A 115,343-nucleotide genomic window follows, 5' to 3' on the forward strand; every position below is an offset into this window, starting at 1 on the left:
TCCGTGCGCGCCTCGCCCTGCTGGAAGCAGTTCTCCCGGCCCCACTCGCCCAGGGCGACCAGGATGGGGAAGAGGCGTTGGCCCTTCGCCGTCAGCACGTACTCCTGCCAGGCGCTGCCGTCCGACGCGGGCTGGACCTCCAGGATGCCGTGCGCCACCAGGTGGCGAAGGCGCTGCGACAGGATGTTCTTCGCCACGCCCAGGCTCTTCTGGAACTCACCGAACCGGCGCAGCCCGAACTGCGCGTCGCGAACGATGAGCATCGACCACCAGTCGCCAATGACGTCCAGCGACCGGGCCACGGGGCAGGCCACCCCCTCCATGCTCGTCCGCTTCATCCTCGCCTCCTTCCGGGCCTCCGCCGGGCCCCATTCCCCAGAGGGGAGCGTGCTTCTGGTTGCATAACGAAACCACCGCGTTTAGTCATCCCTCACTTGGTTTCATCATGAAACCAATCAAGCCGGAGGCACGCGGATGAGGCTCAAGGGAAAGACGGCGCTGATCACGGGCGGCAACAGCGGCATCGGGTTGGCGACGGCGCGGCTGTTCGTGGCGGAGGGGGCGCGCGTGGCCATCACCGGGCGCAACCGGGAGACGCTGGACGCGGTGGCGAAGGAGCTGGGCGCGAACGTGCTGGCCGTCCAGGCGGATGCCACGGATCCGGCGGCGCTGGAACGCGCGGTGGCGGCGACGGTGGAGCGCTTCGGGGGCCTGGACATCGTGTTCGCGAACGCGGGCATCGCGGGGATGACGCCCGTGGGCAAGACGTCACACGAGGCGTTCACGTCCATCCTCGGGACCAACGTCACCGGCGTCTTCTTCACGGTGCAGGCGGCGGCCCCGCACCTGAAGGCGGGCGCGTCGGTCATCCTCACGAGCTCGGTGCACAGCGAGCTGGGCATGCCGGGGTACTCGGCCTACGCGGCGAGCAAGGGCGCGCTGAAGGCGATGGCGAGCGTGTGGGCGTCGGAGTTCGCGCCGCTGGGCATCCGGGTCAACGTCGTGTCCCCGGGCGCGACGCGCACGCCCCTCTGGGATGCACACGCCCCCAACCCGGAGGCGTACGCGAAGCTGGACAAGGCGATCTCGTCCACCATTCCGCTGGGCCGCATGGGCGAGCCGGAGGAGATCGCGAAGACGGTGCTGTTCCTCGCCTCGGACGACGCGTCGTACGTGCACGGGCAGGACCTCTACGTGGATGGCGGCGTCAACGGCGCGCCGTCAGGGGCGCCCATGCTGCGCGCGCCCAGGTAGGGACCGACGCCTTGCTCCACGAGCGTCACGCCGGCCCCTCCGACATCGAGGCGTGACGCCGCGCCCTGCCCCGCCGTGCTCAGGGCTTTGGCTGGCGTGCGGCGGCCTCGCGCGCGGCTTCGAGCACGTCGTCCACCGCGGACTCCACCGCGTCGCTCACCAGCTCCGGCGCGGACATGCGCCAGCGCGCGAGCGACGCCTCATGCATCGCCTCCGGGTCCTGGAGCTTCGCGTCCGTCTCCGGCGCGACCTCCGCGATGCAGTCCGGACACACGCCCTCCAGCGCCCGCGACCACACCTCCAGGTGCGTGGTGATGAGCACGCCCTCCATCGCCAGGGCCTCGCGCAGCCCCCGCCGGCCCGCGCCGCGCATCTGCGTGCCGTGCACCCGATCCAACATCGTCCGCATCCACGCGGCCACCGCATCAGGTCGGGGACACGTCTGCCTTGCGCAGACCCGACACGTCGTCTGCCACGACTGCCCTTCCATTGGATTCATCGCGTCACGCTCCTCACGGCCCCCGGTGCCGCTTTCGCTTTAGCAAGGCCCCTGCCCCCACGCACGTAGACGCAAGGCGCTGAGAATGCGGAGAATCCTTTTTCCCTTTCCCCCGCCCGAGGTGGCCCTTGTCCCGAGCCGAGATCGACGAATCGCACGCGCAGTTCCGAGGCGCCTGGAGGCTGTTCGCGCTGGGCCTGCCCGGGGGAACGGTGGTGGAGCGGGCGGAGGTGTTCATCACCGCGGGGCACGTGTCGTGGTCGCTGATGAACATGGCGTTCCTGTCGAAACCCGCGGAGACGGAGGCGGACCTGGAGCGCGCCGTGGACCTGGCGGCGCGGTACTTCGAGCAGGGGCCGCATGGGTGGGCCTTCACGCTGACGGCCGACTGGCTCTCTCCCGCGCTGCGCCCCCAGGCGGACGCGGTGCTCGCCTCCCGTGGACTCAAGCCCGGCATGTTCATGACGGGCATGGTGGCGGACCGCCTGCTCGCGCCGGTGCGCCCTCCACCGACGCTCGACGTCCGGCCGGTGCGGGACGCATGGGGCTACAACGTCGTCGCCGACGTGAATGCCGCCTGCTACGACATGCCGCAGGTGCTCGGACGTGAGGCCCTGGCGGCACCGGGCATCTACGGACCGGAGTGCCGTGCCTTCGTCGGCTGCCACGACGGCGCACCGGGCACCACCACCGCGGCGCTGCGCGTGGACGGGGTCATCTACATCGCGCTCGTGGCCACGCTGGCCGAGCATCGCCGCCGGGGCTCCGCCGAAGCCGTGCTGCGCCATGCCCACTCGGAGGCGAAGCGGGCGTGGGGCCTGGAGCGCACGGTGCTGCATGCCACCCCCGCCGGCGCCCCCATCTACCGGCGCATGGGCTACCGGGACGTGACGGGCTTCGTCACGTACTTCGCCCCGCCGAAGAGCACCTGAGCCTCCCCAGCCGCACGGCGACCGGGGTCACGTCCGCGCTGCTGCCTCCCTGCCCCCTGCCCGGAGATCAGTGCGAGCGTGGCCCACACGGGCCCGCAGTGAAGCGTCGTCCAACGAACGCCGCATGGCCCCGAAGCCAGGGGCCGGGGGTTGGAATCAACGCGTGAATGCCTAGCTTGGGCGGCCACCCCCACCCCCTCACCCTGGACCTCTTCCGTGGCGATCCCCACTCGCAACGACGTTCGTCCCGCTGCTCCTTCGCTCCGGGCGCTCCCCGCGCTCGTGGGTGCGGCCCTGCTCCTCACCACGGCTTCGGCCCGCGCGCAGCCCGCGCCCACGCCCCTGGAGGACAACCGCACCATCACGCTGGGCTACATCGACATCGCGTACGAACTGGGGGCCGTCATCGACCCCAGCCTGCAACCCGGTGGCACCAGCAACGCACGTCCGAACTGGTTCACCTTCGCGCCGCACGCCTCCCAGGCCGGCGGCAAGGGGATGTACAGCGCGGCGCTCGCGCGGAACTTCATCGCCGCGGCGCGGCTCCAGCCGTCGCTGTCGCTGACGAACGCGTTGGACCGGCTGGGGCTCGGCGGCGTGCTGCGGCTCCAGCTCCAGGATCTGTCCCTCCAGCTCATCGCGCAGGGCCTCACCGTCGACGCGGCCACGGCGCTGAGCGTGATGACCAGCGCGCTCAACGTCGGCGCGCTCGGGGACGTGCGCACCCTGCTCGCCACCGCGTCGCGCCTGGGTGCGCTGTACGCGAGCGCGCCGGGCCTGTCGCCGCTCGACAAGACGGAGGCCATCGTCGTCACGCTGGAGCGCACGCTGCACGAGGGCAACCTCGCCATCTTCCACGACGTCGGCGGTTCGGCGCGCCTGTACCTGGACTGGCGCGGCGCGGCCACGGGCCCCATCACGCCCGCGCGGGTGCTCACGGAGTTCACCCTGGTGGGCGCCGTCAACACGCAGGCGCAGCAGGCGTACGACTACGCCCTGCTGCACGCGGAGGACAGCCCGCGCCCCCGGCGCATGGACCTGCTCTTCCCGGGCATGCAGTGGAAGAGCCTGCTGGTGGCCGCCTTCGCCCTCTACGAGGAGGCCCGGATCGCGCCCACGCCCGCGCGGCGCGACGCGCTCATCGCCATGGGCAACAACTACGTCGCCTGGCGCGAGCAGCTGGATCAGGCCCAGCCCGTCTTCACGCCCGCGGGCTCGCCCACGGACGAGGTGTCCCGCGCGGCGGTCCTCCAGGCGCTGACGCCGCTGCTGATGACGGACTTCGGCACGGTGCGCTGGACGTACGCGGACTACGCCTACGCCCAGCCGGACCGGGACGGCAACCCGCTCACCTCCCCTCCGTCCGAGTACAGCTGGGCGGACTTCTGGGATCGCTGGAACGGCATCCTCTTCGCGTTCGACGCGGCCTATCTGCGTCCCACGGAACTGTGGGTCATGCCGGAACCCCTGATGGATCCGCTGGGCTGACAGCCGGCCCTGGAACCGCCCTCGCTTGCTTGACTGGCGCGGGGCGCGTGCGGGAGCGTGTACGTCCTGATGAGTCCCCTGCCCGGCAGTCCGTTCGAACCCGCCCGCCCAGCCTCCGCGGACGCACCGTCCGCGCCGGGCACGGGCACCCTGAAGGATCCCACCCAGCTTCCGCTCCCGGCCGACGAGGCCAGCATGTCCGCGCAGACCCGCTTGCAGGTGCTGCGGGAGATGATGGCCGAGGCGTTCCTGGCGCTCGACGCGCAGGGGAACATCCAGGAGTTGAACCACCGCGCCGCGTCCCTCCTGGGGCTGCCGTACGGTCACTGCGAGGGGGTGACGCCGTGGGCCGCGCAACCGGCGCTGGCCGGGACGCACCTGCACGAGCGGCTGCTTGACGCGCTCACCACGCGGGAGCCGGCGCGGTTCCTGTCGGAGCTGCCCTCCGGGGTGTGGCTGGAGGTGTCGGTGCGCCCCGTGGGTGGGGAGACCTGGGTGCTGGCCACGGACATCACACGCCGGCAGCGCGCGGAGAATGAGGCCGCGCGCACCGACGAGCGCTTCCGGCAACTGGGTGAGCGCTTCCAGGTGGCCCTGGAGTCCGCGCAGATGGCCGTCTGGGAGACGAACCTCGTCACCGGGCAGGTGTTCCGCTCGGAGGGGCATGATCGGCTGTACGGATATCCGCAGCCCCTGGCGGAGTGGACGCACGAGCAGTTCCTGGCGTCGCTGCACCCGGACGACCGGCCGACGGTGGAAGCGCAGGTGTCATCCATCTTCCACAACGACGTGCTGTCGTATTCATCCACGTTCCGCACGCACTGGCCGGATGATTCGTGGCACTGGCTCATCAGCCGCGCGCGTGTCATCCGCGACGCGAACGGCCGGGTGATGGTCGTGCGGGGTGCCATCCTGGACATCACCGCGCTCAAGGAGACGGAGCAGGCGCTGCAGGAAGCGGTGCGCACGCGCGACGACTTCCTGTCGCTGGCCAGCCACGAGCTGCGCACGCCGCTCACGTCGCTGCGCCTCCAGTTGGACCTCATCCGCCGGATGGCGGTGGTGTCCCCGAACGAGCCCCTGGGGTCCGCGAAGGTGACGGGGCGGCTGGAGTCCTCGGACCGGCAGCTGAAGCGGCTGGGCGCGCTGCTGGACAACCTGCTGGACGTCAGCCGCATCCGCACCGGCAAGCTGGACTTCGAGCTGACGTCCGGCGACCTGGCGACGGTGGTGGAAGACCTGGCCGCGCGCTTCGCGGAGGAAGCGAAGCAGGCCGGGGTGGAGCTGGAGGCCCGCGTGCAGGGGCCGGCCCCGTGCAGGTTTGATCGGCTGCGCATGGAGCAGGTGGTGAGCAACCTCATCGCCAATGCCCTGCGCTACGGCCGGGGCACGCCGGTCCACGTCTCGCTGCGCCAGCAGGACGGAGCGCTGCGGCTGACGGTGCGCGACGGCGGCCCGGGAGTGCCCGCCTCCGAGCGCGAGCGCATCTTCCAGCGCTTCGCCCAGGCCCAGGGCTCCTCGCGCACGGGCGGCCTGGGGCTGGGGCTCTACATCGTGCGGCAGATCCTGGAAGAGCACGGCGGCCGTGTCTGGGTGGAGGAAGCCCCCGGCGGCGGCGCGGCCTTCGTGGTGGCGCTGCCCCTGGACGAGAGGGCGTAGCCGCCTCTCAGCGCGCGAAGTACGCCCCGCCGTCCCCGGGGAGCTTCGACGCGGTGTCGTGGACGCCGGGCTTCGCGATCTCCAGCGGGATGCGTTGGACGGAGCGTCCCACGAGGTCCTCCGTCACGAACAGCGTGTAGCGCCCCAATGGCAGCGAGCTGAATACGAAGACATCGCTTCCCGATTGGATGATGCCGGGTTCGAGCCGCTCCGGCCTGCGCTCGGAGACATCGACATCGGGATCGATGCCACTCAGCACCAGGGCGTCCATCTCCAGCGCCGTCGCCGGCAGGGGGACATCCCCCTGGGCAAGCACGACGTCGTACCACTCGCTCGCCCTGGGCAGCGTCACGCGCAGTGAGGCAGGCCCCGTGCGGGCCCACAGCTCCATCCGGAGTGTCTCTCCCGGAGCGCCCACGAACCTCCGGGGAAAGAAGACCCGCCGCGGTGGCCTGGGCCAATTTGAAGACCCACGGCCTTCGGAGGCCTTCAGGACGCACTCCTGTCCGGCCGGGGCGCCCAGGGTGAAGCGACCTTCCGCATCCGCCGTGGACTGAGAGACGAAGGGTCCCTGGCACCGGAACCTCCACTGGTAGCCTTCGAGCGGACGTCCCTCCGCATCCGCCACCATGCCCTGGACGCGGGCATCCGGCACGAGCCGCAGGGTCACCGTTTCCTGCTCCGCTCCCAGCGGCTGCATGGCGGCCCCCGCGTTCGCGTCGAGAAAGAGGGCACCGGCTTCGCGCGGGACATGCGCCATCACGAACCGGCCACTCGCATCCGTCAGGGCACCCGCGCGCCTGCCCTGAGCCGAGGGGCGGCTCAGCTCTCGCGTGAGCACGAAGTACACCTCGATCCCGGACGCGACCGGTTTCCCATCCACGCCCAGGACCTGGCCCCGCACCGTGCGCCCACGATCCAGGACGATGTCGGGCAGGACGGTGCGCGGTGACTGAAGGGTCTCCACCACGCGGCGCAAGGGCGCGAAGTGCCTTGCCTCGAAGTTCATTTCCAGCGGCGGCGGCCCGAAGTTCGGAAACGAAAAGCGTCCCTCGGGATTCTCGAACGTCGTCGCTCCCACCTTGAAGCGGCTCACGGGCCGACCGTCCGGCGCCAGCACCCGGCCCTCGATGACACCCTCCACGGTGGTGGAAGCACGGAACGTCAAGGACACGTCCTGCGCATCGGTGGCGACCTCCACGGCCTGCTGGGAGCCGCTCAGCTTCATCCGCTGGGGACCTTGCAGCAGGTGCTCCATCGCGAAGCGTCCCTGCGCGTCAGTTACCGCCCGGGTCAGGCTCCTGGGGACTCCCTCCTTCACTTCTCCTGACTCCGCGAGGAGTTGGACGCCGCTCAGCGGACGGTCGTCCGGACCGACGACCCTGCCATGAAGGGCCTCGCGCTCCTTGAAGCCCGCGAAGCTCAGCGCGACCTCCTGTGCCTGCCCCGGCAGGACCGTGAACTCCGAGGCTGCGGTCCACCAGGTAGACGGCCAGGGAGCGTACGAGGTCGTCACCCGGTAGCGACCCGGCCCCAGCCCCTCGTAGCGCACGACTCCGTCCGCGGAAACGCGGCTCCAGGAATCATCCCCCGCGTCGATCCGCTCCAGCTCCGCGTCGTAGAGGTTCACCGGACGTCCATCGGGCGCCTGGCCCCGCACCCGCACCTTTCCCGAGGCGGTGAGCGTGACCGCGAGCTCGCGGGGCAGTGATTCGAAGACCCGCCGGTCCCGGATGAAGTCCGGGCGTTCGGTGAGCAGGACGCCCCTCCCCAACCCCACGCCCTCGAAGGAGAAGCGGGCATCCTTGCCGCTGACCGCTGTCAACCGAGGTGCTGTTTCATCCTCGGGAACCCAGGCGAGCCTCGCGCCCACGACCGGCGCGCCGAAGGCATCCACCACGCGCCCCGACACCGTGCCTCCGGGTTGGAGCGTCATCGTCACGGTCGCCGGATGGTCCCGCCCGAGCCGCACATCCGTGTCCACGAAGGACTGGTAACCCACCCCCCTTGCCCCCACCGAGTACCAGCCCGAAGGAAGCCGGAGCTGCCCCTTGCCGCCTTCACCCGTGAGCCCAGAGAAAGCCGGGGAGTGCTCGTCGAGTGCATGCCGGGCCTTGAAATGGACGCCGGGCAGGGGCCGTCCACCCATGTCCTGCGCCACGACCGTGAGGATCACCTCGCGGGGAGTCTCTTCCAAGGAACGTGCCCCGGACGACTCCGTCGGCGCCACCGGCAGTCGAGACGAAGTGCCCGCGCACGCGAGCGCTCCTACTACGAGCCCTACCTGGCACCATCGCATGCGCCCACGTTAGCAGGCGCCCGCGCAAGCACGGAGCGGTCAGCCGAAGCGCGCGCGGAACGTGCGCAGGTTGGGTCCCTGCCCGTCTCGCTCGTACACCGCGAACACCACGCGGCTGAACGCGCCCGCCATCGTGGACAGGCCACGCGCGAACGCCTCCGCCACGTCGTGCGGGTTGTTGCGGAACGCGCCGCAGCCCCACGCGCCCAGGATGAGCGTGCGGTGCCCGTGGTGCGCCGCCACCTGGAGCACCTTGAGGGCCCGGTCGAACAACACGTCCCGCAGCTGCTGCGCGACCTGAGGATCCTTCACCGCCAGCTGCTTCGCGTTGGGCGCGGGCGCGGTGAGCACCGACACCGGGAAGGGACGCTCCAGCAAGTCATGGCGCTCGCTGCGGAAGAACGGCACGTCCGGCGAGTACAGGAAGTGGTCCGTGTACAGCGGTGAGAGCGCCTTGCGGTTCACCTCGTAGAGCTCCGGCCACTTCAGGAGGCACGCGTACAGGGCCGAGCAGCGCGCCAGGTCCTCCTCCTGCGCCTTCGCGCCCGTGAGGAAGCCGCCGCCCGGGTTCACCGCCGACGCGAAGTTGAGCGCGAACACGCCGCGCTCGCCCTCCAGCTCCACCAGCCGGCGCGCGGCCTCCCCCGTCTTCTCCCCGGTGACTTCAATGGAGTAGCTGCTCACCGGAGGCGGGCGCGTGAGCCGCTCGAAGTCCCCGGGGCGCACCAGCACCGTGCCCTGGACCGCGTGCGCGACCGCGTCGCGGATGGACACCTCGCGCCCGGAGAACGCCACGTAGGCGCCCTCCTCGGTGATGCGAAGGGTCTCATCCGCGACCTTCGTCATGGACATGACGTCACTCGCAGCCGATGCGCTCGGGGGCCACCGCGACGTCGTCGATCCACGTCTCCGACGCGGAGTCGCCGTGCGGGTGCACGAAGCCGTAGCCCACCGCGAAGTTGGTGAACGGCCGCATGCCCACGTTCGGGAAGTCGTAGGCCAGCGCCCCATCCACGTAGACCTGCGCGCGGCCCGTGGTGTCCGTCGCGTTCGCGCGCTGCACGGCCCACTCGATGCAGGCCCAGCGGTTGGGCGTCATCGTCACCGTCAGATCCTCCTGGAGGTTCCAGCCCGTGCCCAGGATGCCGCTCCAGTCATCCAGCGCGAAGCCGCCGCTGTTCATCTGCTGCAGCTCGATGCCGCCGAAGGCCTTCTCGCTGGGCGAGAAGAGGATGAAGTACGTCCCCATCACGTCCTTGGGGGACGCCCGGTTCAGGTACACGTACGCGCGCGCGAAGAGCTTCGTTCCGAAGGTGGGGATGTCCTTGCGCAGGTGCGCGATGGCCTGGGGATCGGCCTCCGTGCCCGTCCGCTCGTCGTGGCCCGCCTCCGTCACCACGTGCAGCGCGCCGCTGCCGGAGCGGGTACGCGTCGCGTCGATGGTGATGGTCGCGTTGTGCTCATCGTCCGGGTACTTCCAGCCGTTCAGCCCGTTGTCGAAGTTCTCGCAGATGTAGGCGGAGGCCGGGCACTTGCCGTTGGCCGCATTGCCCGTGCCCGCATCCGAGCCCCCGTTCGTGCCCGCGTCCACGTTGTCGACGTCCTTCTTGTCGTCACCGCAAGCCGTCAGCGAGCCAAACGCGAGGGAAGCCATCATCAACGCCAGTGCCGAAGTCGAACGCATGAGTCCTTCCGGAGGGTGGGTCGCGGGTCGCGCGGTGTCACATCGCGAACCCGGGACGTGATGCAGTCCTAGCACGGGCCCCCGTCCCCCTTGGAATGGGGCCCGGCGGACCCCGGGAATGCAGCAGGCAGCCGGGCCCGGACGTCGAAGGCGAGAGGCCCCGCGGGACCATACGGCTGTCATCCATTGATGGATGCGCGCGCCACGCGATCACAAGTGCTCACTAGCGGCGGACCGACCTGCCCGACAGGTGCACGTTGCCGTTCCGCCTCGTACTGCTTTCCATATGCGGAGCTGGCGTCACGGGCGTCACCCTCGCGGGCAGCAAGGCGGTACCGGGGTGGGAGCAGGTGGGGTTTCCGGCATCGGGGAGAGCGGCAGCATGGGCGAGGCCTTCCGAAGGTTCACGGTCGTCGAGCCCCCGGCCGATGAACCGCCTTTCGTCCGTGACGAGCCGCCCCGGTCACACCTCCCCCCCACCGGCTCCGTGGCGCTCGTCTTCACCGACATCCAGGGGTCCACGCGGTTGTGGGAGCGCTGTGGCGCGAGCATGCGCGACGCGCTGGAGCTGCACGACGGCGTGCTGCGCGCGCTGCTGCTGGGCACGGGCGGCTATGAGGTGAAGTCGCAGGGCGACGCCTTCATGGTCGCCTTCGCGTCCCCGGTGGAGGCGGTGCACTGGTGCCTGCGCGCGCAGGAGGCGCTCCTGCACGTGGGCTGGCCCGCGGCCCTCCTGGCGGAGCCGGACGCGGCGGAGGAGCACGCACCGGAAGGGCTGACACACCGGGGGCTGCGCGTGCGCATGGGGGTGCACGTGGGCGAACCGGACTACCGCATGGACCCGTCCACCCACCGGCTGGACTACCTGGGGCCTCCGGTGAACATCGCGGCGCGTGTGGCGGACGCGGGCCACGGCGGCCAGGTGCTGCTGAGCGGCGCGGCGTGGGCTCGCGTCGCGCCGGAGCTGGCCGCGATGGGCGTGCCCGCCGCGCGTACGCTGGGTGCCTTCCGCCTGCGCGGTGTGGGTGACAGCGTCACCTTGGTGGAGGTGCTGCCCGCGTCCCTGGCGCACCGACGCTTCGGGGCGCTGCGAGCGCCCCGGGAAAGGCCCGGCAACGTGCCCGCGTCGCGGCAGGATCTGGTGGGGCGTGGCGAGGAGCTGGACACGCTGCGCCAGTGGGTGCGCGAAGGCGCGCGGCTCATCACCATCCTGGGTCCTGGCGGCATGGGGAAGACGCGGCTGGCCACGCACTTCGGCTCGCTGGAGTCGGACGCGGGCGGCTGGGAAGGCGGCGTCTGGCGGTGCGACCTGGAGGAGGCCCTGACGGCGGGTGACCTCTGCCACGCGGTGGGCCGGGCGCTGGGCGTGCCCCTGGCGGCGGACGGGGATGGCAGCACGCCGTCGGAGCGGCTGGGCCGGGCGCTGGATGGCTGCGGCGACGTGCTGGTCATCCTGGACAACGTGGAGCAGGTGGTGCGGCACGTCCCGGAGACGCTCGGGCGGTGGCGGGTGCTGGCGCCCCGCGCGCGCTTCCTCGTCACCACGCGCGAAGCGCTGCGGCTGCCCGGGGAGCGCGTGCTGGACCTGGCGCCGCTGAGCCTGCCAGACCCCGAGGAGACGCACCGGGAGGTCATCCTGCGCTCGGACGCGGTGCGCCTGTTCGTGCAGCGGGCGCACGAGGCTCGCGGGGACTTCACCCTCACCGACGCGCAGGCCCCGCGCGTCGCGGAGATCGTGCGGCAGTTGGACGGCATCGCGCTCGCCATCGAGCTGGCCGCCGCGCGCGTGAGCGTGCTGGGCGTGGAGCAGCTGCTGGAGCGGCTGTCGAAGCGCTTCGAGCTCCTGCGGGCCGGCCGCCGGGACGCGCCCGCGCGGCAGGCGACGCTGCGGGGCGCCATCGACTGGTCCTGGAACCTGCTGGAGCCGGCCGAATGCGCGGCGCTCGCGCAGTGCTCGGTGTTCCGGGGCGGCTTCACGCTGGAGGCGGCCGAAGCGGTGCTCGTGCTGCCGGAGGGCTCGCCGGACGTGCTGGAGGTGCTGCACTCGCTGCGCTCCCGCTCGCTGCTGTGCGCGCGCGAGGTCGGCGCGCCCGGCGGCTTCCTGCGCCTGGGCCTGTACGAGAGCATCCGCGAGTACGCGGCCCTGCGCCTGCGCGAGCGCGGCGAGGAGGCGGCCTGCGAAGCGCGGCACGCGGACACCTACCTCCAGCTCACCGGCTGGCTGCGGGAGCGCGTCCAGCGCACGGGCGGGGCCACGGCGCTGCGCCGGCTGGCCCTGGAGCGCGAGAACCTGCTGGCCGCGTGCGACAACGCGATGGCGGTGCGGCCGGCGACCGCGGAGTCGCTGGGCCGCGCGCTGGAGACCCTGGTGGCGCTGGAGCCGGATGCGCGCACGCGCGGGCCGGTGGGCCTGCTGCTGGAGCGGCTGGAGCGGGCGCTGGAGGCCTCGGCCCCCTTGCCGGTGGCGCCCCGGAAGCGCGCGGAGGCCCTGGCCGTGCTGGGGCGTGCGTACCTGGACGCGGGCCAGCCGGAAGCGGCGCGCCGGGCCCTGGAGGAGGTGCGCACCCGCTTCCAGGCGCTGGGCGATGCGGCGGCGCAGAAGCGCGTGCTCGTGGACCTGTCCATCGTCGCCCGCCACGCCGGGGACGTGGCCACCGCGTGGACGCTGATGAGCGCCGCGCAGGCCCTCCCGTCCGAAGGTGACCGCTGGCTGGAAGCGTACGCGGTGGGGAACCTGGGCCTCATCGAACAGGTGCGACGCGGCCCGGAGGCGGCCATCCCGCACCTGCGCGCGTCGCTCGCGTTGTTCCGCGAGGTGGGCGACGTGACGTTCGAGGTGGGCTTCCTCACCAACTGCGCGGTCGCCATGGGCGAAGCGGGTGACGGCGGCGAAGCGGTGATGTTGCTGGGCGAAGCCCTGGCCCGGGCATCCAGCGTGGAGGATCGCACCGGAGAGGCCCTGGCCCGCATCAACCTGGGCTGCTACCTGCTGGACGCGGGCGGCATCGCGGACGCGTGCGAGCACCTGGAGTCCGCGGTGCGCACCTCGCGCATCATGGGGCAGCGGCTGATGGAGGGCACGGCCCTGGGTGAGCTGGGGCGCGCCTGGCTCGCGAGGGGTGACTGGAAGCAGGCCCGTGCGGCGCTGGGGGAGGCGGTGACCATCCTGGGCCGCGCGTCCCGCTGGCAGTCCCTGCGCTTCATCGCGCACCTCGCCGCGCTGGAGGCCGCCTCTGGCGAACTGCGAGCCGCCCGCGAGGGCTTCGCGGAGCTGGAGGCCGCCCCCGAGCTGAGCGAGGACCCCAGCCTGCGCCAGCTCGTGAACCTGCTGCGCGCCGCGCTGGACCTGGCCGAGGCCAGCGCCGCCCCTCCCGACAGCCGCGAAGGCCACGAGGCCCGGAGCGCGGCCCGCCGTCGCATGGAGGCGGCCCGCGGGGCCCCGCGCGAGACGGCCTCGTCGGACATCCGGGGCGCGCTGCGCTTCCTGGAAGGCCGCCCCGGCGTCGCCGAATCACGCCAGGGCGCCTGAAGCGCCGGGCCCCAGGCCAGACCCACTCCCCCCTCGGCGCCCCGGCGTCCCCTGCCCTACGGCTTCGCGGCGGGCACCGTCGTCACCGGCTTCGCGAAGCGCAGGAAGAAGCTGTCGTCGTTCCAGCGCGGGCGGTCGGGCGCATCCGCCACCGCGTTCGTCATCGCGGTCAGGAACGTGATGAAGCGCGCGGCGCCCTCGCGGTCCACGGGCTGCTGGGCCACGTCATCCGAGGGCGCGTGGTAGTGCTCCGCGAGCCACTGCTTGAACAGCTTGTGCTCGTTGGAGTCTGGCGTGTAGCCGAACTTGAAGAACAGCGCGGGCACGCCCTCGCGGATGAACGAGTACTGGTCGCTGCGCACGAACAGGTTGCGGTCCGGCTCCGGATCCGCGAGCACCCGCACGCCCTGCCGCGCGGCCACCTCCGCGAGCGGCGCGGAGAGCGTGGACTCATCCTTGCCGTGCGCCACCACGGCGGTGAACGGCCAGTGGGGCATGAACATGTCCAGGTTGAAGTCCGCCACCATGGACGACACGGGCACGGGGGGCCGGGACACGAAGTACTTCGAGCCGAGCAGGCCCTTCTCCTCGCCCGTCACCAGCACGAACAGCACCGAGCGCTTCGGCTTCTCCTTCTGCTCGCGCAGCGCCCGCGCCACCTCCAGCAGCGCCGCCACGCCGGAAGCGTTGTCCATGGCGCCGTTGTAGATGCGGTCGCCCTTCACCGCATCGCCGATGCCCACGTGGTCCAGGTGCGCGCTGAGCACCACGTACTCCTTCGCGAGCACCTTGTCGGAGCCGGGCATGACGCCCACCACGTTCATCGACTTGAGCGGCCTGGACTCGATGGTGAGCTTCACCTTCAGCCGCGAGGGCAGCTCGAACTTCGGCAGCGGCTGGTCCGCGTGGGCCAGCGCCAGCACCTCCTCGAAGGTGTGCGGCGCGCCCTCGAACCACTTCTGGGACCGCGCCACGTTCACGACCGCGCCCACCTTCAGGCCGCCAGCGTCATTGAGCGAGGGGTCCGTGAAGATCACCGTGGGGTTGCGGCTGGCGGCCACCGTCCGCTCCCACGGAAGCTCCAGCAGCTTGGGGTTCTGCAACACGACGACCCCCACGGCCCCGGCGCGCTTGAGCACCTCCACGCGCTCCGTCCACGAGGAGAAGTGGGACTTGATGGGCCCCGGGATGTTCGCGGGGCCCCCCTGGAGCAGCACCACCACCTTGCCCTTGAGGTCCAGGCCCGCGAAGTCATCGTGGCCCTTCTCCGGGATGGACAGGCCGTACCCCACGAACACCAGGGGCGCGTCCACCGTGCCGGTGTCACCCTGCCGCGCGGACAGCATGACGTCCTCGCCCTGCACCAGGGGGAGCGTCTGGCCGCCGCGCACGAGCGCGATGCGGGACTTCGCCTCCACGATCCGGCGCGACCGCAGCGTCATGGGCTGGAGGAAGCCCGTCTTCAGCAGCGGCTTCACCTCCAGCGCGGCCAGCTCCTTGGACACGTAGCCCGCGGCGGTCTCGTAGCCCTTGCTGCCCGTGTCGCGCCCCTCCATCGCGTCACTGGAGAGGACCTCGATGTGCTTCCACCACCGGTCCCCCTGCGACAAGGGAGCGTCGGCGGCGAAGGCCCCGGAGGCGACGAACAACGCGAGCACTGCGGCGCAAGAAGTCCGGTTCATGGACCCTGCGTTTAGGGCGACGGGGGCCCGTGCGCAACCACGAGGACGCCCTGGGTCGGCCGCCAGCGGCCCCGCGTCACGCCCGGACGCCGAGCCGGCGTCCGCGCAGCTCCGACAATGTGCGCGCGTCGAGCAGCACCGCGGACTTCTCCTGGGGGGACAGGGGCTCCACCGCGCCCGCCAGCAGCTTGCGCCGCGCGGAGGCGAGCGCCCCGGGCACCCCCGCCGTCGGGTGGGCCTCCAGCAGGGCCAGGTGCAGCGCGTGCGCGCGGGGATCCGTGAGCACGTGGTCCAACGCGTCGTCCACCGGCTCCAGCCCCTCCTCCGACAGCTCCTGCGCGCGCACCAGCACGGCGGGCGGCGTCACCTCCTCCGGAATGAGGAACAGGCCCCGGCGCTGCGCCCACAGGCCCAGCGACGCGCGCGCCGTGAGGACGGAGATGGCCGGGGCCAGCCACAGCCCCAGGATGACGGGCGACAGCCACGCCAGCATCCCCGGCGCCACCGCGACCGTCAGCGCCGCCAGCACCGCGCCCACCGCCATGTGCCACTTGTGCCGGCGCAGCGCCTCCGACCACGGCAGGTCGGTATCCTCGCGCTGCTGGCTGGACCACGACACCCGGTAGCCCAGCAGCGTGCCGAACACGAAGTGCGACTGGAAGAGCATCATCACCGGCGCCATCAGCGTGGACACCACGCCCTCCAGCAGGACGCTCAGCGTCAGCTTGAAGCGGCCGCCCATCCGCGCCGCCTCCGCGCGGTCGGCCAGCACCAGCCCCAGGCCCATCAGGCGGGGGATCCACAGCATCGCCAGCGACAGGACCATCAGCCGCAGCGCGCCCGCCGTGTCGAACGCGTCCCCGCCGGGCAGCGTGGACTGGAAGTCCATGAGCGTGGTCGGAGAGAAGAACCACTCGTGCAGCGCGGCGAACAGGCCCGACACCAGGAAGATGAGCCACAGGGGCGACGCCACGTAGGACATCACGCCCATGAGGAAGTGCGCCCGGCTCATCGGGTGCAGGCCGCCCGCCAGCACGAGGCCCAGGTGCTGGAGGTTGCCCTGGCACCAGCGGCGGTCGCGCTGCGCGTACGCGAGCAGATCCGGGGGCGGCTGCTCGTAGCTGCCCCCCAGCTCCGGCACCAGCCACACCGTGTAGCCCGCGCGACGCATCAGCGCCGCCTCCACGAAGTCGTGGCTGAGGATGTGGCCACCGAAGGGCTGCTGGCCGGGGAGCACCGGCAGGCCGCAGTGCTCGATGAAGGGCGCCATGCGCAGGATGGCGTTGTGGCCCCAGTAGTTGGAGTCCCCCAGCTGCCACGCCGCCGCGCCCGCCGCCACGATGGGGCCGTAGATGCGGCCCGCGAACTGCTGCAGGCGCGCGAACAGCGTGGAGCGGCCCACGTTCTGCGGCGGCACCTGGAGGATGCCCGCGCCCGGGTTCAATTCCATCAGCCGGGCCATGTTCACCACGCTGTCGCCCGCCATCAGGCTGTCGGCGTCCAGCACCAGCAGGAAGTCGTAGCGCCGGCCCCAGCGCTCACAGAACTCGGCCAGGTTGCCGGCCTTCTTGCCGGTGTTGTCGAAGCGGCGCCGGTAGAAGATGCGGCCCTGCCCGCCCACGCGGCGGCACAGCTCCGACCACGCCAGCTCCTCCGCCACCCACGCCTCCGCGCGCGTGGAGTCGCTGAGCACGTAGAAGTCGAACGCGTCCAGGTGCCCGGTGGCCGCGATGGACTCGTACGTGGCCTGCACGTGCGCGAACACCGACGCCGGATCCTCGTTGTGCACCGGCATCACCACCGCGGTGCGACGCGTGAGCGGCCCGGCGGCCTCCTCCTCCGTGGGCCAGCGCAGGCCCGGCACGCGGCGGTTGGACACGAGCTGCACGAAGCCCGCGACGCCGCCCCAGAACGACAGGGCGATCCACGCGAAGCACAGCGTGAACAGCAGCAGCACGAAGCCCTCCGGCACCGTGGTGCCCCGGGCGCTCAGCAGCCGGTGCATCTCCACGGAGGCGAACCCGGTGGTCAGGGCCGCCAGCCCCAGCACCATCACGCGGCGAGGGCGGGCCATGGCCGGCGAGTACGGTTCGGCGTTCATGCGGGGTGCTCCGGGCTTCGGGCGTCAGGAGGCGACGCGAGGTGGAAGGCGCGCTAGCGCGAGGGCGAAACGTCCGCCTGGCGGCTGGCCGGACGCAGCCAGCGGCGCACCATGTCCATGAAGGGATTGAGCACGAGCACCTGCTCGCGCATCTGGCAGGGCATTTCGGACGGGGCCGCCATGGGCACTGCCTCACACACCGCCCGGCGCCACGCCTCCGGCAACGCGCGCGGCTCGCGCATCAGCACGTCCGCGCCCCAGCGCGCGCCGCCCACCAGGACGAACGCGGCCCGGCCGCGCACCAGCAGCGACGGCCCGACGTGCGACGGCCCGAGCACCTCCGCCAGCCACCCCTCCACCCGCCAGCGCGCGAGCGCCAGCGCGGCCTCCGGAGACAGCGACAGTTCGCGGACGCCCAGCACCCAGCTCGCCAGGCGCTCCAGGTCTCCACGGCCCGTGAAGCCGAAGTCCTGGAAGAAGCCCTCCAGCGCGTCGCGGGTGTCCGCGCGGGCCTGGGGCATCGCCGGGGCGAAGGAGAGGAAGGGGTGCGTGGTCACGGAATCCACAGGTAGCTCCAGGTCTCGGTGAGGGTCTCGGAACCGCGTTTCAGGAAGCAGCGGAGCTCGACGGGGCCTGCTCCGTCGGGCATCAGCTCGAAGGCCGCGCGGTAGCCGCCGGTGACGGCGTGCACTTCCGCGCGAGGGTGCAGCACCTGCCCACGGGAAGCGGTGACGACCGCCTCCACCGGGCCCGCGCCATCCCCGATGCTCTGGGTGAAATCGAGGACGAAGCGACGCGCCCCCGGCTTGCTACCCGCCGCGACACGCGTCGCCGCGACGACCGACCCCGTCGGCTTCACGCCCTCCGGCGCGAAGCCCCAGGACAGGCGGTACGAGAACCCAAGCTGTGCACCCGCCGCCAACGGTGCATCCGGCACCCAGAAGGCCACGATGTTGTCGTGGATCTCCTCGCGGGTGGGCAGCTCCACCAGCCGCACGGACCCCTTGCCCCAGTCGCCCACCGGCTGCACCCAGGCCCCGGGCCGGCGCTCGGAGCGTGCCTCCAGGTCCTCGTAGCTGGCGAAGGCCTGGTCGCGCTGCAGCAGGCCGAAGCCCGCCAGCCCGTCCGCATGGAAGCTGCTCACCTGGGTGTGCTTCGGGTTCTTCAACGGCCGCCACAGCTTCTCGCCGTTCTTCATCCACACGGAGAGGCCGTCGGAGTCGTGCACCTCCGGGCGGAAGTCGTCGAAGTCGCCCCGGTCGTTCTCCCCGAAGAGGTACATGCTGGTCAGCGGCGCCAGCCCCAGCTGCCGCACCTGCTTGCGCGCGAACAGCGTCACCGTCACGTCCATCACCGTCTGCTCACCCGGGCGGATGGCGAAGCGGTAGGCCCCCGTGACGCTGGTGCTGTCAAGCAGCGCGTGCACCACCACCTGGTCCGCGCCCTCCGCCGGCCTCTCCAGCCAGAACTCGCGGAACGTGGGGAACTCCTCGGGCCCCGACAGCGCCGTGTCGATGGCGAGCCCGCGCGCGGACAGCCCGTACACGTTGCCCCGCCCCAGCGCGCGGAAGTAGCTGGCCCCCAGGAAGGCCACCAGCTCGTCGTAGTAGCCCTTCGTGTTGAGCGGCGCGTTGAGGCGGAAGCCCGCGAAGCCGTTCACCTTGCCCGCGGGCGGCGTGCCCACCAGCGGGCCGTACGTGAATTGATCCGTGGAGAAGGGCACCGGGCGCGACTTGCCGCCGGACACCTCGTTCACCACCACCGGACGCGTGTAATAGAAGCCCGGGTGGAAAAACTGCGCCCGGAAGGGCACGCCCGCGTCACGCCACAGGGAGCTGGCGTCGCGGAAGCGGATGTCCCGGTACTGATCGTAGGTGAGCTTCTCGAAGGACGGCGGCACGCCCACGGGCGGCTCCTGGTACGGCTTTCCGGCCAGCGCCCGGGCCTTCTCCTTCACCGTCTCCGTGGAGAACCCCGAACCCCGGGCCGCCGTGGACGACGTCGCCGGCTTCGGCTGGGCGCACGCCAGCGTCGCCGCGCACAGCCCCACACCCCAGGTCATCCCCACCATCTGTCGCCGCCACCGCGTCAAATCCCGCTCCTCCTGGGCCACCGCTCGCGCCTTCACGGCGCGATGCGGCATAGGCTAGCAACGGTCATGCCAAGCGGGAGGGGGCGGGGAATTTCCCAATCAATCCATCCACCTGCCCCAGGGCAGATGATTGCTGTTCAAATGATTTCGCCTCTTTGGGAGGGCGGGCGAGGGAGAGGGCCTCCGCCGCCTGGACTGGGGGGTTGGGGATGTGACGGACAGCGGGCATGCAGCCCTGTCCGAAATCTCCACAGGGGCGGGCCGGCCGGGCGGATGGATTTCCCGGGACATTGCCCCCCGTTGCAGGCAGTGTGGCCAGACCGTGTGCCGTACCGGGAATCCTCCCGGGGGGCCCACGGGTTCCTGGAAACTTCCAGGTGCTTCGGGCCGCTTCGCGGCCCGACCGCGCACCGCCAGGCGCCCCCGTAATTTCGCGGGAGGGCGCGCTGCGCGGTCGGCCCCCCGCCTGAGGGGGAAGCGCGCCAACCCATCATTGCGGGATTCCATGACGTTTGACGAACTGCAGTTGACTGACTCACTCCTCAAGGCCGTGAAGGCCGAGGGCTACACCACGCCGACGCCCATCCAGGTGAAGGCGATTCCGCACGCCCTGGCGGGCAAGGACGTCCTGGGCGTGGCCCAGACGGGCACGGGCAAGACGGCGGCGTTCGCGCTGCCCATCCTCCAGCGGCTGTCGGCGAAGGCCCCCTCGGGCGGCGCGCGTCCGGTGCGCTGCCTGGTGCTGACGCCCACGCGTGAGCTGGCCAGCCAGGTCAGTGAGAGCTTCGGGACCTACGGCAAGAACCTGCCCCTGCGCCACGCGGTGGTGTTCGGCGGCGTGGGCCAGACGCCGCAGGTCCAGGCGCTGCGCCAGGGCGTGGACATCCTGGTGGCGACGCCGGGACGCCTGCTGGATCTGATTGATCAGGGCCACGTCACGCTGCGCGCGCTCGAGGTGTTCGTGCTCGACGAGGCGGACCGCATGCTGGACATGGGCTTCATCCACGACGTCCGGCGCGTCATCAAGGTGCTGCCGAAGGAGCGCCAGACGCTGTTCTTCAGCGCGACGCTGCCGCCGGACATCATGGACCTGGCGCGCAACATCCTGAGGGATCCGGTGCGGGTGGAGGTGTCACCCGCGTCCACCACTGCGGAGACGGTGAGCCAGCAGGTGTACTTCGTGAAGCGCGAGGAGAAGCGCGCGCTGCTCACGCACCTGCTCCAGGACGCGAAGGTCATCCCGCGCGCGCTGGTGTTCACGCGCACGAAGCACGGCGCCAACCGCGTGGCGAAGCAGCTCACGCAGGCGGGTGTGCGCGCCGACGCCATCCACGGCAACAAGAGCCAGAACGCCCGTGAGCGCGCGCTGGACGAGTTCCGCGCGGGCACCCTGCGCGTGCTGGTGGCCACGGACATCGCGGCGCGCGGCATCGACATCGACGGGCTGTCGCACGTCTTCAACTACGACCTGCCCAACGTGCCGGAGCAGTACGTGCACCGCATCGGCCGCACCGGCCGCGCGGGCGCCAGCGGCCAGGCCGTGTCGTTCTGCGACTCCGAGGAGCGCGAGTACCTGCGCGACATCGAGCGCACCATCCGCCGCAGCGTGCCGGTGGTGGCGGACGCCAGCTTCCGTTCGCTGCTCCCCGCGACGCTCCCGGGCGACCTGGTGGAGGACGACCGTCCGCCCCTCGCCGGTGGGCGGGGTGGTGGCCGGGGCAATGGCGGCCAGCGCCGCGGCGGCAACGGCGGCGGTGGTGGCGGCGGCGGGCGTGGTGGAGGCCGCGGTGGCGGTCAGGGCCGTGGCGGTGGCGGCGGTCAGCGTCCGTCCAGCGGCGCGGGCGCCCAGGCGTCGCGCGGCGGCGGTCAGGTCCGTGCGCAGGCGAGCCGTCCGGCCGGGGCCGGGGCACCTCCTCCGGCCGCGGGGGCCAGCACGCCTCCGCCCCGGCGGCAGTTCTCCAAGTGGGGCTGAGCCCCTCCCCTCTTCCCCGGTAGGGCGTGGGCAGCAGGCCCACGCCTTTGCTGGTTGAGCACGGCTTCATCGACTTCAGGCGCCCGGGTCCTCTCGCGAGGGTCCGGGCGTTCGAATGTCCGGGGGGTGTCCGGGGGTGGAGGGCTCGCGCCCTGGCGGATGGGGCGTGCTAGCGTGATGCCCCGCTTCGCGGGTGCGTTCGCACCCCTCTGTCATCAGGACACGCCCCATCCATGACGCGCTCGGCTGACGGTGAGCTGCACATCGATTCGGTCCTCCGGAATACCTACAAAGTCGTCTCCGTGTTGGGTCGGGGCGGCATGGGGTCGGTGTTCCTCGCGCAGCACCTTCGGCTGCCGGGCAAGCACGTGGCGGTCAAGGTGCTTCGCGTTGGCGAGCACGTGAGCCCGGACGTCCACATCCGCTTCCGGCGCGAGGCGGAGATCGCCTCCCGGTTGGGGCACCCGAACATCGTGGAGGTGCTGGACTTCGACACGCTGGAGGACGGCAGCCCGTTCCTGGTGCTGGAGTACCTGCGCGGGGAGAGCCTCCAGGACCGGCTGCGGCGCGGGCGGCTGTCGTTGGAGGAGGTGTTCTCCTTCACGCGGCAGATGGGCTCCGCGCTCCAGACGGCGCACCGCGCGGGCATCGTCCACCGCGACCTGAAGCCGGCGAACGTCTTCCTGGTGCCCACCGACTCCGGCGGCGTGGTGGGCGAGCGCGTGAAGCTGCTCGACTTCGGCATCTCCAAGGTCATGTCGTCGGAGACGGTGCAGACGCAGGACGCGGTGCTCATCGGCACGCCGCAGTACATGTCGCCGGAGCAGGCGATGGGGCGCAACCGGCAGATCGACGCGAGGACGGATCTGTTCGCGTTGGGCGGCATCGTGTTCGAGATGCTCTCCGGCATGTCGCCGTTCGGCGGAGGTTCGCTGGCGCAGATCATCTACCGCGTGGTGCATGAGCCGCCGGTGTCGCTCGCCACGTTGATGCCGGAGCTGCCGCCGAACGTCGCCGCGGCGGTGGCGCGTGCGCTGGAGAAGAACCCGGATCAGCGCTACCAGGATGTCGCGTCGTTCATCACGGACCTCACCGGCGCGACGCTCCAGTCGTTGCCGGAGACCGAGGAGATGCGCGTGGCGCGGACCTTCACGCGCACGCAGCAGCCGTCCGGCATCGCCCTGCCCTCTGGCATCGCCCTGCCCTCCATGGCGCAGGACGACGCGGCGTCGCTGGGGGCGACGATGGCGCCGGTGAACAGGGCGCCCGCGCCGGCCACGGGCCGCTTCGGTCCGGACGCGGATGACATCGGCTTCGAGGCGACGATGGCGCCTCGCGGCGGTACGGCCCACTACGGGCAGCAGGCCCCCGCGCCGTCCGACACGATGGGCTTCGGCGCCACCCAGATGCCGTCCAACGGCTCGAACCCGGGAGTCGTGGGGTCCTCGGGTGTGGCCTTGCCGGCGGCGCCCCAGGGAGGCGTCGCGGGACAGTCCTTCGCGAACGGCGGGTTCCCTGGACAGTACGTCGCTCCGGGCAGCCTCGGTGGACAGCCCGCCGTGACGGGAAGCACGTCAGGACAGCATGGCGTTCCGGGCAGCTTCGGTGGACAACAGGCCGCGCTCGGCAGCCTCGGTGGGCAACAAGCCGCTCCTGGCAGCCACGGTGGACAACAGGCCGCGCTCGGCAGCCTCGGTGGGCAGCATTCAGCGCCCGGCAGCCTCGGAGGACAACAGGCCGCCCCCAGCAGCCTCGGTGGGCAGCATTCAGCGCCCGGCAGCCTCGGTGGGCAGCACCCGGCTTCCCTGAGCGCGACCGGTGCCCTGGCGGCTCCCGGTTCTTCGACGCTGCCCGTGGAGGCTTCCGCTGCCGGCAAGCCGAAGTCGCGACTGGTGCCCATCATCGGCACCGCCGCGCTGATCATCGGCGCCGTGGGACTCGGCTGGTGGCTGCGGCCTTCTCCGCCCGTGGTTCCCCAGCCCATCGTGAGCGCACCACCTCCTCCGGCGCCCCTACCGCCCCCGATCAACCCGACCCCGCCGCCCCAGCCTCCACCCATCGCGGTGGCGCCCACGGTCACTCCCCCCCCGTCACCGCCGCCCGTCGCCCAGGTGAAGCCGACCGTGGCCACCGCCCCGCAGAAGCCGTCCAGCATGAACCCTCCCAACAAGGCCTCAGCCGAAGCCCTCAAGGACGCACGGCTGGCGTTGGCGAACGGAAAGCTGGATGAAGCGGTCCGCAAGGCCCAGCGCAGCATCAGCGATGGCTTCAACCTGTCCGCCCAACTGCTGCTGACCCAGCTGCGCTGCATGCAGAAGGACCTTGGCGCGGCCCGCTCGGAGTGGAACAAGCTGCCCAGGCCGTTGCAGCGCAAAGCCGAACAGTCGTGTCAGAAGTACGAAGTAGACCTGAGTCTGTGAGCTGGACCCGTCCGTGCGCCAGGACACCACCGTGTTCGCGCGCGGGATGAGGGGGAGGAATCGCGTGAGAGTCGTCGTCGCAGTGGCCGTGCTTTGTGCTGTCCTGGGCACCCTGCCCGCCCGGGCCGCGGCGCCCGTGGAGGCCGGCAAGGTGTTCGTGGGTCCGCAGGGAGAGCTGGTGGCCGTCGTGCCGCTCACGCCCCGCGAGCAGAAGAAGTTCCTCGTGCGCATCCAGGGCACCGGCTCCGTGCTGGACGGCCTGGTGCTGCCGTACACCCTCAAGGACTGGAGCAGCGTCGGCACGTCCCGGCTGAGCTACACCACCCAGTGGCGCGGCCGGAACTACTCGCCGCTCACGCTGGTGGGGCCGCGCGCGGAGCTGCACTTCCCCGGCGGCCCCGGCAATGGAGTCACCGTCCAGTACGACGAGGCGCGCTCCCAGAAGCTCAAGCCGGAGGAGGTCTACGCGCAGCACCAGCAGCAGACCCAGAGCGGCCAGCTCGCGAAGCTGATGGCCTTCGACCGCAAGGCCGAGGAGGCCGTCCACGACACCGGCTACGCGGAAGCCCTCCAGCAGATGAACACCGCCTGCGCCACGACCGTGGCGGGCACCATCGACTGGGCCACCGTCACGGAGCCCCTGCTCAAGGACGCGAACATCACCCGCTACTGCGCCTTCCCGCTCAGCGCGCTGAAGGCCATGTGCGCCACGTCCGAGGAAGCCCGCCGCACGGTGAAGGCCCGCCTCCAGCGGATGGACTGCCGCTTCGGCGCTGGCCTGGAACCGGCCCTGCAAGGAGACCGCTTCGTGTGGACCACGAACACGGAGGCCTCCAGCCAGGAGAAGGCCGCCACCCGCTACTTCAAGAAGAACCTCTAGCCCCACGCCCGCACACCATGATCATCCAACGCGTCCTCACCGTCGCGGTGCTCCTCGCTTCGAGCACCTCCGTCGCCGTCGAACCGCCGTGGGGCAAGGCGGAGAACCTGGGGCAGCGCATGCTCCTGGAAGCCACCTCCGTCTGCACCGACGGCAAGGGCCACTACGTCGTCGCCGTGCCCCGCGAGGAGACGGAAGACCTGGAGGAGCAGCTCTTCTACGGCGACGGCAAGCAGTTGGTGGTGGTGCCCCGCCCCCCCGGCTTCCTGCCCGGCACCCTGTTCATGGATCCGCGCTTCTTCAACCGCAAGGGAACCGCCGACTACCAGGGCATGGACCTGCGCGTGCATTCCGAAGTGTCCCTGGACACCAAGGAGCGCACCTGTTCGCTGCGCTGCGGCGAGCGCAAGGTGCCCCTGGAGCTGCTGCCCGGCACGGCGGCGCGCGAGCTGCTGCGCAAGGCCACGTACTCGCCCAACCCGCAGAAGTACGTCCCGCACGCGCTGCTGCGCGACTCGAACGGCACGTACTACTACGTGGACAAGGGCTTCACCGCCGAGGAGTCACGCAACTTCCGGGTGTTCATCGGACCGCGCGGCGACCTCAAGCCGCAGAAGATGACCAACGTGGTGGCGGACTCGGAGGGGGAGATCTTCACCACGAAGAAGGGCCAGCTGCGGCTCGTCATCGACCGCGCCCAGACGCCCGTGTGGATTGAGAACCCGCGCAAGGAGGTCACCCTGCGCAACGTGCCCGTGGAGCAGAACCTGCCGCTCATCTACAACGAGCTGGGCGTCTACACGGGCATCCGGCTGGGCACACCCTGCGACGACCAGTAGCGCCCACGCCTCAGACGCGCACCAGCACGGCCATCTGGTGCGCGCCAATGCCCAGGCCCACCATCACCAGGTACTTCGTGCGCAGCCGGTGGTGGAACCGCGCAAGCGTCACCGGGATGGACGCGTGCACCATGTTCCCGAAGTCCTCGAAGGTGTCCACGTACTCGCGCGGACGGATGGCCTGGGCCCAGTGGTCCATCAGCTTGCGCGTGGCCTGATGCGAGATGAGCGTCACGTCGTCGCGTGACACGCCGTGCTTCGCCAGCAGTCGCTCCACCAGCCGGGGAGGACCGTTCATCCCCGACGACAGGAACGCCTTGATGCCGCCCGTGGGCGCCAGGCCGTAGGTAGGGTAGCCGAGCCCCGACTCCGGCCGCGCGCCCATCGTCATCGCGCCGTACTCGTCGCTGAAGGTGTCCGCCGCCCAGTCCACGAGCGTGAGCCCGCCTCCGGGCTCCGAGGCGCCCACCACCGCGGCCCCGGCGCCATCCCCGATGCCGATGGCGTGGCCCTGCGTGTAGTCCATGTTGCGCGTCCAGGCCGCGCCCACCGCCACCAGCGCGTACCGGATGGAGCCCGCGCGCAGCGCCTCCCACGCGAGCACCACGCCCATGAGGAAGTTGACGAAGTCCGCCTGCACCGGCACCACCAGCGCCCCCTGCCCCAGCCCCAGCTCCTGGTGCACGGCGTAGAGCGCGTTGGGCGTGATGAACTCCGACACGGACACGTAGCCGTAGAGCCGGTCCACGTCGGAGGCCTTCAGCCCCGCGACCTGGAGCGCGGCCGCGCCCGCCTTCGCGGTGAGCGATGCCAGCGACTCGTCGGGCCCGAGCACGCGGCGCTCGCGGTTGCCGTAGAAGAGCGCGACCTCGCCGCCCCCTTCCGCGGCGGCGCGGCGCAGCGGCTCGAAGAGCGGCTCGTCGTTGCCGCGCACCCGGGCGGGCAGCGCGGCCCCCGCGCCCAGGAGCGCGAACGAAGCGGACGTCATGCGCTGCTACTTCCCGTCGGACGCCACCGCGGCGAAGCGGTCGCCGTACGGCGGCACCTCGCGGTAGTCGATGTGCGCGACGATGACCTGCGGCTGGCCCGACGCGTCCGCGCGGCGCAGCACTTCCGGCAGCAGCGCGTCCAGCTGACCGGGCCCGTCCACCGTGTAGACCTTCGCGCCCAGCGACTCCGAGAAGCGCTCCAGGTCCGGGTTGCCCAGGCCGTAGAACTCGTCCTCCAGCGGATACGCCGTGTCCTGCATGTGCTCGGCGTGGTTCACCATGCCCAGCGCGTTGTCGTTGAGCACGATGGTCACCGTGCCCACGCGGTAGCGCGACGCCGTGAGCAGCTCCACGCCGTTCATCAGGAACGCGCCGTCACCGACGACGGCCACCGCGGCGCGCTCCGGCCGGCCAATCTTGCCGCCCACGACGGCGCCGCAGGACCAGCCCATGGACGTCAGACCCGTGGGGTAGAAGATGCGCGCGGGGGGAGACACATGGAGCAGGTGCGACGTCCAGCCCGTGCAGTTGCCGATGTCGATGTAGAGGTCCATCTCCGGGCTGAGGTGCCGATCAAGCTCCGCCAGCAGCTGCTGCGGCTTCACCATGCCCTTCGCCTGGGGCGCGCACACGGCGGGCGCGGGCTCATGGAGCGCCATCACCTGCGCCCAGCGCTCCTGCACCCGCGCGCCGCTGGACGGGCCAATCATCTGCCCCAGCTCCGCCAGGCCCGTCACCACCGACCCCGCGTCCGCCACGATGGGCAGCCGCACCGGCAGCAACTGGCCGATGTTCGCCGCCTCCACGTCCACCTGGATGACGTGGTGGATGGACTGGAAGTACTTGTGGAAGCTGCGGCTGGCCCACTCACCCAGGCGGCTGCCCAGCACCAGGAGCACGTCCACGCCGTCGCGCAGGTACGCCTCCACGCGCTTGCTGCCGCCCAGCCCCACCACGCCCAGGCACAGGGGCTCGCGCTCGGAGAACAGCCCCTTGCCGCGCAGGCTGCTCGTCACCGGGATGCCGTGCTGGGTGACGAACGCGTTGAACGCGTCGCCGTGCTCCTCCATGGCCGCGCGGGCGCCGGCGCCCAGGAGGATCAACGGGCGGCGCGCGGTGCGCAGCATGGAGAAGGCGGCGCGCAGGTCCTCGAAGGGGGCGGCGGCCGGACGCGCGCGGAAGGCCCCGCGCGTGGTGGGCACCGTCGCGCGCTGGATGGGCTGGCGGGCGACGTTGGTGGGGATGCTCAGGTGCGTGGCGCCGCCGGGCAGGCCCTGCGAGGTGCGCATCGCCCGCTGCAACAGGCGCGGCAGGCTCTGCGCGTCCACGACGGCCGCGGAGCTGGCGCAGGCCTGGCGGAACATCTCCACCGTGTTCACGCCGTGCGTGCTGTTGCTCTCCTGCATCGCGAACAGGCCCACGCGCTCCGTGGACACGTTGCCGCTGATGGTGAGCAGGGGCACGCCGTCCAGGTGCGCGGACGCCACGCCCGTCATCGCGTTGGTCGCGCCCGGACCCGCCGTCACCATGCACACGCCCAGCTTGCCCGTGGCGCGCGCGTAGCCGTCCGCCATGAACGCCGCGCCGCCTTCGTGCGACGCGATGATGAAGCGCATGGAGCCGTGCTTGCGCAGCGCCTGCTGAAAGGGCGCGAGGTTGCCGCCAGGGATGCCGAACACGGCCTCCACCTGCTCGGCCTCCAGGTGCGCGAGGACGCAGTCGGCGACCGTCAGGTCCTCCACCGTCTTGAAGCCGCGCGCGTTCGCCTCCCCGTACATCGGGATGGGGTCGCCGTGGCGCGCCTGCAGCCCGTCCATCGCCTCCGGCGCCGGCGTGTCGTGACGGAGCACGTTGAGGGGCAGCTCCGACCGCGACGCGGACGACGCGGTGATCTGCAGCTCAGCAAGCGAGGAGGTCGACATCGAAAGGCTTCTCCAAGGCCCCGGGTCCCAACCGACTCGAAATTCCACTTCGAGTCGCTGTCACCGAGTCGGGGAAACCCCCGGTGCACGCACAGTCTTGCGGGCTTGCTGCAAAGATGCAGCTGCCTTCTAGCCGAGCAGTTGGGCAGTGGGAAGTAATTTCTCATGGAAAGTTCGGCTGAGGCTGGATTCTCACACTTCAGGACAGATTGCGCTGTCCAGGGCCAAACGTCTTCCTGTCTTCACTTGGAGAACGGGTTTCGCGCGCGCGTACGGAAGTGTGCCGCGTCTGGATCCACGAACGCATCAGGTTGCGCTAGGCTCCAGGGGCGCACGCGCCCTGGCTATTACAGAGGGGCGCACGCGTCCGACGAATCCAACGTGGGGGTTGTCATGATCGAGAATCTGCGGACGGAGTACGGCTTCAGGATCAATGCACCTGGCTACATCCTGCTTCCCGAAATCACGGCCTGGTTCAACGACCTGCGCACGAAGGTGGCGGTGAAGAAGGGCCGGCCATTCGGGCTGATGGTGGACATCCGCAGCCAGCGCGCGAATCCGCCCGAAACCCAGGACGTCATCAAGCAGGCCATGGTCTGGCTGAAGCAGAACGGCATGGTGCGCTCTTCGGTGGTGCTCGACAGCACCGTGGCGCGCCTGATGATGGTGCGCATGTCGAAGCAGAGCGGCGTGTACGAGTGGGAGCGCTACATCGACGCGTCGAAGGATCCCGACTGGGAGCACAAGGCGATTGACTGGATCGTCAACGCGGTGGAGCCCTCGAAGGAAGAGGACGCCGCGGCCTGAAGTTGACCCAACCCCCCGGGTGATGGCGGTGAAGGCCCCGCAGGCCCACCGCCTCCCCTGACGGGTTGGGGCCGGATCCTCCCTGATTCACAAAAGCCCCAACCCATGAACTCCGGGTCCCAGCGGACGCCGCGCGGGCTCCGGCACTTCGCCTTCGTCGTCCTGGGGCTGCTCAGCCTGCACTGCGCGTCCGTGGAGCCCTCGCGTGCACGGGCCCCCGACGCAGCGGACGGCTCCTCCTCCCCTGCCCCTGCTTCGCGCACGCTGCGGGTCCGCGTGTACGCGGACGCGGAGCACCGGGCGCAGGTTCCCCACTGGGAGCGGGCCTTCAAGGACCGGCTCCAGCGCGCGAGCGAGGCGGTGCGGGGGCCACTGCGGGTGACGTTCGCGCTGGAGTCGGCGCGGGCCTGGGACCGGCGCGGGTCCGAGGGCTCCCTGGAGCCGGTCGTCGTAGCGCTGGAGGCGTTGGATGCGGGCGAGGACGTGGACCTCGTCGTCGGGCTGGTGTCCGCGCCGTCGGTCTTCAGCGAGTCACAGCACGAGCTGGGCTTCGCGCGGGTGCTGGGACGGCACTGCGTGCTGCGGGGCATCAACGCCACCGTCCCGGTGGAGGCGCGCCAGCACCTGGAGGTCTCCGCCCTGCTGCATGAGTGGGCACACACGCTGGGCGCGCTGCACGTGCGCGAGCCGCCCGGGTGGATGTCGCCGAAGTACGACGCGGCCCGGTCGGGCTTCGACGCCCGGACCACGGCGCTGCTCGCGGCGGGCTTGCGGTCGCTGCCTCGGGCCCGGGTGGAGCTGGAGGCCCAGCGAAGGTGGGCGCGCGAGCTGAAAGCGGTGTTGGCGGGCATGGTGGGGCCGGCATGGGACGGGCCGGAGCGTGACTTCCTCCTCGCGTGGACCGAGCGGGTCCGCGGGGCCCACGCGGTGCTGGGGCCCGAGGGCGCGCCCAGGGCGTTGACGCCACCGGAGCGCCAGCGCCTCGCGGAGGTCATCGCGCTGGAGAAGGCGGGGCGCGCGGAGCTGGCCGCCGAGGCCCTGGAGCCACTGGCCCAGGGACACCCCCACGATGAACGCGTGCAGCTGCTCGCGTGCTACCTCGCCGTGCACCTCACGCCGGCCTCGCCCTCCACGCAGGAGCGCTGTGAGCGGGCCATCACGCGGTTCCCCGACGAGCCCTCGCTGCGCATGAACGTCGCGCTGCTCCACCTGCACGCGGGCCGGTTCGACGCGGCGCAGGACAACCTGCTGGCGGCCCGGCGGAACCTGGAGGCCCGGGCCGACGCGGAGCCCTCGCTGTGGGCGGACCTGGCGGGACTCTTCCTGCGCGCCCGCTGCGTGACGTGGGCGGAAGAGGCCGCGGCCCGGGCGCCCGGGCTCGCCGCTTCGGACACGGTGCTCGAACAGGCCCTCCGGGTTCGGCGCCAGGTGGCGCTGCCGGAGCGCTCCGACGCGGGCGCCGGCCCCCCGCCGCCCGCGGACTCCGCGCCCCGGGTGGCCCCCTCACGGGAAGGGGCCCTCGTGCGCGAGGTCTTCGACATCGAGTCCCTGCTGCACACGGGCTCGTCCAGGACCGCGAGCGCTCGCATCACCGCGCTCGCCCAGGCGTTTCCGCGGAGCCCTTCCGTCGCGCTGGTGCAGTGCGAGCTTCACCTGCTCCAGGGGCGGCTGGCCCCCGCGCGCAGCGCCTGCGAGCGCGTGCTCGCCGCGCGGGAGGACGCCGTGCAGGCCCACCTGATGCTCGGCGTGCTGGCGACGAACACGCGGGCGCACACCCGCGCGCGGGCTCACCTGGAGCGCGTCATCGCGCTGGAGCCCACGCGCACCGAAGCCTGGCACCTGCTCGCCCGTGAGTACCGGGGGACGAAGCACCTGGGCCTGCTCAAGACCCGCTACCGTGAGCAGTTCGCGCGCGAGCTGCCGTGACGCGCGCATGAAGCCGCGTGCGCCCTACGTCGCGAGGGCCGCTCGCCACTCATCCTCCAGCAGCGACAACATGTGCATGTCGACGAACCCCCCGCCCGGCGTGGGCTGGTAGCTCCGCAGCACACCTTCCTGGCGGAACCCCGCGCGCGTCAGCACCCGCAGCGAGGCAGGATTCCGCACCGACACCAGGGCTTCCATGCGGTGCAGTCCCATCTGCTCGAAGCCGAAGCGCACCATCACGGGCAGCAGCGTCTTCATCACGCCCTGTCCCCACACCCTGCGCGCCACCATGTAGCCCACCTCCGCGCGCCGGGCCTTCACGTTCCAGTTGAAGAGCGACAGGAAGCCCAGGGGCTTCTCATCCTCCCGGGAGAACAGCACCCAGCGGATGGCCTCGCCCCGGCGCATCGCCTCCAGGTCCACCGCCAGCTTCTCGCGGATGATCTCGGGGCGCAGCGGCACCTCCAGGTTGAGGCTCCGCGCGGTCTCCGGCTCGCCGTACATCGCGACCATTTCATCCGCGTCGTCGCGCGTGATCAACCGCAGACGGTACGGCTCGGGGGCCTCGGGCGACGACAGCGGGGAGGAGGACGTGGTCATGGGGGTTCACCCGTGCGCAAGGGACCCGCGCACGCTACCGATCTTGCGCGGGCGCCGCCATCGCGCTCGTGACGGCCTCCCTCACGCCCTACTCCGTGCGCATCGCCTCCACCGGGTCCAGCTTCGCCGCGCGGGAGGCCGGGTAGATGCCGAACAGCAGCCCCACCCCGCAGCTCATCCCCAGCGACAGCGCCACGGCCCAGGCGGGCACGCTCATGGGGAACAGCAGCACCCACTTGCCCAGGAACACGAACCCGAAGCCCAGCCCCACGCCCAGCAGCCCGCCGAAGAGCGACAGCAGCACCGCCTCCGTGGCGAACTGGCCCAGGATGCGGCGGCGGCGCGCGCCCAGCGCCTTGCGGATGCCAATCTCCCGCGTCCGCTCCGTCACCGACATCAGCATGATGTTCAGGATGCCGATGCCGCCCACCACCAGCGACAGCAGGCACACGCCCACGCCCGCCAGCGCGATGACCTGGGAGAGCTCGTTGAAGGAGGCCGTCATCGACTCGTTGGTGTGCACCTCGAAGTCGTTGGCCTCCTGCGGCGTCAGCTCACGGCGGCGGCGCAGCAGGTTCACCACCTCGTCCTGCGCCTTCTGGAACAGGCTGCCGTCGCGCGCCTGGACGGCGATCTCCACCGAGCGGTGCTTTCCGTAGAGCTGCTGGAAGGCCCGCATCGGGATGGCCACCTGGTTGTCCTGGCTGGCCATGCCCATGACGCTGCCGCGCTTCTGCAACACGCCGATGACGCGGAAGGGCCGGCCCTTCAACCGCACGTCGGAGCCCACCGGATCCGTGCCCGGGAACAGCGCGTCCGCCACGTCCACGCCAATGACCATCACCGGGCGGCCGTCCAGCGACTCCGTCTCGTTGAAGAAGCGGCCGTTGGTGACCGCCACCCCGCTGGTCGCCAGGTACGTGGGCTCCGTGCCCAGGATCCTCACCGACGGGTGCGTCTCCCGGAAGGCCGTCGCCAGCTTCTTGCCCCACTCCATGTCCATGGGCGTGGCCGCGCCCACGGAGGGACACGCCTCCAGGATGGCCTTCACGTCCTCGCCGTAGAGGTCCTTGCGCTTGGCGTACTTCGCCCAGTTGATGCGGCCGAAGCCCGTGGGCCACTTCGTCACCTCGAAGGTGTGCGCGCCCAGGCTGCCCAGGTTCTTGTTCACCTGTTCGCGCAGCCCCTCGATGAGCGCCATCATCGTGATGACCGTGGCCACGCCGATGACGATGCCCAGCAGCGTCAAGAGCGAGCGCAGCGGGTTGCCCAGGAACGTGCCCAGCGCCAGCCGCAGGTTGTCCAGGAACGCGCGCATCGCCTATTCGTAGCGGAGCGCTTCCACGGGGTCCAGCCGCGCGGCCCGGGCCGCCGGCCAGATGCCGAACAGCAGGCCCACCAGCGCCGCGAACGCCACCCCGCCCAGCACCGTGCTCGGCCGCACGTCCGCCGCCAGCGGTGTCACCAGCGACACGAGCTTCGCCGTCCCCAGCCCCACCGTCGTGCCCAGCAGGCCCCCCACCGCGGACACGCTGGAGGCCTCCATCAGGAACTGGATGACGATGGTGCGCTGCCGCGCGCCCAGCGCCCGCCGGACGCCAATCTCCCGCGTCCGCTCGCGCACCGACACCAGCATGATGTTCATGATGCCGATGCCGCCCACCAGCAGCGTGATGAGCCCCACGCCGGTGGCCACCGCGTAGAGCGCCCCGGTGAGCTGCTCATAGGTGGCCGCGAGCGTGTCCGGCCGGTTGATGGAGAAGTCGTCCGGCACGCCCGGCGGCGTCGAGCGCACGCGCCGCAGGATGCCGACGAGCTGGTCCTCCGCCTGGTGGATCCGCCCGGCGTCCGCCACCGCGATGGCGATCTGCATGGGCCGCCCCTTGCCGAAGCTGGAGTTGAAGGTCTTGAAGGGCATGTACACGGCCAGGTCCATGTTCTCCGACACGACCTTGCCCTTGCGCCCCAGCGTGCCCACCACCTGGAAGGGCTTCCCGTCGATGCGCACCGTCTGCCCCAGCGGGCTGACGCTGGGAAAGAGCGTGGCCGCCACCTCCGCGCCCAGCACCGTCACCGGCCGGTTCACCTCTTCGTCCGCGCGGGTGAGGAAGCGGCCGGACACCACCTCGTAGTTGCCGATGGTGAGGTAGTCGCTCCACACGCCGTTGACGCGCACGTTGGAGACCTGCATCGCGCCATGCGCCACGTCCGACGTGCGCAGCACCGCCGGGGAGATGGCGGTGATGAAGTCCGCCTGCTGGCGCACCTGCGCCACCTGCTCCAGCGTGAGGTTCTTGCGGTTGCGGAACACCCACCAGTTGCCCTTGATCATCCAGGGGAACTTGGAGACGTAGATGGTGTTCGCGCCCAGGGTGGCCAGCTGCTTGTCGAACGACGTGTTGAGCCCCTGGATGATGCCGACGATGGCCAGGAGCGTCGCAACGCCAATGCCGATGCCCAGCGTCGTGAGCACCGTCCGCATCCGGTTGGCGCGCAGGGAGAACACCGCGATGCGGGCCCCCTCCAGCACGTCCACCCGGAAGCGATGACTGAACTTCATGCGTGGCCCACCTGTGGCGGCAGCACGCCGGTGCCGCCCAGCGCCACCTCCGGGCCGGGCCCGTCCGCGATGATCTCACCGTCGCTCAGGCGGATGGCCCGGGGACAGCGCGCCGCCAGCTTGGGCTCGTGCGTGACGAGCACCAGCGTGTGGCCCGCCTGGTGGAGCTGCTCGAAGAGCTTGACGATCTCCTCGCCGGTGGCCGAGTCCAGGTTGCCCGTGGGCTCGTCCGCCAGGAGCATGGAGGGCTCCGACACCAGCGCCCGCGCGATGGCGACGCGCTGGCGCTGACCGCCCGACAGCTCGTTGGGCCGGTGGTGCATGCGGTGCGTGAGCTGCACCTTGTCCAGCGCCGCCTTCGCCCGCTCGCGCCGCTCCTTCGCGGGCATGCCCCGGTACACCAGCGGCAGCTCCACGTTGGCGAGCGCCGTCTCCCGGGGGAGCAGCTGGAACGTCTGGAAGATGAAGCCGATCTCCACGTTGCGGATGACGGCCAGGTCGTCGTCGTCCATGCGCGACACGTCCTTGCCGTTGAGCATGTAGCGGCCGCTCGTGGGCGTATCCAGGCAGCCCAGCACGTTCATCAGCGTGCTCTTGCCAGAGCCCGACTGGCCGATGATGGCCACCCATTCGCCCCGGTTGATGCCGAAGGTCACGCCACGCAGCGCGCGCACCTCCTCGCCACCCACGAAGAAGGCGCGCGTGAGCGCCTCCACCAGGATGAGGGGGCCGCTCTCCGGAGCCGAAGGGGTCGTCACGACTTGCGCCCGCCCTTCCCGTCGCCCGCGGGCACTTCCGGCTCACGCACCGCGTCCCCGTTCGCCAGCTCCTTGGACAGCGTGCGGTAGGGGCCCTCCACCACGCGGTCCCCCACCTGGAGCCCCTCCAGGACCTCCAGCTCCGTGTCGGAGGCGATGCCGGTGCGCACGCGGCGCACCTGGGCCTTGTTCTCCCCGTCCACCACGAAGACGACCTTGGCCAGGGTCTCCGTGCGGCGCTTCGCGGTGAGGGCGGCCCCCTCCACCGGCGGCTGGTAGTCCGGCAGCGAGCGCTCGGAGCGCACCGTGACGGCCTGGATGGGCACCAGCACCGCGTCCTGGTGCGTCTCCGCGCTGATGCGCGCCTCGGCGCTCATGCCGGGCAGCACGCCGGGAGGCCGCGCGTCCAGGGCGACGGTGATGGGGAAGCTGGTCACCTCCGCCTCCGTGCCCGCGTTCTTGATGAGCGCCTTCTGGGCGATCTCCACCACGGTGCCGGTGAAGGACTGGCCCTCCAGCGCGTCCAGCGTCACCTCCGCGGGCTGGCCGTACTTCAGGTGCACCACCTCGTGCTCACCCACCTCGAACTTGACCTCCATCTGGTTGAGCGCGGCGATGGTCATCACCACGTCCTCGGAGAAGTCGGAGCCGCGCACGCGCTCACCCACCTCGCGCGACAGCTCGATGACGTTGCCGTCGATGGGCGACAGGAGCGTGGTGCGCGACAGGTCCGTGGCGGCCTGGTCCAGCACGGCGCTGTTCTGGGCCACGCGCTGCCGGGCGGCGGTCAGGCGCGCCTGGGCGGTGTCCACCAGCGCCTTGGTCACCTCCACCTCCGAAGCGGCGGCGAGCCCCTTGTCCGCGAGCCCCTTCACGCGGGCGAGCTCCGCGCTCTGCCGCGCGACCTCCACCTCCGCCACCTGGACCTCCGAGCGGGCCGCGTCCCTGGACGCCTGGGCCTGCTTCACGGCCGCCTCGTAGAAGCGCTTGTCGATGCGCCCCAGCACCTGCCCCTTGGTGACGGGGTCGCCGTCCTTCACCTGCAGGGCCACCAGGTCCCCGGACAGGTTGGAGGAGATCTTCACCGTGGTGGCCGCCTGCACCTTGCCCGCGCCCGTGATGGTGCGGGTGATGGTGCCCTTGCGGGCCTTCGCCACCTGGACTTCCTGCGTCGGGGGCGGCCGGTCACGCAGACCGCCCACGGTGATGGCCGCCGCGCCGAGCATCAGCACGCCGGCGATTGCCGCCTTCCACCACGTCATTGTGAGTCTCCCGGGTTCAGCGTGCCCGTGGCCCGGAACAGGGCATAGCGGGCGATTTCGACATCGATGCGGCTCTGGAGCAAGACCAGCTCCGCCTGCGTCAGCTTCAGCTGCGCGTCACGAACGTCCAGCGTGGAGCCGGCCCCGGCCTTGAAGCGCTCCTCGGCCAGCTCCAACCCCTGCGCGGCGGCCACCCGGTTGGTGGTCGCGAGCTTCGAGGAGGCGAGCTGCCCCTCCAGCGCCTGGTGCGCCCGGCGCACCTCCGCCTCCAGCTCCCGCCCCGTCTGCGCAAGCGTCAGCTCCGCCTTGCGGATGTTGGCCTGGGCCCGCGCGGACTGGGCGTCGGTGAGGAAGCCGTTGAACAGGTCCCACGTCAGGGTGATGCCGCCATTGAAGGTGTTGCCCAGGCGGGCCTCGCTGAAGAACGGGCCCAGGTCCTGGCTGGTGTGGTCATACCGCGCGCCCAGGCCCACCCGCGGGATGTAGTCCCCCTGCACGATGGCGCGCTGGAGCTCCGCCACGCGCACGCGCTGGACGAGCGCGCGCAGCAGGGCGCGGTGCTGCCGGGCCTGCTTGAGGGCGTCGTCCAGGGCAGGCGCGGGCGCGGGCTCCTGCTGGAACACCCCGGGGTCCACGGCCTGGAGGATCTCGGTCCCGGGACGGGCCAGCCACACGGCCAGCTGCGCCTGGTCCGCCACCAGCTGCATCTGCCGCTGCACGACGTTGATGCGGTCGTTGCCCAGGTTGACCTCCGCGGAGATCTCCTCGGTCTTGCCCACGCGGCCCGCCAGGAAGAGCGCGCGCGAGCGCTCCACCTGCTCCTCGCTGCGCGTCACGGTGGCATTGAGCACGTCCAGCGTGGCCTGCGACAGGAAGAGCGCGAAGAAGCGGCGGATGGCCTCCAGCTCGGAGGTGTCCGCCTCCTCCAGGGCCAGGTTCTTCGTCGCGTCCACGTTGACGCCCGCCTGCTCCAGCTGCTTCCAGAGGCCGCGGTTGTAGATGACCTGCGACAGGCCCAGGTTCGCGTTGTAGCTGTCGGCGGTGTTGGAGCTGCTCTCCACCTCGCGCGTGAGGACCTCCGTTTCGGAGATGGGGATGGTGACGACCTGCCGGCGCCGGCCCAGGTAGTTGAGGCTGGGGCCGATGCCGAACTGCACCTGGGGCAGCAGGCTGGAGCGCGCCGCGCGCTGGTCCTCCTGCGCCACGGTCACGTCCAGCACGGCCTGCAGGGCCTGGGTGTTCTTGCGGCCCAGGGTGCGCGTCTCCTCCAGCGTGATGGGCGTGGCGGTGAGCAGCGCGGTGACGACGAGGAGGGCGTTCACTTTCCACCGCCTGCGGGAAGTCCGATGAAGAAGATGCCGGCGTACATGACGTAGAGCACCAGCGCGAGCAGCAGCGACCGGCCCAGGCGCATCCCGGTGGCGGTGGAGAAGCCCACGCCCAGCAGGCCCACGCTCCACAGGTTGAAGAAGTCCACCCCGCGCAACACCCGCTCCATCTTCGGAGACAGGCCGCTCAGCAGGGCGAGGTTGGAGGGCACGAGCCGGGCGGCGCGCAGGTCCGTGAGCGAATACTGGAGGCTGGCGCACACCGCGTAGATGAGGTGGTAGAGCGCGATGGGCAGCAGGGCCACCGCGGCGGCGGCCATCAACTGCCCGAAGGACGCGGGCCGGCTGAAGAGCCAGGCGCACACCCACAGGACGCACGCCAGCATCAGCACGGACATGGGCATCGCGAGCAGGCCCTTGGCGATGCCGCCCACCAGCGCCTTGCGCGACGCGGTCTGGATCTGCTCGGCGATGTCGGACTCGGACACGGTGGGCGCGCCGACGTCCGTCGGGAGGGCGCCCACCACGGAGGCGGTCGCGTCCCAGCGCAGGGCGTACGCGGTGCCGGAGGCGGCGACGCACAGGGCGAGGATGATGAGGGGCCAAAGCCAGCGGCGGGCCTCGACGGCGGAGCGCGTGCCGTCGAGGGGGTCCACGAAGACGCGCGCCGGTTGAACAAGGGAGGTCATAGGGATGGGTTCTCTGGGCGGATTACGCAGCCCCCCCGGAGTGATTGCCCGGTCCCCTTGAATTGACTCGGGAAACGGGCAGGCAGCCAATCGAATTCCGGCGGCGAGCCCAGCTTTTAGCGCGCCTTGCATCCATCCTGTAGCGGTCTGTAGCCTAAATTTTGCGGCGGGGGCCCGGACGGTGTATTCCGCTCGGCTGCACGCTTGCCGGAGCATGAATGGTCGACAGCACGGATCTCGCCCAGGTTCTTCATGAGGCGCATGACATCGCTCGCAGCGTCGCCCAGAAGCCCACGTCGGCCCATGTGCTGCTTGCGCTCTTCACGGTGGAGAACCGCGCCCAGCTCCTCCTGAAGGAGAAGGGGGTGGACGAGGACGCGCTGCTGCAGCTCATCACGGAGGCGCCGGCGGAAGCGGGCAGCGTCGTGAACGAGCTGACGGCGCGCGCGCGCGAGCTGGCCAGCAACTCGCGCTCCGGGGAGGCGGACTGCCTGCACCTGCTCATCGCCATCATCCGCAAGCGCTGCGCCGCGTCGGACCTGCTCGCGCGAACGGGCATCGACCTCATCTCGCTGTCCAACACGGCGCTGTCCTACTCCACCAGCGGCGGCGTTCCGCGCCGGCTCCAGCCGGGCTACGGCCAGGCGGTGACCACGCGCGCGCCGGTGAGCCGTCCGGTGGGCGCGCCGCCCTCCCCCCTGCCCTTCTCCACCCTGGCCCTGAGCGTGCCGCGCCCGGCCCCGGTGATGACGCCGCCCGTCACGGTGCCGCCGCCGGCCGCCCGGATGACGCCCGCGCTGTCGCCGCGAGACCTCATCGACGTGGACGAGGACGACGCGTCGCAGGCGGCCCCGCCCGAGCAGGCCATCCCGCCGATGCCGCGCATGGCGCCTCCGGCCCCCGCGGCGCCGGTCGCCCGGGCGACGCCGTCCGCGCCGCCGCCCGCGCCCATGGCCCCCGTTTCGCGTCCGACGCCGCCGGCCCCCGCGCAGGCGAAGGGCGGAGCGCTGACGCTGGATGCGAAGGCGTTCCCCATGCTCACCTCCCTGGGCCGCAACCTGAGCCAGGCGGCGCGCGAGGGGAAGCTGGACCCGGTGGTGGGCCGCGCGCGGGAGGTCGAGGAGGTCATCGACATCCTGGGCAAGCGCCGCACGAACAACCCCTGTCTGCTGGGCGAGCCCGGCGTGGGCAAGACGGCGGTGGTGGAGGGCGTGGCGCAGCGCCTGCTGGGCCTGCGCGGCACGCTGGCGGAGAAGATCCTCGTCGAGCTGGACATGGCCACGCTGGTGGCGGGCACGCAGCTGCGCGGCTCGTTCTCCGAGAAGCTCAACGCCCTGAAGGAAGAGGTGCGGCGGGCCGAGGGGCGCGTGGTGGTGTTCATCGACGAGATCCACACCCTGGTGGGCGCGGGCTCCACGGGCGACGGCCCGCAGGACGCGGCCAACGAGCTGAAGACGGCGATGGCGCGCGGCGAGTTCCCCTGCATCGGCGCGACGACGCACGACGAGTACCGCAAGTTCATCGCGGCGGATCCAGCGCTGGAGCGGCGCTTCACGTCGGTGACGGTGAACGAGCCGTCGGTGCCGGAGACGGTGGAGATCCTCAAGGGCATCATCGGGCGCTACGAGGAGCACCACGGCCTGCGCTACCTGCCGGACGCGCTGGAGGCCGCCGCGTCGCTGGCCAGCCGCTACGTGACGGACCGGTTCATGCCCGACAAGGCCATCAGCGTGGTGGACCTGGCAGGCAGCCGCTGCCACCGCGAGGGCAAGCACCGGGTGGAGGCGGCGGACGTGGCGCGGGTGGTGGCGAAGCTTGCGGGCGTGCCGGAAGAGCGGCTGCTGATGAACGACTCGGCGCGGCTGCTGCGGCTGGAGGACGACCTGGCGCAGCGCGTGATCGGCCACGGCGAGGCCATTGGCCGCATCGCGCGGGTCATCCGGCGCAACTACGCGGGCTTCGCGTCGCGCCGCCCCATGGGCAGCTTCCTCTTCCTGGGCCCCACGGGCGTGGGCAAGACGGAGATGGCGCGGGCGCTGGCGGAGGTGCTGTTCGGCAACCGGGACGCGCTGGTGCGCCTGGACATGAGTGAGATGTCCGAGTCCCACGGCGTGTCGCGCCTCATCGGTTCGCCCGCGGGCTACGTGGGCTTCGGCGAGGGCGGGCAGCTCACGGAGCCGGTGCGCCGTCGGCCGTCGTCGGTGGTGGTGCTGGACGAGATCGAGAAGGCGCACCGCGAGGTGCAGATGCTGCTCCTCCAGGTGCTGGAGGAGGGCCGGCTGACGGACGGCAAGGGCCGCCACATCGACTTCTCGAACACGGTCATCGTGATGACCACGAACCTGGGCGCGGATGCGTTCTCGCGCACGGGCCGCGCGGTGGGCTTCGGCGCGGCGGACGCGGCGGCGGGGAACGCGCTGGACCTGGCGTCGGACACCGCGCGCAAGGCCCTGCCCCCGGAGCTGTGGAACCGCATCGATGAGCGGATGCCGTTCCGCCCGCTGGTGGAGCTGGAGGTGGCGAAGATCGCCACGCTCATCCTGGCGGAGAGCAGCAAGCGGCTCGCGACGGAGCGCGGCATCGTCTACACGGCGGGCGCGGACGTGGTGGGGCACCTGCTCAAGTCGGGAGGCTTCGATCCGCAGCTCGGCGCGCGGCCGATGCGCCAGGTGGTGCAGCGGCTGGTGGAAGGCCCGCTGGCGGAGCGCATCCTCGCGGGTGAGTTCGGCGCGGGAGACCGCGTGCGCGTCGCGGTGCAGGCAGGACAGCTCCAGTTCGCCCGGGACGCCGCCTGACGACGCGGCGGCGAGTCCAGCGGGGACGCGCGGGTGATGGAGCGGGCTCCTCCGCTCCGACTCGCGCGGGACGCATCCCGAAGGCGAAGCGCGCCCCGGTCGTCATCGTCGGTGCGGGGCGCCTGGGAGGCGCGCTCGCGCTGGCGCTTCAAGCGAAGCGCTGGCCCGTGCGCGTGTACTCGCGCGACGATGCGGGCCGCGAGCGCACCCGGGCCCTGGGGTTGAAGCCAGCGACCCCTGGCGACTTGAAGAAGGCGCGCGTCTGCGTGCTCTGCGTCCCGGACGCGGCCGTGCCCACGGTGTCACAGGCCCTGTCGAAGGAGCTGCCTCGCGCGGTGGCGCTGGTGCACACCGCGGGCGCCTTGCCGCTCTCCGCGTTGAAGACGCAGCGGGGCCGGACGGTGGGCTCGTTCCATCCGCTCTGCGCCGTGTCCTCCGCGCGCGACGCGCTGGTGGGCCACACGGCCGCCATCAGCACGCGCTCCCCTGCCCTCCGCGCACTGCTCCAGCGCATGGCGGAGGACGTGGGCTTCGCGGTGATCGACGTGCCGGAGGCGCACCGGGCCGCCTACCACGCGGGCGCGGTGCTGAGCGCTGGCGGACTGGTGGCCCTGGCCGACGCGGCCGTGGGCGCGTTGGGTGCGGCGGGCATCGAACCCGAAGCGGCGCTGAAGGCCCTGCTGCCGTTGATGCGTTCGGCGCTGCGGGGCGCGGAGGCGCGCGGACTCTCCGGCGGGCTCACGGGCCCCATCGTCCGGGGGGATGCGGGCGTCGTCGCGGCGCACCTCGCGGCGCTGCCAGAGGACATCGCCCCGCTCTACGGGCGGCTCTCACGACGGGCGCTGCGGCTGGCCTCGGACCGCCTGCGTCCGGAACAGCGCGGCGCGCTGGAAGCCGTGCTCACGGAAGTGGACCTGCGACCAGCCACCCGGAAGAGCGCGGCGGTCCGGCAGCCCTGACCGCGAGCCGCGACTCCTGGGCCTCCAGGAGTCGCGCTGCGTCCCGCCGGCCCGGGCGTGTTCCCCAGGCCGGCCTTCCCCACGGGGACTACGTGAGGATGATGCGCGAGCCCTGGAGGGCGCGGCGCACGACGGCCAGGGCCTGCTCGGACGCGGCCTCGGCCTCCGTGAGGCGGCGCAGGCAGACGTCGCCCGGCACCGACACGGAGCGCTTCAGGTCCGCCAGCAGCGTGAGCGCCGCCTGGAGCATCTCCTTGCCCTGCGGGGACTCGGCGGCCGGCTGACCCGCGGCCGTGGACACGTGCGCCGTGAAGCGCTGCACCGCGTCCATGGTCGCGTTCGGATCGTACTTGTCCAGCAGCGGCTTCAGCCGGTCCGGGTTGATGCGGATGAGGCGCAGCGCGCCGACCTTCTGGAAGGCCGGGTGCACGAGGCCGATCTCCGACATCTCGAACGCGCCCAGCAGGCCCTCGTCCGGCGCCCGGTGCGCGTGCGGCACCACGTCCACGAAGAGCGCCAGCGGATCCGCGCCCTGCTTGAACGCCGCCAGCTCCTCTTCATCCAGCGGCGGGAAGCTCGCGGGCGTGCCGATGAAGAGCAGCGGCAGCACCACGTCGTGCCAGAACTCCTCCGGCGCGGAGCCCGTGCCACCCACCGTGGCCACCAGGTGCGTCATCAGCTCCGCGAGCCGGGGGGCGCGCTCGGCCTGATCCGCCAGCGTCTTGCCCACCTCCATCCGCTGGAGCGACGTGACGATCTGCCCCTCGAACTGCTGGCGCGCCTCGGGCGGCAGCGGCGGCTGGGTGCGGCCCAGCGCGTCGCGCACGTCGCGCGCCAGCACGTCCGTGGTCGTCTCCAGCGTCTGCTTCGCCTTGGCCGAGTCCACCACGATGAACTGGAGGAAGCCCGGGTCGAACAGGCGCTGGTAGTCCGTGGGCGCCAGCTGCTGCGGCTGACCGCCCAGGGCCTGCGCGGGGTTGGCGCCAAAGCGCACCTGCCCCAGCGAGCGGCGGATGTCGCTGGCCAGGTCGTCCAGGCGCGTCAACTTGCCCTGCGACATCGCGTCCATCACCGCGCCGAACGGCGACAGCATGATGATGGCCTGGGGGAAGCCCAGCGACGCGCCCTCGGGGGAGTCGCGGTTGGGGAACCAGAAGGCCTGGTGCTCGGAGATGAGGCGCAGCGCGAAGCCGCCCGCGAGGCCCAGCGCCGCGGCCTGGTGCTCCGGCCGGTTCGGGTCGAACTTGCCGCCCAGCAGCTGGAGGACCGTCTTCTCCACGTCCGCCCAAGGCACCTTCACCAGGTCGACCGGCTTGCCGTCGGCCTTCTCCAGCGCCGCGGTGAGCTGGAGCTGCGCATTGTGGACATGCTGCGGAACGGGGAGCGCCTGCGGCTCGGCGGGTTCGGACATGAGAGGGTTCCTGTGAGAGAAGCGACGCGATCCCTTACCGTGAAAAACGCGTTCGTGGCCACGATTTGTGGCCGCTAGGATGCCCGTCATGTCAGCTTCCAGCGGGTCTGCCCGCCAGCCCGCCCTTCTCGCCTGCCTCCTGCTGCTGACGTCAGGGTGTGCTTTCGTCGCACCCCGTTTCCCGCAGAACGTCCAGGCGTCGTTCGCCCGGGACGACATGCAGAAGCTGACCACGCGGTCGATGGAGCTGTACTACCCGGCCCACCTGCGCCCGACGGCCCTGCGCATCGCCGCCCGCATGGAAGGCTGCGTGGACCGCCTGCGCACCGACACCTGGAGCCAGGCGGAGCGCAAGCGGGTCCTCGTCTACCTGACGAGCGCGGACTTCAACAACGCGTACGTCCAGTCGGAGTTCGCCAGCACGCCGCAGCAGATGGTGCTGCCGCAGCACATGACGCTGGAGCAGTTCAACCTGCTGGGGCTGGGCGAGACGGAGATTGGCGACGTGGCGTGTCACGAAGCCGTCCACTACGTGCAGATGCAGCAGGTGGGCGGCCTCTGGAACGTGCTCAACACCCTGAGCGGTGGCCTCTTCCAGCCCAACATCTTCACCGAGTCCTGGTTCCTGGAGGGACTGGCCACCTACTACGAGGGGCGCCTGGGAAAGGACACCGGCCGTCCCCACAGCCCGGTGTGGCGCGGCTGGTGGGAGGGCGTGGTGCAGGCCCGGCGCGGGGAGCTCAACGCGGGCTACCTGTCCCCGGAGCACCGCGCGTTGGATCCGTTCGGCGGCAACTACCTGAGCGGGATGCACTTCGTGGAGTACCTGGCCCGGACGTATGGCGAGAAGCGCCTGTGGAAGCTGGTGGAGGAGCAGGGCAGCTCCCTCATCCCGCCCGTCGCCGTGACGCTGCGGTTCAAGCGCGTGTATGGCAAGGACATCGGCTCGCTGTTCAGCGAGTACGAGCAGAGCCTCCAGCAGAACCTCCAGGTGCGCGAGCGCCCCGCCACCCAGCAGGTGCGCGTGCCGGACGCGGGCTACTTCTCCCGGCTCGCCGCCAACCCGAAGGATGGCAGCTCCGCGCTCCTGAGCGTGGGCCGGGAAGACATCACCCACCTCACCGTGCGCGAGCGCGACGGTCGCGAGCGCTTCAGCCGGGCGCTGGTGCAGCTGCTGCCGGGGCGCAGGTGGGTGCTGGCCAGCCCGTCGCTCGCCAGCGGCATGACGTTCAGCCGCGACGGCGCCTGGCTGTACCTGGTCGGCGCGGACGTGGACGCGCTGGGCAGCTACACGGCGAAGCTGTGGCGCGTCGATGCGCGCACGGGCGACGTGGTGAAGCTCTGGGACGGGCTGGAGGGCATGGGCGGCGACATCAGCGAGGACGGCCGCAGCTACGTGTTCGTGGAGGTGCGCGGCGACGCGGCGAACCTCGTGCGCCTGGACCTGGAGTCGGGCCAGCGGGAGCGGCTGACGGACTTCCAGCCCCACTCGGCCCTGGGCCCGCCCGCGACGTCTCCGGAGGGCCGGCGCCTGGTGTTCCCCCTGTCCGGGCCGCGGGGCTGGGACCTGGTGCTGCGCGAGCCGGACGGCTCCCTGCGCTGGCTCACGCGCGACGGGCTCTTCAACTATTCGCCCCGGTGGCTGGACGCGGATCACCTCACCTTCCTGCGCGAACACGAGGGCCGGCTCCAGGTCCACGTGATGACGGTGTCCACCCGGCGCATCGCGCGCGTCACGGACGCGCCCCACCTGACGCTCGACGTGGCGCCCGAGGGCGAGGACTCGGTCGTCTTCCTCAACCGCGACGGCACGAACTTCACCGTGGACAGCGCCCCCCTGTCCGAAGCCCTGGCCGAGCTGCGCACGGCGTCCGCTCCGGCAGGCACGGTCGCTTCCGCCACGGGCGCGACGGCCCCCCAGGGCCCTGACGCTCCGCCTCCCGCGACGGACACCCCCTCCGTGGATGCGACGTCCTCCCTGCCCACGGAGGAGGCCTCCGGCTTCGTCAGCTTCCCGGGCGGGGCCACGGACCCCGCCGCTCCGGCCTCGCCGGAGGCGCTCACGCAGGTGCCCTCTGGAGCGCCCGCGAGCGGCGCGCCCATGGCACCGCCTCCGCTGACGTCCGACCCCGACAGCGACCTGGACGGGCCCGTGGTGCCGCCGGCCATCGCGGGCCGCGCCGTGGACGTGCTGTCGGACAAGCCCTACTCCACGCTGGAGGGTTTCTTCGTCCCGAACTACCGCGTGCCGTACTTCTACACCGTGCCCAACGACATCGACGGCGAGGACCCGTACCTCGCGGCCGGGTTGGCGCTGGCGGGACAGGACCGGCTGGGCTTCCACGCGTACTCGCTGCTGCTCACGTACGACACGAAGGTGGAGCAGCCCAGCGTGTCGTTCGCGTACGGCAACGCGCAGCTGGCGCCCGTCTACCTCCAGCTGTCCGCGTCCCGCGTCCGCGACATCGACCGCACCGACCTCCAGGCGACGGTCTTCGCTTCACGCACGTTCTGGACGACGCCGGTGACCTTCGGCGTGCTCGCGCTGGACCGCCGCTTCGACGCCACGGATCGCCGCCCCGAAATCGTCACCCGCATCATCGGCCCGGAGGTCTCCGCGTCCTACTTCGCCGGCGAGGGCACGTCCTACGGCGGCACGCAGCGCGGCCTGGGGCTGTCGCTCAGCGGCGGCCTCTACCCGAAGGCCTTCTCCCGCGACTCCACCATGGGGGACGTGCGCCTGGGCGTGGAGGGCTACCTGGGCGGCCTGCCCTTCACCGGCAAGGACAACCTCCAGCTCTCCGCCGTGGGCCGCGCCCTGCCCGGCGCGCCCGATGAGTTGCTGGAGGTGGGCGGCATCCTCCCGGGGCAGGCCTTCTACACCAGCCGCGACACCACGGACGACGGCGGCCTGCCGCTGCAGCTCCAGCCGGGGCTCGCCTTCAGCGAGTACCTGCGCGGCTACGAGGACCGCACCTTCCGCGCGCGCAACGTGCTCATCGCCAATGCGCGCTACCGCTACCGCGTCATCGTGGACTACGGCTGGGCCTCCACGCTGTGGCTGCTGCCGTCGCTCTTCGTCAGCCAGTTCGAGCTGGAGGGCTTCGGCACCCTGGCGCGCACGGACAACCGGAACAACCACGGGGCGGTGGGCGGCTCCGCGACGCTGCGGTTCACCCTGGGGCAGGCGTACGCCCTCTCCGTCTTCTACCAGTACGCGCGCCGCTTCGATGACCGCCTGGGCGACCTGCACCTCGTTGGCGCGACCTTCTAGTCAGTCCGCCCGGACGCGCGGGACGGCCAGCCCGAACAGGCCCGCCTCGCGCGCCACCGCGAGCACGCCCTCCGGCACCAGCTCCGACGGCTCCAGGCCCCGCGCCAGCTGCTCGCGCACCTGGGTGGAGGACACCTCCGCCAGCGGCGGCCCCACCGTGTCGGGAGCCGGGTAGCCCGCGCGGTAGAGCACCAGCACGCGCGCCATCCGCTGGATGCGGTCGAAGTCCTTCCAGTGCGGCAGGTCGCGCAGGATGTCGCTGCCGATGATGAGCGAGAAGCGGGTGTCCGGGTGGCGCTCCACCAGGAAGGCCAGCGTGTCCACCGTGCGCCCGCTCCCGCCCACCTCGCGCTCGACGAGGCTCGTCTGGAGCCAGCCGGAGGTCTCCCGGCAGAGCGCGTCGCACATGCGCGCGCGGTGCTCGAAGGACTCCAGCTGCTTGCCGAAGGGATGGTGGAACGTGGGCATCAGCCAGACGGCATCCACGCCCTGCGTCGCATGCACGTAGGTGGCCGCCATCAGGTGGCCCACGTGCGGCGGGTTGAACGAGCCTCCGAGCAGCGCGACCTTCACGGCGGGCCTCTTATTTGACGGTGAGCTTCGTCCCACGCGAATCGACCTGGAGCACCTGGGGCGGCAGCACCTGGTGCCCGTCCAACCGGAAGGCGGAGAAGCTCAGGTTGCGCTCCGCCTTCTCCAAGAGGCCGCACGTCTGCTCCGCCGCGCCCACCAGCCGGCCCGGCGTCACGAAGTAGCGCGGGCCAATCTGCACCACCTTGGGCTCCGCCTCCCTGCCGTGGATGAACACCTGGGCGTTGAGCAGGTCGTCGCGCACCAGGTCGTTCTTGTCGTGCACCACGCAGCAGAGCGTGTCCCCCACCAGGTCCATGGCCTTGTTGGCCACGGCCGGATCCCGGTACGCCAGCGACTCGCGCTCCGGCACGCGCACGAAGCGCTCCATCACCAGCCGCCGGTCGTCCTCCGACGCCACGTCCGCGGGCGCCTCGCCATACGCGGGCGTGCGCGGCTTGCCCTCCTGGGGCGCCACCAGCCACTGCGACACGTCCGCCAGGAAGTCCGCGTCGGAGTACTCGCGCCCGCCCCGGCTCTTCTGGCGGCGCCACAGCACCCACTCATCCAGGTCCGTGTAGCGCGCGCCCACGAAGAGGAAGCGCCGGGCGCCCTTGGCCCGCAGCAGCTCATAGGCCGCGTCGAAGGCGCCCAGGTCGCCATGCGTATCGGAGAAGACGCCAATCACGGGGAGCTCACCGCCCCACAGCGTACAGCAGGGCGGGCTCGCGGTGCTTCCGGAAGGCCTCCGTCTGCAGGGCGAAGCCCTCCAGCATCCGGTCCAGGCTCCACCCCTGCTCGATGCCGCGGCGCACCTGGTCGGTGCCGCACAGGAGGTCGAACGCGGGCACGTCCTCCACGAACTCGTACGCGTCCGCCCGCCAGTCGAAGTGGCCGGGGCCAATGTCGTGCAGCGCCTGGAAGATGGCGATGCCCGTGCGCAGCGGCTGGAAGGCGTGCCGATCCGTGACGTGGATGAAGGCCCCGTTGCACGACTCGCCCCGGTACTTGTCGAAGGTGGGGGTGAAGCCCACCGGCCGGAAGGCCACGCCCGGCAGGCGCTCCTTGTCCAGGCGCGCGAGCAGCGCGTCGGTGTCCACCCACGGCGCGCCGAACTGCTCGAACGGGCGGCAGGTGCCCCGCCCCTCCGACACGTTGGTGCCCTCCCCCAGGCACATGCCCGGGTACACCAGCGCCGTGTCCGCGGTGGGCATGTTGGGCGACGGCGGCAGGAACGGCAGCCCGGTGTCGCTCCAGTGCATGTCGCGCGTCCAGCCCTCGCACCGCACCACCGTGAGCTCGCAGCCGAAGCCCTCCTGCGAATTGAACAGCCGCGCCAGTTCCCCCGCCGTCATGCCGTGGCGGTTGGGCAGCGCGTACAGGCCCACGAAGGAGCGGAAGCGGTCCCCCACGAGGTTGCCTTCCAGCGTCACCCCGTCCAGCGGGTTGGGCCTGTCCAGCACGTAGAAGGGCACGCGCGCCTGGGCCGCGGCCTTCATCGCCAGCGCCATGGTGTAGACGTAGGTGTAGTAGCGGCTGCCCACGTCCTGGATGTCGAACACCAGCGCGTCCAGGCCCTTCAGCCACTCGGGACGCGGCGAGAGCGACTCGAAGGTGGAGCCATAGAGGCTGTACACGGGCACGCCGGTGCGCCGGTCGTGCGCCTGATCCACGGCCACCATGTACTGGGCCTCACCCCGGATGCCGTGCTCCGGGCCGAAGAGCGCCGCCAGCGTCACGCCCTCCGCGCCGACCAACAGGTCCGCCAGGTGGCGGAAGCGCGAGTCCACGCTGGTGGGGTTGACGATGGCGCCCACCCGCTTGCCCTTGAGCGCGGAGAAGCCCTGCGCGGCCCACACATCCAGTCCCGTCTTCACCTTCGTCACGGTTGTCGCCTCGTCCCGTCGCACGCTCAAGCGCGTGGTCGCGGGAGGTCAGTTGGCGTCCAGGCGCTTGAGCGCGCCCTCAGCGGCCTTCTTCGAATCGCAGTTGGAGCGCAGGAAACCGCCGGAGCGGCCGTCATCCTCCCCGCCGTTCTCCGCCAGGGACTCCAGCGTGCCGCGCGCGTCCTCCAGCTTCAACTCCGCCGCCGTCCGCACGGCGGCGACCCGCGTCCAGCAGTTCTCATGCTCCAGCAGGGAGACGATCCGCGACACGGCGTCGTCGTCCCCCTTCTTCGCGGCCTGGCCGTAGTCCCCCAGCGCGCCCGACACGTTGCCCTGCGCCTCCGAAAGCCTCCCCGCCAGGTACAGGCGCCGGCCCGGATCCTTCTCCGCGTCGATGTACTTCTGCGCCTCGTTGGAGCGCCGGGTCTTCTCCATCCCCGCCGTGCCCTCCACCGCGCGGATGGAGCGCATGGGGGCGCTGCCCACCCACAAGAACCCTCCGGCGCCCACGAGCAGCACGCCCGCCGCCGCGACCACGAGCAGCCCCTTCTTGCGCTGCTCCGGCGTCATCCGGGCCCGCGCCTCCAGCATCCGCCCCCAGAGGGCGCTGCCCGCGGAATGCGCCTGCTGTCCCAGCACAGTCGCCCTCTGGCCCACCACCACCGCGCCCTCCGCGGCGCGTTGGCTGAGCACCACCGCGCCGCTGGCCGCCTTCTGTCCCAGCACCACCGCGCCGCTGGCCGCCTTCTGTCCCAGCACCACCGCGCCCCCCGCGGCACGCTGGCCCAGCTGCGCCGCGCCCTGCCCCAGCTGCGCCGCGCCCACCGCCGCGCGCTGCCCCAGGGCGCTCAGGTCCATGCCCTCCTCGGACACGCGCGACAGGGCCAGGTTGCCGAACGGCGGCATCGACGTCGCCTCCGCCTCCGACACCACCAGGCCCGGCGACGGCGCCTCCACCCGGTAGGGCGCGCGCGGCACGCGGAAGACGCGGATCTTCCCGGGGATGCCCTTCAGCTCGAAGGCGCCCACCTCCTGCGACGGCACCTCCGCCTTGTTCATGGCCAGGTAGACGGCTTCGGTGAAGAAGACCTCGTCCGCGTCGGTGATGCCCTCCACCCGGGCGGCGATGTTCACCGGCTCGCCGAAGATGTCATTGGCCTCCACCCGCACTTCGCCCACGTTGACGGCGACGCGGACGTGGAGCTGATCCTCCTCCGGGAGAAGGCGGTTGTGGTGCCAGAGCTGGTCCTGGATGGCGATGCCGCTCAGGACGGCCTGGGTCGGGGATTCGAAGGTGACGAGGAACGCGTCGCCAATGGTTTTGATGATGCGTCCACCGAACGCCCTGAACAGCGGGGCGAGCAACGCCTCATGCACCTGGAGCAGCCGCTGGTTCTCTTCCAGCGTCTGACGACTGGTGCGTTCGGTGAAGCCCTTGATGTCGGTGAAGACGATGGCGAGGTTGGCGGTCTTCAAGGCGGGGGCAGTGTATGCAGCGCGTCGCGCGAAGCAATCGCCACGGCCGGACCCGTTTGAAGCGTGTCAGCGCTTCGAAGGTTTGAGCACCCGCATGGATCGCTTTTCGGGGGCCACGAGCTGCGCCCTCACCTTCGCGGCGAGCTGGGGCCTGTCCGTCCGCTCGTAGAAGGCGGCCAGCGTGCGAAGGACGCCCGGGCTGGTCGGCTGGGCGTCGCGCGCGGCCAGGAACTCGCGCTCCGCGTCCAGCGTGCGCCCCTGCTTCTCCAGCACCGCCGCCAGCTGCAGGCGCACCTGCACCCACGCGGGCTGCGACCTGGACAGGGGCCGGTAGTGCAGCTCCGCCTTGAGCCAGTCACCGACCTGGGCCCAGAGGCCCGCGAGCCGGAAGCGCGCGTCGTCGTAGGACGGGCGCAGGCCCACGGCCTTCTCATAGGCGCGGATGGCGTCGAAGGTGGCGCGGCGCTCCTCCAGGAGCTGGCCCCGGAGGAAGTGGACCCGGGGGTTCTCCGGGGCCTCGAGCAGGGCCGCGTCCAGGTGCGCCTGGGCCCGCTCCAGCGCCGGGGTGCTCCCCGCCTTGAGCAGCAGCCGTGCTGCCTCCAGGCGGGGCAGCTCCCAGCGGGGCTGGGCGACCGACAGCCGCTCCAGGGCGGCCAGGGCCCCCGCGTCGTTCCCGGCCGTCTCCAGGGCCAGGGCGTCCGCCAGCGGGCTGGGCGCCGCCGGGGCCGCCGGAGCTGTCAGGACCGGGGGAGCCGGTGCGTCGGAGGCGCCCGTCAGCAACGCCGCCACGAGAACCCACATCATGCCCGGCAGATAGCAGAGCCAGGTGGGCCACCTCAACACTTCCCCTTGACGGACACCCGGCCGCGCATGAAACCCATGACCGTGCAGATCTCCCAACGAACGCTGGAAGACCTTGGTTACTCGGAAGTGCTCCGCGCGCTGACGCAGCGCTGCCGCACGGAGCCAGGAAGGGAGCGGGTGCTTGCCCGCCCGTTCCACGACTCCGAAGCGGAAGTCACCGAAGCGCTGGCCCTCGTGGAGGAGGCCCGCTTCCTGTCGCAGCAGCAGTTCTCCCTGCCCCTGGGTGGCGTGACGGACCTGCGCACCGCGGTGGGCCACGCGGAGAAGGGCGGCATCCTGGAGCCCCGCCAGCTCATCGACGCGGCCCAGCTGCTCTTCGCCTTCGCCCGGACGCGCGAGGCGCTGGACGAGCGCAAGGAGCGGGTCCCCCGGCTGGTGGAGATTTCGCGGCGCCTGCCCTTCCTGGAGGCGATGGCGCGCCGGCTGGACCAGTGTTTTGAACCGGACGGTGAGATCTCCGACCGCGCCAGTCCGGAGCTCAAGGAAGCCCGCGACAGGGCGCGCGGCCTGCACCGGCGCATCAAGACGCGGCTGGACGAGCTGCTCCACGACGAGTCCTTCATCCCGAAGCTGCGTGAGAACTACTACACGCTGCGCAACGGGCGGTACGTGGTGCCGGTGGTGTCCAACTACCGCTCGGAGGTGGACGGCATCGTCCACAACGCCAGCCAGACGGGCCAGACGCTCTTCATGGAGCCGCAGGCGATGGTGGGCCTGGGCAACGACCTGGCCATCGCGCAGTCGGAGGTGGCGGAGGAGGAGCGCCGGGTGCTCCAGGAGCTGAGCCAGTTGGTGGGCCGCGAATCCACGCGCATCCTGGAGGGCCTGGAGGCGGTGGCGGAGCTGGACGAGGTGGAGGCCATCGCCATCCTCTCCGCGGACCTGGACGCCACGACGCCCACCTTCGTGGACGTCACGGAGTTGCAGCTGCGCGGCCTGCGCCACCCGCGGCTCGTGCTCAAGGGCACGGAGGTGGTGTCCAACGACGTGGCGCTGACGGGCGGCGCGCGGGCCCTGGTGGTCTCCGGCCCCAACGCGGGCGGCAAGACGGTGACGCTGACGGGCGTGGGGCTGTGCGCGCTGATGCTGCGCGCGGGCCTGCCGGTGCCGGTGGGCGAAGGGTCGCGGATGCCGCTGTACCGCTCCGTACACTCCACCGTCGGTGACGCGCAGGACCTGACGCAGGGCCTGTCCACGTTCAGCGCCCACGTCACGCTGCTGCGGGACATCCTGACGGAGGTGGGCCAGGACTCGCTGGTGCTCATCGACGAGATCGCCGCGGACACCGACCCGCGCGAGGGCGCGGCCATCGCCATCGCGGTGCTGGAGGAGCTGCTGGGCAAGGGCGCCTACGCGCTCGTCACCACGCACCTGGAGGAGCTCAAGGCGCTGGCGCACATGGATCCGCGCTTCCTGAACGCGCGCGTGGGCTTCGACTCCAAGAAGATGGCGCCCACGTACCGGCTGCAGATGGGCGCCTCGGGCCAGTCCTCCGCCATCGACATGGCGGCGCGCGTGGGCCTGCCCCCGAAGGTGTGCGAGCGCGCGCGGGAGCTGTCGCTCAACGCGGGCGGCCCGCTCACCAAGGCGCTGGCGGCGGCCGAGGACGAACGGCGCAAGCTCTACGAGGAGCTGGAGAAGGCGCGCATCGCCGCGAAGGAGGCCGAGGCGCTCCGGGCGGACCTGGAGAAGCAGAAGGTCGCCTTCGAGCGCGAGCGCAAGGGCCGGATGATGCAGTTCAACGAGGACGTGCACACGGCCAGCGAGCACGCCGCCCAGGAGGTCCGCGACCTCCTGACGAAGCTGCGCAGCGAACAGAACGAGAAGTCGCTCTCCGAGGCGCGCATGCAGTTGCAGCAGCGCGCGGACGAAGCGCTGAAGCGCGCGGCGGCGGCCAAGGCGGAGCTGTTCCAGGTGGAGGCCCCGGGCCCCGCGAACCTCAAGGTGGGCGCGTGGGTGCACCACTCCGGCCTGGGCCGGGACGTGGAGATCCTGGAGCTGACGGACGGGCAGGCGGTGGTGTCCGCGGGCGGCGCGCTGAAGATGCGGGTGGCGACGACGGAGCTGTCCGGTTCGCGCACCCGCAAGCCGCAGCAGACGAAGTTCCCGGATCGCCAGAAGGGGGAGGCGGCCCTCAAGCGTGCGGCCTCCGCGGCGCCCGCGCAGGTGGATGCCACGAACTTCCGCTGCGACGTGCGCGGCATGCGCGCGGACGACGCGCTGTCGGAGCTGGAGCGGTTCCTGGATCAGGGCATGCGCCGGGGCGAGGAGGCCGCGTTGATCATCCACGGCCACGGCACCGGTGCGCTCAAGCAGACCATCCGCGACCACCTGGCCGCGTCGCCGTACATCCGCATGTTCCGCCCCGGAGAAGGCCATGAGGGCGGCGACGGCGTGACCGTGGTCGCCCTCCGGGGCTGACGGACGTAGGAAGTCGGACACAGGGAGCCGGGGTCCAGGAGGCCCCGCTCCCCATCGTCGGCGGTGGGCCGCCCTACCCTGCGCGGCGGCATTCGGTGCGGGGAGAAGGGTTGAGTACAGTGCAGGCCATGCATCGGCTCTGCCTGCTGGGATGTGTGTTGCTGCTGAGTGCCTGCCGCGAGAAGGCCCCTGAAGAGGGCGCGCTCCGCGTCACCGTGAAGTACGGCACCTATCGTCCCGCGTGCGTGCGCGTGGAGGTCCAGGACACGCAGGGGCATAAGGAGGGGACGGACATCCCCTCCAGCCAGTTCAAGGAACGCGCCGAGAAGGAGCTCCGGATCGCGGTGCTCCGCAGGGCCGAATGGGACCGTGAGCTGACCGTCACGGTGTCCTCGTTCAACGCCCTGGAGGGAGACCGGTGCGGGGGCGCGGCCGTGGAGACGCATGGCAGCGGAGGGACGGTGGCTGTGCCCCCCAAGCAGTTCTCCGAGTGGGAGACCCGGCTCAAGGCGGAGGACGCGGACGGCGACGGCTACCTCGTCGGAGCCATGTGGGGGGAGCCTGCTGACTGCGATGACGGCAGTGCGGCGTTCAACCCGGGCGTCATTGAGACGTGCTCAGGGATGGTGGACTTCAACTGCAACAAGTTGACTGGCTGCCAGGATCCCGCGTGCAGGGGCATGGCTTGTGATGATGGCAATGCCTGCACGCAGGGAGACCACTGCGAAGGAGAAGGCGCGGAAGCCCGCTGCCTGCCGACTACCACCACCCAGTGCACCCAGCCGAGCGGCCTCTGCGCCGCGCCCCAGGCGTGCCAGCCGTCAACGGGCCTGTGTGAAGCGGGCCCCTTCCCCGAAGGGGTGCTGTGCAACGACGGCAGGATCTGCACGAGCGGAGATCAATGCGATGGAAATGGTGCATGCGTCGGCACGCCCATGACCTGCGCTCCCCCCGAGCAGTGCTTCCGGCTCGCGCAGGCCTGCACCTCGGGTGCGGACTGCCGGTACGAAGTGGATCCCACGAAGCTCAACACCCCGTGCACCAACACACCCAATGGGAGCCCGGGTGTCTGCCTGCCGACTGGCGCGTGCAGCCCCTTCCCCTACAAGCCCTACAGCTTCGATCCGAACGTCATCTCCGCATCCGACATCCAGGAGCTCCGGACTACGGGCGACGTGACCTTTGACTCTGACACCCTGACGTGGGCGCCGTCGTCCTCCGTGACGGATGTCGCCCAGCTCAAGTACCTGCCCATTGCCCAGGGGGCTGGCCTCCCCGAAGCGATCCTCATCCCGGTGGCGACGCTGGACTTGGGAGGAGCGCTGACGCTTGTGGGCACGAAGCCCGTCATCCTGGCCGTGTTCGGGGATGCGAACGTGAATCGGCCCATCCTCGTCAACAGCACCACGGTGCCCGGCGCGGGCGCCAACCAGAATTGTGGTTCCGCGGCCGGAGCGAACGGGCAGTACGCCAACAGGAAGGGCGGCGGCGGGGGCGGCGCGGGCAACGGCACCGCAGGCAAGGAAGGCGGAAAGGGCTACAGCAATGGTGGTGCACAGGGTGGAGCAGGAGCAGCCCGGAGTGAGGCACCGGTTCCCCTCATGGGAGGATGTGCGGGCGGCGACGGCGGTGGTGGCAATGGTGCTGTGGCAGGCAAAGGCGGAGCGGGGGGTGGTGCCTTCCAGCTTTCGGTCGCGCGCACGCTGACCGTTTCAAAGCACATCTCCGCCAGCGGTCAGGGCGGTAGAGGTGGCAGCGCCAACACCAACGGTGGCGGCACGTCCGCAGGAGGTGGCGGCGGTGGCAGCGGAGGTCGCGTGGTGCTGGAAGCCTTCCAGGTGGCCCTGACGGACAGTGCCCGCCTCACCGCCAACGGCGGCGGCGGCGGCGAAGGCGGCACGGCCAACGGCTCTACCAGCGTCAACGGCGAGGACGGTACCCACGGAGCAGAGGACCAGAGCACTTCTGCGGCCGGCGGTGACTCCAACAGTATCAGTGGCGGAAACGGTGGAACGGGTGGGGCCGGGAACACGCCGCCGCAAAGTGGCTCCAACGGCAGTACTTCTAGTAACGCCGAAGGTGGCGGCGGTGGCGGTGGTGGCGCCGTGGGCTACATCCACCTGCGAAGCATTCAGACCTGCGCGATAGACGGGGACGCCGTCATCAGTCCGGACTCTACAGGCGGATGCCAGCTCCCCTGATGCACCGTTCTCGGCAGCCAGGGCGCCGGTATCTGGATAGACGTTGAATGGCTCGTTGACAGGGAATCGGGGTCCAGGAGGCCCCGCTACCTGTCATTCCTTCACGGAGGGATTCGGCAGGGAAGACGTATTGGGTAGAGTGCCGCGCCATGTCTCGGCTCTTCCTCTTGGGATGCGTGGTTCTGCTGGCCTCTTGCCGTATGAAGGAGCCACAAGACGGCGTGATCCGCCTGACCGTGGAGCACGGCAGCTATCAACCCCCATGCGTGCGCGTGGAGTTGGAAGATGGCGAGCACCGGGCGGCGACGGACATCCCCTCCAGCCAATTCACGGATCCGGACACAAAAGAAACCCGGGTTGCGATGGTGCGCAAGCCGGACTGGGGACAAGCACTGTCTTTGATGGTGTCCTCGTTCGACGCAGTTACCGGGGAGCAATGCTCGGGAGAACGGGTGGAGACCCAGCACGACTCAGTGCTGAACGTGCCGAAGGGCGCATCGCACTCATGGACCATCACGCTGCTGGCGAGCGACGCGGATGGTGATGGGTATCTCCAGAATGCCCAACGGTCGAACGGGCCCGACTGCGACGACACGAACCCGAACATCCACCCAGGCGCGACCGAGACGTGCAGCGCTACCGTGGATTTGAATTGCAACGCGCTCATTGGCTGCCAGGAGCCTGCGTGCAGAAGCATGGCTTGTGATGATGGCAATGCCTGCACGCAGGGAGACCACTGCGAAGGAGAAGGCGCGGAAGCCCGCTGCCTGCCGACCACCACCACACAGTGCGCCCAGCCGAGCGAACCCTGTGCCGCACTCCAGACGTGCCAGTCGGCCACGGGCCTATGCGAGGCGGGTCCCTTTCCCGAAGGGGTCCTGTGTGACGACGGCAACCTCTGCACGGACGGGGATCGATGCAGCGCCGGCACCTGCGCGGGCAATGCGCGCCTGTGCGACCCGGGCACCGCCAGTTGTCGGGAGAGTGCGGGCACCTGCAACCCCACCACGGGGGCGTGTGGCTACAAGCCGCTGCCGGCCACTATCGCCTGCGATGACGCGCTGCCTTGCACCACGGCCGACCAGTGCAATGGGAACGGTGCGTGCGTGGGCACACCCGCGGCCTGCGCTCCCCCCGAGCAGTGCTTCCGGCTCGCGCAGGCCTGCACCTCGGTCGCGGACTGCCGGTACGAAGTGGATCCCACGAAGCTCAACACCCCGTGCACCAACACGCCCAATGGGAGTCCGGGCGTGTGCATGCCGAGCGGCGCGTGCAGCCCCTTCCCCTACAAGCCCTACAACTTCGATCCGAACGCCATCGCCGCGTCCGACATCCAGGGCCTCCAGACCTCCGGCGCCGTGACCTTCGACTCCGATACCCTGTCGTGGACGCCGTCATCCTCCGTAACGAATGTCGCCCAGCTCAAGTACCTGCCCGTTACCCAGGGGGCTGGCCTCCCCGAAGCGATCCTCATCCCGGTGGCAACGCTGCAGTTAGGAGGAGCGTTGACGCTCGTGGGTTTGAAGCCCGTCATCCTGGCCGTGTTCGGGAATGCGAGCGTGGATCAGCCCATCTTCGTCAATAGCCTTACTGCGCCCGGCGCGGGCGCCAACCAGAACTGTGGTTCCGCGGCCGGAACGAACGGGCAGTTCGCCAACCGCAAGGCTGGCGGTGGCGGCGGCGCGGGCAACGGCACTGCGGGCAAGGAAGGCGGAAAGGGCTACAGCAATGGTGGCGCACAGGGTGGAGCAGGAGCAGCCCGGAGTGAGGCACCGGTTCCCCTCATGGGAGGATGTGCAGGTGGCGACGGCGGTGGTGGCAATGGTGCTGTGGCAGGCAAAGGCGGAGCGGGGGGTGGTGCCTTCCAGCTTTCGGTCGCGCGCACGCTGACCGTTTCAAAGCACATCTCCGCCAGCGGCCATGGCGGAGGAGGAGGCGGCGCCAACACCAGCGGTGGCGGCGCGTCCGCAGGGGGTGGCGGTGGTGGCAGTGGAGGTCGCGTGGTGCTGGAAGCCTTCCAGGTGGCCCTGACGGACAGTGCCCGCCTCACCGCCAACGGCGGCGGCGGCGGCGAAGGCGGCGCGGCCTCCAGTTCTGCCAGCACCAACGGAGAGGACGGTACCAATGGCGCAGAGGACCAGAGCTCTCCCGCAGCCGGCGGTGACTCCAACAGTAACAGTGGTGGAAACGGTGGAACGGGTGGAACCGGGAACACGCCGCCGCAAAGTGGCTCCAGTGGCGGTACTTTTAATAACGCCGAAGGTGCTGGTGGCGGTGGCGGTGGCGCCGTGGGCTACATCCACCTGCGGAGCGTGCAGTCCTGCATGATGGCCAGCGGCCCTGTCATCAGCCCACCGCCCACCGGAGGATGCTCGGTCCCTTGATGCACCGTTCTCGGCAACCAGGGCGTCGGTACCAAGACAAGCTTTGAAGCACGCACTCCAGCGAGCCGGGTCCAGGGGACCCCGCTCGCCACAGAAGGCACCGCCCTTCCCTTCTTCACCCCGGGTCTCGGAGGCGCGGGGAATGTTGGATACAGTGCCACGCCATGTATCGGCTCTGCCTGTTGGGATTCGTGGTGTTGCTGGGCGCTTGTGGCGAGAAGGCCCCCGAGGACGGCGCGCTTCGCGTCTCCGTGGAGTACGGCTCCTACAAGCCCGCGTGCGTGCGCGTGGAGGTCCAGGACACGCAGCGCCCTCGCGGCGCGACGGACATCGTCCAGGGGCAGTTCAAGAACGACGCCACGAAGACGGTCCTCGTCGCGGTGCTCCGCAAGCCGGAATGGGGCCGTGAGCTGACCGTCTCGGTGTCCTCGTTCGCGAACATCGACGGCACCCGCTGCGCCGGTCCCGCCGTCGAGCAGTTCACGAGCGAAGCCCCCATCGCGATTCCTCCCCGGGAGTTCGCCCGCTTCGACGTGAAGCTGGTGGCGGTGGACACGGACGAAGACGGCTCGCCTTCGGCCGTGGGCCTGTCCTGGGCCGGAGCCTCCGACTGCGATGACTCCCGGAAGGACGTCCGCCCGGGCGCCGCGGAGCAGTGCGACGAAACGACGGACTACGACTGCGACGGCCTCAAAGCGTGCGCGGACAGGGACTGCGCGGAGAAGACCTGCACGGGCGGAGACAAGTGCACCACGAACAAGCGGTGCATTGGCGTGGGCGCGGCCGCGGAATGCGGAGGTGGCGTTCCCGTCGTGTGCGACCAGTCACCGAACCTCTGCGCGCCCCGGCTGTCGTGCGAGTCCAGCACGGGTGAGTGCGTCCCGGGCCCCGTCCCGGTGGGCATGGCCTGCGACAGCGGCGACAAATGCGTGCCCACGGCAAGCTGTAATGCCAACAGCCAGTGCGACGGCCCTTCCCTGGTGTGCCCTCCCAACATGAGCTCCGTCTGTCAGGCGGAGGCGGGCACCTGCGACTCGACCAGCGGCCTGTGCCGGTACGAGCCCAAGCCCGCCATGACGGTCTGTACGGATGCGGATCCCTGCACGGCGACCAGCTCCTGCGATGGCCAGGGTGCCTGCGTCGGCACCGTCGAAGCGTGCAGCGCGCCCGTGTGCCAGCGGGTGTTCAGCGGCTGCGTCGCGCAGAACAACTGCCAGTTTGAACCGGACCCGGCACAGCTCAACACGCTGTGCGGCGAGTCCCCCAGCGGGCGCCCGCGCGTATGCGATGCAACCGGGGCTTGCGTGCCGTTCCCCTATCCCACGAGCAACTTCCCCGCGAATGAGATCCAGGCGGCGGACATCCGGACCCTCATCACCACGGGGAACGTGATGTTCGACACCGACAATGGGGAGTTCGGGACGTGGACCCCCGCGGAGGCCGTCGTGAACCTGGCCCAACTCCAGGTCCTGCCCATCACCCAGGGAGATGGCATTCCCAGTGCCTTGCTCATCCCGGTGCGCACCCTGGAACTGGGCGGGACGCTGCGCATCGTGGGCTCCCGCCCCGTCATCCTGGCCGTCTTCGGGGACGCGACGCTGAACCATCCCATCCTCGTCAGCGGACGCTTCGAGAACGGGACGATGGTGCCGGGCGCGGGCGGCCAACAGGTGTGTACCGGCATCGCTGGCACGAATGGAAGCTACGTCAACAACTGGGGCGGAGGCGGCGGAGGCGCGGGCGGCGGCACCCCGGGGGCCGCTGGCGGCACGGGGGTTGGTGGAGCGGTGCAAGGTCTTGCTGGAGGAGCCCGAGTCAGCGCTCCCATTCCGCTCCTGGGTGGTTGCGCGGGAGGCGCTGGCGGCGGCATGTCCGGCGTGCTGGGTGGAATGGGGGGCGCCGGAGGAGGCGCCGTCCAGATCTCCGTCTCCAGAACGCTGACCGTGGCAACCCACATCTCCGCGAGCGCAGCGGCGGGGCTGGGTGGAAGAGCCCAGGCTTCGGGCCCGTCAGCAGCATCGGGAGGTGGTGGCGGAGGCAGTGGCGGCCTCGTGGTGCTGGAGGCCTTCCAGCTCAACCTCACTGGCAACGCCCGCCTCACCGCGAATGGTGGCGGTGGCGGCGAAGGCGCGGAGGCTCCACTGGTGCTGGGAGGACCGACCAATGACGGCGCGGCGGGCACGAATGGATCCGAAACCGAGAACAGCGTCGCATCGGGAGGAGACGGGACGCCTTTCTACGGAGGTTCGGGTGGAAACGGGGGTGCAGGGATCACCGCGCCCACTACGGGCCAGGATGGCACCACCCTCGTGCTCCTTGGCTCCGGCGCCGGTGGTGGCGGCGGCGGCGCGGCGGGCCGCATCCACTTGCGCAGCCTCCAACCGTGCGCCCCGCTCCAGGGCGCGGTGATCAGCCCTCCCGCTCCGGACGTCTGCCCGTTGCCTTGACCCGCTTTCGTTGGAAGTCCCAACCGCCGGGGTCCTGGCGAAGGGCGTCAGGAAGCCCGCTAGATTCCTTCCCCGTCTCACCTTCCCTTCTGGATGGTTCCCTTGGAATTCCCTTTGGCCCCCGCCCTGCGCATCGACCTGGGCAAGCGGGCCGGTGTCACCGGCGGACTGCTGGGCGTGTTGTGCGTGCTCGCCGAGTTCTGCTTCCTGTTCCCCCACGTGCTGGTGTCCAACGACGGACGCGCCTTCTACTCGGAGCACCTGGGCCTCTTCCGGGGAATCCTCCAGGTGTCCATCGTCCTCACCTTCGTGCTGGGCACCTTCAGCGTGCTGACGCTGCGCTCCAAGGCGCACGGGGGCATCGCCATGGTGCTCGCGATGGTGGCCATGCTGCTGGGGGGCGGAGAGGCGGAGCCCCTCACGCACCAGCCGCGCGCGCTGAGCGCGGGCCTGGACTTCTTCGCCCTGGACCTGCTGGTGCTAGGGCTGATCTTCATCCCCATGGAGCGGCTGTGGGGCCTGCATGAGCAGCGCATCTTCCGCGCGGGCTGGCAGACGGACCTGAAGCACTTCTTCGTCAGCCACGTGGGCGTGCAGCTCATCTCCTTCTCGGTGCTCATCCCGGTCCAGGTGTTCCTGTCCTGGGCGGTGCGCATGGACTTCCAGAAGCACGTGGCCGCCCAGCCGGTCTGGCTCCAGTTCTTCGAAATCCTGCTGGTGGTGGACCTGGTGAGCTACTGGGTGCACCGGGCCTTCCATACGGTGCCGTGGATGTGGAACTTCCACGCCATCCACCACTCCAGCCTGCACATGGACTGGCTGGCCAGCTCCCGCTCGCACCTGGTGGACGTGCTCGTCAACCGGCTGGCGGGCTTCGTGCCGGTGTTCCTCCTGGGCTTCCACCCGTCCGCCATCTACGGCTACCTGGTCTTCGTGTCCTTCCACGCCGTGTACATCCACGCGAACGTCACCCACCGCTGGCCCTACCTGCGGTGGATCTTCGCGACCCCGGAGTTCCACCACTGGCACCACACGTCGGATGAGGAGGGCATCGACAAGAACTTCGCCGTCTTCCTGTCGTTCATCGATGCACTTTTCGGCACCGCGCACATGCCAGCGCACTGGCCATCCGCGTACGGAACCACGAAGTTCCAGCCCCCGGAGACCTACCTGGGGCAGCTCGCGTACCCGTTCAAACGGCACGAAGAGACGCCCTACGGGTAGCCAAACGCCTTCCACCAGGGAAGGGGGCCCGGGGCGTGGAGGCGCATGAGTGCGGTAGACGATGTACTGCGGGGCGGAGGTGCTTGTGGCGCCCTGCTGCGACAGGTGGACTGGGCGAACACGGCCCTCGGCCCCGTGGAGTCCTGGCCCCAGTCCCTGCGCACGTCCGTGGGCATCGTGCTGGCGGCCAGCTACCCGCTCTACGTCGCGTGGGGGCCGAAGTACGTCCAGCTCTACAACGACGCGTACCGCCCCATCTGCGGCAGGACGAAGCACCCCGCCGCCCTGGGCCAGGAGGCGGCCGTCACCTGGCCGGAGGTCTGGCACGTGCTGGGCCCCGACTGGGCGCGCATCCAGTCCACCGGCGAGGCCGTCTACGTCGAAGACTTGATGATGCCGCTCGACCGCAACGGCTTCGTCGAGGAGTGCTACTTCACCTACAGTCACTCGCCCATCCGCGATGAGTCAGGCGGCGTGGGCGGCATCTTCGCCGCGCTCACCGAAACCACTGCGCAGGTCATCGGCACCCGCCGGCTCGACACCCTGCGCGCGCTGGGCGCGGCCACCGCCGAGCGCGCCACCTCCGAGGAGGCCTGCCAGGAAGCGCTCCGCGTCATCGCCACGGATCCGCACGACGTGCCCTTCGCCCTGCTCTACCTGGTGGACGACGCGACCGGCACGGCGCGGCTGGCCGGGACGTGCGGGCTGCCCGCGGACGTGGACGGCCTGGCGCCCGCCACCGTCGCGCTCCTGGAGGACACCCCGGGCGCGGAGGCCCCCTGGCCCCTGGGCCCCACCGCGAGCACCAACGCCGCCGTGGAGTGGAAGCGGCTGCCCACGAACACGGGCTCCGTGGCGGCCGGCCCCTGGCCGGAAGGGGCCGCCTCCGCCTGGGTGCAGCCCCTGCCGCGAGTCGGGCATGCGCGGCCCGCGGGCTTCCTGGTGACGGGCCTGAGCGCCCGCCTCGCGCTCGACGAGAAGTACCGGGGCTTCCTGGAGCTGCTGGCGCGAGGCGTGACGACGGCCATCGCCGGTGCCCAGGCCCGCGAGGAGGAGCGCCGCCGCGCGGAGGCCCTGTCCGCGCTGGACCGCGCGAAGACGGACTTCTTCAGCAACGTGAGCCACGAGTTCCGCACGCCGCTGGCGCTGATGTTGGGCCCGGTGGAGGACGGCCTCCAGGACCCGGTGGAGCCCCTGGGGCCCCGGCAGTTGGAGCGCCAGCGGACGGTGCACCGCAACGGCCTGCGCCTGCTCAAGCTCGTCAACACGCTGCTGGACTTCTCCCGCATCGAAGCGGGCCGCATGCACTCGGCGGCGGCGCCCACGGACCTCGCCGCGCTCACGGTGGGGCTGGTCAGCGGCTTCCGCTCCACCCTGGAGCGCGCGGGCCTGTCGCTGGAGGTGGACTGCCCCCCGCTTCCACGGCCCGTCTGGGTGGATCCCGAGCAGTGGGAGAAGGTCGTCCTCAACCTCGTCTCCAACGCGTTCAAGTTCACCCACGCGGGCGGCATCCGCGTGAGCCTCCGGTCGCAGGAGTCCCGGGTGTTGCTGAGCGTGGCGGACACCGGCACGGGCATCCCGGCGGACGAGTTGCCGCGCATCTTCGAGCGCTTCCACCGGGTGCAGGGGGCCCGGGGGCGCAGCTACGAGGGCAGCGGCATCGGCCTGTCGCTGGTGCGGGAGCTGGTGAAGCTGCACGGGGGCGACATCCAGGTGGAGAGCGTTCCCGGCCAGGGGAGCACCTTCACCGTCACGCTGCCCACGCAGGCCGAGCCCGCCCCGAGGCCGGGCCGGCGAAGCGTGACGGAGGGACCGGTACCGGAACAGGCCCACGAGCCCGCGCTGGAACCCGGCGCGGCGTCCGGCCCGGTGTCCGCTCCAGGGCCTCGCTCCGAGTCCGACCTGGCGCCGGATTCGGGGCGGGGTGCGCAGCCGTCTCCGAGGACCGCGCCGGGCCTGGCCATGTCGGCGTTCCTGGAGGAAACCTCCGGCTGGCTGGAGGCACCGAGCGTTCCCCTGCTCCTGGCGCCCGACGCGGGACCATCACCGGCGCCCCGAGGCATCGAGGGTCACGTCCTGTTCGTGGATGACAACGCGGACATGCGCGCGTACGTGCGCTCGCTGCTCGCGGAGCGCTTCGAGCTGACGCTGGCGGCGAACGGGTTGGAGGCGCTGGAGGCCTGTCGGAGCCGGGTGCCCGACCTCGTGCTGAGCGACGTGATGATGCCGGGGCTGGATGGCTTCGGGCTCCTGCGCCGGCTGCGCGAGGACGCGCGCACGCGCTACGTGCCCATCATCCTGCTGTCGGCGCGGGCCGGCGAGGAGGCCACCGTGGAGGGCCTGCGCATGGGGGCCACCGACTACCTGGTGAAGCCCTTCTCGGCGCGCGAGCTGCTGGCGCGCGTGGAGGGAAACCTCGCGGCGGCGCGGGCGCGGAAGGGGCAGCGCCGCGCGGAGCAGGAGCGCGAGAAGTTCAGCGCCGTGGTGGAGCAGTCCTCGGACTTCATCGGGATTGGCGAGACGGACGGGAGGGCCGTGTTCGTCAATGAAGCGGGGCAGCGGCTGCTGGGGTTGCAGGGCATGGAGGAGGTGCGGCGCACGAGCCTGCTCGACTACTTCCACGAAGAGGACCGCCGCTACGTGCGCGACGTCATCCTCCCGAGGCTGCGGGAACAGGGCCGCTGGGACGGCGAGTTCCGCTTCCGTCACTTCCGCACCGGGGCCACGGTGCCCGTGCACTTCAACTTCTTCATGCTGCGCGACGCGACCACGGGCGAGGACATGGGCATCGCCACGGTGAGCCGCGACATCACCGAACGCCACCGCCGCGAGGAGGACGCGCGGCAGCGCGCGGAGTTCGAGCAACAGCTCATCGGCATCGTCAGCCACGACCTGCGCAACCCCCTCAACGCCATCCTGCTGTCAGCGCACGCCCTGCTCCAGCGCGACGACCTGGGCGAGCGCGCGACCAAGAACACGGGCCGCATCATCAGCAGCGCCGAGCGCGCCAACCGGCTCATCCGCGACCTGCTGGACGTGACCCAGGCCCGGCTGGGCGGAGGGCTGCCGGTGCACCGCCGCGCCATGGACTTCCACGAGGCCACCCGTCAGGCGCTGGAGGAGGTCCAGGTGGCGTTCCCGGAGCGCCAGGTGGTGCTGGAGCAACAGGGCGACGGCCACGGCACCTGGGACGGGGAGCGGCTGGGCCAGGTGGTGCAGAACCTGGTCACCAACGCCCTCCGCTACGGCGACCCGGACGCGCCGGTGCGGGTGACGACGCGCGCGGAGGGGGACGACCTGCTGCTGGAGGTCCACAACCGGGGCCGCCCCATTCCCCCGGAGATGCTGCCCAAGCTGTTCCAGGCGATGCGGCGAGGCCAGCACGACGAGGACCGGGCGTCCCGCAGCGTGGGGCTGGGGCTCTACATCGTGGAGCAGGTGGTGCGAGCACACGGCGGTCGCGTGGTCGCGACCTCCAGCGCCGAGGCCGGCACGACCTTCTCCGTCCACCTGCCCCGCCAGGCGACCGTGCACGCCCACGACCTGGTGTCCTGAGCCCGGCGCGCCTGGGCCGGATGAGCCCCGGGGCTTGCGGCAGGCGGCGCGTGGAGGCGCCACGGGAGGTGTGTCCGTTCAAGGCACCCACGTCCCGCAAGCGGACAGCCGGCCCTGCTTTTGGAAGGCAAGCGGAGGCCCGGGGCGTATAGATCGCGCATGCGCAATGCACTGCTGACGGCCTCGTTCCTCGTCCTCGCGGGTTGTTCCCATTCGACGTCCGCGACCCCGTCGTCTCCTGCCTCGACCCCCGACTCCCAGCCCGCGCCCGTGTCGGCGCAGGCGCTGGTGGACGCCCCTGATCGCACGGAGGCGGACCGGGCGCTGGATGCGGGCCGGCACCCCGCGGCCCTCATCGAATTCTCCGGCGTGCGGCCCGGCATGAAGGTCGCGGAGCTGATGGCGGGCGGCGGCTACACCACGGAGTTCCTGGCGCGCGCGGTGGGGCCCACGGGCAAGGTGTACGGCGTGAACCCGAAGTTCGTGCTGGAGAAGTTCGCGGAGAAGCCGTGGCAGGAGCGGCTGGCGCGTCCGGTGAACCAGAACGTGGTGCGCGTGGACCGCGAGCTGGACTCGCCGCTGCCGCCCGAAGTGAATGACCTGGACGTGGTGGTGAGCAACATCATCTACCACGACGTCACGCTGCTCGGCTCGGACCCGGCGAAGATGAACGCGGCGGTGTTCCAGGCGCTCAAGCCCGGTGGCGTCTACGTCATCCTGGATTCGAGCGCGAAGCCCGGCACCGGCATCGCGGACGCCAAGACGCTGCACCGCATCGACGAGAAGGTGGTGCACGAAGAGGTCGAGGCGGCGGGCTTCAAGCTCCAGGAGGAGACCGACGTCTGGCGCAACCCGGAGGACACGCGCGACTGGAACTCCAGCCCAGGCGCCGCGGGCGAACGCCGGGGCACGAGCGACCGGTTCGCGCTGAGGTTCGTCAAGCCGGGCTAACCTCCGCGCCGAAGCGCTCGCGCGGATGGGAACGCCCCTTCGTGCGAGCGTCTTTCCATGACGTGCGGAAAACCGTCCCGTGTGGGTGGACCCGAACGCCTCCAACATCACCCACCTGCAACACCCATCCGTGGGTTTCCATGGCTGGCGGAGCAGCCTCCTGGTCATCCCCCTCGCGGCTTTCGTCCTCTCCCGGCGCGGATAGTATGGGCGCCTCATGAGCACCTCGCATCCGCCCCCTCGGACAAACGCCGTCATCCCGTACGTGAAGGAGCGCTTCCTCGCCGCATCGGGAGTGTCCGTCCTGTTCCTCATCGCGTGCGCGGCACCCGCGATGAGGGTGATCACCGTGGGGAGCATCTCCCGGAGCAACGAGCGGGACCTGGCTGGCTACGAGCTGCTGCTGACCGGCTGGCTGGGCGTGTTCGGCTTGAACATTGGCTGGTACGCGAACCCGCTGTCCGCCATCGCGCTCTTCCTGCTGATGCTGGGCGCGGATCGCGGTGCCCTCGTGGTTGGTTCGATTGCCGCCGTCGTGGGGATGTCGTCCCTGTCCTGGTACGTCCACCCGCTGCCGGCGGACGAGGGCGGTGTCCAGTTCACCGAGCTGCTGTATCCCTCCATCGGGTTCATCTGCTGGATGCTCAGCCTGGTGCTCATCCCGCTCGTGGCCTTGGAGCTCTCATCCAGGCGCAAGGCGCAGGCAGCCGCTCCGGCACCAGCGCTCACGCCATGACGACGGCGACGAAGCAGACCTTCACCGCGAAGCTCGAAGAGGCCAACGGCGTTGGCGGCCGGTGGGTGATCTGTTCGACGGGCTCGCGTTCACGCACCGGAAGGAATTCGCGCAGGCCATCACCGAGGCGAAGCGCGAGGAGATCCGCGAGCGCCGCGTGGCCCAGACGCTGGAGACGCTGCGCGCCCGGCGCGCTCAGTCCTGATCCGGCGCTTCTTCGTCCGACGCCTGTCCCCGCACCGCCGTGAGCAGCAGGTCGTACTTGCCGCCCAGGAACGTGCGGAAGCCGTGCTGGTGCAGGTAGCGGCGGTAGAAGGACAGGTCCTTCACCAGCAGCGACAGGTCCGGCTCGCGCAGGTTGCGCACGCGCGCGCCGTAGACGACCTCGCCATCCCGGAAGCGGGAGTTGGGAAAGCCCAGCACCAGTGAGGCCCGGGGCTCCAGGTGCTCCTGCACGAGCTTGCGCAGGAGAGCCCGGTCATCCACGCCGGGGCTTTGCAGCGTGCCCACGGACACCACCGCGTCGAAGCGCCCAAGCGCCGCCGGGAGCGCGTTCAGGTCCGCCTGCACGAACGCATGCCGCGCATCCGGGAACGCCCCGCGGGCCGCGTCGATTGCGCTCGCGCTGTGGTCCACGCCCACGAAGCGGACGCCTTCGACGGACTCGAACGCGGCCAGCTCATCCCCCCGGTTGACGCCCAGGTCCAGCACCCGTGCGCCGGGAGGCAGGCGCAGCCGCGCCACCGCTTGCAGCCACGGCACCAGGAAGCCCGCGTCCTCGAACTTCCGCACCCGCGCGAAGTCGGACTCCACGCCATAGCGCTCCTGTGGCGCCTCCGAGCGCTCCCCACCGCCCGCGTGCCACGGGGCCTCCGCGCCCAGCGGCTCGAACGTGAGCAGGACGTGCGTGTCATCCACCGCGCGCGGCGTGCGCAGGCGGCAGGACAATCCCTCCGCCAGGTCACACCAGCTCCGAAGCGGCCGATGGACGAGCCCGCCCTCCGGCCCGACGCGCTCTCCCGGGTACTTCCCAAGGCCCAGGTCCGGGTCCGGAACTTCAATGGACACCGGCCCTGCCGCCAGCGCCGCCTCCAGGTGACGCAGCACCAGGACCAACGGCTCGGAGTGGAAACGACGCGGGGGAACAGGGGGGCGCGACATGCCCCCACCCTACCCCTCCGCAGGACTCCACCACGATCTTCCCGAACGGCCCGCGCGCCAGAGGCTCCAGCGCAAGCGCGGCACGCTCACCTGCGTGCGCTCGGGACCATCGCGGAGGGGCTGCCGGGTTCCGTCAAGTGACGTCCTCGCCCACCGCCCGGCGGATGGTGTGCAGCTTGTCCGGGTTGCGCGTGACGTAGATGGCGATGATGCGCCCCTCTTCGATGGCGAACGCCGTGGTCTGCAAGAGGCCATCCGCTTCGAGGGTGACGAACGCCGGCAACCCGTCGATGGCGCCCTCGTGAACGAGCTTGGACGACCGCAACCCCGAGCGCTGGAACAGCCCGTCGAAGAGACGCAAGGTCTTCTCCGCCCCGTAGATGGGATTGAGCGCGGCCTTCGTCTTGCCTCCACCGTCGGAATACGTGACGACATCCTTCGCGAGCAGCGCCTGGAGCGCGTTCACGTCCCCGCTGCGCGACGCGGTGAAGAACGCCGAAGCCAGCTCACGCCCCTGCCCTTCGGAGACAGGGAAGCGGGGGCGGGCCTCGCGCACATGGGTCCGCGCCCGGCTGGCGAGCTGGCGGCAGGCCGCGGGGTCGCGCTCAATGGCCTTCGCCACCTCGTCGAAGTCCATGCCGAAGACGTCATGCAGGAGGAACGCGGCGCGCTCCAGGGGGGACAGGCGCTCCAGGGCCATCATCAGGGTCAGCGTCAAGTCGTCGCCCTCCACGGTTTCGACGATGGGCTCTGGAAGCCAGGTCCCCACGTACTGCTCGCGCTGGACGCGGGCGGACTTCAGCACGTCGAGGCACAGGCGCGTCACCGTGCGAACGAGCACGGCCTCGGCGTCCCGCACGGCGGCGCGGTCCGTCTGGTGCCAGCGCAGATACGCCTCCTGCACCACGTCCTCCGCCTCCGCGACGATGCCCAGCATCCGGTAGGCGATGCGGAGCAGGCGGGGGCGGAGCGGGTCGAAGGCGTCCGCGGGGTTCGCGTCAGGCAGCTTCACTGCGCGAGGTCACCGGATGGATGGACTGGAAGCCGACGGAGATCCGGTTCCAGGTGTTGATCACCCCGATCATCAGGGTCAGCTTCACGCTCTCCTCCTCGCTGAAATGCGCCCGCATCGCAGTGTAGTCCGCATCCGGCGCGTGCGTCTGGGAGACGAGCGTCAGGGCCTCCGTCCAGGCCAGGGCCGCCCGCTCACGGTCCGTGAACAGGGGCGACTCGCGCCAGGCGTTCAGCAGGAAGATGCGCTCCTCGGTCTCCCCATGCGCGCGGGCGTCGCGGGTGTGCATGTGGATGCAGAAGGCGCAGCCGTTGATCTGCGAGGCGCGGATCTTCACCAACTCCAACAGGTTCGACTCCAGCCCGCTGCCCTGGACCTTCCCGGAGAAGTCGAGCATCTCCTTCATGAGCGCGGGTGCGGCGGCGAACGGGTTCATCCTGGCCTTCATGTGCGGCTCCATTTCCGGACAGGAAGAGTGCCTGTCCACCCCCAGGACGAATCACGGGGGATGGCTGTGACATGGTCATTCCGATGGTGATTTTGTCCCCCTCGGGAGGAGCACCCGGATGAAGACCGTGACGGATGTCGAGGCGCTCGAACGGCTGTACGGCTTCCCCACGAAGCCCTCGGTCCTCAAGGTGGTGGACCACATTCATCCGGCTTATCGGCCCTTCATCGAAACCTCACCCTTCGCGGTGCTCGCCACCTCCGGGCCGGAGGGGCTGGATGTCTCCCCCCGGGGTGACCCGGCGGGCTTCATCGTCATCGAGGACGCGCGCACGCTGCTGCTGCCCGACCGCCGCGGCAACAACCGCGCCGACTCGCTGCGGAACATCCTGACCGACCCCAGGGTCGCGCTGCTCTTCCTGGTCCCCGGCGTCAACGAGACCCTGCGCGTCAACGGCCGGGCGAGCATCGTCGTTGAACCAGCGATGCTGGAGCGGTTCACCTTCGAGGGGAAGCAGCCTCGCTCGGTGCTCCACATCGCCGTGGAGTCGGTCTTCTTCCAGTGCAGTCGGTCGCTGATCCGCTCCGAACTCTGGAACCCTGCAAGGCACGTCCCGCGCACGGCGCTTCCCAGCAACGGGGCGATGCTCGCCGCCATCAGCCAGGACCCCTTCGACGGAGACGAATACGACCGGGAGCTGCCGGCACGGCTGAAGACGACGCTGTACTGAGCCTCAAGCGACGCCGTCGAACACCGTGGCCTTGCGCAGGCGCACGTTCAACGTCTGCCCGGCCCGCACGCCCTCCAGCGCCGGCCCGATGACGCGCAGGAACGCATCCCCCACGGGGAAGCGGTACTCCGCCGCGTGTCCCAGGAACAGGCGCGCGGAGAGGACCAGCGGCGTTCCTGCCGCACCCAACTCCAGCTCCTCCGGACGCACCACCAGCGTCCCTGGCCCCGAGCGCCCGCGCAGCTCCGCCGGCAGCTCGAACGCAAGCTGCGTCCCCGCGCAGTGGAACGTGCCCGCCCGGGCCTCGCCCCGCAGCACGTTCGCGCCACCGACGAAGCCCGCGACGAACGGGGTCGCCGGGTCGCGGTAGAGCCGCTCCGGGGTGTCCACCTGTTCGATGACGCCCCGGTTCATCACGGCGATGCGGTCCGACAGCGCCAGCGCCTCGCCCTGATCATGCGTGACGAACACCAGCGTCGTGCCCAGGCGGGCGCGCAGCGCGGCGATCTCCGCGCGCAGCTCCTCGCGCAGCGCCGCGTCCAGGTTCGACAGGGGCTCGTCCAGCAGCAACACCCGGGGGTCCGCCACCAACGCCCGCGCGAGCGCCACGCGTTGAAGCTGTCCACCCGACAGCTCGTGCGGCATCCGCGCCGCGAGCGCCTCCAGCCGCACCCACCGGAGGGCCTCCCGGACCCGGGAAGCCACCTCGTGCCGGGGCACCTTCCGGAGCACCAGCGGATACGCGACGTTCGCCTCCACGCTGCGATGCGGCCAGACGGCATAGCTCTGGAACACCATGCCCAGGCCGCGCCGCTCTGGAGGCACGCGTACGCCAGGGCCGGCCACCACGTCATCGCCCAGGCGGATGGTGCCCGAGTCCGGATGCTCCAGACCGGCGAGCATCCGAAGCGTCGTCGTCTTGCCGCAGCCGGAAGGTCCCAGCAGCGACACCAGCTCGCCCTGCCCCACCTCCAGGCTCAGACCCCGCACCACGGGCGTCCCGCCGTACGCCTTGACCAGTCCCTCCAGGACGATGGCCGCCATCACCGCACCTCCGGCACGCGTCGCCGCGTCCACGCCAGCACGGCCTGTCCCGCCACCACCAGCGCCACGAACGCGCACGCCAGCACCGCCGCGGAGGCCGGATCCGCGTAGCTCTGCAACTCGAACAACAGCGTCCCCAGGACTTCGGAGCCCGCGGGCACCAGCAACACCGACAAGGTGATCTCCGTGGCGCACGCGAGGAACGCCAGCACGAACGCCACCGTGAGCGCAGGCCGGAGCAACGGCAGCGTCGCGTCCGTGAACGCCCGCATGGGCCCGGCGCCCCCCACCCGGGCCGCCTCCGCCAGCGACGGGTCCACCTGCGCCAGCGCCTCGGAGCTGTTGCGCTCGCCCAGCGCCAGGTACTTGCCCACGTAGGCCACCAGCAGCAGCCAGGGCGTGTGCGCCAGCGCCAGCACGAAGGCCACCCGCTCCAGCACCACCAGCCGCCAGTCGCGCGAGAACGCCACCAGCAGCGCCAGCGCCAGCACCGTGCCCGGCACCGCGAAGGGCCACACCGCCATCGCCTCCACGCCCGCGCCCCCGCGCCGGAACGTCCGTCGCAGGAGCGCGCCCGCGAGCCCCAGCCCCACCACCAGCACGCCCGCGCCCGCCGCGAGCAACACGCTGCGCCCCGTGGCCCGCAGCGTGCGCGCGTCCCACAGCACGCCGGACCAATGCGACAGCGTCAGGGCGTCCCACGTCAGCGCCGCGCCGAAGCTGCGTTGCAGCGACGTCAGCAGGATGGCCGCCAGGGGCAGCACCACCAGCACGCCCCCCACCGCGCCCACGCCGACCAGCGCCCACCGGCGCCACGGCCCCAGCGCGAGTACGCGGGGAGACACGCCCTTGCCCGCGCTCAACCGCACCCGCCCCGCCCGCCCCAGCACCCACGTCAGGCCCAACGCCAGCGGCGTCAGCAGCAACAGGAACGACGCGAGCACGGATGCGCGCGGCAACCCCTCCTCGCTGCCCAGCAACACCAGCTCATAGATGCGCGTGGTGAGCACCCGCGTGGGGGGCGACGCCGAAATGCCCAGCAGGTACGGCACGCCAAAGGAGGACGCGGCCATGAGGAACACCATCACCGCGCCCGACAGCAGCGACGGCAGCGCCAGGGGAACCGTGGTGCTCAGGAGGGCGCGAAGCGGAGACGCGCCACACACCCGGGCGGCCTCCTCCAGCGCCGGATCCACGCGCCGCAGCGCCGCCGCCCCGGCGAGCAGCACCAGCGGCAGGCCCGACAGCCCCTCCACGAACGCGATGCCTCCCACCCCATAGAGGTTGAACACCTCCGCGCCCAGCAGCCGGTTGAGGTAGCCGGCCCGGGGGCTCGCGAGCGACAGCCACCCCATGCCCCAGATGAACGCCGGAATGGCGGAGGGCAGCGTGAACAACACCGTGAACGCGCCCCGCCCGGGCAGGTCGGTGCGGAACAGCAGGAGCGCCAGCGGCGCCCCCAGCCCCAGCGCCCACGCCGTCGCCCCCAGGGAGCTGGCCAGCGTGTTCAGCAGGGCCCCGGACTCCCCCGCGAGCACCTGCCCCATGCCCCCCGTCGCCGCGCCCACGCCCCGCAGCAGCAGCGCCGCGACCGGCAGCACCGCGAAGAGCAGCAGCGGCACCGACCACGCGCCCAGCGCCAGCCACCGCCCCCAGCCACGCCCCGTCATCGCGCGAACGCCCGGCTGAAGGCTTCCTTGATGTCGCCCCCATGCAGCAGCCCCTGGTCCAGCAGCGCCGGGGACCAGGCCCGCGCACGGCCCAGCAGGCCCTCCACGCCGGGCTCGCCACGAGGTCCGCCCAGGCGCGGATCCACCGCGTGCATGTCGCCCTTCTCCACGATGATGCGCTGGCCTTCCGGGGACAGCAGCACGTCCACCAGCGCCTTCGCCGCCACCGGGTTGCGCGTCGTCGCGAACAGCCCCACCGGGCCGGGGATGACGACGGCGCCATCGTCGGGCCAGACCACCTCGACGGGGCTGCCCTTCGCCCTCGCCGTGAGCGCGTTCTCCAGGAGCAGCACGCCCGCGTCCACCTCGCCGCTCTCCACCTTCTGGAGCACGGCCGCGTTGCCGCCCGCCACCACCGCGCCCCGCTCCCGCAGCCCCGCGAAGTACGCGTCGCCCTGCCGCGCATGCATGAACACCGCCCAGGTGAACGCCGTGCCAGACGTGAGCGGATCCCCAATGGCGACCCTCCCCTTCCAGCTCCCGTCCACCAGCGCGGCGAACGACTTCGGCGCCTCGCCCGCCCCCGCGCGGTGCACCAGCACCATCGTGGACAGCCGCACCGCCGCGTACCTCGCCTCCAGGTCCAGCAGCGTGCGAGGGATGCGCAGCGCGTTCACGGACGCATACCGGAGGAACGCCCCGTCCCGCGCCAGCCGTTCGTAGAGGAACGGATCCGACGTCATCAGCACGTCCGCGCGCACCGCGCCCGCGGCCCGCTCCGCCTCCAGCCGGCTGGACACCTTCTCGCTGCCCGCCTGGTACCAGTGCACCTGCACGCCGGGCAGCCGCTCCTTGAGCAGCGGCTCCAGCGCGTCCAGGACGTGCCGGTACATCGACGTGTAGACCCACACCTCACCGGAGGGCGTCGCGGCCTGCGACACGGCGGCCCCACCCGACGGCGCGGCGGATTCGATGCGACACGCGACCAGGACGACGGTCACGAGGGCGAAGCCAAGACCCCGGAGCGGGAGGGGGATGCGCATGCGGACGTCGAGTATGCGGCACCCACCACCCTTTCACATCCACGCATCTCCACCGCCCCGCATCCATGTCTTCCTGGCAAGACACGTTAAAACAGGCAATCATGATTGCTCCCTCAACCCGGAGCACCCATGTCTTCCCCCACTCGTGCTGGCCTCGTCGCGGCAGGCTTCCTCGCCACCCTCTCCGGCTGTTCGCCCGAGCCGGAAGCGCCCTCCGGGGCTCCCGTGGAGGAGAGCGGCTATGGCCAGACACAGCAGGGCGAGCGCTCCTATGATCCGGGCGCGGGCTGGAACCTGACCTGGCAGGACGACTTCACCGGCACGTCGCTGAACACGGGCGCGTGGACGGTGCTGACGAGCAACTGGGATCCCGTCACCAACAACTGCAACTTCGGCACGGGCGAGCTGGAGTACCCGCGCGCGCAGAACGTGACGGTGGGCAACGGCAAGCTGATCATCACGGGCGAGCGCACGGGGGACAACCCCACGGACCCGCGCTGCCCCGGCAACTACCGTTCGTTCTACTCCGGCCGCCTGCACACCAAGGGCAAGGTGGAGGGGCGCTACGGGAAGATCGTCGCGAGCATCAAGATTCCCCCTGGCTACGGCATGTGGCCGGCCTTCTGGACGCTGGGCTCCAACATGTCCAGCGCGGGCTGGCCGGCCGCGGGGGAGATCGACATCCTGGAGTGGCACTCCAACGAGCCCACCTGGATGAAGTCCGCGCTGCACTGGCACAACGGCGGGCAGGCGGACTGGGGCACCGGCGCCAGCCGTGGCGTGGACCTGTCGCAGGACTTCCACACGTATGAGGTGGAGTGGAACGCCAACAGCATCGTGTTCCGGTTGGATCGCGACTTCGTGTCCACGGCGACCTTCGGCCACAACGAGTCGGAGTTCCAGCAGCCGCACTACCTCATCCTGAACCTCGCGATGGGCGGCAACTGGTACGGCCACCCGTCGCCGAACGCCATCGACCTGCCGTGGGGCGCCCGGAAGACGATGGAGGTCGAGTGGGTGCGCTGGTACCAGCCCGGTGGCTCGCAGTCGCTGGGGCTCACCAACGCGGGCTTCGAGCAGGGCCTGACGGGCTGGAACACCTGGGGCACCACGTCCGCCGCCATCTCGGAGACGTACAACGGCGGGCACTCGGGCAGCTACCACCTGACGCACTGGACGTCGGGCGCGCCCTTCGAGTCCTGGACGTACCAGACGAAGTCCGGCCTGCAGGCGGGCACGTACAAGCTGCGCGCGTGGTTCCGCAAGGGCGGCACGTTCGACTTCGCGCGCTTCCAGGTGAAGACCTGCGGCTCGTGCGCGCCGGCCATCACCAACCTGGGCACCTACGGCGGCTACACGCTGCTGGAGACGCCCGCCATCTCCGTGCCGGCCAACGGCTACCTGGAGTTCGGCCTGCACAGCAAGGCGCCCACGCACAACGGCTCCAGCTTCATCCACATGGATGACGTGGAGCTGGTCCGCCTCTAGGCGAGCCCCCCCGCCGCGCGCGCCGGTGTCCCGCCAGCGCGCGCGGTGGCTCCGTTCCTCAGTGCGGGACGAGCACGAAGTCGTCCACGTACACCGCGCTTTGATCCGATCCCGAGTCGTCCGACAGATAGAAGTCGTTCACCGTGCCGGACGTCGCGCCCAGCAGGCTCAGTGGGATGGACACCTTCTGCCAGGTCCCCGCCGCGAGGGGGTGGCCCAGCACGGACGCCAGGTTGATGCTGCCCAGGTGCGTGGCGTTGTCGTAGAGCGCCAGCCGCAGCTGCTGCCCGCCGGTCGTGCCACCGTGCACCCACAGGTCGATGGACTGGTACAGCGCCAGGTCCAGCCCGGTGTGGTGGAACATCAGCGCCTCCCAGTAGTCCGGCTCGAAGCGGATCGCCGTGGAGCCGGCGTGAACGGTGACGGCCTCATCCAGGTCGTGCGTCGCCCAGCTCCAGTCCTGGAACCCGCTGCCCATGGCGTCGTCGTAGATGACCGTGCCCACCGACGGCGGGGCGTCCGTGAGGCCGTCCGTCAGCGCCAGGCCCTCCGCCACGGTGACGGTGCGGATGCCGGTCGACGTCACGTGGTTGAGGATGCTGGCGAAGTTCGTCGACCTGTACTGCGTCGTGCGCGTGGGCGTGCCGGTGGTGAACTCGTGGAAGAGGATGATGAGCCAGCTCTTCTCCGCGATGGCCTGGTTGATCCACCCCTTCACCGTCGCCACCGACACCGCGCTCGACACGTCGTTGGCGCGCAGCTCGTAGACGACGGTGTCGCGGTAGTTGCGGCCCGCGTTGATGGTGCGGTGGCTGGCGTACTCCGCCTTCAGTGACGTCATCACCGTCGCGTTGTACGCGCCATAGGGAGAGGCGAAGTTGCTGCCGCACATCGCGCCGACGTTCGCGGCCAGCCAGGCGCGCGAGTCGTGCAGCTCCGTCGTGAGCTGCGCGGGCGTCAGCGAGGTGAGGTCCGCGTGCGTGCGCGTGTGGCTGGCGATCTCATGGTTCTCCGCGTGGAGCGTCCGCACCTGCGCGAGGCTCATGTAGCCGCTCCAGCCTTGATCCACCGCGTCAGTGACCACGTAGTACGTGGCACGGAGGCCGCGTGAGTTGAGCGCCGGCCGCGCGAGCGTGTACTGCGTGGTCCAGCCGTCATCCAACGCGATGGAGACCATCCCTTCCGTGAAGGGCGAGGCGGCGAAGGCGGAAGAAGCGCAAAGGAACACCGCGGCGCAGAGCACGCGGGACAACGGAGTCCGGAAAGACATGTCTGGGAAATCCCCCTGTGAGGATGCCCAAGGATACGCGCGCGGCGAGCGAAGCCCAGGCCCCGCTTCCCGGCACCCGGGACCGGGCCCGTGCTAGAAGGCCACCGCCCCATGAGTCCCTTCCGCCTCCCCTCCCTGCTCGTCGTCGTGCTGGTGCTCGCGGCCGGCTGCCAGAAGCCGGCGCCTCCCGCTTCAGAGGCGCAGGCGCGGCGGATCGTCTCGCTGTCGCCGTCCATCACGGAGACGCTCTTCGCGCTGGGTGCGGGTCCGGAGGTGGTGGGCGTTTCGGACTACACGGTGCTGCCCGAAGGCACCCCCGCCCTGCCGAAGGTGGGCACCACGTTCGCGCCGAACTTCGAGGCCATCGCGAGGCTCAAGCCCACGCTGCTCGTGGATCAGCAGGTGAAGCAGGCGCCCGCGGAGGCGCTGTCCGCGCTCGCGCCGCTGAAGGTCCTGCCGTGGCTCTCACTCTCCGACGTGGTGGCGAGCGTGAAGGAGTTGGGCCGGCTGAGTGGACGCGAGGCCCAGGCCACGGCGCTGGCGGAGCGGTTCCAGGGCACGCTGTCGCGCCCTGCCCCCAAGGACGCGCCCCGGGTGCTGCTGGTGCTGGGCGACGCGTCGGGCACGCTGTCGGAGGTCTGGTACATGAAGCGCGGCTCGCTGCACGGCGCCGCGCTGGAGGCCGCGGGGGCGCGCAACGCCGTGGCCGAGGACGGCGCCGGCCCGCCCAACCTGTCGCTGGAGGGGCTCATCGCGGTGGATCCGGACGCGGTGCTGCTGCTCGTCACCGCCGCGAAAATGGACGCCGGGCAGCAGGCCCTGGTGCTCGCGCCGTGGAAGAAGCTCACCGGGCTGCGGGCCGCGCGGGAGGACCGGGTGCGGCTGGTCATCGGTCCCGACGTGCAGTCCACCGGGCCGGCCATCCTCGACGTCGTGGAGCGGCTGCGCTCCGCCCTGGGCACCCTGCCCTCCGCGCGATGACGGCCGGGCTGACGCTGGACACGGTGACGGTGCGCGCGCGCGGGCGGACGCTGCTGGACGGCGTGTCCCTGGACGTCGCGCCCGGCGAGTTCGTGGCCATCGTCGGGCCCAATGGCGCGGGGAAGTCGACGCTCCTGCGCGTGGCGCTGGGGTTGCTGCGGCCCGACGCCGGGAGGGCGCGCGTGGAGGGGTGCGACGTGGCGGACCTCGCGCCGAAGGAGCGCGCGGCGAGGCTCGCGTGGCTGCCGCAGCGGCTGGAGGCGGCGGAGCCCATCACCGCGCTGGAGCAGGTGGTGGCGGCGCGCTACCGCTTCCCGGAATCCCGCCGCGCCTCCGAGGCGGCGGCGCACCGGGCGCTCGCGGAGGTGGGAGCCCAGGACTTCGCGGTGCGTCCCGTGACGGAGCTGTCCGGAGGCGAGCGGCAACGCGTGGCGATGGCGGGCCTGCTGGCACAGGAGACGCCGTGGGTGTTGCTGGACGAGCCCGCCAACTTCCTGGACCCCGCGCAGCAGATGGACCTGTACACGCGCGTGGGCCAGTTGTGGCGCGCGGGCCGGGGCCTGCTCTGCGTCACCCACGACGTCAACGTGCTCACCCACGCTCGCGTCCCCGGCACCCGAGCCCCCCGCGTGGTGGGACTGGCCCAGGGGCGCGTGAGGTTCGACGTGGACTACGACGCACCCGACCTGGGCGAGCACCTGGGCGCGCTGTTCGGGGTGCGGATGCGCAGCACGTCCGTGGACGGACACCGCGTCTTCGTCGGCCTGCCCCATGGCGGAGGCGCGCGATGAGGTTCTGGCTCCTGCTGGCGCTGTGCCTGATGGCTTGCGCGGTGGCGCCGTTCATCGGCCCGGGCTTCTCCGCGGACACGGCGGACTTCATCTTCTGGCAGCTGCGCGTGCCCCGCACGCTGATGGCGATGCTGGTGGGCGGCACGCTGTCGCTTGTCGGCGCGGTGTACCAGTCGCTCTTCGCGAACCCGCTGGCCGCGCCCAGCACCGTGGGCACCACCGCCGGAGCGACCCTGGGCGCCCTGGTGGCCATCGTCCTGGGGGCCCGGCTGGCGCCGGGGGGCCTGCCACTCATCACCGCCGCCGCCTTCGTGGGGGCCCTGGGCGTCAGCTTCATCGTGGCCGCCATCGCCGCGGGCCGCCGGGTGCGGATGAACGACGTGGTGCTCGCGGGCATCGCCTGCTCCATGGCGGCCGGGGCGCTCGCCACCGGGTTGCAGTTCTCCGCGGACTCCGCGGAGCTGATGGCCGCCACCCGCTGGTCCCTGGGGCACCTGCCCCAGGTGGGCTATTCGGGCGTGCTGATGCTGTCGCCGTTCGCGCTCGTCACCGGGGTGGGCCTGCTCGCCCTCACCCGCGCCCTGGAGGTGTTCATCGCCGGGGAGGAGCACGCCGAGTCCCAGGGCGTCCCCGTCCGCCGCGTGCGCACGGTGGCCATCGGCCTGGGCGCGCTGGGCGTGGCCGCGTGTGTCGCCTGGTGTGGCCCCATCGCCTTCGTGGAGCTCATCGTCCCGCACCTGGTGCGCCGGACGCTGGGGGTGAGCCGGCGCGTCCTGCTGCCCGGGTCGGTGCTGGTGGGGGCCGCGTTCCTCGCATTGTGCGATGCGTCGGCGCGCGTCATCCTACCGGGCCGTGAATTGCCAGTGGGGGTGGTGACGGCCGCCCTGGGCACCCCCCTGCTCGTCTACCTGGTCGCGCGCGGTCGCCCCTGAGGCGCCCGGGGCCCCGCCCGCCTGGAGGCAGCCCTAGCCTTCAGGACAAGCGGTTCACGCGGCGAGTTCGGGTATATTCCGCGCCACATGGGGCCCCGCGAGGCGTGCTCCTGGAACTTCACGAAAGGCTTTGGGCATGAAGCGGTTGGGACGCGTGGGATTGATGCTCGGGGTGCTGACCCTGGGCGGGACCTTTGGCTGTTCGGACGAGAAGGCGGAGAAGGCCAAGGAGCACCGGATCAAGGGCACCAACTTCCTCGCCGACAAGAACTACGCGGAGGCGACGAAGGAGTACGAGGAGTCGCTGAAGCTGGACCCCACCCAGGACAAGGTCTGGGAGAAGAAGGCCTTCGCGCACCTGCAGCTGGGGCAGACGGATGCGGCCGCCGAGGCGGCGATGAAGCTGATGGACTTCGCCAAGACGCCTGACGACAAGGCCGGTGTCTACCGCAACATCGCGGCCATGTACGCGAAGAACGGCCCGATGGAGAAGGCGGTGCAGTACTTCCAGGAGGCGCTGAAGATCAACCCGAAGGACACCGACTCCCTGGGCTGGATCGCGGAGATGCACTCGCAGCGCGGCGGCGCCCGCAGCATGACGGCCCCGGCGGTTCCCGAGGAGCTGGAGAAGGCGCTGAAGGTCTATGACCAGGTCATCGCCATCAACCCGGACTCCGCCAACTCGTACCTCAACAAGCGCGTCGTGATGGCGAAGTACATGGAGCACTCGAAGGCCATGCGCGACGCCGCCGAGCAGGAGGCCATCGAGGCTGCCACGCCGCCGAAGCCGGAGAAGGGCAAGAAGGCCGTCGTGGATCCGGACGCGGCCGAGCGCGTCGCCGCCGCCAAGGCGAGCGCCGCGGCCCACCAGGTGCGCATCGACCAGCTCCAGGCCGAGTTCAACGAGATGACGAAGCAGTTCGGCGAGGCGACCAAGCGCGCCAAGGCCGCGCAGGCCGCGCAGGCCTCCGACAAGAAGTAGGCCCGCGCGGACGTACCGGAAGGGGGTGGGGCCTAACGGCGGCCCCGCCCTCCTCCGAAGAGGGCCAGCAGCACCCCGCCCACGAGCGCCGCGCCGCCGCCCGCGACGTAGAGCGTCGTCTGCTCGGTGTTGCGCCCGGTGAGCAGCTCACTGGCGCGCTCGGTCAGCGAGTCCTTCGCCTTGAGCCCGGTGAACAGCAGCACCCCGCCCGCGACGGCGAGCATCAACCCCACGATTCGCACAGCGCCCACACAGCCTCCTTGGATGGATTGACGGCGGGGCCGGGAGCGTCCCGGCCCGTCGTTTCAGCGCTTGCGCTTGCCAGGAGCACCGCGCCCCGGCTTCGGGCTCGCGCCCTTCTTCCCGCCGGGCTTCTTCTTCCCCGCCGGGGACTTCTTCGCGGGCTTCGCGCGCGATTGCGTCGCTGGCTTGCGGCCCTTCTTCGCGGTGCTTCCACGGCCCGGAGCCGGAGACTCGGACAGCAGGCCCCGCTGCGCGGCCAGGGCGCGGATCCGGTCGAAGCCCGGGTGCGGCGACACGGCCGGCGCGTCCTCACCGAAGCCGTCGGCGTCGAAGGCGGGCCCCGGCGGCGTGAAGTCCTCACGCGGTGCCTTCACCTCCGGCGCGTCGTCGGACGGTGCGTCACCGACATCGGGCGTCGGGAGCACCGGCTCCGCGGGGCGGAACAGGCGACGCTTGCCCTTCGTCGGGGTGGCCGGCTCCGCCTTCGGTGCGCGCGCCTCGGGCGCGACGTCCTCGGACCGGGCGCGCGAGAAGCGAGAGCCAGCCCGAGCCGGTGCGGCCTCCTCGCGGCGACCTTCGCGGCTGAAGCGGCCACGCGGGCGGGGCTTGGAGGTTTCCTCGGGGGTGGCTTCGTCCGTGGATGCAGCGCGCGTGGCATCGTCGTAGCCGGTCAGGAACGCGGCCTCTTCCGAGGCGACGTCCTCGTCCGTGGGCGGCTCCCACGTCCGGACGCCAAAGGGCGTCTGCTCCGCCGACACGTCCCATGAGGCGGCATCCGCCCTGGGCTTGCGGCCCGAGGCTTCATCCCCAGGAGCAGCCTTCTCCCACGGCTTGCGGCCCGCTGGAGCCTCTCCCGGTGCAGCCTTCTCCCACGGCTTGCGGCCCGCTGGAGCCTTCGCCGAGGAGGGCTTCTCCCACGGCTTGCGCTCCAGCAGCGTGTCCGACGGGGCGGCCTTCTCCCAGGGCTTGCGACCCACGGGCGCTTCCGCCGGAGGGGCCTTCTCCCAGGGCTTGCGGCCCGCCTTGAAGGCCTCGCGCTCGCCACGGCCGGCCCTGCCCCCATGGCGCGGAGGCGCTTCGCTTACGTACTCGCGGCGTCGCGACGTCGGCGGCGCGGCCTCGGCGCGCGCGAGCGGCGACTCACCTTCGAACTGGAGCGCCTCGAAGTCGATCTTCCGCGACACGGTGCTCGCGGACAGCAGGCGCACGCGCAGCTTCTGTCCCACGCGCACGCGCCGCCCGTTCGGATACACGAGCGAGTGCACGCGCTTGTCCAGCTTGGACCCCGGCCCCAGCGTCTCCGCCTTGACCAGGCCCTCGACGTGCTCCGTGTCCAGCTCCACGAAGAAGCCGAACTCGGCGATGCCCGCCACCGTCGCGTCGAACTCCTCGCCCACGCGGTCCTTCATCAGGAGCGCCGCGTAGAACGACACCACCTCGCGCTCCACCGTCATGGCCGCGCGCTCGCGCTCCGAGCACTGCTGGGCCATGCCCTCCAGCCGCTCCTCCTCGCGCTCCAGCTGCGCTTCCGACGGCCGCTTGCCCTTGCGCGCCCACACCGCCTTGAGGATGCGGTGCACCAGCAGGTCCGGATACCGCCGGATGGGCGACGTGAAGTGCAGGTAGTTCTCCGCCGCGAGCCCGTAGTGGCCCACCCGCGTCGCGGTGTAGATGGCCTGCATCATCGAGCGCAGCAGCAACTGGTTGAGCGCCCGCTGCTCCGGGTGGCCGTGCAGCTGCGTGATGAACGCGTCCAGCTCCTTCGACGACACGCCGTCATCCACGTCCAGGTGGAAGCCGTACGCCTCCGCCAGCGTCGCGAACGCGGCCAGCTTCTCCGGATCCGGCTCGCCGTGGAACCGGTACACCGAGGGCAGGCCCTCGTCCTGGAAGTACGTGGCCACCGCCTCGTTGGCGGCGAGCATGCACTCCTCGATGAGCCGGTGGCTGTCCTTGCGCTCGCGCTTCTCCATGCGCAGGGGCAGGCCGTCCGGCCCGAGCACCACCTTGTGCTCGGGCACGTCGAAGTCGATGGCGCCTCGCGCCTTGCGCATGCCCATCAGCGCGCGCGCCAGCGCCATCAGCTGCTCGAACTGCGGCTTGAAGGCGTTGCGGTGCGGCACGTCCTGGCCCTCCAGGACGTCCTGCACCTCGTTGTACGTGCAGCGCGCCACGCTGCGCATCACCGCCGGGTACAGCTCCGACGAGCGCCGCGTGCCCTGACGGTCGAACGTCATGTCCGCCACCATGCACAGCCGGTCCTCGTCCGGACGCAGCGAACAGATGCCGTTGCTCAGCCGCTCCGGCAGCATGGGCAGCACACGGTCCGGCAGGTACACCGACGTGGCGCGGTTGAGGGCCTCCGCGTCCAGCGCGCTGCGCTCCTTCACGTAGTGGGACACGTCCGCGATGGCCACCACCAGGCGCCAGCCGTCGGCGCGGGGCTCCGCGTACACCGCGTCGTCGAAGTCGCGCGCGTCCTCGCCGTCGATGGTGATCAACGGCAGCGAGCGCAGATCGCGGCGGTTCTCCGCCGTCGCCTCGGCCTCGGTGACGCGCACGGCGAACGCATCCGCCTCGTCCATCACCTCGGGAGGGAACTCGTCGGAGAAGCCCTGCGAGAAGGCCGACCCCAGCACCTCCGCGCTCGGCTCGCCCGGCCGGCCCAGTGAGCCGGCCACCTCACCGAAGAGGCCCTGCCCCGGCTCCAGCAGATCCGCGCCCACGCCCAGGCGCACCTTCACCAGGTCGCCATCGCGCGCCATCTGCGTCGCGGGGACCCGGATGGGCCCCGGCAGGCTCGTGTCGTTGGGCGTCACCAGTGAGTGCCGGCCCTGCTCCACGTACGTGCCCACCGCCAGCTCGCGCCGGCGGTTGATGACCTTCAGCAGCCGCCCCTCGAAGCGTCCCGGCTTGCCCGCCACCTCCACGAGGACCCGGTCGTTGTCGAGCGCCCGCTGGGCCTCCTGCGGCGGCAGGAAGACGTTCTCGCCCTCGCCGGACACCGGGTGCACGAAGCCGAAGCCGTCCCTGTGGACGTGGAGGATGCCCTCCATCGTGGGCTCGTTGGAGTCCGCGAAGCGCTCGTCCCTGCCCCGGTCGCCACGCTGCTGGCGGCGCCGGAAGTCGTCCGCCCCCCGGGAGAAGCCGCTGGGGGACACGTCGCGGAAGGCGGGCCGGCGCTCCTCGCGCCCGCTGCCCGGCACGGGGCCGCGCTTGCGCGTGGGCGGCGCTGCCGCCGGACGGCGGGGTTCCGCGTCGGCCTCCGGGGCAGCGGGCCGGCGGGGCCCCTCCAGGCGGAAGCGCTTGCCGTCCTTGAGGATGACGCCGGCTCGCACCAGCTCACGCAGGGCGCGCTTGAGTTCGGTCTGCTGGCCGGGATGGAGCCCCCCGAGGCGCAGGAGTTCCTTCACGCCCAACGGGTGGTCGGCCTCGGCGAGGAGCTGTCGGATGTGTTCTTGGGAAAGGCTCACGGGAGGGGTGCGGCAAGGCCGCTCAGGGAACGGGTAAGCCCGAAGGGTGCGGGCGGGAACCCCCCGGGCCCCATTCGCCCTCCCCAGCGGACCTTGCGGTCCAGGGAGGGCCCGTGCGGCCAGACCCTCAGGGTCTGACCGTGACGTTGATCTTGAAGGAGCGCTCCACCACGCCCGGCGTGAACGCCTTGGCGAGGAAGAACTCCATCTCGAAGCTGCCGGGGTTGCGCGGCGTGAAGAAGAACTCGCGGGTGGCCGGGCTGCCGTTGGGACCCGGCTCGAAGTTGGCTTCGCGCAGGCCCACGCGCTTGGCCAGCGTCGGTTCAATGGCCCAGAACGCGCCGGGCTGCTCCTGCAGGCGCACCGTGAGGCCGTGGTTGAGCTTCACGTCCACGGACGTGGGCACCTCGCCCTCGATGTGCACAAGCTCCATCTCGTCGCGCGACACCGAGCGGGCCTCGGACGGACGCGGCTCCACGTTCTCCGCGGTGATGCGACCGCCCCAGCCGGACGACTTGTCCACCACGCCCGTCACCTGGAGCGTCTGCCCCACGTGCTTGCGCAGGCTCTTGACCGCCGCCTTGCCTTCGATGGCGAACGACACCTGCTGGCGCGTGCCACCGTTGGACACGACGAGCACGAAGTCGTCGCCCATCATCTCCAGGTTGCCCCGGATGCTGGCGAAGCCCTTGATGCCCGCGCCCATGCCGGCGGCGACGGCCATGGAGACCTCGCCGGGCGACAGGTAGCGCAGCTTCGGCTCCGAATCCGAGGGCGGCGGTGTGGGCTCCTCCACCTCCGGCTTCTTGGCGGAGTACTTGCGCACGTCCACCACGCCGCTGTGGTTCGTCGTCTTGCGGATCATCCCGCTCACGGAGACCTTGTGGTCCACGTAGGCCGGGAGGACCTCCTGATCAGGCCCCTGGAGCAGGAACGTCAGCTCGCGCTTGTCGCGGCCCACGACCACCAGGTGGGGCAGCTCGCCGCTGAGGATGAGCCGGCCCTTGAGGCTGCCCTCTCCCATCACGCCGCGGCCCTCGCCGGCGGTCAGCAGCTGCTCCATCTCGCGCTTCGTGAGCGGCTCGCCCACGGGCGGCAGCTTGGTGGCGCGCGGACGCGGCTTCTCCACGGGGGGGCCGGAGGGGACGGCCGGCTGGGTCTTGGACCCGGCCTTGCCCGTCGCCTTCTTCCCGGCCGCGGCGGGCGCGGCCTTCGCGGGAGGAGGCGCAGCGGCCTTGGCGCCCTTGGCGGTGGCGGGAGCTGGCGCAGCCGCCTTGGCCGCCGCCTTTCCCTTGGCCGCTGAAGAGGCCTTCTCGGGCTTCTCCGCCGCCGCCTTCTTCGCCGCCGCGACCTTCCCCTTCGCCCCTTCAGCAACCGCCTTGACGACCTTCGTCGCGGCCGTCGCCACCTTCTTCGAGGCGTTCCGGATCAGATCCAGCCGGGACGCGTTGTCCTTCTTCGCGGCAGGCTTCGCACCGGTTTTTGCAGCGGGAGTCGGCTTCTTCGCCCCGGACCTGGGCTTGGCCATCGACGCTGTCTCCTTGAAAATTCCCGTGTGCTATCAACGGGTTGGCGGGACGCCCCTGCTGTTGGACGCGAGCCTCGCGATCACGGTTGCTTGTAACGGTGATCAGTTGGGCTGTCAAACTAACACTTGATTTTCCCTCGGACTTTGGTTGCGAAAACGTCCTTGGAAGGCCCCTTCGCCGTTATAGATCAGCCCCATGAGCGACGTCCCCGCATTGCTGCCGGTGGAGGAGGCCCGCGCGCGGATCCTCGAGCGCTGCGCGCCGCTGCCCACCGAGTGGGTTTCCGGAGACGAAGCCCTGGGCCGCGCGCTGGCCGAGGACGTCCTGGCCCGCCGCACCCTGCCCCCCTGGGACAACTCCGCGATGGACGGCTACGCGGTGCGCGCCGAGGACCTCCGCGGCCCGCTGCCCGTGCGGCTCGCCGTCGGGGAGACAGTGTTCGCTGGAAGACTTCCGGTCCGCGAGCTCACCCCCGGCACCTGCGCGCGGATCATGACCGGGGCCCCGCTTCCCCAGGGCGCGGACGCGGTGGTGATGCGCGAGCGCACCCGCGCCATCGCTGGCGCCGACACGGTGGAGATCCTGGAGGCCGTCGCGCCGGGAAACTTCATCCGGCCCCGGGGCGAGGACGCGCGCGAGGGCGACGTGCTGGCCAGGCGCGGCACCCCGCTGGGCATCCCGGAGCTGGGGCTCCTGTGGGCGCAGGGGGTGACGTCCGTGCCGGTGCCCCGGCGGCCGCGCGTGGCGGTGCTGTCCACCGGCGACGAGCTGTGCCGGGCGGACGACCCCCCCGAAGGCCGCATCGTGGACACCAACGCGCCGGCGCTGGCCCTGGCGGTGCGGCGCGCGGGGGGCCTGCCCACGATGCTGGGCATCGCCCGGGACACGCAGGAGGCCGTGCAGGAGGCCCTGGCGCGCACGGACGGCTTCGACGTGGTCCTCACCAGCGCGGGCGTGTCCGTGGGCGACCATGACTTCGTGAAGGCCGCCCTGGAGGCCCTGGGCGTGGAGCAGCACTTCTGGCGCGTGGCCATCAAGCCCGGCAAGCCGCTGGTGGTGGGCCAGCGGGGCCCGACGCTCTTCTTCGGGCTGCCCGGAAACCCGACGTCGTCGCTCGTGACCTTCGAGCTCTTCGTGCGCCCCGCCCTGCGCCGGCTCCTGGGTCTGGAGGACGTGGAGCCCCCGCGGGTGTCCGGGCGCCTGGAAGGCCGCTTGACGAAGCACCCGGGCCTTGCCCACTTCGTCCGCGTCACGGCGACCTGGCGGGCAGGCGAGCTGTGGGCGAAGCCCCTGGGGACGCAAACGTCGGGTGTCCTGCGTTCAGCGTCCGCGGCCACCCACCTGCTCCACTTCCCCCGGGAGAGCAGCAGCCTGACTGATGGTTCCCATGTCGAGCTGCTCCCCCTGTCGTGGGTCGCCTGAGGAACGCTGAAACCCGGAACAGCATCTACTCCGTGCGGGTGTTGCCTCACCCCCGGGGGGTGCCGCCTTGACTTGCATCCGGCGGAGCGAGAAGAAACGCTCCTCCACTGGGAGAAGACCCACCATGTCCGACACTCGCCCACCCCAGGTCCTGCCAACCCGAAAGCCGACCCAGCATCTGGAGCGGTATTCGGAGGCGGACGTGCCCACGGCCCGTGGCGTGCTGAAGACCATCGTCTTTCGCGACAAGCGCAACGGGCGGGAGCACGTGGCGCTGGTGGTGGGGGAACCCGAAGGGCTGGACGGGGTGCCGGTGCGCATCCACTCCGAGTGCCTGACGAGCGAAGTCTTCGGCAGCCTCAAGTGCGACTGCCGTGAGCAGTTGGACCGGGCGCTGGACTTCGTCACCCAGAACGGCCTGGGCGTGGTGCTGTACCTGCGCCAGGAGGGCCGGGGCATCGGCCTGGGCAACAAGATCAAGGCCTATGCCCTCCAGTCCAAGGGACTGGACACCTACGAGGCCAACCGGCAGCTCGGCTTCGCGGACGATTTGCGCTCCTACGACGTGGCGGCGGAGATGCTGCGCTCGCTGGGGGTGCAGTCGGTGGACCTGATCACCAACAATCCGCTGAAGATCGCCGGGCTTGTGGAGGAGGGAGTGGCGGTTCGACGCCGAATCCCTTCCCGGACCGAGCACAATCCGCATAACGTCGACTATTTGAAGACGAAGCGTGAGCGTACGGGGCACCTGATTGAGCTCTTCGCGGAGGACGACGACACCGAAGCCAAGGCCGGCTAAGCGCCCGGTCCGGCGGAGCACCGCGCGCTTCGAGGTGCGGTTCTGGGGGGTGCGCGGTTCCATCCCCGCGCCCGGCCCGCAGACGAAGCGCTACGGTGGCAACACGCCGTGCGTGGAGGTCCGCTGTGGCGACGAGCTGCTCATCTTCGACCTGGGCTCGGGAGCGCGCGGCCTGGGGGATGCGCTGGCGGCGACGCGCAAGCCCATCAAGGCCCACATCTTCATCTCGCACTACCACTACGACCACCTGCAGGGCCTGCCGTTCTTCGCGCCGATGTTCTCGCCCGCGAACGACGTGACGCTCCATGGGTCGCCGCGTGATGGGAAGTCGCTGAAGCAGATACTGGCCGGGCAGATGGTGCACCCCTACTTCCCGGTGACGGCGGAGGACGTGTTCCGCACGCGCCTGGAGTACCGGGACGTCATCGTGGGCAAGGACATCCCGGTGGGCGAGGCGACGGTGCGCACGCTGGAGCTGAACCACCCTGGCGGCAACGTGGGCTACCGCGTGGACTTCGGCGGGCGCTCGCTGGTGTACGCCACGGACGTGGAGCACGGCACCGCGCTGGACGAGGGCCTGTTCGACTTCGCGCGCGGCGCGGACGCGCTCATCTACGACTCCATGTACACGGAGGACGAGTACCGGGGCCGCACGGGCTGGGGCCACTCCACCTGGGAGGCCGCCGTGCGCGCGGCCAACGCCAGCGACGTGAAGCAGCTGGTGCTCTTCCACCATGATCCGGGTCGCGATGACGCGGCCATGGACAAGCTGGTGCGTCAGGTGCGCAAGCAGCGCCCGGAGGCCATCGCCGCGAAGGAGGCGATGGTGCTCAAGCTGTAGTCGGGCGCCGCGCTTCCAGGGCCCGCGCCACCGTCTCGCGCAGGCCCCGGAAGGGCAGCCGCTGCAAGGCGGTGGGCACGTCCACCCACTCGAACGCGTCGTGCTCCGGGCCCAGATGCACCGGGGCGCCCGACGCGACGTGCACCGCGAAGCCGCTCTCCTCCACCAGCTTCGGCGGCAGCGCGTCCCCCAGCGCGAACGCGTGGCGGTAACTCAGGTCCACGGGCTCCACGGTGAGGCCCGTCTCCTCCGCCACCTCGCGGCGCGCGGCCTCGGCGGGGGACTCGCCCGGCTCCAGGCGGCCCGTCACGGTCTGCCAGAAGCCGCCGCGCTCCGGCGTCCGCTTGAGCAGCAGCACGCGCGCCTCCGGGCCCTGCCCCTTCACCACCGCGACGCTCACCGTGCGCAGGGACACCGCGCCGTCCACGCGCCGGGCGTCGAAGACCTGGCTGAACTCGCGGGCGAGCGCCTCCTCCACGTCCGGCACCGACACGGCGTGGCCCAGCTCGCGCTGCATGGACGTGACGCCCGCCTCGCGGATGCCGCACGGGACGATGAGCTGGAAGTGCTCCAGCCGGGTGTTCACGTTGAGCGCGAAGCCGTGCGTGGTGAGCCAGCGCGACAGGTGCACGCCAATGGCGCCGATCTTCCGCGCGTCCGGCGACCCCTCCTGCCCCATCCACACGCCGGGCCACCTGGGAATGGGCGCGGCGGTGAGGCCGAAGCCCGCGAGCGTCTGGATGAGGCCGCGCTCCACGTCGCGCACGTAGCGGCGCACGTCCTGGCGCTCCGGCGGCAGCAGGAGGATGGGGTAGCCCACCACCTGTCCCGGCCCGTGGTAGGTGACGTCGCCGCCCCGGTTGGTGTCGAAGACCTCCACGCCCTCCTCCAGGAGGCGCGCGTCGGTGGCGGTGATGTTCTCGCGCTTCGCGGCCCGGCCCAGCGTGAGGACGGGCGGGTGCTCCAGCAGCAGCAGCGTGTCCCCGACGAGCCCCTGCATGCGGGCCTCGCCGAACAGGTGCATCAGCTTCAGCCCGTCCTCGTACTCCACCCGGCCCAGGCGGAAGACGGTGAGCGTGTTCATGGCGTCCCCTTCCGGCCTCCCCGGCTGTTGTGGGAGGGGGTCGGCGCGGGCGTCTGCGCGGCCTCCAGGCTCCAGGAGCCCGCGTAGACGCGCGACAGCAGGGCGCGCAGCTCATGGCCGGCTCGGGGCGAGCGGACCGCCTCCGCCGCGAAGGCGCCCAGCACCTCCTCCGACAGAGACACCGCCGGCCGGCGCAGGGCCAGCGAACGCCGGGCCACCTCCACCAGCTCCGGCACCGTCGGACGGCGCACCGGCAGCAGCACCTGCACGCGCTCCAGCAGCGCCACCGGGACGGAGCCCTGCACCGCGTCCATGAGGCCCGCGGTGGTGGGCACCGGCAGGCTGCCGCCCTCCCCCCGCACCCACAGGCCCAGGGACGCCACCGCGCCCCGCGCGCTCATCACCACCGCGCGCTCCGGGTGGTTCACGAGGAAGGTGACCAGCGCGGCCTGCGCCCCGGACTCCAGGCGGTCCACGTCCTCCACCAGCAGGACGTCCGCGCCCGGGGCGGACTCCAGGGCCTCCACCGACGTGAGCGCCCCCTGGCCCCGCCGCTGCACCGCCTGGAAGAAGACGCTCTTGCCGCAGCCCTCCGGCCCCACGAGCAGCAGGCAGCGCGCCCCGGCCTGGAGCGTGCGCTCCAACAGGGTCCGCACGTCGTCGTGGCCCACCATCTCCACGCCCCCGGCGGTCGCGTCCTCCACGGGCTTGCGCATGGGGGCCCGGGGAACGACGTCGCCCAGGAGCCCCTGGGATTCGCCCAGGCAGCCCTTGCAGATGAACGCGCCCGCGGGGCCCGCCACCAGGTCGCCCACCTCTCCACGGGGTCGGCAGCAGAACGAGCACCACGCATCCAGCGCTGGATCCGCCCGGGTGGGCCCCCGTTCGATGAGGCGCTTCTCGCGGCGGCGACCCTGCGCGGGCCGGACGGCTTCGGGGAATTCGTCCTCGTCCGGTGGACGCAGCAGGCCTCCGGGAACGATGACGTCGTCGTCCTCGGGAGGGCTCAGCAGGCCGCCGGGTTGGAGGGCGTCATCGTCGTCGGGCCGCGCTGATGCCGGGGCCTGCACGGCGTCGGAGTGCCCCAGGGCCTCCGCGAGCTGGGCGGGTGCCGCGCGGTCGGAGGGCCCGGCGGCGACCGCCTCCAGGCCACTGGACGGACGTGAAGCGCCTTCGAGGACGACCGCCGCGATCCGCTCGGTGAGGGGGGGCAGCCCCGCCGCCCCGGGCGGCACGGGTGCAGGGGTGAGGCGGCCGGACCCGATGGCTTCAATGCGCCCGGCCAGCGGCGGAAGGCCTCCGGACCCGAGGGCCTCAACGCGTCCGGCCAGCGACGGAAGGCCCCCGGATTCATTGGCTTCATCATGCCCGGCCAGGGGCGGCAGTCCGCCGGGCTCGACGGCCTCATGGCGCCCGGTGGACCGCTGCGGGCCTCCCGCCTCGACGGCTTCGTGGCGCCCGGTGGGCTGCTGACTCCCGGGCTCGACGGCCTCGTGGCGCCCGGTGGTGGGCCGCCGCGCTCCAGCCTCCCCCGTCGAACCGTGAGGGGCCCCTTCGGCCTTCTCGTTGGACGCGGCGGACACCGCGTCGCTCCAGGTCACGGAGGCCAGGGAGCGATACGCCATGGCGTCCTTGCCGCCCGCCATCGCGGCGAAGGCGGGGCTCACGTCCGGCGACCGGGTCTTCAACTGGCGCGCCTGCCGCTGCAACTGCGAGGCGCGCGAGGTGTGCCCGGACTTCTGGTAGAGCGCCGCGGCCTGCTCCAGGCAGTCCGCCGCGCGCGTCATGTCTCCCTGAAGCTCCGCGGCCTGGGCGGCGCGGATCAACTCACGGGGATTGTCGGCCATCGCGGATGCCCGCCTCGGTATTCATTCCCGGAAGTCCCCCCGCGCCCACCGCCCCCCGGAGTCAGGGCGGCCGGGCGAGCACCACGGCGCGCGTCCTCACGCCATCGCGAGGAACAGCAGGTCCGGTGCCTCCAGATACTTGATGACCTCGTAGACGAAGCTCGCCGCCACGTCACCGTCGATGACGCGGTGATCGCAGGACAGCGACAGGTTCATCATGTCCCGGATGACCACCTGATCGTTCTTCACCGCCGGGCGCTTCTTCAGCTTGTGAACGCCCATGATGCCCACCTCGGGGTGGTTGAGGATGGGCGTGGCGAACAGGCCACCGCTCTGCCCCAGCGAGGTGATGGTGAAGGTGCCGCCCGTCAGCTCCTCCATCTTCAGCTTGCGGTCGCGCGCGGCGGCGCTCAGGCGGGAGATCTCCTTCGCCAGCTCGCCCAGCGTCAGCTGATCCGCGTTGCGCACCACCGCCACCGTGAGGCCGTCCGGCGTGGCCACCGCGATGCCGATGTTGTACTCGCCGCGCACCACCAGCTCCTGCGACGCCTCGTCGAAGTTCGCGTTGAGGTGCGGGAACTTCTTCATCGCCGCGATCGTCGCCTTCACGATGAACGGCAGGTACGTGAGCTTGGTGCCGTCACCCGCCGCCGCCAGCTGGCTGTTGAGCCGCGTGCGCAGGGCCACCAGGTCCGTGGCGTCCACCTCCTCCACGAACGCGAAGTGCGGCATCGTGAACTTCGAGCGGACCATCTTCTCCGCGATCTTCTTGCGCAGCCCACGCAGCGCGATGCGCTCGTCGCCCCGCCCCGTCGCCAGCGGCGCCGCCGGACGCGCGGCCTGCGGCGCGGGGGCCGCCACCTCGTTCTTCTTCGGCGCGCCGCCACCCTCCAGCGCCGCCACCACGTCCGCCTTCGTCACCCGACCCTGCGGGCCGCTGCCGGAGATGTCCGCCAGGTCCAGGCCATGCTCGCGCGCCATGCGACGCGTGACGGGCGTGGCCAGCACCTTCGTCGCCTGGGCCTGGGACGCCGCCTGGGCCTGGGCAGGAGCCGCCGCGGCCGGGGCAGCCGCCGGAGCGCCGTGGGCCGGGGCCTCCGCCGCGGGGGCGCCCCCTTCGGTCTCCAGCGTCACCAGCAGTTGGTGCACCTTGGCCATGTCCCCTTCACGGCCGTGCGTCTTCACGACGCGACCCGCGCGGGGGCTGGGCACCGTGACGGTGGCCTTGTCGGTCATCACCTCGGCGAGCACCTGGTCTTCCTTCACCAGGTCGCCCTCCTTGACGTGCCACTTCACAAGCTCGCCCTCCATCACGCCTTCGCCGAGGTCCGGGAGCTTGAATTCGAAAGTCGCCATGAGGGGGTGTGTCTCTCTGTGTTGGGGAAGGGTGCCTCAGGTCAGCCCAGGCGCTCCACGCGCTCGCGCTCCATCAGACCCTTCATGAAGAACTCGGCGGCGCGGTAGCTGGAGCGAACCAGCGGCCCGGAGGCCACGTAGAGGAATCCGAAGGACTCCGCCAGCGCCTTGTATGCGTCGAACTGCGCGGGCGTCACGAAGCGCTCCACGCGCAGGTGGTACTGCGAGGGCTGCAGGTACTGGCCCAGCGTGAGCACGTCCACGCCCACGTCGCGCAGATCCTTGAAGGTGCGCTCCAGCTCCTCGTCCGTTTCGCCCAGGCCCACCATCACCGACGTCTTGGTGTAGAGGCGCTCCGGGCGGTGCTTGAGGAACTCCAGCACGCGCAGGGACTGGCGGTAGGTGGCGCGGCGGTCGCGCACCGAGGGCGTCAGGCGCTCCACCGTCTCCACGTTGTGCGCCACCACGTGCGGCTTCGCCTCCGCCACCGTGACGAGGTCCTTCTCCTGCCCCTTGAAGTCGGGGATGAGGACCTCCACGAGGGTGCGTGGGCTCTCCTTGCGCAGCTCCCGGATGGCGGACGCGAAGTGGCTGGCGCCCCCGTCCGGACGGTCGTCGCGGTTCACCGACGTGACGACGATGTACTCCAGGTTCATCTCCTTCACCGCCTGCGCCAGATGGATGGGCTCCATCGGATCCAGCGGCGGCGGCGCCCCGACCTTCACGTGGCAGAAGCGGCAGGCGCGCGTGCACACCTCGCCCATCAACATCACCGTCGCCGTGCCTCCACCCCAGCACTCGGCGATGTTCGGGCAGCGGGCCTCCTCGCACACCGTGGCCAGCTTCGTGCGCTTCACGATGGCCTTGACCCGCTCGTACCCTTCCCCGTGCGGCAGACGCACCTTCAACCACTCGGGCTTGCGGGTGGATTCGGAGACCTGTGGGAGGGGAAACCGATCGGGAGTCGCCATGGGTCGCGGGCCTTCTAGAGGGTGGGTGAAAGCAGGGTCAAGCGTGAAGCCCTAACGCGAGGCGTTAGCGCCTGCCTGACAGAAGTGGTGCCCCGGGGGGATGTAACGCGGTGGACAGGACGCGGCCAGTCACGCCCGACGGGCCCGCCCGTGCCGGACGGGCGGCGCAGGGGGCCGGCCGGCAGCCACGGGGCGCTCCCCTGCCCTCCTGCCTGCCCTGATGCGGTCCATGAGCAGGGGGATGGAAAAGCGGCGGCGCACGGCCTTCGCAGGAAGGCCGTACGCCGCCGGGACCGCGTGTCCGGGGGAGTTGGCTACTGCTGACCGAGCACCTGCACTTCGATGCGACGGTTCTGCACGCGGCCCTCAGGGGTGTCGTTGGGGGCGATGGGCTCCGCGTCGCCCTCGCCGCTGGCCTCGATGCGGTTCTCAGGCACGCCGTCGCGCACCAGGGCCTGGCGCACGCTGTCCGCGCGCGTCTGGGACAGGCGCTGGTTGGCGTCCGCGTTGCCCGTGGAGTCGGTGAAGCCCTTGATGCGCACGCGCGCGTCGGCCTCCTCCTTCAGCACGTTGCCCAGCTCGCCCACCATCTGCTGGCTCTTCGCGGTGAGCTGCGCCGAGCCCGTCTTGAACTCCACGCCTTCCAGCACGAAGCCCTGGCTGCGCGCGGCGTCGCTCTCCAGGGCCTCACGCAAGCCGGCGGCGTCGCTCACGCGCACCTTCTCCATGCCCGCACCGCCCGTCCCCTCCGTGCCGGAGCCGCCCGTGGCCGGCTCCTCGGGCGGCGTGGCGGGGGGCTCCTCCGTGCCGGAGCCACCCGTGGCCGGCGGGGTCGGCTCCACGGGCTGCTGCGACGTGGCGGGAGGCTCCTCCGTGCCGGAGCCACCCGTGGCCGGAGGCGTCGGCTCCGCGGGCGGCGTCGCGGCTGGAGGCGACGCCACCGGCTCCTGTCGAGGGGTGGGTGCCGCGGGCTGTGGCGCCTGGGCGACGCGCTCCTCCACGCGGGGCGCGGGTGTGGTGCGGGTCACCTGCGGGGCCTGGGCAGGTTCGTTCCTGCGTCCGCGCAACGCCCCCCACGCGAGCGCCACCAGCGCGAGCAGGGCCAGCGGGATGGCCCACCCGGCGATGCCCTTCTTCTTCTCCGGGGGACGGTTGAGGGTCTGACGGGGGATGGCTTCGCGCACGGGCGCCGTCTCCCGCGTCTCCCGCACGTGCGTCACGGTTTCACGGTGCGGCTCAATGACCTCCGCGACCGCGTGGCGCGCGCCGCCCCCGAAGCCCAGGATGCTGCCCACGCCGGCCGGCAGCACGGCGGCGATGTTGGAGCGCTGGCTGCCCAGCAGTTGCATCAGGCCGGACGCCCCCATGCGCTGATCCCGCACCTGCTTGCCCAGGACGCCCATCATCATGGGCGCGGCCAGGGACAACAGCTTCATCGCGGAGCCGGAGTTGCGCAGCCCGCCGAAGCGCGAGAGGCCGTCCGCGACGCCGTTCAGCTTGTTGCCGAAAAGCCCGTTCAACATCCCCTTCCCGCGCTCCTCCTCGTCCATCAGGCCCTCGCCCGCGCCTTCAGGCCGCGAGGGCGCGTCGGGTCCGGTGAAGCCGCCCTCGTTGAGCTTCGACAGCAGCCGGTGCGCCCCCGCCTCGTTGCTGCCCTGGTCCACGACGCCCGCGGCCACCGCGGCGATGGCGCCCGGCAGCACCTTGGTGGTCGCCTGCGGATCCTCTCCCAGGGACCCGCTGATCTTCTGGAGCAACCCCTTCTTCATGAACTGTGAGCCGACCGCTTCGATCAGGTTGAACGCCATGTGATGCCTCCCCGGTTGGGTCCCGCACCGGGATGGCCGGTGCGTGAGGCCACGCCCCGCCGGATGGCGCGGAGCTGAGGGCTCTGTGCAATCGATACGGAGCGCCCAGGGTGCTGATAACCCCTCGCGGGGGAGCCGGAAGGCACGGCCCCTGAAGGCACGTCCCCCACGCGAACAACTGTGAACCCGGGTCCCTTGCGGCCCCCGGGGTCAGTTGTCCCGCGGGCGCAGGGGAACGGCGTGCGGGAAGTAGTGCGCGAGCAACTGCTCCGCGGTCTGGCCCTGCCGGGCGAGCAGGGACGCGCCGGCCTGACAGAGGCCGACACCATGCCCGTGCCCCTGCCCCTCGAGGAGCACCTGGTCTCCACCGAACGCGAGGGAGAACCGCGCGCTGCGGATGCGATCCCAACCGGCGCGGGCGCCGAGCGCGCGGAAGAAGGCGTCGCCCCGGGCGTCGCGCCCCGAAGCGCGGTCCACCACGCGCACCACCGTGCCGCTGGCGTCCCGCTCCAGCAACAGGTCCACGGCCTGCGCGGGGCCACCGAGCGCCTGGGTGGCGGCGGCCGTCACGAGCGCCCGGGACACGACGACGCGCCAGGGCGAAGCTGGGCAGCGATCCGGCACGGCGGCGGCGCCGGTGAGATCCGGAGCGCCGAACACGGCCACGGGTCCGGCGGTGTGCCCGCCGCAGCTCGCGTGGAAGGGAGCCAGGGCGATGGTGCCATCCGCCAGGCGCAGCACGACCCCTTGCGTGGAGCGGGCGGCGTCGCGGGAGCGGTCCAGGTGACGGGCCAGACCTTCGCCGCGCAGGACCTGGCAGTGGGTGAGATCACACGCCCGCGCGTCCTCGTGCCGGCGGCCCGACGCGAGTACATAGCTGCGGGCGGTGATGGCCTGGGCCCGGAGCGCTTCGAACGGCGTGCCGACCTCCGTCTCGCTGGCGGTGACCGCCGCGACATAGGCCTCCAGCGCAAGCGTGGCCACCAGACCCAGCTCCCCCTCGCGGGCGCGCAGGGACAGTGAGCCCTCGTAGCGTCGGTCCAGGCCGCGGCCCCGGACCCTCCACCGTCCGGCCTCCAGTCGCAGGGGTTGCGGCACGGCGCGTCCGTCCACGAGCAGCACGTCGCGCGAGGCCACGACCTCCAGCGAGCGGGGGCCATCCAGGCGCAGTCGCGAGGGCCGGTGCTTGGAGAGCAGCCGCACCTCCACGCTCGCATCGGAGGCCGGTGCGGGCCTCGCCCCACGCGCCTCCTCGGACTTCGCGGCGCCGGGCCCGGGCACCGGGCGTCCTGGCCGTGGGAGCGCGGGCGTGCCCCCGGAGGCGGTGCCCGCCACCATCGCGGTGAGCAGGACGGCCACGCCCACCGCGTTCATCGAACGCGATACCGCGTCACCGCCAGCGGTTCGGAGCCGCCGGGCGCCCACAGCTCCAGCCTGCGCTCCCCCGCCACCGCGGGCAGGCGCGTGACGAACGGGGGCGGCAGTTCGATGCGGCGCCCGTCCTCCGTGCGCAGCTCCAGCATCTTCGCCCCGGCGGGCGCCATCACGCGCACGGGCACGGCCTGCGCGCTCTCGGGCAGCTCGGGCTCCACCAGGAACTCGTCCCCGTCCGCCGGCAGGATGAACCCGGCCCGGCTGCCCGGCCGCCCCTGCGCACCCACGGACGTGGAGGCCAGTCCCTCCGCCTGCGCCCAGGCGAGGTACGCCGGGCCCACGTCCAGCGCGCCATCGCTCCGGTGCATCGTGCAGTCGTGCCGGGGCGCCGTGCCCGGCAGGTAGACCTCCTTCAGCGCGCCGGGGCAGTTCGGCCCGGCGCGCTCGCCGGACAGCGGGCAGATGGCGGCGGCCTCGAAGCGGCTCCGGTCCACCAGCGGCGCGGCGCGGATCCCCCGCATCGCCAGCGACATCACCCGCGCGAACACCGGGCCCGCGCCCGTGATGCCGGACACGCCCCGCATCGGCGTGCCGTCGAAGTTGCCCACCCAGACGGCGACGGTGCGCTCCCGGGTGAAGCCCGCGGCCCAGTTGTCCACGTGCGCCCGGCTGGTCCCCGTCTTCGCCGCCACCCGGAACCGCATCCGCAACGCATTGTCCAACCCGAAGGCCGGCGCCCGCGCGGCCTCGTCCGCCAGCACGTCGGTGAGCAGCTCCACCGGCCGGGCCGCCAGGAACCGGTGCTCCTCCAGCTCCACCGGGATGCGCAGCGGCGCGCCGTCCGGACCGAACGCCGCGCGGACCTCCTTCACCGGCCCCACCACCCCGCCCCGCGCCAGCCCCCGGTACGCCCGCGCCAGCTCGCGCAGCGTCACGTCGCCATTGCCCAGCACGATGCCCACCCCGTAGTGCGACGCGCTCTGCGTGAGGCTCTCGAAGCCCGCCTCGCGCAGCACGCGCAGCACCTGCTCCGGCCCCAGCGCGTCCGTCAGCCGCACCGCCGGGATGTTGTAGCTGGACGCCAGCGCCGCGCGCAGCCGCACCGGGCCGTGCACGCGGCGGTCATAGTTCTTGGGCACGTACGACCCGCCCGGCGTGGCCAGGTGCACCTCCACGTCCGCCAGCACGCTGGACGGCGTGAAGCCCTTGCTGAGCGCCAGCCCGTACGCGAACGGCTTCAGCGCGGAGCCGGGTTGCCGCAGCGACCGCACGCCGTCGTTCTGCCCGCCCTTCGCCTCGTCCAGGAAGTCCGAGGACCCCACGTAAGCGAGCACCTCGCCCGTCGCGTTGTCCAGGACGATGGCCGCCGCCTCCCCCACCCTGCGCTCCGCCAGGCCCCGCAGCTCCTCGATGATCGCCTTCTCCACGGCCGCCTGGAGCGCCGGGTCGATGGTCGTCTCGATGCGCGTCGCCCCATCCAACCCCAGCTGCGGCAGCCGCTGGAGCAGCGCCGTCGTCAGGTGCGGCACCTCGAAGACGCGCTCGGCCGGCGTCAGGTCCAACGGCGTCTCCTCCGCCAGCCGCGCCTCCTCCGCCGTCAGGAAGCCCTCCTCCACCATGCGCGCCAGCACGCCGCGCATGCCCGCCACCGCCGCGTCCGGCCGACGGAAGGGATCCCTGCGCGCGGGCGACCGGGCCATGCCCGCGAGCAGCGCCGCCTGTCCCGCCGACAGCCGCTCCGCCGGCCGCCCGAAGTAGCGCCGCGCCGCCGCCTCCACCCCGAAGGTGGAGTTTCCCAGCGGCACGCGGTCCAGGTACTCCAGCAGCACCCGGTCCTTGGGCAGGTGCGCCGTGAGCCGCAGCGCCCACAGCGCCTCGCCCGCCTTGCCCCACCACGAACGCTCGCGCGGCACCAGGCGGCGCGCCAGCTGCTGCGGAATCGTGGACGCACCCGACACGATGCGCCCCGCCTTCACGTTGTCGCGCGCCGCGCGCGCCACCGCCACCCCGTCCACGCCCGGATGCCACGAGAACCGCTGATCCTCCGCGGCGATGAAGGCCGCGCGGACCAACGGGGGGATGCGCCCCCCCGCCAGCCCCACACTGCGTCCGTCCTCGCGGGAGAGCACCTCGCGCAGGGCCTGTCCCGTGCGGTCGGTGATCACCAGCGAGGACAGCGCCTCGCGGGACAGCAACGCGCCCGGCAGGGGCATGGCGATGAAGCCGACGCACCCCACCACCAACAATGCCGTGGCCACCGCCACGGCGCGTGCCATCCCACGAAGCGTGAAGCGCCGCATCACTTCGTCGCGACCTCTTCGGGCATCAGCACCGGGAAGCGCCCGCCCTCGGAGCGACCGAAGACCTCCGGCGCGTACATCTCCTCCGCCTTCGCGGGCTTGAGCACGAAGTCCCCCGGCGTCGTGGCCCGGGCGACGAAGCTCGTCACGTGCACGCCGGGCGGCAGCTCGTCCGCGAAGAAAATGACCCGGTCATCCCGCATCTCCGTGTGGTTGAACGGCGACCAGAAGCGCGTCACCCAGGGGCTGGCCGGCGCGTCCGTCTCCGACAGGTCCTCCCCGCTCTCGTAGTCGTAGCCCTCGCCGGGGCCCTCCTCCTCGCCGGAGCCCACCGGCCCGGGCAGCTTCGCGGTGGTGGCCAGCGACGTGTCCACCGCCTCCAGGCCCGCGGGCAGCGGCACGTCCACCACGACGAAGTGGCGGCGCATGGGCGTCGCCACGCGCACGCGCACGCGCACCAGCTCACCCGCGCGCGCCGCCTTCGCCTGACCGCCGCCGTCGTACGGCTCGAACCAGCGCTGGACGATGAGGCCCCGGTCCATCGGATCCAACGGCATCACCGCCGGCGCGTAGCGCAAGAGCGCCCCGTAGTAGAGGTTGCCCGTGCCGTTGACGCCGAAGGTCAGCGGCTGCGCCTTGTCCGCCGTGCCCAGCTTCTCCACCGGCACCTGCACCGTCTTCACGCCCAGGTCGCGGCCCTTGAAGTCGGCGGACGCGATCACCTGCCCGCCCAGCTTCACCACCGCCTCGAACTCCGGCACGGCCGTCTCCTTGCGGCGCACCACGTCCGACAGCGCCATCAGCGTGAAGGCCGCCTCCTGGGTGTTGCGGAACCGGCCATCCCCTTCGCGAGCGGACGCCAGGTAGCGGCCCATCTTCGACACGTAGGGGTGATCCGGCGTGACGCCCACCAGCGTCTGGAGCACCAGCGCCGTGGTGCGCGTGTCCGACGACCAGAGCGGCGCGTACGTCTTCGCGTCCGTCTCCTGGAAGTGCACCCCCGCGGCCGTCTCCTGCGCCTTGTTCAAGAGCTCCTGGAGGAGCCTCTGTCCCTGCGCGCGGTTGCCCTTCCCCACGAAGATGGCGTCCGTCAGCATCGCCTGGGAGAAGAGCGGCAGCGACTGCCGCTTCTCGAACAGCTCGTTGTAGTACGACGGCCGGGGCGAACCCGTGCGCGCCAGCGTGTAGAGCGCGAAGACGCGCGTCTCCATGTTCGGGGCCGCACAGCCCGAACCGCACGGGGTGCAGACGCCCGCGGCGACCTTGTCCGCCAGGAACTTCTTCGCCTTGGCGAGCCCTGCCTCGTTCACCGCGTAGCCCACCTCCTTCGCCCGCGCGAGCGCGAGCGTCGCGTACGCGGAGGCATACGGCGACGAGCACTCGCTGGAGGCCCAGAACCGGAAGCCCCCCTCGTGGGACTGGAGCGCTTCGATCTTGCGCACCGTCGCCATCACCACCGCGTCCGGATCCAACGTGCCCTGCGTCTTCATGGCGTCGTCACTGAGGAAGCCGCGCACGAACTCCTGCTTCTGCTCCTCCGAGCCGCCCGTCCAGGCCACCCCGAACTTGCCGGACAGCTCGCGCAGCGCGACGAACGGCACCAGCCGCGACGACATCTGCTCCAGGCAGCCGTAGGGGTAGTCCACCAGCTGGTTCATCGACTCCTCGAAGCCGCCCATCACCGTGGACGCCATCGTCACCGTGAGGCCGCCCACGCCGGGACGCACGCCGCCCGGCGGCTTGAGCCCCTCCACCCGCTCGCTGGTGGTGTCGCCGTAGGTGGCCACCGCCTCCAGGCCCACCGGGAGCTGCACGGGGATCTTCTGCTCCACCCCGTCCGTCTCCCCGCCACCCGCCACGGAGAAGCGCAGGACCGCGGTGCCGGGCTGCTCCGCCACGAAGGTGAAGCGCACCTCCCGGGCCTTGCCGTCCACCAGCGTCACCGTCTTCTCCGCCGGGCCCTCCACGCGCACGCCCGTGAGCTGCGCGGTGACCTTCGCCTCCTTGATGGCCGGGTTCGTGGTGTGGATGACGACACCCGCCTCCGCCTTGTCCCCCACGCGCACCATGCGGGGCAGCGCCGGCAGCGCCAGCAGCGGCTTGGCCACCTGCACCTTGCTCTCCCCCACGCCGAAGCGGTCCGCGTCCGTCACCGCGATGGCCATGATGCGGAAGGTGGTCAGGTTGTCCGGCAGCGTGAACTCCACCTTCGCCAGGCCCTGGTCGTCCGTCTCCACCGACTGGAACACCGCCGTCGTCTTGAAGTTGGAGCGGAAGCCGGAGCCCGACGTGTCCGAACCACCGGAGCCGCCCGGCCGCGCGCCCTTCTCACCGTACAGCTTGCGCAGCACCAGGTGGATGAGCGGCTCGCCGATGCGCACCGACAGGCCGCGCAGCGGGAACAGCTGCTCCACCGGATCCGGCGCCTGGTAGCCCGTCATGCGCAGCACGCCTTCGTCCACGGCCCACAGCGTCACCTCCGACTTCGCGCCCTTGCCCGCCGCGTCCTTCACCGCGACGTTCACCGTCACCTTGTCGCGCGGCCGCTTGTCCTGCGCGTCCGGCGTCAGCGCCACCGACAGGCGCTTCTGCTTCTTCTCCACCTTCAGCTCGGTGTAGCCCACGCGCACCGCGGGGCGGCCCGGGTCGTCCCCGGACTCGATGCCCTTGGCGGACTCCACGCGGCCCCGCACCAGCACCACGCCCACGAAGACGTTGGGGATGGCCCCGTCGCCCAGCGGGATGTCCAGCGCCGTGGCGCTGCCCTTGAGCTTCACGCGGCGCACGCTGAGCACGCCCTCGCGCTCCACCGTCACCAGCGCCTCCGCCTCCGGGTACGGGCTCTTCACCAGGATCTTCGCGGTGTCGCCCACGTCATAGAGCTGCTTGTCCGCCACCAGGTCGATGCGATCCGTGTCGTTGCGCTGCCACGACACCCAGCCGGAGCCGGTGACGTAGAGCGAGTCGCGCGTCGTCGCCTTGCGGCCCTTCGCGTCCGTCGCCACGGCCTCCAGCACGTACAGGCCGGGCAGGGCCGGGGTGAACCTGCACGTCTGCGGCGTGGCCGCGCTCTTCACCGAGCACTTCGACACCTCCAGCTCCACAGGCTCCGTGACGGTGAAGTACTGGCCGCCGTCGCCCTTCTTGCGGATGGACTTCCACTCGCGGCGCTTGACGTTCACGTCCACCGCGATGCCTTCCTGGCGCTGGCCCGCGGGCGTCACCGCCACCAGCTCCAGGGCCACCTCCTTGCCGGCCTCCGCGAAGCCCGTGGAGAGCATCCGCAGGCCCGCGTACACGTCCGCGGGGTGCACGGTGATGAGGTTGCGGTTGGCGATGCGCTGGCGGTTGACGTCCTCCACCTCCGCCTCCAGCGTGTACTCCCACGTCTTGCCGCCCGGCGTCTCCGCGGTGCCCAGCGCCAGCGCCAGTTGGCCCGTGGCGTCCGTGCGGCCGTCGCCCGTGGCGAACGTCTCACTGCTGTGCTCCGGCTGCTCGTCGTCCCACCACCAGGTGTTCACGCCGAAGGTGAACGCCTCGTTGCCCGGCGGCGTGAAGAAGGAGCTGACCCGGCCCACGCTCCAGCGCACCTGCGAGTTGCCCATGGCGCCGCCGAACAGGTAGCGCGCCTCCACGCGCGCGGTGAGCGCCTCGCCCGCCGCCACGTGCTGCTGGGGCACCGCCACGTCCACGCGGAACTGCGGCGCGCGGTACTCCTCCACGCGGAACATGCCGCCGTAGCTCACCGTCTCACCGGCGATCTTCAGCGTCGCGGCCACGTCGTAGAAGCCCAGCGGCGCGTCCGCGCCCAGCTTCATGTTCGCGCTGAACGTGCCGTACTTCGTGATGGCCGCTTCGCCCTGGAAGACCTTCTCGCCGCGCGAGCTGGTCACCGTCACCTGCGCCTTGGAGCCCGCGGGCGGCGACTTGAGCACGCCCAGCCGGCGGTAGCGCGTCACGCCCTTGAGCATCACCTCGTCGCCCGGGCGGTAGATGCCGCGGTCGGCGAACACGAAGCCCAGCCCCTCCGGGGTGAGGCCGTCCCACGCGCTCATCAGCGAGAACGCGCCGGGCGACATGCCCCCCTGCCACGTGGACAGCGTCACGCCGACGTCCGTGTCCTTCTGCGCGGACACCATGGCCCACGGCGTCTCCCAGCTCGACTCGCGCTTGACGCGGATGAGCTCCGACAGGCCCGGCACCTTCGCGAGCCCGTTGGCGTCCGTCTTGCCCGCCCAGTGCTCCGTGCCCTCCTTGTCCCACAGCGTGAGCTGCGCGTCCGGCACCGGCGCGCCCGTCGCGAGCGACGTCACCCACACCACGCCGGAGGTGGCCCCCAGCTTCGCGTGCACCGCCAGGTCCGTCACCTGCCCCACGATGCGGCGCGGGAAGCGCTGCTTGAGCACCGGCGCGTTCAGCCGCGCGATGAACAGGCCCGTCTTCGCGCCGCTGAACGCCTGACGCAGGTCGAACGGCACCGAGCGCTGCACGTTGCGCGCGGCCGTCGTGTCGACGGTCGTCCTGATGGGTTCGGTGGACGGCCACGCGTTGCCAGAGGCCAGCATCTGCGCGAGCTGCGAGGGCGACAGGGACCACAGCTCCGCCTCCACCTCCGGGACGTTGGTGACGATGAGCGGCAGCGAACCGTCACCCGAGGCCTCCACCAGCGCCTCGTCGGAGCCGGAGTCGAACGAGGGCTCCACGTCCGACAGCTTCACCTGGCCCTCGAAGGCGGGGCCCGTCTGGCCGAAGAGGTCCTTGTAGCCCGCGGCCACCTTGATCTTGTACGTGGTGCCGGGGCGGAAGCGGCCGGGCAGCGACACGTAGGGGTACCTCAGCTCCGAGCCCGACCACGGCATCTGCGTCTGGACGCGGTCCCAGTCGATCTCCGCCTTCGGCTCCAGCGTCACCTTGCCCTTGAGGGAGGTCACGTCCAGCTCGTTCGACGTGTGCAGGGTCAGCGGGCCGTAGGAGCACGGCTCGTCGCCCCAGGTGAACACGCACGCACCCGCGGACTCCACCTTGAGCGCGCCGTAGGTGGCGTAGCCGTAGCGCACGGCCTCCTCCATCGCCAGCGGGCCTTCCACGCCCGTCAGCGACCCGTCCACCACCAGGGTGAACCGGGTGCCGGGGGGCAGCTTCTGCGCGGGCTTCAGCTCGTACTTCACGCGCCGGTCCTGTGACTTGCGCTCCGGGCCGCTGCCCACCTGCGCTTCCTTCATGTCCGCGAAGGCCGTCTCCTTCACCAGCGTGAGCGGCACCGGGGCGCCGCCCGCCTGCTCCAGGCGCGCGTGCTGGGGCAGGTCCTTCACCTTCTGGTTGAACACCAGCGTGAAGACCTGCTCGGGCTGCAGCCAGCGGAACTCCTCCTCCGGCTGCGCGGACTGGAGCGCGGGGCGCGTCGTCTCGAACTCGAAGGTGTAGGGCGCATCCAGCGTGGTGCCGTCCATGGCCTTGAGGCCCGCGGGCACCGTCACCGTGTACCGCGTCGCCAGCTTCACGCCCGCCTGGGGCACGAACTCCACGCTCGCGGAGCCCACCCAGCGCCACTCGCCCTGCAGCGCGGGCTCAATCTTCGCGGGCGCCGCCAGCCCGCGCTCCTGGGCCACCGTGCCCAGGGCGATCATCGGCTTGGTGAAGGTGATGGTCGGCCGGATGTTGCCGTTCGCCTTGCCCTGGGGCCGCGCGGCCACGACGCTCAGCGGGCCCTGGTCCGCGAGCTCCGAAGGATCGATCTGGAGCGCGGGGGGCTCCGGCAGGGGTTCGACGGCGATACCGCCGGTCTTCGGGGACGAAGCCGACGCGAGGCCGGCATCCGGGACGCCATCCTTCGCGTCCTTGTCTCCGCGCGAACACGCGGTGACGACGAGGCACACGAGGGCGAGCAATGAAATTCTGCGCATGGTGGGGCTCACGAGGTTCCTGGGCGAGCACGCGTGGGCTCCACCCCGGAAAAATGACGCGAGCACCGTACCACGGGGCCCCCCACCCCGCCGTCACTCCCCCGGGCGGGGCTCCACTCCTCGGATTCCAAGCCTCCAAGAGCCGCGCCGCTGTCCTGGGCCCTGACGCGCGGAGGCATCCCGCTCCGGGGCTCCGGCCGCGAGGACGGACTCCGGCGCGAAGGACTCCGCGACCGCGACGACGAAGCCTCCCAGCAGCTTGCGCAGACGGGACTTCGGTCGGTGACGGGACGACGCCATGGGGCCTCCGGCTCGCGGGCCTGCGGGAGGCACCAACCATGTGAAGGGGGCCGGAGTGCGGCCATCGCCCCGGTGCGCAGGCTCCCTTTCGGTGACCGGACAGTGACGCGGCCCGCCGTCGGGAGGAGGCCTCAGCCGCCGCCGTACAGCGCGCCGCCGGCCAGCCCCATCAGGAACGCCACGGTGACGAGCAGCACCACCCAGCGCACGGGCACGGCGGCGGCGCGCGGCACCGGCTGCCCCACCATGGCCCGGGTGGGCGCGGATTCGTCCGGCACGAGGAGGCGGACCTGGATGGCGGACGTGCGCAGCACCTCCTCCACGTCGGTGAGGAACTTGTCGTATTCCTCGGGGATGAGCTCCAGCGGGGTGCCGTGCTGGAACTCGTAGCGCTTCGCCACGGCCTCGTGGTTGCGCAGCGAGGCCTGTCCCTTGGCCACGTCCACCCAGCCCGCGACGACCGCGGGCGCCGTCCCCTTGCGGTCCACCAGCGAGATGGCCTGGCGGGCCTGCTTGCCGCCCGCGGTGCTGGGGCCCTCGGGTTCGTCCACGCGCAGGACGCGGTGCGGGGTGCGGCCGTAGATCTTGTGCTGGAGTTCGGCCTTGAGGCGCTCCGCGAGCAGCGCCGAGTGGGTCGCGAACATGGTGCGCAGCTCGGCCGTCTCCGGCTCCCCCGCGCGGCTCGCGGCCTGCGCGGAGGGCAGGGGCGCGAGGATCAGCTCCTCCTGCCGCCCTGTCCTGGCCGCGCCACGGCCCTCGTCGTTGCCGCCGCGAGCCTCCGGGCCGCGCCCCAGCCGGGGCGGTTCGGCGATGCGGGGAAGCTCGGGCGCACCGTCCAGCTCCGCGCCCCGCCCCGCGCGGATGATCTCCGGCAGGCCGAAGCCCTCCTCCCGGGGATTGCCGCGAGCCGGCTCGGCGGCGGCCCCTCGCGCGGACTCGCCGCCGCGGGCCGGTTCCGCGCCACCGCGACCGCCACGATGGCCCCTGCCTGCGTCCTTCCCCTCCCCCGGGGCCCGGGCACGGGGCGGCGGCGCCAGGGGCTCCGACACGCGGGTCTCCAGCGGCAGGTCCTCATCCGGTACGGGGGGCGGCGTCATCCGGCTCTCGTACCCGGCGAGCTCCGACGCCCGGATGTCCGCCCCCGTGGTCGGCGCGACGCGGGTCTGGTTGCCCCACGACTTGCGCCCGGAGCCCCCCCCGGATGACTTCAGCTCCGGGCCGGCGTCGGACGTCCGGGGCGACGCAGGAGGCAGCTGGGTCGTTTCGGTGCGGACCTCTTCCGTCTCGTCCAGGTCGTCGAGCGGCGCGACGCGGGTCTCCTCGACGGGCTCCGCCTCCGAACCGCGGTTCCTGTTGTGCCCCTTCGCCATGTGCGCGCCCTCTCGCGCGGGACCATACCGCGTTGCCCGGGCTCGGGGGGATGGCCCGCTCCCCAGAGGGAGCGGGCGCCCGGCACCGCTCAGTAGACGGGCCAGTCGGGGAGCGCGATCTCGATGGGGCCCCCGAACCAGGTCGAGTAGGCCGCGTCGTCCGCGACGGGGTAGCGCTTGCCGTAGGTCTTCTCGAAGTACTCCGCCCAGTGCGGCTGGGAGCCATCCAGGTCGGTGAAGCCGTACTCGCGCGCCAGCGTCCACGACGCGACGACGCGCCCCGCCCGCTGGTGCACGTGGGGGTCCGCCGCGAGCGCCGCCACCGCGCGGCCCACGAAGCTGGGGGTCTCCGACGCGATGAAGTCCGGGTGCACCTTCGCCCCGTCGCGCCAGTTCGCCTCCTTCACCCCGAAGCCGTCCAGCATCTCCTCCGAGCGCAGGAAGCCCGGCGTCACGGCGAGCGCGGTGACGTTCGTGCGGCGCAGGTCGCGCGACATCGCGAAGGCCAGCCGGATGACGGCCATCTTCGTCACGTCGTACGCCAGCGCGCCCCGGTAGCCGAAGTGGTCCCCGTCCGTCACCTCCACGATGAGCCCCCGGTCGCGCTCCAGCATCAGCGGCACCGCGTGGCGGCTGGTGATGACGTGGGTGACGATGGCGCGCTCGAACATCAAGCGGGCGTTCTGGGCCGTCTGCTTCCAGAACGGCACCCCCAGCTCCGCCAGGGACTCCCCGCCCCAGATGTCGTTGACGAGCACTTCCAGCCTGCCCGCCTCCGCGCGGATGCGCTGGCACAGCGCCTCCACCTCCGCCTCCACGGAGTGGTCCACCCGCACCGCGATGCCCTTCCCGCCCCGCGCGGTGACGAGCTCCGCCGTCTCTTCAATCGTCTCCGGCCGGTTCTCTCCGCTCGCCGGCCGCCCCCGCACGCTGCGCCCGGTGCAGTACACCGTCGCGCCCGCCTCCCCCAGCATCGTCGCGATTCCACGCCCCGCGCCCCGCGTCGCGCCCGCGACCAGGGCAATCCGTCCTTCAAGTGGCTTCATGGTGGTCCTCCCCTTTGCAGCCTCCACCCTGCGCCCCCAATCCTGACATCCCCTGTCATGATTGCCGGACGAAGCTGTCCGCACCCGTTGATGGAGGACACCCCCTGCGCGCCGACCGACTCGTGCACCTGCTGATGCGCCTGCAATCCCGCCCCCACAGCACCGTGGGGGCGCTGGCCCGGGAGCTCCAGGTGTCCAGCCGCACCGTGCACCGCGACCTGGACGCGCTGTCCGGCGCGGGCATCCCCGTGTACGCCACGCGCGGCGCCGCGGGCGGCGTGGCGCTGATGGAGGGCTGGCGCACGCAGCTCACCGGACTCACGCGCCCGGAGCTCCAGGCGCTGGCCACGGTGGGCGCGCCAGGCGCCCTGGAGGACCTGGGCCTGTCCGCGCCCCTGCGCACGGGCATGGTGAAGCTGGCGGCGGCGCTCCCCGCCCTCCAGCAGCCGGCGCTGGAGCACGCGCGTCAGCGGCTGCTCGTGGACGCGTCCGGGTGGTTCACCGGCCGCGAGCCCGTCCCCCACCTGGGCGCGCTGCGCGACGCGGCCTGGCAGGACCGGCGCGTGTCGCTGAGCTACCAGGACTTCGACGGGGCCAGCACCCGCCGCGTGGTGGATCCGTACGCGCTCGTCATCAAGGCGGACCGCTGGTACCTGGTCGCCGGGACGGACAAGGGCCCCCGCGTCTTCCGGGGCGCGCGCATCGGGGGCGTGCGGCTGCGGCCCCAGGGCTTCACCCGCCCGGCGAAGTTCGACCTGCCCGCGTTCTGGAAGGACTGGTGCGCGAGGTTCGCCGTCGAGCGGCCCCGCTACGACGTCGCGCTGCGCTTCACGGCGGAGGGGGAAGCGGCGCTGCGCAAGCTGCGTCCCCCGGCCGACGGTGAGCGCCTGGACGCGGCGCCCGCGGCACGCGGAGGGAAGCGCGAGGCGACCCTGGACTTCGAGCGGGAGTCCATCGCGGTCTCCCAGCTGTGCGAAATCGGGGCGGGCGTGGAGGTGCTCGCCCCGGAGTCGCTGCGACGACGGCTGGCCGCGCTGGCGGCCTCACTCCAGGCGCTCTACGGCGGCCCCGGGACTGCTCCGGGCCGCCGTGCGCGCCGCGCCCGCTAGAAGTGCAGCGGGTGGCCCAGCGTGGCCTCGGCGCCCTCGTGCATGATCTCCGAGAGCGTCGGGTGCGCGTGGATGGTGTGCGCCAGCTCCTCGGTGGTGATCTCCAGCTTCATGGCGACGCAGGCCTCGGCGAGCAGCTCCGTGGCGTGCGGCCCGATGATGTGGATGCCCAGCACCTCGTCGTACTTGCGGTCGGAGACGATCTTGATCATGCCGATCGACTCGTTGGAGATGGCCGACTTGGTGACGGCGCCGAAGGGGGCGATGCCCACCTTCACGTCGTAGCCGCGCTCCTTGGCCTTCTTCTCCGTGAGGCCCACCGACGCGACCTCCGGGTAGCAGTACGTGGCCGACGGCGTGAGGTCGTAGTTGATGGGCGCGGGGTTCTTCCCGGCGATGTGCTCCACCACCATCACGCACTCGGCGCTGGCCATGTGCGCCAGCATCGGCGTGGGGATGACGTCCCCGATGGCGTAGACGTTGGGCTCGCTGGTGCGGCACTGCGCGTCGACCTTGATGAAGCCGCGGTCGGTCTGCACGGCCGTCTTGTTGAGGCCCACGTCCTCCGTGACGGGCGAGCGGCCCACCGCGGACAGGAGGATTTCGGCCTCCAGCGTCTTGGTCTCCGAGCCCACCGTCATGGTGACCTTCACGCCGTCCGCCGTGTGCTCCACCTTCTCCACCTTGGCGCCGGTGTGCACGTCGATGCCGCGGCGGCGGAAGATCTTGTCCAGCTCCTTGGACACGTCCGCGTCCTCGATGGGGAGGAGCGCCGGCATGTACTCCACGATGGCCGTCTTGCTGCCCACGTGGTTGAACACGGAGGCGAACTCGCAGCCCACCGCGCCCGCGCCCAGGACGATGATGCTCTTGGGGATGCGGTCGATGGTCAGGATGGAGTCACTGTTCATCACCCGCTTGTGGTCCACCTGCACGTTCGGCAGGGACTTGGGCACGGAGCCCGTGGCGATGATGATGTTCTTCGTCTCCAGGGTCTGCTTGGAGCCGTCCTCCGCCGTCACCTCCACCTTGCCCTTCCCGCTGATGCGACCATGGCCCTTCACGACCGTGATCTTGTTCTTCTTCATCAGGAAGTCGATGCCGTTGGCACCCTTGGTGACGACCTTGTCCTTGTGCTTCTGGGCGTTGGCCCAGTTGACGGTGGGGTTGGCCGTGTCGATGCCGAAGTCCGCCGCTTCCTTGATGTGGTGGAAGAGCGACGCGGTCCACAAGAGCGACTTCGTCGGGATGCAGCCGCGATGCAGACAGGTGCCGCCCAGGCGCTTGTCCTTCTCGATGATGGCCGTCTTCAGCCCGAGCTGGGCCGCGCGGATGGCGCCCACATAGCCGCCAGGACCCGAGCCGATGATCACCAAGTCGAAAGTCTCAGCCACGCACGCCTCCGTCATTAATTTTGGATGGAACTCGCGGGCGCTGATAACCCCCGGTCCCGGTTGGAATCAAGGAGTTTGCTCGTGCGCCGCTTCCCACTTCATCGGCTCCTGTTGATGGTAGTAGCGCTGCTGGCCTTCGGACGCCTGTATTACGTGACCCACCGCGACATGCCCGCTCCCGCCCCCCGGAAGGGACCGGCCGCGCTGCCCACGCCGCCCGACCTGGGGCCCGCCGCGTGTCGGAGCCTGGACGCGGTGCTGGCGGACGTCCTCCAGTCCGACGCCGGCACCTCCCCCGACGCCCGGGACGCCGGCACCGCCTGGAGCGCCGCGCACCGCCAGCTGGGGGACTGCCCCACCCCCTCCGCCGAGGCCTGCGCGAGGGGCGCCGCCCTGGCCTCCCGCGCCCCGCCCGTCGGAGGCGACGCGGTGCCCCGGGCCATGCTCACCACCCTGTGCGAGCGCTGCGCGCCCCAGGACAACCCCTGTGGGCACGCCGTGACGCGCGCGTTGCAGGAGGCGGCCCGGCGCGGGAACCCGGATCTCCAGGAGGCCCGCTGGAGCCTGGAGCACGCGGGCGCGGCCATGGGCGCGGCCTGCCAGGAGCTTGCCCGCCTGGCCGTGGGGCCCGCCGCCCTGTCCGGGCCGGACCTGGAGCCACCCCTGCTGGCGCTGGCCGAGGAGCTGGCGCCCACCTGCGTCCAGACGGAGCAGCTGCCCGCGCCGCTCCTGAGCGCCGCGGCGGTGCAGCAGGGGGCGCGGGCGCCCCGGCTCGCGTCGCTGTTCACCGGCCGCATCGTGGAGACGGCGCCCATCGAACCGGATCAGCAGAGCGGCCCGGGGGATGCGTTCCGGGCGTTCGATCAGGACGAGCTGTCCGGCGTGAAGCTGCCGGTGGGGACGGGAGCCGGGGCGGACGGGGCCCTGCGCCTGGGCTACGCGCCGCCGCTGAAGCAGGTCGTGTCGTTCCAGGTGCGCGCCACGGGTCCGGGCACGCTGCGCGCCCTCGTCCGCGCGCCGGAGGGCGTGGGACGCAAGGATGGCCAGGGCGATGCCTTCCACGTCGACCCGACCGTCTGCCGCTTTCGCGGCACGGGCGCGTGGGAGATCTGCAAGCCCGCCGTTCCGCTGCTCGACGTGGACGCGGTGAGCGTCCTACCGGAGCGGCCGGGCGTGGAACTGAAGGAACTGGAAATCATCGGCGCCCGGTAACGCGGGCGCCAGCGATCACGCGGCGTCGGAGTGGGGCTCCGACGTCGCTCGCGTGGAACTCAGGCGATGAGGCCACGCTCGCGCGCGGTCTTGAAGATGCCGGACGCGTCGCGCTTCAGCGCGGTGGAGACGTCCTTCACGATGGCGTCCGCCGACTTGGCGACCGACAGGTAGTTGTCGAACGTGCGCGTGAGGATGAGCACGCCCGAGATGATGACTCGCTGGAGGTTGTGCTGCAGGTCCGTGCCCTCGTACACCAGCCAGGACTGCTCACAGAACCGTCGGCCCTCGGCCACCATCTGGTTCAGGTGCGCGCGCTCGGTCGCGTCCGGAACCTTGGCCTTGGGGCTGATGGAGGCGATGTACAGCACGTTCGTCCCCAGCCGCTGGGTCGCCTCCTCCATCTGCGCCATGATGGCCGCGACGTCGTCCTTCGTCGGCGGGTTGTGCCAACGAGAGAAGAACACGCGGTCGATGAGTTCGGATTGGTACGTGGAAGTCACGAATCCTCCGGTGAAGCGAACGCTGAGAACTGGGGCGCCTCGTTAGGCGCGGCCCGCGCCGCAGGCCGGATTCTGTACCAGGATCGCAAGGGCGGTTGAAGAGTAGCGGACACACTCATGTACCTTTGGGGCGCCTGTGTGCCAGCCACGCTGTCGAGCTGCAGTACAGGTGGACAACTCCGGCTGGGTCGCAACCGACACGCCCCCTTTTTCGGGCTGCTCAGCCCTTGGAGGGCTGTGCACGGGCCGCCAGCACGGCCTTCACGTCCTCCAGCGTGAGCCCCAGCGGGCGGATGGCGACGAGCAGGTGGTAGAGCAGGTCGGCTGCCTCCTCCGCGGCCCGGGGTGGATCCGCATCCGCGCAGGCCGTCACCAGCTCCGCGGCCTCTTCGCCCAGCTTCTTCAGGCGCAGGTTCCGGTCGTCCAGCAGCCGGCGCGTGTAGCTGGCCTTCGCTCCGTCACGGGCGGCGTCATCCGCGCGGGCCGCGAGCGTCGCGTCCAGGTGCGCGAGCGCGTCCCAGCGGCCCTCACCGAAGCAGGTCTCCTCGCCGGTGTGGCACGCGGGGCCGGCCTTCTCCACGCGCGCGAGCACCGCGTCGCCGTCGCAGTCCGCGCGCAGGGACACGACCTTCTGGGTGTTCCCGCTGGTGGCGCCCTTGTGCCAGAGGCCGCGCGTGCGGGAGCGATAGTGCATCTCTCCCGTGGAGAGCGTGCGCTCCAGGGCTTCGCGGTCCGCGTGCGCCACCATCAGGACGTCGCCGGTGCGCGCATCCTGCGTCACCACCGTCACCAGCCCCTGGCCCTTGTCGAAGTTCAACGCCGCCACGTCCAGCTTCACGGCCTGCCTCCCGCGCCCAGCACGTCGCGCACGCGCGCCGCCAGCGCCGCGTTGGTGGCGATGCCGTCTCCGCCGAACGCCGTGCGGCTCCCCTTCCAGTCGGTGAACACGCCGCCCGCCTCCTCGATGATGGGTTGCAGCGCCGCCGCGTCCCAGGGCGACAGGCCCTCATCCACCATGACCTCCGCGCGCCCGGTGGCGACCAGCAGGTAGCCGTAGCAGTCGCCCCAGGTGCGGCACAGCGCCGCCTGCCGCGACAGCTCCCGCCAGGCCGCGCCCTTCGTGGGGTTCTGGAGGAAGCGCTCGTCGGTGCTCAGCACCACGGCCTGGGACAGCGAGTCCTGGGTCGACACGCGCGCGGCGGTCCCGTTCCAGAAGCAGCCGAGGCCCGGGGAGGCGACGAGCAACTCGTTCACGGCCGGGAAGTACGCCGCGCCCGCGAGGATGCGCTCGCCCTCCGCCACCGCCACCAGCGTGCCCCACAGCGGCACGCCCCGGATGAAGGTCTTCGTCCCGTCGATGGGATCCAAGATCCAGCGGCGCCGCGCGCCCGGCCGCGTCTCACCGAACTCCTCGCCCAGGAGGCCGTCCTGGGGGAAGCGCTCCTCCAGCCACTGGCGGGCGGTCCACTCGGCGGTGCGATCCGCCACCGTCACGGGGGTTCCGTCGCTCTTGGTGTCCACGGCGATGCCGCCGCGGAAGAAGCCCAGCGCCACGTCACCGGCCTTGCGCGCCACGTCGGCGGCGGCCTCCATCAGGTCTCGGGGGTCCGCATTCATGTCGTGCTCCGGATGGGAAGGCCGCTGTCACGCAGCAGGGATTTGAGGGCGCCCACGGTGGTGACGCCGTCGTGGAGGATGCCCGCCACCAGGGCGGCGTCCGCTCCGCCAAGCGTCAGCGCCTCGCGGACGTGCTCCGCGCGGCCCGCGCCGCCGGAGGCGATGACGGGCACGTCCACCGCGTCCGCCACCTCGCGCGTCAGGCCCAGGTCGTAGCCCGTGCGCGCGCCGTCACGGTCGATGCTGGTGAGCAGCACCTCGCCCGCGCCGCGCCGCACGCACTCCCTCGCCCAGGCCACCGCGTCCAGATCCGTGGGGCGACGGCCGCCGTGCGTGAAGACGCGGTAGCCGGCCCCGTCCCGCTTCGCGTCGATGCTCGCCACCACGCACTGGGCGCCGAAGCGCTCCGCACAGCCGGTGAGCAGCTCCGGCGTGGCCACCGCCGCGGAGTTGATGCTCACCTTGTCCGCGCCGGCCCGGAGCGCCCGGGCCACGTCGTCCACCGTGCGCACGCCCCCGCCCACGGTGAGCGGGATGAACAGGCGCTCCGCCGTGCGCTGGACCAGGTCCCACAGCGTCTCGCGCTCCTCCGCGCTCGCGGAGATGTCCAGGAACGTCACCTCGTCCGCGCCCTCCTCCTCGTAGCGCAGCGCCAGCGCCACGGGGTCGCCCACGTCGCGCAGCCCCTCGAACTGGACGCCCTTCACCACGCGCCCTCCCTTCACGTCCAGGCAGACGATGAGCCGTCGGCTGAGCATCACGTCACCTCCAGGGAGACACTGCCCTTCATGCTGAAGACGACGCCGGAGTCCACCATCGCGTCCCGCAGCGCGAGCCCCAGGGCCTTGAAGGCCGCCTCGGTGAGGTGGTGGCTGTCCCGGCCGCGCAGCACGCGCAGGTGCAGCGTGATGCGCGAGTGCTCGCAGAACGAGCGCATCCAGTGCTCATACAGCCGGTTCTTCAGC

General features: G+C 71.4%; 84 protein-coding genes (2 of these 84 cut by a window edge). 34 read left to right on the forward strand and 50 right to left on the reverse strand.

What is annotated here, in order from left to right:
* A protein-coding gene (locus OV207_RS20195) for a winged helix-turn-helix transcriptional regulator (protein WP_193348607.1) crosses the window boundary here: on the reverse strand, positions 1-338 show its 5' portion. It extends 118 nt beyond the left edge of the window; only the first 338 of its 456 coding nucleotides appear in the window; the start codon lies at positions 336-338; its stop codon lies off the left edge, out of view.
* Positions 339-474: 136 nt separating this feature from the next.
* Between OV207_RS20195 and OV207_RS20200 the strand changes: the two genes are divergently transcribed.
* Positions 475-1,254, forward strand: a complete 780-nt coding sequence (locus tag OV207_RS20200; protein WP_193348606.1) for an SDR family NAD(P)-dependent oxidoreductase — start codon at positions 475-477, stop codon at positions 1,252-1,254.
* Positions 1,255-1,333: 79 nt separating this feature from the next.
* On the opposite strand, the gene OV207_RS20205 is transcribed toward OV207_RS20200, so the two are convergent.
* On the reverse strand, positions 1,334-1,654 hold the full coding sequence (locus OV207_RS20205) for a hypothetical protein (RefSeq protein WP_193348605.1): 321 nt from the start codon (positions 1,652-1,654) through the stop codon (positions 1,334-1,336).
* A gap of 227 nt (positions 1,655-1,881) precedes the next feature.
* On the opposite strand from OV207_RS20205, the gene OV207_RS20210 reads away from it, so the two are divergent.
* From OV207_RS20210 to OV207_RS20220, 3 genes are all read left to right on the forward strand, one after another.
* Entirely contained in the window at positions 1,882-2,685 is an 804-nt protein-coding gene (locus OV207_RS20210; protein WP_267556756.1) for a GNAT family N-acetyltransferase, read from the forward strand.
* A gap of 216 nt (positions 2,686-2,901) precedes the next feature.
* The gene (locus tag OV207_RS20215) at positions 2,902-4,173 is read left to right on the forward strand and encodes a hypothetical protein (protein ID WP_267556757.1); all 1,272 of its coding nucleotides are present in this window, start codon (positions 2,902-2,904) and stop codon (positions 4,171-4,173) included.
* Between the two features lie 69 nt (positions 4,174-4,242).
* A complete protein-coding gene (locus tag OV207_RS20220; protein ID WP_267556758.1) occupies positions 4,243-5,832 on the forward strand; it encodes a sensor histidine kinase in 1,590 nt (529 codons plus the stop codon).
* Between the two features lie 7 nt (positions 5,833-5,839).
* Here the strand turns inward: OV207_RS20220 and OV207_RS20225 are convergent, their stop codons facing one another.
* The 3 genes from OV207_RS20225 to OV207_RS20235 form a co-directional block, all read right to left on the reverse strand.
* Positions 5,840-8,008, reverse strand: a complete 2,169-nt coding sequence (locus OV207_RS20225; protein ID WP_267556759.1) for an MSCRAMM family protein — start codon at positions 8,006-8,008, stop codon at positions 5,840-5,842.
* A 162-nt stretch (positions 8,009-8,170) separates the two neighbouring features.
* Positions 8,171-8,983: a TIGR02452 family protein gene (locus tag OV207_RS20230; protein ID WP_267556761.1), complete on the reverse strand. Its 813-nt coding sequence runs from the start codon at positions 8,981-8,983 to the stop codon at positions 8,171-8,173.
* A 4-nt stretch (positions 8,984-8,987) separates the two neighbouring features.
* Positions 8,988-9,815, reverse strand: coding sequence for a hypothetical protein (locus OV207_RS20235; protein WP_267556762.1), 828 nt, complete (start codon positions 9,813-9,815; stop codon positions 8,988-8,990).
* 382 nt (positions 9,816-10,197) lie between these two features.
* On the opposite strand from OV207_RS20235, the gene OV207_RS20240 reads away from it, so the two are divergent.
* Entirely contained in the window at positions 10,198-13,344 is a 3,147-nt protein-coding gene (locus tag OV207_RS20240; protein WP_267556763.1) for an ATP-binding protein, read from the forward strand.
* Between the two features lie 56 nt (positions 13,345-13,400).
* Here OV207_RS20240 and OV207_RS20245 read toward each other — a convergent pair whose 3' ends face one another.
* The 4 genes from OV207_RS20245 to OV207_RS20260 form a co-directional block, all read right to left on the reverse strand.
* Positions 13,401-15,026, reverse strand: a complete 1,626-nt coding sequence (locus OV207_RS20245) for a M20/M25/M40 family metallo-hydrolase (RefSeq protein ID WP_267556764.1) — start codon at positions 15,024-15,026, stop codon at positions 13,401-13,403.
* 76 nt (positions 15,027-15,102) lie between these two features.
* Complete coding sequence (gene mdoH / locus OV207_RS20250) at positions 15,103-17,127, reverse strand: glucans biosynthesis glucosyltransferase MdoH (RefSeq protein WP_267556766.1); 2,025 nt, start codon at positions 17,125-17,127, stop codon at positions 15,103-15,105.
* Between the two features lie 53 nt (positions 17,128-17,180).
* On the reverse strand, positions 17,181-17,684 hold the full coding sequence (locus OV207_RS20255; protein ID WP_267556767.1) for a hypothetical protein: 504 nt from the start codon (positions 17,682-17,684) through the stop codon (positions 17,181-17,183).
* Positions 17,681-19,270, reverse strand: a complete 1,590-nt coding sequence (locus tag OV207_RS20260; RefSeq protein WP_267556768.1) for a glucan biosynthesis protein — start codon at positions 19,268-19,270, stop codon at positions 17,681-17,683. Before OV207_RS20260 ends, OV207_RS20255 begins: the two co-directional genes overlap by 4 nt.
* 454 nt (positions 19,271-19,724) lie before the next feature.
* Here OV207_RS20260 and OV207_RS20265 point away from each other — a divergent pair, with 454 nt between their 5' ends.
* The 4 genes from OV207_RS20265 to OV207_RS20280 all read left to right on the forward strand — a co-directional run bounded on the left by OV207_RS20265 (position 19,725) and on the right by OV207_RS20280 (position 25,330).
* Complete coding sequence (locus OV207_RS20265) at positions 19,725-21,191, forward strand: DEAD/DEAH box helicase (protein WP_193348597.1); 1,467 nt, start codon at positions 19,725-19,727, stop codon at positions 21,189-21,191.
* A 233-nt stretch (positions 21,192-21,424) separates the two neighbouring features.
* Positions 21,425-23,611, forward strand: coding sequence for a serine/threonine-protein kinase (locus tag OV207_RS20270; protein WP_267556770.1), 2,187 nt, complete (start codon positions 21,425-21,427; stop codon positions 23,609-23,611).
* Between the two features lie 64 nt (positions 23,612-23,675).
* Positions 23,676-24,491, forward strand: coding sequence for a hypothetical protein (locus OV207_RS20275; protein WP_267556772.1), 816 nt, complete (start codon positions 23,676-23,678; stop codon positions 24,489-24,491).
* Between the two features lie 17 nt (positions 24,492-24,508).
* Entirely contained in the window at positions 24,509-25,330 is an 822-nt protein-coding gene (locus tag OV207_RS20280; RefSeq protein ID WP_193348594.1) for a hypothetical protein, read from the forward strand.
* A gap of 10 nt (positions 25,331-25,340) precedes the next feature.
* On the opposite strand, the gene OV207_RS20285 is transcribed toward OV207_RS20280, so the two are convergent.
* Together OV207_RS20285 and OV207_RS20290 are read right to left on the reverse strand one after the other, a co-directional pair.
* On the reverse strand, positions 25,341-26,318 hold the full coding sequence (locus OV207_RS20285; protein ID WP_193348593.1) for a 3-oxoacyl-ACP synthase III family protein: 978 nt from the start codon (positions 26,316-26,318) through the stop codon (positions 25,341-25,343).
* A 6-nt stretch (positions 26,319-26,324) separates the two neighbouring features.
* On the reverse strand, positions 26,325-28,241 hold the full coding sequence (locus OV207_RS20290) for a thiamine pyrophosphate-binding protein (protein ID WP_193348592.1): 1,917 nt from the start codon (positions 28,239-28,241) through the stop codon (positions 26,325-26,327).
* 393 nt (positions 28,242-28,634) lie between these two features.
* On the opposite strand from OV207_RS20290, the gene OV207_RS20295 reads away from it, so the two are divergent.
* Complete coding sequence (locus OV207_RS20295; protein WP_120535874.1) at positions 28,635-29,048, forward strand: hypothetical protein; 414 nt, start codon at positions 28,635-28,637, stop codon at positions 29,046-29,048.
* A 105-nt stretch (positions 29,049-29,153) separates the two neighbouring features.
* On the forward strand, positions 29,154-30,974 hold the full coding sequence (locus OV207_RS20300; protein WP_267556774.1) for a hypothetical protein: 1,821 nt from the start codon (positions 29,154-29,156) through the stop codon (positions 30,972-30,974).
* Positions 30,975-30,998: 24 nt separating this feature from the next.
* Here OV207_RS20300 and OV207_RS20305 read toward each other — a convergent pair whose 3' ends face one another.
* From OV207_RS20305 to OV207_RS20335, 7 genes are all read right to left on the reverse strand, one after another.
* A complete protein-coding gene (locus tag OV207_RS20305) occupies positions 30,999-31,574 on the reverse strand; it encodes a GNAT family N-acetyltransferase (protein WP_267556775.1) in 576 nt (191 codons plus the stop codon).
* A gap of 88 nt (positions 31,575-31,662) precedes the next feature.
* Positions 31,663-32,892 (reverse strand): ABC transporter permease, encoded by a 1,230-nt coding sequence (locus tag OV207_RS20310; protein ID WP_193348589.1) that lies wholly within the window; start codon positions 32,890-32,892, stop codon positions 31,663-31,665.
* 3 nt (positions 32,893-32,895) lie between these two features.
* Positions 32,896-34,134, reverse strand: a complete 1,239-nt coding sequence (locus tag OV207_RS20315; protein WP_193348588.1) for an ABC transporter permease — start codon at positions 34,132-34,134, stop codon at positions 32,896-32,898.
* Positions 34,131-34,892 (reverse strand): ABC transporter ATP-binding protein, encoded by a 762-nt coding sequence (locus tag OV207_RS20320; protein ID WP_324291547.1) that lies wholly within the window; start codon positions 34,890-34,892, stop codon positions 34,131-34,133. Before OV207_RS20320 ends, OV207_RS20315 begins: the two co-directional genes overlap by 4 nt.
* The gene (locus OV207_RS20325; RefSeq protein WP_193348586.1) at positions 34,889-36,154 is read right to left on the reverse strand and encodes an efflux RND transporter periplasmic adaptor subunit; all 1,266 of its coding nucleotides are present in this window, start codon (positions 36,152-36,154) and stop codon (positions 34,889-34,891) included. Before OV207_RS20325 ends, OV207_RS20320 begins: the two co-directional genes overlap by 4 nt.
* Positions 36,151-37,476: a TolC family protein gene (locus tag OV207_RS20330; RefSeq protein ID WP_267556776.1), complete on the reverse strand. Its 1,326-nt coding sequence runs from the start codon at positions 37,474-37,476 to the stop codon at positions 36,151-36,153. The genes OV207_RS20325 and OV207_RS20330 overlap by 4 nt, the downstream gene beginning before the upstream one ends.
* On the reverse strand, positions 37,473-38,171 hold the full coding sequence (locus OV207_RS20335; RefSeq protein WP_267556778.1) for a YIP1 family protein: 699 nt from the start codon (positions 38,169-38,171) through the stop codon (positions 37,473-37,475). The genes OV207_RS20330 and OV207_RS20335 overlap by 4 nt, the downstream gene beginning before the upstream one ends.
* Positions 38,172-38,389: 218 nt before the next feature.
* On the opposite strand from OV207_RS20335, the gene OV207_RS20340 reads away from it, so the two are divergent.
* Positions 38,390-40,966, forward strand: coding sequence for an AAA family ATPase (locus OV207_RS20340; RefSeq protein ID WP_267556779.1), 2,577 nt, complete (start codon positions 38,390-38,392; stop codon positions 40,964-40,966).
* Between the two features lie 74 nt (positions 40,967-41,040).
* Positions 41,041-41,925 (forward strand): Rossmann-like and DUF2520 domain-containing protein, encoded by an 885-nt coding sequence (locus OV207_RS20345; protein WP_267556849.1) that lies wholly within the window; start codon positions 41,041-41,043, stop codon positions 41,923-41,925.
* A gap of 88 nt (positions 41,926-42,013) precedes the next feature.
* On the opposite strand, the gene OV207_RS20350 is transcribed toward OV207_RS20345, so the two are convergent.
* Positions 42,014-43,336 carry a hypothetical protein gene (locus tag OV207_RS20350; RefSeq protein WP_267556780.1) on the reverse strand — a complete coding sequence of 441 codons (1,323 nt, stop codon included), beginning with the start codon at positions 43,334-43,336 and terminating at the stop codon, positions 42,014-42,016.
* 88 nt (positions 43,337-43,424) lie between these two features.
* Here OV207_RS20350 and OV207_RS20355 point away from each other — a divergent pair, with 88 nt between their 5' ends.
* Entirely contained in the window at positions 43,425-46,610 is a 3,186-nt protein-coding gene (locus OV207_RS20355; protein ID WP_324291548.1) for a hypothetical protein, read from the forward strand.
* On the opposite strand, the gene nadD is transcribed toward OV207_RS20355, so the two are convergent.
* From nadD to OV207_RS20380, 5 genes are all read right to left on the reverse strand, one after another.
* Positions 46,611-47,183, reverse strand: coding sequence for a nicotinate (nicotinamide) nucleotide adenylyltransferase (gene nadD / locus OV207_RS20360; protein WP_267556782.1), 573 nt, complete (start codon positions 47,181-47,183; stop codon positions 46,611-46,613).
* Positions 47,184-47,193: 10 nt separating this feature from the next.
* Positions 47,194-47,868 carry a hypothetical protein gene (locus OV207_RS20365; protein WP_193348578.1) on the reverse strand — a complete coding sequence of 225 codons (675 nt, stop codon included), beginning with the start codon at positions 47,866-47,868 and terminating at the stop codon, positions 47,194-47,196.
* 7 nt (positions 47,869-47,875) lie between these two features.
* Complete coding sequence (locus tag OV207_RS20370) at positions 47,876-49,066, reverse strand: exo-beta-N-acetylmuramidase NamZ domain-containing protein (RefSeq protein WP_193348577.1); 1,191 nt, start codon at positions 49,064-49,066, stop codon at positions 47,876-47,878.
* A 48-nt stretch (positions 49,067-49,114) separates the two neighbouring features.
* Positions 49,115-50,542, reverse strand: a complete 1,428-nt coding sequence (locus tag OV207_RS20375; protein WP_267556783.1) for an adenylate/guanylate cyclase domain-containing protein — start codon at positions 50,540-50,542, stop codon at positions 49,115-49,117.
* A gap of 66 nt (positions 50,543-50,608) precedes the next feature.
* Complete coding sequence (locus tag OV207_RS20380) at positions 50,609-51,346, reverse strand: hypothetical protein (RefSeq protein WP_267556851.1); 738 nt, start codon at positions 51,344-51,346, stop codon at positions 50,609-50,611.
* A gap of 75 nt (positions 51,347-51,421) precedes the next feature.
* Here OV207_RS20380 and OV207_RS20385 point away from each other — a divergent pair, with 75 nt between their 5' ends.
* From OV207_RS20385 to OV207_RS20425, 9 genes are all read left to right on the forward strand, one after another.
* On the forward strand, positions 51,422-53,827 hold the full coding sequence (locus OV207_RS20385) for an endonuclease MutS2 (RefSeq protein WP_193348969.1): 2,406 nt from the start codon (positions 51,422-51,424) through the stop codon (positions 53,825-53,827).
* Between the two features lie 128 nt (positions 53,828-53,955).
* The gene (locus tag OV207_RS20390; protein ID WP_267556784.1) at positions 53,956-56,028 is read left to right on the forward strand and encodes a putative metal-binding motif-containing protein; all 2,073 of its coding nucleotides are present in this window, start codon (positions 53,956-53,958) and stop codon (positions 56,026-56,028) included.
* 149 nt (positions 56,029-56,177) lie between these two features.
* Entirely contained in the window at positions 56,178-58,412 is a 2,235-nt protein-coding gene (locus tag OV207_RS20395) for a putative metal-binding motif-containing protein (protein WP_267556785.1), read from the forward strand.
* Between the two features lie 164 nt (positions 58,413-58,576).
* Positions 58,577-60,859 carry a putative metal-binding motif-containing protein gene (locus OV207_RS20400; RefSeq protein ID WP_267556786.1) on the forward strand — a complete coding sequence of 761 codons (2,283 nt, stop codon included), beginning with the start codon at positions 58,577-58,579 and terminating at the stop codon, positions 60,857-60,859.
* 93 nt (positions 60,860-60,952) lie between these two features.
* Positions 60,953-62,083, forward strand: a complete 1,131-nt coding sequence (locus OV207_RS20405) for a sterol desaturase family protein (protein ID WP_267556788.1) — start codon at positions 60,953-60,955, stop codon at positions 62,081-62,083.
* A gap of 45 nt (positions 62,084-62,128) precedes the next feature.
* Entirely contained in the window at positions 62,129-65,638 is a 3,510-nt protein-coding gene (locus OV207_RS20410; RefSeq protein ID WP_267556789.1) for an ATP-binding protein, read from the forward strand.
* 159 nt (positions 65,639-65,797) lie between these two features.
* Positions 65,798-66,589 (forward strand): class I SAM-dependent methyltransferase, encoded by a 792-nt coding sequence (locus OV207_RS20415; protein ID WP_267556790.1) that lies wholly within the window; start codon positions 65,798-65,800, stop codon positions 66,587-66,589.
* A gap of 217 nt (positions 66,590-66,806) precedes the next feature.
* A complete protein-coding gene (locus OV207_RS20420) occupies positions 66,807-67,325 on the forward strand; it encodes a hypothetical protein (RefSeq protein WP_267556791.1) in 519 nt (172 codons plus the stop codon).
* Between the two features lie 61 nt (positions 67,326-67,386).
* Positions 67,387-67,530 carry a YdeI/OmpD-associated family protein gene (locus tag OV207_RS20425; RefSeq protein WP_267556792.1) on the forward strand — a complete coding sequence of 48 codons (144 nt, stop codon included), beginning with the start codon at positions 67,387-67,389 and terminating at the stop codon, positions 67,528-67,530.
* Here the strand turns inward: OV207_RS20425 and OV207_RS20430 are convergent.
* The 3 genes from OV207_RS20430 to OV207_RS20440 all read right to left on the reverse strand — a co-directional run bounded on the left by OV207_RS20430 (position 67,521) and on the right by OV207_RS20440 (position 69,946).
* Entirely contained in the window at positions 67,521-68,486 is a 966-nt protein-coding gene (locus OV207_RS20430) for a class I SAM-dependent methyltransferase (protein ID WP_267556793.1), read from the reverse strand. The two genes, OV207_RS20425 and OV207_RS20430, sit on opposite strands and share 10 nt — an antisense overlap.
* A gap of 133 nt (positions 68,487-68,619) precedes the next feature.
* Positions 68,620-69,498, reverse strand: a complete 879-nt coding sequence (locus OV207_RS20435) for a sigma-70 family RNA polymerase sigma factor (RefSeq protein WP_267556794.1) — start codon at positions 69,496-69,498, stop codon at positions 68,620-68,622.
* Positions 69,485-69,946: a carboxymuconolactone decarboxylase family protein gene (locus OV207_RS20440; protein WP_267556795.1), complete on the reverse strand. Its 462-nt coding sequence runs from the start codon at positions 69,944-69,946 to the stop codon at positions 69,485-69,487. Before OV207_RS20440 ends, OV207_RS20435 begins: the two co-directional genes overlap by 14 nt.
* Positions 69,947-70,064: 118 nt before the next feature.
* Between OV207_RS20440 and OV207_RS20445 the strand changes: the two genes are divergently transcribed.
* Positions 70,065-70,676, forward strand: coding sequence for a pyridoxamine 5'-phosphate oxidase family protein (locus tag OV207_RS20445; protein WP_267556796.1), 612 nt, complete (start codon positions 70,065-70,067; stop codon positions 70,674-70,676).
* A gap of 3 nt (positions 70,677-70,679) precedes the next feature.
* Here the strand turns inward: OV207_RS20445 and OV207_RS20450 are convergent, their stop codons facing one another.
* Genes OV207_RS20450 through OV207_RS20460 form a run of 3 tightly spaced genes read right to left on the reverse strand, consistent with a single transcriptional unit; the run spans position 70,680 to position 74,433 of the window.
* Positions 70,680-71,720 carry an ABC transporter ATP-binding protein gene (locus OV207_RS20450; RefSeq protein ID WP_267556797.1) on the reverse strand — a complete coding sequence of 347 codons (1,041 nt, stop codon included), beginning with the start codon at positions 71,718-71,720 and terminating at the stop codon, positions 70,680-70,682.
* Positions 71,720-73,390, reverse strand: a complete 1,671-nt coding sequence (locus OV207_RS20455) for an ABC transporter permease (protein WP_267556798.1) — start codon at positions 73,388-73,390, stop codon at positions 71,720-71,722. The genes OV207_RS20450 and OV207_RS20455 overlap by 1 nt, the downstream gene beginning before the upstream one ends.
* Positions 73,387-74,433, reverse strand: coding sequence for an ABC transporter substrate-binding protein (locus OV207_RS20460; RefSeq protein WP_267556799.1), 1,047 nt, complete (start codon positions 74,431-74,433; stop codon positions 73,387-73,389). The genes OV207_RS20455 and OV207_RS20460 overlap by 4 nt, the downstream gene beginning before the upstream one ends.
* 129 nt (positions 74,434-74,562) lie before the next feature.
* Here OV207_RS20460 and OV207_RS20465 point away from each other — a divergent pair, with 129 nt between their 5' ends.
* Complete coding sequence (locus OV207_RS20465) at positions 74,563-75,921, forward strand: glycoside hydrolase family 16 protein (RefSeq protein ID WP_267556800.1); 1,359 nt, start codon at positions 74,563-74,565, stop codon at positions 75,919-75,921.
* Between the two features lie 58 nt (positions 75,922-75,979).
* Here the strand turns inward: OV207_RS20465 and OV207_RS20470 are convergent, their stop codons facing one another.
* Complete coding sequence (locus OV207_RS20470) at positions 75,980-77,191, reverse strand: polysaccharide deacetylase family protein (protein WP_267556801.1); 1,212 nt, start codon at positions 77,189-77,191, stop codon at positions 75,980-75,982.
* 111 nt (positions 77,192-77,302) lie between these two features.
* Here OV207_RS20470 and OV207_RS20475 point away from each other — a divergent pair, with 111 nt between their 5' ends.
* From OV207_RS20475 to OV207_RS20490, 4 genes are all read left to right on the forward strand, one after another.
* Positions 77,303-78,172: an ABC transporter substrate-binding protein gene (locus OV207_RS20475; protein ID WP_267556802.1), complete on the forward strand. Its 870-nt coding sequence runs from the start codon at positions 77,303-77,305 to the stop codon at positions 78,170-78,172.
* Positions 78,169-78,963 carry an ABC transporter ATP-binding protein gene (locus OV207_RS20480; RefSeq protein ID WP_267556803.1) on the forward strand — a complete coding sequence of 265 codons (795 nt, stop codon included), beginning with the start codon at positions 78,169-78,171 and terminating at the stop codon, positions 78,961-78,963. The genes OV207_RS20475 and OV207_RS20480 overlap by 4 nt, the downstream gene beginning before the upstream one ends.
* On the forward strand, positions 78,960-79,895 hold the full coding sequence (locus OV207_RS20485) for a FecCD family ABC transporter permease (RefSeq protein ID WP_267556804.1): 936 nt from the start codon (positions 78,960-78,962) through the stop codon (positions 79,893-79,895). Before OV207_RS20480 ends, OV207_RS20485 begins: the two co-directional genes overlap by 4 nt.
* Positions 79,896-80,031: 136 nt before the next feature.
* Entirely contained in the window at positions 80,032-80,877 is an 846-nt protein-coding gene (locus tag OV207_RS20490) for a tetratricopeptide repeat protein (protein ID WP_193348559.1), read from the forward strand.
* 32 nt (positions 80,878-80,909) lie between these two features.
* Here OV207_RS20490 and OV207_RS20495 read toward each other — a convergent pair whose 3' ends face one another.
* From OV207_RS20495 to OV207_RS20505, 3 genes are all read right to left on the reverse strand, one after another.
* The gene (locus tag OV207_RS20495; protein ID WP_193348558.1) at positions 80,910-81,128 is read right to left on the reverse strand and encodes a DUF3185 family protein; all 219 of its coding nucleotides are present in this window, start codon (positions 81,126-81,128) and stop codon (positions 80,910-80,912) included.
* 54 nt (positions 81,129-81,182) lie between these two features.
* Positions 81,183-84,593, reverse strand: a complete 3,411-nt coding sequence (rnr, locus tag OV207_RS20500; RefSeq protein WP_267556806.1) for a ribonuclease R — start codon at positions 84,591-84,593, stop codon at positions 81,183-81,185.
* A 127-nt stretch (positions 84,594-84,720) separates the two neighbouring features.
* Positions 84,721-86,121 (reverse strand): protease inhibitor I42 family protein, encoded by a 1,401-nt coding sequence (locus OV207_RS20505; RefSeq protein ID WP_193348556.1) that lies wholly within the window; start codon positions 86,119-86,121, stop codon positions 84,721-84,723.
* 196 nt (positions 86,122-86,317) lie between these two features.
* On the opposite strand from OV207_RS20505, the gene glp reads away from it, so the two are divergent.
* The 3 genes from glp to OV207_RS20520 all read left to right on the forward strand — a co-directional run bounded on the left by glp (position 86,318) and on the right by OV207_RS20520 (position 89,184).
* Complete coding sequence (gene glp, locus OV207_RS20510; protein ID WP_267556808.1) at positions 86,318-87,544, forward strand: gephyrin-like molybdotransferase Glp; 1,227 nt, start codon at positions 86,318-86,320, stop codon at positions 87,542-87,544.
* 124 nt (positions 87,545-87,668) lie between these two features.
* Positions 87,669-88,343 (forward strand): GTP cyclohydrolase II, encoded by a 675-nt coding sequence (ribA, locus tag OV207_RS20515; protein WP_193348554.1) that lies wholly within the window; start codon positions 87,669-87,671, stop codon positions 88,341-88,343.
* Between the two features lie 49 nt (positions 88,344-88,392).
* Entirely contained in the window at positions 88,393-89,184 is a 792-nt protein-coding gene (locus OV207_RS20520; RefSeq protein WP_324291549.1) for an MBL fold metallo-hydrolase, read from the forward strand.
* Here the strand turns inward: OV207_RS20520 and lipB are convergent.
* The 10 genes from lipB to OV207_RS20570 all read right to left on the reverse strand — a co-directional run bounded on the left by lipB (position 89,174) and on the right by OV207_RS20570 (position 108,543).
* Positions 89,174-90,268: a lipoyl(octanoyl) transferase LipB gene (lipB, locus tag OV207_RS20525; RefSeq protein WP_267556809.1), complete on the reverse strand. Its 1,095-nt coding sequence runs from the start codon at positions 90,266-90,268 to the stop codon at positions 89,174-89,176. The genes OV207_RS20520 and lipB overlap by 11 nt on opposite strands.
* The gene (locus tag OV207_RS20530; RefSeq protein WP_267556811.1) at positions 90,265-92,115 is read right to left on the reverse strand and encodes a ClpX C4-type zinc finger protein; all 1,851 of its coding nucleotides are present in this window, start codon (positions 92,113-92,115) and stop codon (positions 90,265-90,267) included. Before OV207_RS20530 ends, lipB begins: the two co-directional genes overlap by 4 nt.
* Positions 92,116-92,211: 96 nt before the next feature.
* On the reverse strand, positions 92,212-93,471 hold the full coding sequence (locus tag OV207_RS20535; RefSeq protein WP_267556812.1) for a dihydrolipoamide acetyltransferase family protein: 1,260 nt from the start codon (positions 93,469-93,471) through the stop codon (positions 92,212-92,214).
* Positions 93,472-93,512: 41 nt separating this feature from the next.
* Positions 93,513-94,442 carry a lipoyl synthase gene (gene lipA, locus OV207_RS20540; RefSeq protein ID WP_193348550.1) on the reverse strand — a complete coding sequence of 310 codons (930 nt, stop codon included), beginning with the start codon at positions 94,440-94,442 and terminating at the stop codon, positions 93,513-93,515.
* Between the two features lie 314 nt (positions 94,443-94,756).
* Entirely contained in the window at positions 94,757-96,250 is a 1,494-nt protein-coding gene (locus OV207_RS20545) for an OmpA family protein (protein WP_267556813.1), read from the reverse strand.
* Between the two features lie 210 nt (positions 96,251-96,460).
* Complete coding sequence (locus OV207_RS20550) at positions 96,461-97,609, reverse strand: SpoIID/LytB domain-containing protein (protein WP_267556815.1); 1,149 nt, start codon at positions 97,607-97,609, stop codon at positions 96,461-96,463.
* An 11-nt stretch (positions 97,610-97,620) separates the two neighbouring features.
* Positions 97,621-99,900 carry a penicillin-binding protein 1C gene (locus OV207_RS20555; RefSeq protein ID WP_267556816.1) on the reverse strand — a complete coding sequence of 760 codons (2,280 nt, stop codon included), beginning with the start codon at positions 99,898-99,900 and terminating at the stop codon, positions 97,621-97,623.
* Between the two features lie 23 nt (positions 99,901-99,923).
* Positions 99,924-105,827 (reverse strand): Ig-like domain-containing alpha-2-macroglobulin family protein, encoded by a 5,904-nt coding sequence (locus OV207_RS20560; RefSeq protein WP_267556817.1) that lies wholly within the window; start codon positions 105,825-105,827, stop codon positions 99,924-99,926.
* Between the two features lie 431 nt (positions 105,828-106,258).
* Positions 106,259-107,497: a hypothetical protein gene (locus OV207_RS20565; RefSeq protein ID WP_267556818.1), complete on the reverse strand. Its 1,239-nt coding sequence runs from the start codon at positions 107,495-107,497 to the stop codon at positions 106,259-106,261.
* An 89-nt stretch (positions 107,498-107,586) separates the two neighbouring features.
* A complete protein-coding gene (locus OV207_RS20570) occupies positions 107,587-108,543 on the reverse strand; it encodes an SDR family oxidoreductase (RefSeq protein WP_267556819.1) in 957 nt (318 codons plus the stop codon).
* A gap of 134 nt (positions 108,544-108,677) precedes the next feature.
* Between OV207_RS20570 and OV207_RS20575 the strand changes: the two genes are divergently transcribed.
* Positions 108,678-109,652: a helix-turn-helix transcriptional regulator gene (locus OV207_RS20575; RefSeq protein WP_420715247.1), complete on the forward strand. Its 975-nt coding sequence runs from the start codon at positions 108,678-108,680 to the stop codon at positions 109,650-109,652.
* Here OV207_RS20575 and lpdA read toward each other — a convergent pair.
* Complete coding sequence (lpdA, locus tag OV207_RS20580; RefSeq protein ID WP_193348542.1) at positions 109,649-111,046, reverse strand: dihydrolipoyl dehydrogenase; 1,398 nt, start codon at positions 111,044-111,046, stop codon at positions 109,649-109,651. The two genes, OV207_RS20575 and lpdA, sit on opposite strands and share 4 nt — an antisense overlap.
* A gap of 81 nt (positions 111,047-111,127) precedes the next feature.
* On the opposite strand from lpdA, the gene OV207_RS20585 reads away from it, so the two are divergent.
* Positions 111,128-112,258 carry a hypothetical protein gene (locus OV207_RS20585; protein ID WP_267556820.1) on the forward strand — a complete coding sequence of 377 codons (1,131 nt, stop codon included), beginning with the start codon at positions 111,128-111,130 and terminating at the stop codon, positions 112,256-112,258.
* A 59-nt stretch (positions 112,259-112,317) separates the two neighbouring features.
* Here the strand turns inward: OV207_RS20585 and OV207_RS20590 are convergent, their stop codons facing one another.
* The 5 genes from OV207_RS20590 to OV207_RS20610 form a co-directional block, all read right to left on the reverse strand.
* Positions 112,318-112,761 carry a DofB protein gene (locus OV207_RS20590; RefSeq protein ID WP_120537998.1) on the reverse strand — a complete coding sequence of 148 codons (444 nt, stop codon included), beginning with the start codon at positions 112,759-112,761 and terminating at the stop codon, positions 112,318-112,320.
* Positions 112,762-112,981: 220 nt separating this feature from the next.
* Positions 112,982-113,599 (reverse strand): bifunctional phosphoribosyl-AMP cyclohydrolase/phosphoribosyl-ATP diphosphatase HisIE, encoded by a 618-nt coding sequence (hisIE, locus tag OV207_RS20595; RefSeq protein ID WP_267556821.1) that lies wholly within the window; start codon positions 113,597-113,599, stop codon positions 112,982-112,984.
* Positions 113,596-114,378, reverse strand: coding sequence for a histidinol-phosphatase (gene hisN / locus OV207_RS20600; protein WP_267556822.1), 783 nt, complete (start codon positions 114,376-114,378; stop codon positions 113,596-113,598). The genes hisIE and hisN overlap by 4 nt, the downstream gene beginning before the upstream one ends.
* On the reverse strand, positions 114,375-115,136 hold the full coding sequence (hisF, locus tag OV207_RS20605; RefSeq protein ID WP_267556823.1) for an imidazole glycerol phosphate synthase subunit HisF: 762 nt from the start codon (positions 115,134-115,136) through the stop codon (positions 114,375-114,377). Before hisF ends, hisN begins: the two co-directional genes overlap by 4 nt.
* Positions 115,136-115,343, reverse strand: the end of a protein-coding gene (locus tag OV207_RS20610; RefSeq protein WP_267556824.1) for an imidazoleglycerol-phosphate dehydratase. The gene runs 338 nt beyond the window's last position; only the last 208 of its 546 coding nucleotides appear in the window; the start codon falls outside the window, past its right edge; the stop codon is at positions 115,136-115,138. The genes hisF and OV207_RS20610 overlap by 1 nt, the downstream gene beginning before the upstream one ends.

Origin of the sequence: Corallococcus sp. BB11-1, from assembly GCF_026626625.1 — a bacterium.
Taxonomy (GTDB): Bacteria; Myxococcota; Myxococcia; order Myxococcales; family Myxococcaceae; genus Corallococcus; species Corallococcus soli.

What these genes read in the sequence shown, in the direction of transcription:
- glp (WP_267556808.1), top strand. Translation starts at nt 86,318, where the DNA reads ATGAGCGACGTCCCCGCATTGCTGCCGGTGGAGGAGGCCCGCGCGCGG.
- OV207_RS20570 (WP_267556819.1), bottom strand. Translation starts at nt 108,543, where the DNA reads ATGAAGCCACTTGAAGGACGGATTGCCCTGGTCGCGGGCGCGACGCGG.
- OV207_RS20290 (WP_193348592.1), bottom strand. Translation starts at nt 28,241, where the DNA reads ATGTCGACCTCCTCGCTTGCTGAGCTGCAGATCACCGCGTCGTCCGCG.
- OV207_RS20530 (WP_267556811.1), bottom strand. Translation starts at nt 92,115, where the DNA reads ATGGCCGACAATCCCCGTGAGTTGATCCGCGCCGCCCAGGCCGCGGAG.
- OV207_RS20335 (WP_267556778.1), bottom strand. Translation starts at nt 38,171, where the DNA reads ATGACCTCCCTTGTTCAACCGGCGCGCGTCTTCGTGGACCCCCTCGAC.
- OV207_RS20260 (WP_267556768.1), bottom strand. Translation starts at nt 19,270, where the DNA reads ATGCCGCATCGCGCCGTGAAGGCGCGAGCGGTGGCCCAGGAGGAGCGG.
- OV207_RS20310 (WP_193348589.1), bottom strand. Translation starts at nt 32,892, where the DNA reads ATGCGCGCGTTCCTGGACAACCTGCGGCTGGCGCTGGGCACGTTCCTG.
- OV207_RS20405 (WP_267556788.1), top strand. Translation starts at nt 60,953, where the DNA reads ATGGTTCCCTTGGAATTCCCTTTGGCCCCCGCCCTGCGCATCGACCTG.
- OV207_RS20305 (WP_267556775.1), bottom strand. Translation starts at nt 31,574, where the DNA reads ATGACCACGTCCTCCTCCCCGCTGTCGTCGCCCGAGGCCCCCGAGCCG.
- OV207_RS20470 (WP_267556801.1), bottom strand. Translation starts at nt 77,191, where the DNA reads ATGTCTTTCCGGACTCCGTTGTCCCGCGTGCTCTGCGCCGCGGTGTTC.
- OV207_RS20380 (WP_267556851.1), bottom strand. Translation starts at nt 51,346, where the DNA reads ATGATGTGGGTTCTCGTGGCGGCGTTGCTGACGGGCGCCTCCGACGCA.
- hisN (WP_267556822.1), bottom strand. Translation starts at nt 114,378, where the DNA reads ATGAATGCGGACCCCCGAGACCTGATGGAGGCCGCCGCCGACGTGGCG.
- OV207_RS20465 (WP_267556800.1), top strand. Translation starts at nt 74,563, where the DNA reads ATGTCTTCCCCCACTCGTGCTGGCCTCGTCGCGGCAGGCTTCCTCGCC.
- OV207_RS20445 (WP_267556796.1), top strand. Translation starts at nt 70,065, where the DNA reads ATGAAGACCGTGACGGATGTCGAGGCGCTCGAACGGCTGTACGGCTTC.
- mdoH (WP_267556766.1), bottom strand. Translation starts at nt 17,127, where the DNA reads ATGAACGCCGAACCGTACTCGCCGGCCATGGCCCGCCCTCGCCGCGTG.
- OV207_RS20475 (WP_267556802.1), top strand. Translation starts at nt 77,303, where the DNA reads ATGAGTCCCTTCCGCCTCCCCTCCCTGCTCGTCGTCGTGCTGGTGCTC.
- OV207_RS20490 (WP_193348559.1), top strand. Translation starts at nt 80,032, where the DNA reads ATGAAGCGGTTGGGACGCGTGGGATTGATGCTCGGGGTGCTGACCCTG.
- OV207_RS20440 (WP_267556795.1), bottom strand. Translation starts at nt 69,946, where the DNA reads ATGAAGGCCAGGATGAACCCGTTCGCCGCCGCACCCGCGCTCATGAAG.
- OV207_RS20315 (WP_193348588.1), bottom strand. Translation starts at nt 34,134, where the DNA reads ATGAAGTTCAGTCATCGCTTCCGGGTGGACGTGCTGGAGGGGGCCCGC.
- OV207_RS20400 (WP_267556786.1), top strand. Translation starts at nt 58,577, where the DNA reads ATGTATCGGCTCTGCCTGTTGGGATTCGTGGTGTTGCTGGGCGCTTGT.
- OV207_RS20230 (WP_267556761.1), bottom strand. Translation starts at nt 8,983, where the DNA reads ATGTCCATGACGAAGGTCGCGGATGAGACCCTTCGCATCACCGAGGAG.
- OV207_RS20535 (WP_267556812.1), bottom strand. Translation starts at nt 93,471, where the DNA reads ATGGCGACTTTCGAATTCAAGCTCCCGGACCTCGGCGAAGGCGTGATG.
- OV207_RS20325 (WP_193348586.1), bottom strand. Translation starts at nt 36,154, where the DNA reads ATGACGTGGTGGAAGGCGGCAATCGCCGGCGTGCTGATGCTCGGCGCG.
- OV207_RS20390 (WP_267556784.1), top strand. Translation starts at nt 53,956, where the DNA reads ATGCATCGGCTCTGCCTGCTGGGATGTGTGTTGCTGCTGAGTGCCTGC.
- OV207_RS20545 (WP_267556813.1), bottom strand. Translation starts at nt 96,250, where the DNA reads ATGGCGTTCAACCTGATCGAAGCGGTCGGCTCACAGTTCATGAAGAAG.
- OV207_RS20280 (WP_193348594.1), top strand. Translation starts at nt 24,509, where the DNA reads ATGATCATCCAACGCGTCCTCACCGTCGCGGTGCTCCTCGCTTCGAGC.
- OV207_RS20235 (WP_267556762.1), bottom strand. Translation starts at nt 9,815, where the DNA reads ATGCGTTCGACTTCGGCACTGGCGTTGATGATGGCTTCCCTCGCGTTT.
- OV207_RS20240 (WP_267556763.1), top strand. Translation starts at nt 10,198, where the DNA reads ATGGGCGAGGCCTTCCGAAGGTTCACGGTCGTCGAGCCCCCGGCCGAT.
- OV207_RS20415 (WP_267556790.1), top strand. Translation starts at nt 65,798, where the DNA reads ATGCGCAATGCACTGCTGACGGCCTCGTTCCTCGTCCTCGCGGGTTGT.
- OV207_RS20270 (WP_267556770.1), top strand. Translation starts at nt 21,425, where the DNA reads ATGACGCGCTCGGCTGACGGTGAGCTGCACATCGATTCGGTCCTCCGG.
- OV207_RS20505 (WP_193348556.1), bottom strand. Translation starts at nt 86,121, where the DNA reads ATGGCCAAGCCCAGGTCCGGGGCGAAGAAGCCGACTCCCGCTGCAAAA.
- OV207_RS20205 (WP_193348605.1), bottom strand. Translation starts at nt 1,654, where the DNA reads ATGTTGGATCGGGTGCACGGCACGCAGATGCGCGGCGCGGGCCGGCGG.
- OV207_RS20420 (WP_267556791.1), top strand. Translation starts at nt 66,807, where the DNA reads ATGAGCACCTCGCATCCGCCCCCTCGGACAAACGCCGTCATCCCGTAC.
- OV207_RS20220 (WP_267556758.1), top strand. Translation starts at nt 4,243, where the DNA reads ATGAGTCCCCTGCCCGGCAGTCCGTTCGAACCCGCCCGCCCAGCCTCC.
- OV207_RS20450 (WP_267556797.1), bottom strand. Translation starts at nt 71,720, where the DNA reads ATGGCGGCCATCGTCCTGGAGGGACTGGTCAAGGCGTACGGCGGGACG.
- OV207_RS20575 (WP_420715247.1), top strand. Translation starts at nt 108,678, where the DNA reads ATGCGCCTGCAATCCCGCCCCCACAGCACCGTGGGGGCGCTGGCCCGG.
- OV207_RS20200 (WP_193348606.1), top strand. Translation starts at nt 475, where the DNA reads ATGAGGCTCAAGGGAAAGACGGCGCTGATCACGGGCGGCAACAGCGGC.
- lipB (WP_267556809.1), bottom strand. Translation starts at nt 90,268, where the DNA reads ATGAACACGCTCACCGTCTTCCGCCTGGGCCGGGTGGAGTACGAGGAC.
- OV207_RS20350 (WP_267556780.1), bottom strand. Translation starts at nt 43,336, where the DNA reads ATGTCCGAACCCGCCGAGCCGCAGGCGCTCCCCGTTCCGCAGCATGTC.
- OV207_RS20460 (WP_267556799.1), bottom strand. Translation starts at nt 74,433, where the DNA reads ATGCGCATCCCCCTCCCGCTCCGGGGTCTTGGCTTCGCCCTCGTGACC.
- OV207_RS20340 (WP_267556779.1), top strand. Translation starts at nt 38,390, where the DNA reads ATGGTCGACAGCACGGATCTCGCCCAGGTTCTTCATGAGGCGCATGAC.
- OV207_RS20565 (WP_267556818.1), bottom strand. Translation starts at nt 107,497, where the DNA reads ATGGCGAAGGGGCACAACAGGAACCGCGGTTCGGAGGCGGAGCCCGTC.
- OV207_RS20410 (WP_267556789.1), top strand. Translation starts at nt 62,129, where the DNA reads ATGAGTGCGGTAGACGATGTACTGCGGGGCGGAGGTGCTTGTGGCGCC.
- OV207_RS20300 (WP_267556774.1), top strand. Translation starts at nt 29,154, where the DNA reads ATGAACTCCGGGTCCCAGCGGACGCCGCGCGGGCTCCGGCACTTCGCC.
- OV207_RS20295 (WP_120535874.1), top strand. Translation starts at nt 28,635, where the DNA reads ATGATCGAGAATCTGCGGACGGAGTACGGCTTCAGGATCAATGCACCT.
- OV207_RS20455 (WP_267556798.1), bottom strand. Translation starts at nt 73,390, where the DNA reads ATGACGGGGCGTGGCTGGGGGCGGTGGCTGGCGCTGGGCGCGTGGTCG.
- OV207_RS20430 (WP_267556793.1), bottom strand. Translation starts at nt 68,486, where the DNA reads ATGTCGCGCCCCCCTGTTCCCCCGCGTCGTTTCCACTCCGAGCCGTTG.
- OV207_RS20245 (WP_267556764.1), bottom strand. Translation starts at nt 15,026, where the DNA reads ATGAACCGGACTTCTTGCGCCGCAGTGCTCGCGTTGTTCGTCGCCTCC.
- ribA (WP_193348554.1), top strand. Translation starts at nt 87,669, where the DNA reads ATGTCCGACACTCGCCCACCCCAGGTCCTGCCAACCCGAAAGCCGACC.
- hisF (WP_267556823.1), bottom strand. Translation starts at nt 115,136, where the DNA reads ATGCTCAGCCGACGGCTCATCGTCTGCCTGGACGTGAAGGGAGGGCGC.
- OV207_RS20485 (WP_267556804.1), top strand. Translation starts at nt 78,960, where the DNA reads ATGAGGTTCTGGCTCCTGCTGGCGCTGTGCCTGATGGCTTGCGCGGTG.
- OV207_RS20560 (WP_267556817.1), bottom strand. Translation starts at nt 105,827, where the DNA reads ATGCGCAGAATTTCATTGCTCGCCCTCGTGTGCCTCGTCGTCACCGCG.
- OV207_RS20355 (WP_324291548.1), top strand. Translation starts at nt 43,425, where the DNA reads ATGTCAGCTTCCAGCGGGTCTGCCCGCCAGCCCGCCCTTCTCGCCTGC.
- OV207_RS20285 (WP_193348593.1), bottom strand. Translation starts at nt 26,318, where the DNA reads ATGACGTCCGCTTCGTTCGCGCTCCTGGGCGCGGGGGCCGCGCTGCCC.
- OV207_RS20555 (WP_267556816.1), bottom strand. Translation starts at nt 99,900, where the DNA reads ATGGCACGCGCCGTGGCGGTGGCCACGGCATTGTTGGTGGTGGGGTGC.
- lipA (WP_193348550.1), bottom strand. Translation starts at nt 94,442, where the DNA reads ATGGCGACTCCCGATCGGTTTCCCCTCCCACAGGTCTCCGAATCCACC.
- OV207_RS20395 (WP_267556785.1), top strand. Translation starts at nt 56,178, where the DNA reads ATGTCTCGGCTCTTCCTCTTGGGATGCGTGGTTCTGCTGGCCTCTTGC.
- OV207_RS20265 (WP_193348597.1), top strand. Translation starts at nt 19,725, where the DNA reads ATGACGTTTGACGAACTGCAGTTGACTGACTCACTCCTCAAGGCCGTG.
- OV207_RS20480 (WP_267556803.1), top strand. Translation starts at nt 78,169, where the DNA reads ATGACGGCCGGGCTGACGCTGGACACGGTGACGGTGCGCGCGCGCGGG.
- OV207_RS20385 (WP_193348969.1), top strand. Translation starts at nt 51,422, where the DNA reads ATGACCGTGCAGATCTCCCAACGAACGCTGGAAGACCTTGGTTACTCG.